We start from the raw sequence: 84,825 nt of genomic DNA on the forward strand, positions 1-84,825 counted from the left end.
ATCGGGGCAGCGTGCCGCGCCTGCCGGCGCAACAGCAGAGCGCCCAAGATGAAACCGAGAATGATTTCGGGGAGGACGAGTTTCCATGCATCGCCATGCGCGGCCCCGCTCAAGCCCAGGACTAAAAAACCGAAGGCACCGGCATTGAGCGCGGCCAGAATGAAATCGAAACGGTATTTGCCACGCGGTGTGGCCGGCAGTATGCGGATGCCTAGCACGAAGGCGAAAATGCCCAGGGGAACATTGATGGCGAACAGCAGCGGCCAAGTGCCAACGGACAAAATTAGCGAGGCGGCCGTGGGGCCAACGGCGAAAGAGGTGGCGACGACCAGCACGTTCGTGCCCATGCCGCGGCCCAATTCGCTCCTTGGATAGATGAAGCGGATGAGGGCGGAATTGACGCTCATCATGGCGCTGCCGCCGAGCCCCTGGAACACACGAGCAATGGTCAGGGTGGCGAGGGAGTCGGAAGAGGCGCAGGCCAGCGAGGCTGCGGTAAACACAATCAGGCCACAGAGGAAGACGCGCTTGTGGCCGACGATATCGCCGAGGGTCGCGAGGGGAAGCGCGGTGGCGATGAGGGCCAACTGGTAGGCGTTGATGATCCAGATCGAGGCTTCGGGGTTGGTATGGAGGTTCGCGGCGATGGTGGGCAAAGCGGTGTTGGCGATGGCGAGGTCCAAAGTGGACATGGCCACGCCGAGCAGCTGGGCCGTGGCGGCCCAGCCGCGGCGCCCGGGGGGCAGGCCATCGAGGGGGATTAGGCTAGGCATTTATGGGCTCCCAGGCTGTGCGGGCTGAAATAACGGAGTGCCAAGAGGAATATCGTGGCGAGGGAAGGGGGCAGAACAGGGGGGTGCCGCGCCATCGGCGGCGATTGATACTTGCATGACATAGCCGCCTTTGGATGCGCTGGGAGGCACGCTATCCCATTGAAATTGGGACCATGCTGCTACTTTGACTCCCTCCAGGCAAGTTTGCCTGCCGCAGACCAGTCCAGCTTTTCACCACTCTTGACGATCGCGTGAGGATGCGGCCGCATAGCAAGGCTGGTGGTGGGCAAGGAGATCCTGCCCCGCGGGTCGCCGTCCTATGAAGATGGCACCCGACAACACCGAGACGCAATGATCGCGCTTTATTGACCGCGCCCCTCGGCGTGATTTCATTGACGCCCGATCTTCATCGATGTTTGAGGGCAAAAAATAATCATCGGATAAACCTGTCGCGCGGCCGCTCAAAACTTTGCGTCAATCGAGGTATATCAATGCATAGAAGAATACGCGCGCGCGGCCCGATCGTATCGGGGGCCGGTCGAGCCGGAGCAAAAATCATAGGTTCGCGCGCATACGAGCGGGGAATTCATTGGATGAAGCGTTGCGCCGTCGCCGCTCTCTTGGTGGTTGGCGTTGCGTTGTCTCAGCCCGCCCTCGCGGCGCCGGTTTTGTACGTCTATGGCCCCGGTGGTCCGCTCCCGGCCATGAAGGAGGCGGCGTCAGTATTCGGAAAGCAGCACGGCGTGGACGTGATCGTGACCGGCGGCCCAACGCCGCAATGGATCAATCACGCGAAAGCCAACGCCGATCTGATCTTCAGCGGTTCGGAAACGATGATGTCCGATTTCATTGCCGCCATGCCGCAGATCGATCCGGCGACCGTCCAGCCTTTATACCTGCGGGCGGCCGCGATCCTTGTGCGCCCGGGCAATCCGGAACACATCACGGGCTTTGCGGATCTGCTCAAGCCGGGGCACCGGATTCTCGTGGTCAACGGCGCGGGTCAACAGGGGTTATGGGAAGACGTCGCGGGCCGGCAGGGCAACATCGCCGATGTGCGTGCCTTCCGTTCCAATATTGCTGTTGTCGTGACGAACAGTGCGCAAGCGCGTACAGCCTGGATAAAGAACAAATCGCTCGATGCGTGGCTGATCTGGACCATCTGGCAGAAGGCGAACCCCACGCTCGCGGATCTGGTGCCGATCGATCCCGATCATGCGATATTCCGTGATACCGGCATCGCTTTGACCCGCATCGGCGAGAAAAATCCGCAGGCGACGTCATTCGTCGCCTTCCTGAACTCCCCGCAAGGTGCTGCCATCTTCGCCAAATGGGGATGGATCGTACCACCCCACGCCTAAGCCTGACCTCATAAGGAAGGCCGGCCAGGACGGCCGGCCTTCCGCCCGGAGCGTTGATCCGGGTCATAGGCATTCCTTGTCGTCCCTCCTGTCATGCTGACTCTCAAACGATCGTTTGTTGAGCTTCCCCGGAAAAGGCCGTTTCCCATGGTGTGAGAGTCTCGGCAGCTGAACGTTTTATGTCACTTGATCGGTGCAAAATTCTTGGATTGTGCAGCACACAGCGTCGCCAAGCCGGCGCAAGAAGCATCCGTACCTTATGTTACGCTCATCTGTAAAAGGTGAGATGGCGAACGCTTGCAAGTTCGCCTGCTTCCAGTTGCCAGATTCATCTGGTTTGCCGGGCGAAGGATCAGCACTAGAGTAGCTTTGCAAATAGACATGGTCAGTTGATCCAACCATGATGCCCGCAAAGTTGTCAGCTGCACTCGCTGCAACGACAACGCTATTTAAGTTTCCTTCGATCGTAGCAGGTGCGGACGTTTTTACGCTGGCGACGACCTTGTTTTCAAAAGCAGCGCGAAACGCCGCCCGGCTGGAATATAGACAGCTTTTCCGGTCGATCTGTCGGTAATCCCCGGCTGCCGCTCGATGCGAATCTTGCCCTTCATTTGTGCCTCCAATGCTCCCAACAGTAAACTATTTCATTATAGCATTGCTAATGCCTTGCCTAGAAGGTCGTTTAGAACAGGAAAATGACAATCATGTTGTTATGAAAGTATTAATTTTTTTCACATAACGCTGCGTATGATTTTTCTAAGCTAGACCGATTACCAAATCCGTGAAGCCGTGTCCTGCCGAATCCGTTTGACTCGATCTAGACCGATCGGTATAGATAAAACCATTAGGTACAAATTAGGGGACGCTTTCATGGCTGCGCTCATTCCGCCCTTCACCCGCGAAATCGCGACCACGAAAGTCCGCCTGGCGGAGGATGGCTGGAACAGCCGCAATCCGGAAAAAGTGTCTCTGGCTTACACGCTGGATAGCGCCTGGCGGAACCGCGCAGAATTTGTGAACGGTCGGCCGGAAATCGTCGCCTTCCTCACCCGCAAATGGGCCAAGGAACTGGACTACAGGCTGATCAAAGAACTTTGGGCATTCGGGGAGAACCGCATCGCCGTGCGCTACGCCTATGAATGGCATGATGATAGTGGCAACTGGTTCCGCTCCTATGGCAATGAAAACTGGGAGTTCAACGCGGAGGGGCTGATGCAGCGCCGCTTCGCCTGCATCAACGACCTGCCAATCAAGGAGAGCGAGCGCAAGTTCCTCTGGCCGCTCGGCCGTCGTCCGGACGACCATCCGGGTCTCTCGGAACTCGGCCTCTGAGTCACAGCCCCCGCCAGGCCGCGCTGTGACAAGGACGATTTTTGAAAAAGCCGATGTGATTCCCCTGCTGGCCGAAGTGTTTCGGGAACTCGGCTATGAGGGGGCGACGCTGAGTCGCATCACCGAACGCACCGGCCTGAGCAAAGGCAGCCTGTATCACTTTTTCCCTGGTGGGAAGGAGGAGATGGCGGCCGTTGTGCTCGACCATGTCCACGGTTGGTTCATCGAACATATTTTCAAGCCGCTGGAAGAAGATGAGCCAATCGCGGCCATCGTCGGCATGTGGCAGGCGGTAGATGTGTATTTTTGCTCAGGCCAGCGTATCTGCCTGGTCGGCGTTTTCGCTCTCGACGAGACAAGGGACCGCTTTCCACAAGCCATCAACCGCTACTTTATCCGCTGGATCGACGCCTTGGCCCGCGCGCTCGTGCGCATCGGCAAAGACAAGAAAACCGCCGCACTTCTGGCGGAAAACGCGGTGCTCAGCATCCAGGGCGCGCTGGTGCTGATGCGCGCTACTGCAGATGCCGGGTTGTTCAAACGGGCTTTGTCTCGCCTGGCTGAGGACCTGCAGCTGCAATGCGAGACCACACAATCCGTTAGGAAGCCGGTCAAGACAACAACGAAAAGAAAGCTTTCGTGAGATAGGACAACAGGCTGAAGCCACAAGCCGTCCATCGTGGCCAATCGAGACCATTGCATAAGTTTTTGAATTTTGCAACGCTTGGTCTGCTCTGCGCCCGTGTTGCCCGTTCAGTCGAGCCGGCCGGCGGCTAATTTCGGCCGCCGTTCGCTTTGATGACCTGCCCATTGATCCAACCGCTCTCGGCGTTTGCCAGAAAGGACACGACACAAGCAATGTCGTCCGGCTTGCCGAGACGGCCGAGGGGAATGTCATTTGTCAGGCGCTGAATGAGTTCCTCGGATCTGCCGGCGCGTCGGAGACCTCCGCCAATGGCGAGACCCTGTGGCTCCTGGCAATTGAAATGGGTCGATTCCGGTTGGTGTAAAATTCTTAATTTTTGCAAAAATGGGTGTCGGGGAATTCTGGAATAGAGGGTCACGGTTCCCTCACGAGTAAACCGTGACCCTGACAAGCGTTAGAAGATATCCGGGATTCGGAACAGCTCGACGACGAGATAGGGCTGCAAATGCTCGATTGTGTTCCGGCCCTCGGGCTGGGCCTCAATCCACGCCAGCGTATCGTCAATGAGCCGATGATAGACCTCACGAGGTAGCCGCCAGAACTCGGCGAACAAACCGTCTTGGATGCGGCTGATCGCCTCCCCGTAGCTGATGCTTATGGGCCATCGAAGGTCGGACATATCGACTTGCATCGGCTGACACCTTGAGACCTCATGAATGCTGCCAATTCCTCGCCAGAGTGCGGGTTCAGACCGGCATATCGACCCCTGAAGCCAAGCTCATCCGCCTTTCGGGAGAAATAGCGACGGACAGAGTTGCCAAACGCGCCCCGTTCGTTGATCTGGACGATGTAGCATCCGGGTCGCACCACACGGATAAGCTCGCGGCAGGCTTCCCGCCAATCCTCAACATGTTGGAAAAGTTTAGACACGACGACAGCGTCGAAGCTGCTGTCATCCGCGGCAAGGCTGCGAACGTCGCCCACGCTATAGCCTGCCCGCCATGTGGGAAGCACCTTGGACTGAGCCCGCGCCGTTATGTCTTGAGAGATGTCGATGCCGTGAATATCATACCCTCTTGCAGCGAGCGGCAACGACGCTTGTCCGGTTCCGCAACCTGCATCCAAAATCTTCCCACTCTTCGGGAAGAGGCTTTGCTCGATCAACCGATCATAGCACGCCATCAGCTTTTCCTCGGGGAGGTCTCGCGTGGCATCGTATTGAGAGGCGATTTTTGAGTAATCCCACGTCAAACCATGAACGGTCTTTGGGGCTGTTTGACGTCCTGAAGCGGGGCCACAAGAGAGATCGTTGTCGTCAACCATAAAAGGCTCCTTTTAGAGGAGCCGCAACACCAGGGCGGAAGCCAATTCGAAAGGTCTGGTCAGAAAACAAGAGCCGCCTCTGGCAGGCGGCTCGGGTTCAGTGTCGTGTCGCGTAGATCGATCCCTATGCCGCTGATATGCTCAGGCGGTAGGGAAATCGAGAGCTGATCTTGCGCGGTTCTCTAACCATAGAGAAAATCTTCTACACAAACGGGATTATGGCAACCCAGTCTCGACCGAAATCAATTGATCGGCATTCCCACTTCGACGATTTCGGGTATGACAGATTAAATAGTCATCCATGTAAACCTCGTCATGCTCGCTCGAGCGTGTCTTGGATTTTGCGCCGCCTCGTCGCATGAGGGCGCCATGAGAGCTGGTCCATCTGCGCAGACGACACGCCGCTTGTTTACCCGCCGCGCCTTGCTGTTCGGCGGCGTGCAGACGCTGGTATTCGGCGGCATCGCGGCGCGGCTTTATCATCTGCAAGTGACCGAGCACGCACGCTACAGCATCATAGCGCGCGACAATGCCATCGCTCAGCGCCTGATGGCCCCGGAACGCGGCTTGATCACCGACCGCACCGGTGCGTTGCTGGCGAACAACCAGCAGCGCTGGCGCGCCTTGTTCCTGATGGAAGGCAAAGCTGACCCGCGGGCGATCATCGCGCGCTTCGACCATCTGGTCGGGCTGTCGGACGCGGATCGCGCGCGGATCGCTTCAATCCTCGCCGGGCCACCTGATTATGAACCGATCGTGCTCAAACACGACCTGGACTGGCCGGCGATGGCCCGGCTGGAGGTTCACGCCATCGACCTGCCCGGCGTGGTCATCGAACGCGGCTTTGACCGGGTCTATCCGCTCGGCGCGGATGCCGCGCATACCGTCGGCTATGTGGTGCGCCCCGATGAAATGCAGGTCGCACGCAGCCCGGTACTCGCTTTGCCCGGCGCGCGGGTCGGCGGCTCGGGCATCGAACAGGCCTATAATCATGCGCTGCTCGGCGAACCTGGTCTGATCGAAACAGAGGTCAATGCCAAAGGCTCGGTCGTCCGGGTGCTCGACCGCGATGCCGGGCGGCAGGGCAGGACCGTCGCGCTGACTATCGATATCAATCTGCAACGCGCCGCTGTCGCCGCGCTGAATGGGCAGCCCGGATCGGCGGTGCTGCTCGACAGCACCACCGGCGACGTGCTGGCGATGGCCAGCGCCCCCTCGTTCGACCCGGTCTGGTTCGACAATGGCGTGCCCCATGACGTGTGGCAAAGCTGGATGAGCAACCAGGCGCACCCGCTCATCAACCGCTCAACCCAGGGCCTTTATGCGCCCGGCTCCGCCTTCAAACCAACGGTCGCGCTGGCAGCGCTGCGTTGTGGCGCCATCACGGCGCAGACGCGTTTTTTCTGCCCCGGCCATCTGAAAATCGGCAATCGCATATTCTATTGCTGGCTGCGCTCCGGCCACGGCTCGATGGACGCCGCCTCGGCGCTGCAGCAAAGTTGCGATGTGTTCTACTATCAGGTCGCGATGCAGACCGGCATCGACCGAATGGCGGCGATGGGCGGGGAGCTAGGGTTGACCGGCAGCCCAAATCTGGATTTCCCGGACCTCGCCTCCGGGTTCCTGCCAACCCTCGACTGGGCGCGCCAGAACAACATCGCCTGGACCCGGGGCGACAGCGCTTTGCAGGGCATTGGCCAAGGCTATACGCTGCTCACCCCGCTGAACCTCGCGACAATGATCGCCCGCATGGGCAGCGGACGGGCCATCACGCCGCATCTGCTGCGCGCCATCGGCAACGCCCCGGTCAGCCGTCCGGCACCGGCTTCATTGGGCCTGCCCGCCTCCCATCTCGCCACCATACGGCAAGGATTGGATGAGGTGGTCAATACACCGCTGGGCACCTCATGGGGCGCTCGGCTCGACCTGCCGGGCGGCATCCGCATGGCCGGCAAGACCGGCACGGCGCAGGTGATCAACGAAGACGCCGCGATGGAAGCGGCAAATTATGACGACGCCCGGCTGCCATGGAAATACCGGCCCAACGCGCTGTTCGTCGGCTACGCTCCCGTTGAGGCGCCAAGGTTTGCGGCGGCAGTGGTCATCGAGCATGGGACGCTCCTGGGGCCGGTGAAGGTGGCGCGGGACCTTTTTAGCGCGGCGTTTGGAACGGAGCTGACAAGTAGCACTGCGTAAAGCGTCGAGGCCGATCCTGGAAGCGGACATCCGGCGGCGCTAAGGTGCTCCCATGACGCAGTTTATCGGTCTCCATGACTTCGTCGATCGGCATCGACGTCTCTTCGTCCTGACCGGCGCCGGCTGCAGCACGAATTCGGGCATTCCCGATTATCGTGATGCCGACGGCAACTGGAAGCGTGCGCAGCCGATGACCTATCAGGCCTTCATGAACAGTCACGCAGCCCGCCAACGTTATTGGGCACGCAGCATGGTCGGGTGGCAGCGCTTTGGTCATGCGCGACCGAACGGCGCCCATCGCGCGCTGGCCTGTCTGGAGGGGATGGACAGGAGCGAGCTGCTGCTGACTCAGAATGTTGACCGGCTTCATCAGGCGGCAGGCAGCACCCGGGTGATCGATTTGCACGGCCGGCTTGATCAGGTCCGCTGCATGGGGTGCGAGCGGCGCATGCCACGTGGCGCGTTTCAGGGCGAACTCGAGCGGCTCAACCCGGCATGGGCCGATCTGGAGGCGGCTGACGCGCCGGACGGCGATGCCGATCTCGAAAGTCCCGCGTTCGCGTCCTTCTTCATCCCGCCCTGTCGGCACTGCGGCGGACTGCTCAAGCCGGACGTCGTTTTCTTCGGCGAGAACGTGCAGCGGGAACGGGTTGACGCTGCGACGCGGCATCTCGCGCAAGCCGACGCCATGTTGATCGTGGGGTCTTCCCTGATGGTGTATTCCGGCTTCCGCTTCGTCCAAGCCGCCGCGCGCGCCGGCAAGTCCATTGCCGCCGTCAATCTCGGCCGGACCCGTGCCGACGCGTTGCTCTCGTTTAAGGCGGAACAGTCCTGCGAAGCGGCTTTGGCATTCTTAATAAGAAAGTAGCCGCTTTTTAAAAAAAGCGGCGCAAAAACTTTTGTTGTGCTGGGCCATAGGCGTTGGCGCCGACGAAGCCCATGGCACGAATTAATAAAGTTTTTTTGCTTCTTTTTGTTCACAAAAAGAAGCCTTCCCTTGCTTACTCCGGAGCAACGAACGAAGCCTGAATACCCGAGCAAGAGCCGGAGTGCGGCGGACCTCCGGAAACATCATTGTGGCGCATCAGCTTGCGAGGAGGTTCTCATGCCTGTTGTCGACGAACTCCAAACCACGGAGCGTGTGTCCTACGGAAACGACGAGGCGCGGCTCCAGGCCGTCCGGCGCCGCGATCCCGCGGCGGATGGGCAGTTCTATTATTCGGTCTCCACGACCGGGGTCTATTGCAATCCGTCTTGTGCGGCGCGCCCCGCGCTCCGGCAGAATATCAGCTTTTACGAGACAAGGTCTGATGCGGAGCGGGCCGGCTATCGCCCCTGCAAGCGCTGTCGTCCCGAGTTGCCGCCCCGTGCCCAGCGAGAGGCTGATATCGCCGCCGCGGCGTGCCGGCTCATCGAGCAGGCGGAGGAGGAGTCCTCGCTCGGCGGGCTGGCGGCCCAGGTTGGGCTGAGCCCGCATCACTTTCATCGCCTCTTCAAACGGATCACGGGCGTGACCCCAAAAGCCTATGCCGGGGCACACCGCCAGTCCCGCGTGCAGACCCGGCTTGTCGCCGGAGCGCCGGTCACGCAGGCGATCTATGAAGCCGGCTTCAATTCGTCCGGTCGCTTCTATGAAGCGAGTGATGACATGCTCGGCATGGTGCCTTCGCGGTACCGTGCGGGCGGGAAAGGAGAGGCGATCCGGTTCGCGTTCGGCCGATCCAGCCTTGGGGTCGTCCTGGTCGCCGCGACTGAGCGGGGCGTTTGCGCCATCCTGCTGGGCAGCGACGAGGACGGGTTGTCGCGCGACCTGGCGGCGCGCTTTGCGAATGCGGCCCTGAGCCGTGCAGAGCAGGGATTTTCTGAGTGGGTCGCCCGCGTGGTCGCGATGGTCGATCATCCGGAACAGAATCAGGCGCTCGGTTTGCCGCTCGACATTCGCGGCACGGCTTTCCAGCGCCGGGTTTGGGAGGTTCTGCGCAGCATACCGCCCGGTGAAACACGCTCGTATCGCGACGTGGCAACCCAGATCGGCAACCCTGCGGCGGTGCGTGCGGTCGCGGGCGCCTGCGGGGCAAATGCCCTGGCCGTTGCCGTTCCTTGCCATCGCGTTGTTGCCGCCAACGGCGAGCTGGCCGGTTATCGCTGGGGCGTCGAGCGCAAGCGCGAACTCCTCAAACGGGAGCAGGCATGATGCTGGCCCGTCCAGAAGCACCTCAAGATGACTTGGCGGCTGCGGTCGCCGGCCTGGACTGGACCCGCATCGGCGCGGATCTCGATGCGACCGGATATGCGACGACGGGATCTCTGCTCTCGCCCGATCTCTGTGCCGAACTCTCCGCTCAGTACGACCGGGAAGGGGCGTTTCGGAGCCGGGTCGTCATGGCCCGGCACGGGTTCGGACGCGGGGAATATCAGTATTATGCTTATCCCTTGCCCGGGCCGATCCAGACGCTTCGCTCGTCGCTCTACCCTCAGCTGGCATTGGTTGCGAACCGTTGGTCGGAGGCATGCGGGCTGCAAACGGCCTACCCTGCGACCCACGGCGCGTTTCTCGACCAATGCCACGCTGAAGGGCAGAGCCGCCCGACGCCCCTCCTGCTGAGATATGGGCCAGGCGATTATAACTGCTTGCACCAGGACCTTTATGGTGACCTGTATTTCCCGCTCCAGGTCGCGTTCCTGCTCGACCGCCCGGGCGAGGACTTCACGGGCGGCGAGTTCGTGCTGACCGAGCAACGGCCGCGTATGCAGTCGCGCGTCGAGGTGGTGCCGCTACGCCAAGGCGAAGGGGTGATCTTCGCGGTGAACCAGCGCCCCGTTCAGGGTGGGCGGGGCACGTATCGCGTCGCCATGCGTCATGGCGTCAGCAGGTTGCGCTCCGGCCGGCGTCACACAATGGGCATCATCTTTCACGACGCGCGCTGATCGAGCGAAACAAAGTGAAAGGCTACTTTTTGTGAACAAAAAGTAGCAAAAAAACTTTGCTAATCTGGGCCATAGGCGTTGGGGCCGACAACGCCCATAGCCCAGCGTACCAAAAGTTTTTGCGCCGCTTTTTTCTTCATCCCCGGTGGCGCAGCGCCTCCACCAGCAGCGCGAAGGCGGGCGTAGGCTGGCGGCGGCTAGGGTAATAGAGGTGGAAGCCCGGAAAAAGCGGGCACCAATCGGCCAGCAGGCGCATGAGGCGTCCGGCCGCCATGGCCTGCTGCACATGGTCCTCGGGCAGAAAGCCGATGCCGAATCCTGCCTCGGCGGCCTGCAAAATGAGCCGCGCGTTGTTAAAGGCCAGCCGCCCATCGACGCGGACATTCAACGCCCGGCCGTCTTTCTCGAACTCCCAGGGGTAGAACCCGCCGAGCGTGGGCAGGCGCAGATTGATACATTCGTGCCGGGCGAGATCATGCGGCGTTTGGGGCGCCGGATGGCCTGCCAGATAGGCGGGTGAGGCCACGGCGGCCATGCGCAGGTCCGGCCCGATGCGCACTGCCACCATGTCCTTCTCCACCTGCTCGCCCAGGCGCACCCCGGCGTCGAACCGCTCGGCGACGATGTCGGTCAGGCCGGACTCGATGTTCAGCTCCACCTTGATATCGGGGTGTTGAGGCAGGAAGCGCTCCAGCACCGGCCATAGCCGGGTTGCGGCGGCGTGCTCCGACGTGGTGACGCGGACGGTTCCCGCCGGCTTGTCCCGCAGCTCGCCAAGGGCGGCCAGTTCGGCGCTGATCCCGTCAAAATGCGGGCCAAGCCGCGCCAGCAGGCGTTCGCCGGCCGCGGTGGGGGCCACGCTGCGCGTGGTGCGCGTGAGCAGCCGCACGCCGAGGCGCTCCTCGAGCACCGCGATGGTCTGGCTGAGCGCCGATTGCGACACGCCAAGCCCGGCCGCGGCGCGGGTGAAGCTGCGGGCGCGGGCAACTTCCAGGAAGGCGGTAAGGTCCGAAAGCGTATCACGAGGCATTAAGAAGCTCTGCTTATAAAGTTATGCGGATTATCCCGTCTAATCGTCCGGCCGGTGCTGGTCTAGATAGAGCTTCCGCAAAGGAGGTTTTCCATGGAGATCAAACGCGCCGGCTCGCAAGTGTCCGGCAAAGGCCCGGCTGAGTATTTCACCGGCATGGTGCGGGTGGACCCGCTGCATACCGCGCCTGACCCTGCCCGCATCGCGATGGCTCTGGTCACCTTCGAACCCAGGGCGCGTACCGCCTGGCACACGCATCCGCTGGGGCAGACGCTGGTCGTCACCGCGGGCTGCGGGCGCGTGCAGCTGGAAGGCGGCGCGGTGCAGGACATCCGGCCAGGCGACGTGGTGTGGATCGCGCCGGGCGAGCGCCATTGGCACGGGGCCGGGCCGCAGACGGCTATGAGCCATATCGCCATTCAGGAGCGGCTGGAGGGTTCCGCCGTGACCTGGGCCGAACATGTGACTGACGAAGAGTACGGGAGTTAAGACATGCACAAGCGTCAATTAGGCAAAAGCGGCCTGACGGTTTCGGCCCTGGGTCTGGGCTGCATGGGGCTGAGCTTTGGCTACGGCCCGGCCACCGAGCACAAAGCGGCCGTCGCGCTGATCCGCGCCGCCCGTGAGCGGGGCGTCACATTCTTCGACACGGCCGAAGCCTACGGCCCGGGCGCCAACGAGGAGCTCCTGGGCGAGGCGCTGGCGCCGTTCCGTGACGAGGTGGTGGTCGCCAGCAAATTCGGTTTTCGCGCCGGCGTGGTGGCGCAGGGGCTGGACAGCCGCCCCGAAAACATCCGCGCCGTGGTGGAGGCGTCGCTGAAGCGCCTGCGCACTGACCGCATCGACCTGCTCTACCAGCACCGCGTCGACCCCGCGGTGCCCATGGAGGACGTGGCCGGAACGGTGAAGGCGCTGATCGCCGAGGGCAAGGTGAAGCATTTCGGACTGTCCGAGGCCGGGCCGGAGAGCATCCGCCGCGCCCATGTGGTGCAGCCCGTGGCGGCGTTGCAGAGCGAGTACTCGCTATGGTGGCGCGAGCCCGAGGCGGAGATTTTGCCTTTGGTCGAGGAGCTGGGGATCGGCTTCGTGCCCTATAGCCCGCTGGGCAAGGGCTTCCTGACCGGTGCCATCACGGCGCAAACGAGCTTTGGTGACAACGACTTCCGCAGCATCGTGCCGCGCTTCATGTCCGAGGCCCGCGCGGCCAACCAGGCGCTGGTTGACCGGCTGACCGAGATCGCCGCCGCCAAGGGCGCTTTGCCGGCGCAGATCGCGCTAGCCTGGCTGCTGGCGCAAAAGCCGTGGATCGTGCCCATTCCCGGCACGACCAAGCTGCATCGGCTGCAGGAGAACCTTGCCGCTTCTGACCTCACGCTGACGGAAGATGATCTTGCCACGATCAAGGCCGCGCTGGCGGCGATCGCCATTACCGGCGACCGCTACCCCGCTTCCCTCGCGGCATTGGTCAGGCGCTGAACGGAGACAGGATCGGCCCTCCTGGAATTCAGCCGCGCTCGCTGTCCAGGCTGGCCATTTGCGCCGGGGCGTAGCGCGCACCGCGCGCCGCGTTCTTCGGCACGGCCTGCTCAATGGCCACGAAGTCCTGGGGGCTCAGGGTGACGCTCGTCGCCCCCAGGGCTTCCTCCAGCCGGTCGAGGCGGCGTGCCCCGATGAGCGGAATGATGTCCGCGCCTTGGGCCGCCACCCAGGCAATGGCGATTTGCGCCACGGTGGCGCCACGCGCCGCCGCGACACCACGCAGGGCCTCGACCAAAGCCAGATTATGGTCCGCATTCTCGCCCTGGAAGCGCGGGCTGTGGACGCGCCAGTCGCCGGCGCCGGCGCTGTCCTTTTGCCAATGGCCGCCGATGAGCCCGCGCAAGAGCACGCCATAGGCGGTGACGCCGATGCCCAGCTCACGCAAGGTCGGCAGAATGGTGTCCTCAATGCCGCGCGAGATCAGCGAATATTCGATCTGCAGATCGACGATCGGATGCACGGCGGCCGCCCTGCGGATGGTCTCGGTGCCAACCTCCGACAGGCCGATATGCCGCACATAGCCGGCCTTCACGAGGTCGGAGATCGCCCCGATCGTGTCCTCGATGGGCACTTGGCTGTCGAGCCGCGCGGGGCGGTAGATGTCGACATGGTCCAGGCCGAGGCGTTGCAGTGAGTAGGCCAAAGCGGTCTTGACCGCCGCCGGTCGGCCATCGAAGCCGATCCAGCCGCCCGCCGGGTCCCGCTGGGCCCCGAATTTCACGCTGACCTGGAATTTGTCGCGCGGCGCGTTTTTGAGCGCCTCGCCGATCAGCATCTCATTATGGCCCATGCCGTAGAAATCGCCCGTGTCGAGCAGGGTGATCCCGGCCTCAAGCGCCTGATGGATGGTGGCGATGCTCTCCGCCCGGTCGCTCAGCCCATACATGCCGGACATGCCCATGCAGCCCAGGCCGAAAGCGGAAACGCGCGGTCCGGCCGCGCCGAGAAGACGGTTTTCCATGTCTGATCCTCCATTCACATTGTGACGTGCGGGCTTTATGGCGCGGTTTAGACTGTATGATAATTCTGTTTATTCTAAACAGGCTGTGCGAAAATCCGGACAATGACCCAACCGGACCTTGCCGATCTCGACGCCTTCACCGCCGTGGCGCTGACACGCAATTTTCGTCACGCCGCCAGGTTGCGCAACGTTTCCGCCTCCTCTCTCAGCGAGGCGGTGCGACGCCTGGAAGCCAGGCTCGGCGTACGTCTGCTCAACCGCACCACCCGCAGCGTGACACCGACCGAGGCGGGCCAGACCTTGTTGGCGCGCTTGACCCCCGCCTTTGCCGAAGTCGCCGCCGCCCTGGACGCGGTGAACAGCTTCCGTGACTCGCCACGCGGCACATTGCGGCTTGATGTGGCGACGATCGTCGCCAGGGAAATCCTGCCGCCGATCGTCACACGTTTTCTCACAGCACACCCCGGCATCGTGCTGGAGGTGACCGCGAATGACAGCTTTGTCGACGTCCTTGCCGCCGGGTACGATGCCGGAATCCGCTACGAGGAACGGCTGGAGCGGGACATGATCGCGATCCCGATCGGGCCGCGCAGGCAACGCTACGTAGCGGCCGCATCGCCCGCCTATCTGACCCGGAACGGCACGCCGCAACATCCACGCGACCTGCTTCACCATGCCTGCATCCGGCATCGTTTTGCGAGCGGAGTCATCGCTGCCCCCTGGGAGTTCGAACGCGATGGCGAGGTGGTCCATATCGTGCCGGACGGCCCCCTGATTGGCTCGGTCATCGAATTGGAGGTGGCCGCCGCTTTGGCGGACCTTGGCGTCATCACAACGTTCGAGGAATTCCTGAAACCCCATCTTGCCAGCGGTGCCCTGGTGCCGGTGCTCAGCGCGTGGTGCCCGGAGTTCTCGGGGCCGTATCTCTACTATCCGAGCCGGCGCCACATGCCGACACCGTTACGGGCGTTCGTGGATTTCCTGAAAGCCGGTTGACGGAACGATCACGACGGCAACTTTGACATCATCCTGTTCCAGGCAGACATACTACTGACCAAACGGCAATTATGATTTACAATCCGGGGCTCGGTGTGTCACACTAATGACCGAGTGGTCATCACTTAAACTTGAACGGGAATTTATCATGAGTTCTGCGCCGGCATCCGCCGACGTTCGCGGACGGCGCCTAATCGGTCTGGCGCGGATCCCGATACCGATTTTCGGCATCGTGATGGGCGTGCTCGGTTTGGGCCTTTGCTGGCGCTATAGCGGTGCGTTGTTTCACCTCTCGCAGCTCATCGGCAACGTCATCCTCTTCGCCGGCGCTGTTTTGTGGGCATGCGCGACGGCCGTGCAACTGGTTCGGCTGGCGGTGGCGCCGTCAGTGGTATGCGAAGAACTGGCGCACGGGATCAGAGGCCCGCTGGTGGCGCAGAAAATTATTGTTCTCCTCCTCATTACCGAGGCGGCCGGCCCGACCTTCCCGAAGCTGGCTTTTGCTCTGCTGGTGGCGAGCACGGTACTTGCCGTCTTGGCGACGCTTTGGGTGCTGATGCGCTTCCAGGCCGCGCAACATGACCGGGTTTTGGCGCCGAGCTGGCTCGTTGCGCCGATCGCCTTGCCGTTCACGTCGATCCTTTACGGCGCAGACGGCGACCGGGCCGCCGCTTCCATGAGCCTTGGCGCGGGAGCGCTGGTGATTGCGACATTGCTGCCCAGAGTCCTGGCTGGCATCTCAACCGTAACAGCGGCACCGGCACCGATACGGCCCCTTGTTGTAATTTCCGTGGCGCCGCTGGCGTTGATCTTCATTGCCTATGTGCAACTCGCCGGCATCGATGGGGTCGCCTATGGGCTGCTCGGTGCCACCATGTTTGTGGTCTGCCTTGTCCTCACCACCTTGCCGCACTGGTGGCGCGCACCTTTTGGGTTGCCTTTCTGGGCCTGCGGGATGCCGCCTGCCGCCGTGGTCCTCGCTGTCATAGAGCTTGCCGAAAAACTGCGTACCACCGCCACCCTTACGGCCGCCGCGATTTCCCTCGGCATCATCACCGTTATTATGACGATGCTCTTGATCCGCACGGCCACGGCCCTGATCAACGGAAGGCTATTTCCACCGGCGTAGGCAAGCGGGCAGGAAGGCTACTTTTTGTGAACAAAAAGTAGCAAAAAAACTTTGTTATGCTGGGCCTGGGGCGTTGTCGCGGACAACGCCCCAGGCCCAGCATAACAAAAGTTTTTGCGCCGCTTTTTTTAAAAAGCGGCTGCTCTACTGCATCGTGGTACTATGGAGCCTTTGAGGAAAGACTGCTAATTCCTCCTCCATTTTCCTGCTGGGATGGACATGGGCACGCTACCCGCCTTCGGACTGCTGGTTTTAGCCGCCTGCCTTGAGGCGGGTGGCGATGCATTGGTCAGACTAGGACTGCATAACCATCATGGGAGTGGCCGTCTGGCGTTGTTTATCGCCGGAGCCATTGTGCTGTTTATCTACGGCCTTTCCGTTAACGCACCGCCCTGGGATTTCGGACGACTATTGGGGGTCTATGTAACTCTCTTTTTTGTTGTGGCTCAGATTATCAACCTGGTGGTGTTTGGCACAAAACCAGGTCTACCCATTTTTGTCGGCGGTAGTTTTATCTTAGCCGGTGGCCTGGTGATGACATTCTGGCGGACGTAGCGGACAGGTAGCGGAGGGGTGCTCCGCTACCCAATCCATTAAACCGTGGCTTCGTTAGCCGCCGCGAAAGCGTCCATGGTGCGCGTCGAATAAACCAGCGCCGCCCCTGCATTGATGCTGATGGCAACGCCGAGTGCTTCGGCGATCTCTTCCTGCGTCACGCCGAGTTTCCGGGCTGCTTCCGCATGCACGGCAATGCACCCGTCACAGCGCAAACTTACGGCGACGGCCAGAGCGATCAACTCCCGCGTCTTCGCGTCAAGATGCCCGGTCTTCTGACCCGCGGCGCCCAGAGCCGCGTACCCCTTAACCGTGTCTGGGCTAAGCTTTCCAACCTGCCCGACCCCAGCGATAACTTGCTGCCGATAAGTGTTCCAATCTTTCATGTGCATCGCAAACTCCATTTGTATAAATGAGAAAGATTTGTTTGTCTGCTGGAGACCTAATACGATGGAGACCCGTCGTTGATGGCCGGGCAGCGCAATGTTTTGCCCGTGAGGATCAGAGAGGGAAGAATTTTATGTCCACGGAAGAGGATGCATTGAGCGCGTTGGCGCCTCTGCTCCGGGTCAAGCCAGAGATCGAGTCGATTTGCCGTTTTGGGGGAGAATGGTCCTCTGCGCATGGAACGGAACCGCGCTCGTATGCCCATTTTCACATCGTCATGAAGGGAGAGATTGCCCTTGAGCGCTCCGGCAGACCCCAGCTTGAACTTAAAACGGGTGACGTTCTGCTGCTGCCTCATGGTGAGACGCATGTCGTGCAAAGCCGGGGAGGTGGGGGCAGGGTCAACCAGAAATCCGTCAGAACGCGCCGCGATGGCATTCGTGTCCAAGAGACCAGCGGTGTAGAGCCGACGGTAGAATTGATATGCGGCCGCTTACATTTCACGGAGGCGCCGCAGAATCTTATGATTGCATCGCTTCCCGATGAAATCATGCTACGCCCGGAAAACGCGGAAACCGCAGCCAGATTCCGTTCGATCATCGAGCTGATCAAAGCCGAGTTGGCGCAACCCAGACTCGGGGCGCTCGCGATTGCGGAAGACATCGCCAGCGCTTTGTTTGTGATGATGTTGCGAACCCACCTGGAATCACCTGAAGAACCTGAGTCCGCCAAGGTGCTGCGTCTCCTGAGCGATAGAGTGACGGTCAAAGCCATGCTCGCCTTGATCCGAGCCCCTTCTCATCCTTGGAGCCTCGATCTCCTGTCCCGGCAGGTCGCGGTTTCACGCGCCAGTCTCGTCCGTGCGTTCCGAGAGGTTGCCGGCGTTGGGCCAATGGCATTTTTGTCGGACTTCCGTCTTGGTCTGGCGCGGCGGGAATTGCGCCGAGGTCTTCGCACGCTTGACGATGTTGCCGAGGAGGCCGGGTATCAATCGCAGGCCGCTTTCAGCCGCGCCTTTCTGCGCCGCTACGGCATTCGACCGGGTGCCTTCCGGAGTTCCAGGTAGAGGAAAGCAGCCGCTTTTTAAAAAAAGCGGCGCAAAAATTTTGCGATGCTGGGTCATGGGCGTTGTCAGCGACACAGCCCATGACCCAGAATTAGCAAAGTTTTTTTGCTACTTTTTGTTCACAAAAAGTAGTCTTCCCTGCACTTCCTTCAGTCGACGGCAACGCCTTGATATCGGACTTCCGTCATCATGCCGCTCATCATGTGATAGAGATTATGGCAGTGAAACGCCCATCGGCCTGGATTGTTCGCATCGAAGGCGATGCGGACGCTGCCCATGGAGGGGACCAGGACCGTATCTCGCACCGCCCCGTTGATCGGCCGGCCATTGATCGCAAGCACCTGGAAAGCATGACCGTGCAAATGCATGGGGTGGGCCATCATCGTGTGATTGACCATCTCGATCTCAACGCGCTGCCCCTCGGTCAGCATGAGCGGGGTGATTTTGGGCCAGTACTCTCCATTGAGAGCCCAGGCATACGGCGTCATGTTACCGGAAAGCACAATCTTGTGACTCAGATCCGGCAGGCGTGGCGCGAGAGGGTCGCGTGCGGTCAGCTTCATTTCGAGATTGTTATCAACGGGGCTTGCGATTGTCTCTGACACTGGCGCGATGCGCGCGATGGGCGCCCCGTTTGTGGCCAAAACGATGCCCGTACGGTTCCGGGTTCCCTCAAGCTCAGCGAGGATCGGAAATGCCCCGCCTTCGGCCGGCACGTCGATCAGAATGTCAAGGCGCTGGGCCATCGATATCGGAAACCGGCTGCCGCGTACCGGCATCACGCCGTGGCCATCGACGGCCACAGCGCGGCCTTCGAGAGCGCCGAGATTGATCCAGAACTGGCTGGATGATGCCCCGTTGATGATGCGCAGGCGGAGCCGACCGGACCGTGCCACACGGACAATTTCAGGGTCGTCGAGCGTCCGGTCGTTGGCCAGAAACGCGTCGTAATCGATGTCGTTGAGATCCATCGTCGTGCCGGAACCCATGTTCATGCCCGGCATCGCCGCCGACATCATACCCATGGACCCCATTGGCATTTGTGACATTGCCTGGTCGTCACTCACCGGTTCTGCCATGGTCATCGCCGGGGCAGGAACGTTCTCGGTCTGGTGCGCCATACGGCCAACCTCCGCCACGCTCTTTCCGGTTAAGCCTGCCAGCAACTCGTCACCAGACCGAAAGCTGAAATCGTGCAGCATCAGGACGATTTCCTGCCGATCTTCCGCAAGCTCCGCTGCGTCATGAACGATCAGCGGGGCCGTCATCAGGCCTTGTTCCTGAAACCCCTCATGCGAGTGCATCCAGTAGGTGCCTGGGATCGGCTGGTAGTCGTAGGCGCCGGTCCCGCCCGATGCGATTGCGGGAGACTGGGTCCAAGGAAATCCATCCTGCGTCCAAGGCGGCAACTGGCCATGCCAATGGATGATCGTGCGCGTATTGAGCCGGTTGACGAGCTCCACCTGGAACCGCTCGTTTGGCGCGAGGGAAAGGCCCGGCTTTCCGTCCGGGCCGGACAGCCGGAACACTTTGGCGGGCCGGCCGTTAACGTCGAGAATGCGTGTATCAGCCACGAGACGCTTGGATGGTACGGCAGCCGATGCGGCGTGCGAAAAAGCAGGCAACGTTCCGGCTGCAACGGCAGTCCCCATGAATCGACGTCGGGACAGATTGTTCATGAACTCATATTCCTTCGGTGGTGCCCCATTGCCGGGTCTGCGGGCCAGTCCGCCAAATCAGGTGTGACGGCTCGGGCCGTTACTGGACCTTGTAGCCTTCGTCCTCGATCGCCTTGATCAAGGCTTCGGCCGGGATTGCCGCGTTTTTGGCGTCGATTTTGACCGAACCTTGTGTCAGATCGACCGCAACATCCGCCTGCGGGGCGATCGCATGAACCGCCTCGGTCACGGCCTTGACGCAGTGCCCGCAGGTCAAACCTTCAACTTTTAGCTCCAACATACCCATCTCCATCGAATGATCCCGGAGGGAGGCCGTCTCCATCCGCGTGAACTCCGGCGTCAGCGGCTTGGCTGTTCCGGAACTCACGGGGTGTGCGGATAGAGGTTTCCATGATGGGAAGGTCAAGAAGCCCCGCCGGTGGGGCGGGCGCGTGTCAGGTCACCAGCGCATGCATAGCGGCACAGTGTGCGACAAGGTTGGGTCGCGTGCGCAGATACGCTTTCAGCGGGGTGTCGATGTCAAAATGGTAGATGTTGGCGATGAACCCATAAATTGCGGCGTCGACGCTGCCCGGCGCGGCGCCGAACAGGTAGCTTCTATCGCCGAGCAGATTGCCTAACGCGCTGAGATCGGCGATGCCCCGCGCATAGGCAGCCTCGGCGTCGTATCGACCGATGCCCTGGTAGTGGTAGCGCTTGAAGTTGTAGTCCCGCGCGGAGTCCAGCGCGCCGGCCGTGAGTTCGGGGTGCTGCTGCAGCATGGCGTCACGAAATTGCGGCCAGAATTGCTGATCTTTCCAACGCGAATAGGACATGACCCAGTAGAGATCATCCAGCATTCGGCCGATGAGATGACCCATGTCGCGTTGTGGCGGTGATAAGGCGCCGTCCAGCGGAACGTCATATCGCTTGGTCACATAAGCGACGATCGCGTCGCTATCGCCGATGGTCTGGTCGTTATCGGTGAGATAGGGAAGTTGCGCGCGAGGGGCGCTGCTGGCATCGAGTATATGACGATGTTCGAAGGGCAGGCCGCAGAGTTTAAGAAAGGCAAAGATTTTCAAGCCGTAGGGATTGTTGTCTGCGAGGCCGAACAGGGTTGGATAGGAGAATAAGATCATCAGGCGACTCCTTGCGATATAAGGGCGAGATATCGGGTCATCGTTCGGTGAGCGGGGGAGGCACCTTGAGACCGTCGTGAAGCCGGGTTCGCAAGTCGCGCAGTTCGCGGCGCAGCGTTTCCATCTCGGCGCGGTCGTATCCACGGCCCGCATGCACCGCAAGTGCCTGCAACATCTCATATTCATCGTGCGTGATGTCGCTGCCGGACACGTGTGGACCAAACAGCGCGATGGCCGTGGCCTGTCCTGCCCAGCCAAAGATAGGCACGGCAAGGCATGGCGCCTGGTCCTCGTCGGGCAAGAAATCGCCCCGCCATTGCTGGGGAAGCAACCGCACCGGCTTGCGGCGGGTGAGGCATTCCATCACGGGGCCATCAAGGTCCGGACGCAACTGCTGCAAGGTGGCGTGGGCCCAGCCGATCGTCGGTTCGGTCCGGTGCAGCGCGCCGTCGACATAACGAAATACGGCCGCCGAAGTGAGCTGCAGCCAGTGCACCGGTTCCTCGGCCAAGCTTCGATCTATGGCGGTTGTGCCCTCGGTCTCAAGGACCGTCCGCCCCGCTCGCTCAAGCCCGTGACGAGAACGATGATAGGCACGGTTGAATGCATGATCGACCAGTTCCACGGCGGCCTCATGCACGCGCTGCAACGCGAGCAGTGTAACGGGAGCCAACACCAGTGGCCAGAGCCAATGAGGCAGATGCAGTGTTGGGTGCATCGCCGCCGCGATGCGCTCGTGCAGGAACATCACGGGCACCGCGAGGGCAAGCGCCAACGCGGCTGTGACTGTGCCATGCCGGAGCGGAATGGCCACACTGATCACCCGCTGCCGGCGCACGGCCATCCACACGAAATAGGCCAGCACGCCCTGAATGAGATATAGTAGCCCAAGCACCGTCTGCGAGGGCGCGAGACCCCAGGCATTCTCCAACAATCCGGTCTCCTCCCAGATCTCGGCGAAAATGTAGCTGGGCAGGCCGATGGCGCAGCCGGCGATGACCCAGCGCATGCGTTGTTCGTTGCGTGGGTGCAGCGTGCGCCGGCGGATCAGCAGCACAGCCAGGACGGCAGCGTCGATCACAAAACCGCAGACGTAAGCGGCGGTCGCGATCCGCTCGGTCGGGACGCCAAACAGGTTTGCGCTGGCGAGCAGCGTCAGCGCGCCGATGAAGGCGCCGACCCAGGGCGTCACCCGCTCCCATCGATACCAGCTTGGATCAGGCTTGGAGTCCGGAAATCGCATGGCGAAGATCAGCAAGCCCGCGAAGGCGGCACCGGTGGCCAGTGCGACCAGGCATTGGTTGACCAATAGAAGGAGCGGCAAGGATTGGAGAATGGCGTAATAGGTGTAGGTCTGTCCTGGATTGAACCAGGAGAAATAGAAAAAGAAACCCCAGGTCATCCATCCGGGCTGAACCCAAACCAGCCAGGCCGCCGCAAGCACCGTGAGGATTCCGACGACGGTATCGGCGAGCAGGACCAGCCGCCCGGGCAGGTCAAGCGGCGCCGGCTTCGCGCGCAAATGCACGATTCTGCCCGGTTTGCCTGCCGTCGGGCGTAGAACGAGATCAACCTCTCGCCCTACGAATGTGTCCTGCAGGCCTCCCGATCCACCGAGTATGGTGATCACCGCCGCGCAGGCAGGGCTTCGCGGTTTCCGGCAGGTCATCTGGCGCAGATCGAGCCTGTCCCCGATAGCAAGCCCCATGGTGGCAGCTGGCGAGCGACCCAGGCCATTTTCGAATGGGCCGGCGGTGTCGACGACAACGCCGTTATTGTCCACGGCAAGTCCCAACGATCCAAGCGGCCAGATGAGCCGATAAAACGAGGGCACAACCATTGTCAGCCCCCATGCCGTTACCAAGATCACGGCAAACCGCGACAAAGCGGAATGTGACATGGACGAGAATCCCCTAGGGGGCTGTGGATGCTGCCGCGCGTCTCAGAGGCGTGAAGCCAAAGCGCCTCATACTGGCTCAGATTCGCTGCGATGGCGATATTTTTTGTCGAAACGCCGGTGGGAAAGCGCGGGTTACTCGTTCTACTGCATAAAATCTGACGTTTCAGGTGGTCTTCTTGAATTTTGAGGCTTCTTCTGAGCCGCCTGTGACGTTTCCGGCGCTGTAGGAATGCGCGCCGGCTCCCGCAAGCCTGCCTTTATCCACGATCAGGTACTCATCTCGGATCGGCCGGCCCTCGAACCAACATTCGAGGATTTCCCGCGTTCCGGCGGCGTAGCGCGCCTGGGCCGAGAGCGACGTTCCCGATATGTGAGGCGTCATGCCGTGATGGGGCATGGTGCGCCATGGGTGATCATTGGGAGGCGGTTGAGGAAACCAGACATCGCCCGCGTAGCCCGCGAGTTGGCCACTTTCCAGAGCCTGCACGATCGCGTCGCGGTTACATATCTTCGCGCGCGCCGTATTCACGATATAGGCGCCGCGCTTCATCTTTGCGATCAAGGCCTGGTTAAACAGGTTTTCGGTCTGCGGATGCAGTGGCGCATTGATCGTTACCACGTCACAGACCTTGACCATGTCCTCAAGGGTGGGATGCCAAACAACGTTGAGCTCCTTCTCAAGCGCCTCGGGGAGGCGCTGGCGGTCGAAATAATGAAGATGCACGTCGAACGGTTTTAGCCGGCGCAGGATGGCAAGCCCGATCCGGCCTGCCGCCACGGTTCCGACATGCATCCCCTCCACATCGTAGGAACGAGCCACGCAATCGGCGATGTTCCAGCCGCCTTTCACGATCCATTGGTAAGACGGGATGTAGTTGCGGACGAGTGCCAGGATCATCATCACGGCATGTTCAGAGACGCTGATCGAATTTGAATAGGTCACTTCCGCAACCGTGATACCGCGATCGCTTGCCGCCTGGAGGTCGACATGGTCGGATCCGATACCGGCCGTGATGGCAAGTTTCAGCTTCGGCGCTTTGGCGATGCGCTCGGCCGTGAGATAGGCGGGCCAGAAAGGCTGGGAGATGACGATGTCGGCATCCGTCAGTTCACGCTCGAACACGGAGTGGGGCCCGTCTTTGTCTGACGTCACCACCAGTCTGTGGTCATGCGTCTCGAGGAATTTACGTAGACCGAGCTCGCCGGAAATGCTGCCCAGCAGCACGCCGGGCTGGAAGTCCAGTTCCTGTGGCGTCGGAACGGTTTGGCCGCCGGGATAGCGGTCAATCTTCGGCAAGCCATCGCGAGCATAGGTTGCAGGATATCCGGAAATCGGATCGTCGTAGAGGACGCACACAACTTTTGCCATGTTGGTCACTCCTTTATGGAATAAAAAGGAGGCGGCGCCGGGCACTCTCGCCGTTCATAAAATTGGCATGGACAATTTATCGGTCGGGTCCATTTTCTGCCGGATGCGCGTTCATGTCGCGGCGCGGCCTCATCCAGTGCGGCGTTTTGTCTTCATTCACGCCATCTTGAACGCAGGCATTTTAGTTGCAGAGCCGGCTTCATCAAGTGAAATTCCGTAAGGGATTGTCTTTTCGGCGCAGATACGTAACGTTATAACAATTCGCGGGCGTTCAAGGCGATAAGGCGATGGAAACGTTAAGAAAGCAGGGCTCGCTCATGAAGCTACGCCGTTATTTCTGCGTCGCCAGCGCGGTGTGCGCCTGCTTTGGCGCCTCCCTACCGCCGGCCCGCGCCGCTTGCCCGTCAAGCGGGATTTATATGCCGGCCGAGGCCAACGCGGGCCAAGCGGATTTCGACGCCCATTGCGCCTCTTGTCATAATGCCGACTTGTCGGGAAATGCCGGCCCGGCACTCACGGGCCCGAAATTCGCGTCCTACCTGAACTTCACCAAAATCACGCCGCCACAGCTGCAGGCGTTCATTACCTCGCAGATGCCGGCCGACGCGCCGGGCAGCCTGACCGCGCCGCAGTATAACGACATTTTTGCCTATATACTGTCCTTCAATCACTACCCGGCGGGCCAAGACCCGATCAGCCCTGCGGGGCTGAACTGTTTGAGCCTGCTTCCCTATCCTGGACCAAAATAGCCGCACCAAGAAGATCTCACGCCTTGTTCCAACAGAATAAAAATAATCGAGGAAACAATGCAAAAATCAAAACCGAAGACGATATCCGCCCGCACGTTGACATTTCTGTCCGGTACCGCGCTGGCGTTGAGCCTGGGCGTGGCGCAGGCGGCGGATCCGCCGGAAAATCCCGGTGTCGAAACCGGCGGCGCCCTGGCCCGCCATGCCGCCCCGGCGGTTGCGGGGACGATCGACGTCACCGACGCGATGACTGCGGACAGCGCGAAGACCGGCACCAACTGGCTGGCGACCGGCCAGGGCTATTCCAACCAGCGCTTTTCGCCGCTGACCGGCATCAACGCGGGGAATGTCGGCCGGCTGGCAGCGGTTGCGATCGCGCAGACCGGGTATACCGCGAGCTTCGAGACCACACCGATCGTGGTGAACGGCACGATGTTCATCACCACGCCGATGGTCAACAGCAAGCAGGCGGTTATCGCAATGGACGCTGCGACCGGCACGACGATTTGGACCTACACCTATTCGGACGGGCTGACGCAGATCTGCTGCGGTCCGGTGAATCGCGGTGTCACGGTCTCGGGTGGCCAGGTATATTTTCTGTCGCTCGACAACAACCTGATCGACCTTGATGCCCAGACTGGCCAGATGGTCTGGAAGACGAATGTCGCGGATGCGCAGGCCGGTTATTCGGAGACGATGGTGCCCCAGGTTTATGGTGGCCAGGTGATCATCGGTAGCGCCGGCGGCGAGTGGCCGTTGCGTGGCTTCATCGCCTCTTACGACGCGAAGAGCGGCACGCAGACCTGGCGCTGGAACACCACCGACAGCGAGAAGAGCTGGCAGGGTGACTCCTGGAAGACAGGCGGCGGCACGGTCTGGACGACCCCGACGATCGACCCCAAGCTTGGCCTGGTGATTTTCTCGACCGGCAACCCAAATCCCGATCTCGACGGTTCCAAGCGCGCCGGGGATAATCTCTATACGGATTCGATTGTCGCGCTGCATCTCAAGGACGGCTCGCTCGCCTGGTACTACCAGGAGGTGAAGCACGATGTCTGGGATTATGACGCGGTCAGTAACGTCGTTCTGTTCAACGCGATGGAGAACGGCAAGATGGTGCCGGCCGCAGGTGAGGCGGGCAAGACCGCGTTTTTCTATATCGTCAACCGCGCGACAGGGAAATTGATCCGCCGGTCCGAGCCCTTCGACATGCAGCGGAACATGTTTGCGCAGCCGACCAAGGAAGGCGTGCAGAGCCTGCCCGGTGCCAATGGCGGCTCGGAATGGGCGCCGCCGGCCTACTCGCCGCTCACCCGTGATGTGTACGTGCTTGGCATGAACCAGTTGATGACCTTCACGACCGAGAACGCCGCCGGCAATATTCCGGGCCAGATCCGGCTCGGCAGTACCTTCAAGAATGTCGAGCACGGCATTCAGAACGGCACGTTCACGGCGATCGACGTCAATACCGGCAAGATCGCGTGGAATCAGACGGTGCCGCAGCCGGCCATGGGCGGCGCGCTGGTGACCGCGGGCAACCTTGCCTTTATGGGCGAAGGCGATGGCTGGTTCGACGCGTTCAACGCCAAGACCGGCCAAAAACTCTGGCATTTTTTCCTCGGTGCCGGGGTGAACGCGCCGCCGGTGGCGTACCAGGTCAATGGACGGGAATATATTGCCGTGGCGGCAGGCGGAAATTTCCAAATGACCTACCCGCTGGGTGATGTCCTCGCCATTTTCGCGCTACCGCAGATGACGCACTGAGTAAGGTAAGGCTACTTTTTGTGAACAAAAAGTAGCAAAAAAACTTTATTAATTTGGGCCATGGGCTTTGTCGCTGACACAGCCCATGGTCCAGCATAACAAAAGTTTTTGCGCCGCTTTTTTCAAAAAGCGGCTGCTTTACTAAGCGGCGCCGTTGAACCGGACAACGAGCGCCGTGACGTCGTCGGATGCCGGGAGGCGGTGGCAGAATACGTCGAGCTCGCTGACCAGCACGTCCAGCAAGGGCTGGGGGGCGAGCGGGCCGGCGGCCTGCAGCAGGGCGACAAGCCGCGCCTCACCGAACGCTTCGTCGGCCGGGTTGAAGCACTCGGTGACGCCGTCGCTGATCAGCAGCACCGAATCGCCTGGGGTGAGGGCGATGGTGACATCGAGGTATTGTGCTTCGGGGAGCAATCCGATCAGGGGAGAGGGGCGGCCCTTGACGAGCTCGACGGCGCCGGTGCCACGCAGGATGGCCGGCATGATGTGGCCGCCGCTGCAAAAGGTGAACTGTCCCGTGCGGGCGTCGAGGATGCCATAGATGATGGTGACGAAGAGCGAGAGCGGGTTGCGCGTCAGGAGTTGGCGGTTCGCCTCGGCCAGGCAGGCGCCCGGGTCGCGGTCGTGGAGTGCCAGGTCCTGCAGGATCGTGCGCGCCAGCACCATGAACAAGGCGGCGGGAACGCCTTTGCCGCTGACATCGGCGACGACGACACCGAGCCGGTGCTCATCGATGGGGAAGACATCATAGAAATCGCCGCCGATCATGCGCGCGGCGCGCATGAAGGCGGCGCCTTCGTAGGCGTGGTGCGTTGGGAAGGCGGTCGGCAGGATTGATTGCTGGAGGGTGCGGGCGACGCGCAGTTCCTCATCGATCTGGCTTTTCTGGCGCAGCAGATCGGCGTTGGTTTCGGCCAATTCGCGGGTGCGGGCGGCGACCTCTGATTCCAGTTGGGCCTGATGACGCAACAGGCGGGCGTGCAAGTGAAAGTTGTCGAGGCCAGCACCGACCAGCGCGCAATGGATGTCGACGAGACTGAGCTGGTCGGTGTCGAAGCGCTCTGCGGCACGGAAATAAACCACGGCCACGCGATTGTCCGGGGTGCGGACGGCACGCACCAGTTCGTGGCCGAGGGGTTCGCAGGCCGACGGGAGGGCGCCGTCGGAGGTGCTGCGATCAAGGGCGGCGGCGATCCGGGCGGTGACCAAGGCGGGCAGCGTCTCGTGGTACGGCAGGCCTTGGGCGCCCGCGAAACTGCCGCTGGCGGCGACGACGAGCAAAGGCGGGTCAGCGTCATCTTGGGTGTCGGCGGCGATGACGACGACGCCTTCGCCGGGCTGGCCGCCTACGTCCTGCACCTGGCGCAACAAGGCGTCAGCGAAGCTGGTCAGGGTGTGGCGGCGGAACAGGTCGGGGGTGCCCTGAATGATGCGTTCCAGCCCGCGGCGGCTGCGTTCGAGGGCGACGATATCAGCGTAGGAGCGCAGGGCCGCGATGGTGGCTGTAAACAGTTTCTGCGCGGTGAGCTCGGTCTTGGATTTGTAGTCGTTGATGTCGTAATTGACGATGACCTCCCGCTCGGGCGCCTGGCCAGGCTGGCCGGTGCGCAGGATGATGCGTAGCCGGTTGTTGCGCATGTCATCGCGGATGACACGCACGAGACGGAGCCCGGCGGCGTCGTCCTCCATCACGACGTCGAGCAGAACGACGGCGACGTCGGGTGTTTGGCGCAGGACGGTGGCGGCCTGCCGAGCGGAATACGCGCTGAGCAGCTGAACGCCGCGCCCCTGGAAGCGGATGTCGGCGAGCACGACGCGGCTGATCGAGTGCACGCTTTCATCGTCATCGACGATCAAGACGCGCCAGGGCTCTGCATTGTTGTCGAGCGGTTCGGCTTCGGTTGGGGAGTCACCGATCAGAAAGTCGAGCTCGGGCGGGGCAGGGGCGCTCATTGCGGCAGTTGCAGCGGCATGGTGAGCGTGAAGACCGTGCCGGTGCCGAGTTCGGACTGACAGTCGATGCGGCCTTTGAGGGTGTCGGTCACGATGTTGAAGACGATGTTCAGGCCGAGGCCGGTACCGCCGGCGCCGCGGCGGGTCGTAAAGAACGGGTCGTAGATGCGGCCCAGATTCTCTGGGAAGATGCCGCGGCCGTTATCGATGACACTCAGCACGAGGTCGCTGCCGTTCGCAGCACAGCTCACGGTGATGGTCCCGGCAGCCCCCTGCTCATAGGCGTGAACCATGGCGTTGGACACCAGGTTGGAGAGCACCTGGGCGAGCGGGCCGGGATAGCTCAAGACATGGATATCCGGCTCGCAACTGATCACGAGGGCATGCCCGGCCTTGCGCACCTCTGGGGCGAGGCTGGCGGCGAGCTGCTCGAGATAGGCCTTCAGTTCGAAGCGCCTGTGCTGCTCACTGGTCTGGTCGACCGCAACCTGCTTGAAGCTTTGGATCAGCTGGCTGGCACGCTGGATGTTGTAGCGCAGCAGTTCGCTGCTCTCCGTGGCGAGATCGATATAGGCCTGCAGATCGGAGCGCTTCATTCTGTTTTCGAGAAAGCTTTGCCGGAATTCGCCGGTGCGTTCGTTGAGGTGGGTGGTGGCGGTGAGGGCGACGCCGATCGGGGTGTTGATTTCGTGCGCGACGCCCGCGACGAGCTGGCCGAGGGCGGCCATTTTCTCGGACTGGACGAGCCGGTCGCGGGCTTGCCCGAGTTTCTCGAGGGCGGCGCGCAGGTCGTCGGCTGCGCGCTGGACTTCGTCGAGTAATTCGTCTTTGGCGATCAGGGCGTGTTCCAGCTGGCTGGACTGCACGCGCATCAAGACATCCATCGCCAGAATGCCGGCGGTGTCGCCGGCGTCGATGATGACGGGTTCGAAGCTGCGGTCGTCTGGGCGGGACAAGGCGGCTTCCATGGCGGCGGCGACGGTGGTGGTGGCGGGCAGGACGAGCGGATTGGTATCGATGGCGGCCGTCATGATCTCAACCGGGCGCTTGATGAAGACCTCGCGGCCCATTGGCTTGCTGAGCTCGGCCATCAGATGCCGGCGCGACAGCACCCCCAGCAACTGCCCATCGGCGCGAATGATGCAGGCGGGCAGGTCGCGGTCGGCGATGAAGCGCTGTTCGATCTCGCCGGTGCAGGTGTGGCGGTCGAAGGTTATATGCCATAACGGCAACTCGCCGACGGTGAGGGGCGCCTGTTGGCCCGTGGCAGCCTCGGTGGTGACGTCCATCTGCACCTCCTTAACCCAGCATATCAAGGCCGATGCTGGCGTTGCCGCAGAACAACTGGATGAGCTTGTGGTCCACCTGCTCCAGCTGGCGCATCGTTTCGATGTAGAGGACGGTCGTGCGGTTCATTCTGGAGTGGAAATAGACCACGCTATGCTTGGTCTCGAACATGCTTTGCTGGGATTTGATGACGTCAAGGATGGCCTGCAGGACCGATGATTCGGCCATGCTGACGGGGCGGTTGACAATGGCGCTGAACCGGCCGGACGCGGCCACGACATTGAGCAGCTCGGGGTCAGGCGCCGTGGCGGCGGCGTCATCGAGCCGCGCGCTGACCATGACGGCGTTGATGCCGACCTCCAGCAACGAGCCGAGTTGCAGGAGGACACCGGAGAGGAAGAGTTCCATCGAGCGGATCTGGAACAAGGAGGCGGAGGCGTTGATGATCTTCTCCAGACCGCGGCGGCTGGTCTCGATGGTCATGATATCCTTGTAGGAGCGCAACGCGGTGATCATGGCGCTGAACAGTTTCTGCGAGGTCAGTTCGGATTTTTCCTTGTAGTCATTGATGTCGTAATCGACGATCACCTTGCGCTCAGGCGCCTGGCCGGGCTGACCGGTGCGCAGGATGATGCGCACGTAGTCGTTGCCGAGGCCGCCTCGGATGTCGCGGGCGAGGTCGAGGCCGGCGGTTTCCGTCTCCATGACGACATCGAGAAAGACCACGGCGATGTCGGGGTTTTCACCGAGCGCCTGATAGCCTTCGCGGCCGGAAAAGGCAGAGATGAAGTGCAGGCGGCGGTCGCGGAAGCGAAAATCCGACAGCACCATCTTGGTTACGGCGTGGATCTGCTCGTCGTCATCGACGATCAGAACCTTCCAGACACGGTCACCATGATCGTCGTCGTGCTCGATGTCGTTGTCTGCGAACATCAGTTCGTCATTGTCAGTCATCGGTCGAGTCCATCCTTGTCGTGTCGCGCGGCGTATCGATGGGGAAGCGGACGATAAAAGCGGTGCCCTGGCCCGGTTCGCTGCGCACGCTGATCTGTCCACGCAACGTGGTTGTCACGAGGTTGTACACGATGTGCAGGCCGAGGCCGCTGCCGCCGCTGCCGCGCCTTGTGGTGAAGAAGGGGTCGTAGATGCGCGGCAGCAGGGAAGGCGGTATGCCCTTGCCATCGTCGGCGTAGACCAGCTCGATCATCCTGGCCTCGGTGCGCTGGACGTCGATGGTGATGTGGCCGGCGTTGCCCTCGGAATAGGCGTGCAGGACCGAGTTCAGAAGGAAGTTGGTGAGCAACTGGGACAGGGCGCCGGGATAGCCGTCGATTTCCAGGTTTTCAGGGCAGGAGACGGTGATTCGGTGGGCGGTCTTGCGCAGGCGCGGCCGCAGGCTCAGCAAAATTTCATCGATATAGTGTTTCAGGTCGAACTGCCTGCGTTCGCCGCTGGTCTGGTCGACGGCAACCTGCTTGAAGCTTTGGACGAGCTCGGCGGCGCGTTCGCAGTTGGCCACCATGAGACGGGTGGTTTCGGTGAGGAGTGCTACGAAACCGACCAGGTCGCTACGCCGGAGATTGTTCTGTTCGAGCCGTTCGGCAAACTCGGCGACCTTGTCGGCGAGGTGGGACGAGGCGGTGAGGGTGTTGCCCAGGGGCGTGTTGATCTCATGCGCGACGCCGGCGACCAGGGAGCCGAGGGCGGCCATCTTCTCCGCCTGAATGAGATCTTGCTGGGCCTGTCGCAAGGCCTGTTCGGCGCGTTTTTGCGCGGTGACATCGAACAGGATGCCGTTGAAGCGGCCGCGTCGGCCGGGGACATCGGTGCTGCGCCGGCCTTTGGCGACGACCCAGATGACACTGCCGTCCAGGCGGCACAGCCGGTAGGTGGCTTCGTAGACGTTGTCGGAAGCGGCGTCAGGGGCAGGAGACTCGGCGCGATGGGTGCGGCGCAGCTGCAAATACTGGCGTATGCCGCGCATGACGCGGGCCGCGTCCTCGGGATGCATGTGGCGTTCCCAGACATTGTCATCGGGCGCGGGGGGCTGGTCGTCGGGGTAGCCCAGCATGCGAAAGAATTCCTGCGACCACCAGGTGGTGCCGCGGCTGAAATCGACTTCCCAGATCGCGGACCGCGTGCCGGCGACGGCGAGTTCGAGACGTTCCTCGCTGGCGCGGAGGGCTTCGCTGGCCTGCCGGCGGGCGGTGATGTCGTCGAGCCAAACCAGCGTGGCGGGGGCGCCGGCGAGCTGAATGGGCTCCGTGCTCATGAGCACCCAGGCGAGGTGGCCGTCCTGGGCGGTGAGGCTGGTTTCGTGGGCAGCGATACGCCGGCTGGTCGCCAAAGCCTCATGGACGTGGCGGCGTTCGGCGGGGGCGGTGAGGAAGCTGTCGAAGGAGGGCCATGCGGCGGTCATGGCGGTCATGGCGGCGAAGGGGCGATTGCCATAAATGATCGCAAGGCTGTCATTGACAATCACGGCGCCGAGCGGCGCACGGTCGAGGATGGCGAAGATCGCGGCCGGACCCTCACCGTCGGGCATGCGGCCGATATGGGATGAGGCCGCCAGGGACTGGCTCATGTCGTGCGACTAGCTCTCAATGCCCCTCACGCGTGCAACGGGCCGAGGGCTGTTTTTACGGATGTTTCGAAAATACAACAGGTTAGTACCGATCATCCCTATTTTCCACCAAAAGTTCATGAGACTGTCGCACAGTCTGGTGGATTTTTATGAAAAATATTTGTTTCGTTATCTTGGTGCGTTTTACATCTGGAATCAAGCAATGGAAATGGCGGTCGAAACGTTCGAGGGTGGCGTCGCTGTGGTCAGGTTGACCGGGCGCCTGGACATTGCGGGGGCGGAAAAGATCGATTTGCATTTCTCCGTTATCTCGGGCGCACACCGCAAGGTGATTGTGGATTTGGAGAAGGTGACATTCCTTGCCTCCATGGGGGTTCGCACGTTGATCGTGGGCGCGCGAAGCATCCGTTCAAAGGGCGGAAAGGCGGCGTTGCTCAATCCAAATACCGACGTCGAAAAAGTGCTGACGGATACCGGGACGGATACGTTGATGCCGATCGTGCACGATTTCGCCGCGGCGCTTCACGCCGTGCAGGGCTGACGCGGGGCGGTGTTGGCGACTCCCGACCAGGCAAGCGGCGCTGAGGAGATGCTCATCCAGGCCGAACTTGGGGAGTTGGTGCGCGTCGGGAACTGGATCGAAGCCCTCGCAGGCCGCCTGTCGCTGCCGCCAGCGACGGTGTTTGCCATGCAGCTGTGTTTCGAGGAAGCGGTATCGAACATTGTGCGGCATGGCCAGATCGCGCCGGCCGGCGGCAATGTGCAAGTGCGGCTTGGGGTGGAGCGCCGGAGCGGCACGGTGATCGTGACGATCGAAGATCATGGTATTCCTTTCGATCCGCGAATGGAAGCCGCACCGGCGAAACCGTCGCGCCTGGAGGAAGTGGCGATCGGCGGGCAAGGTATTCATCTGATGCGGAAGTTTGCGCAGCACATGGATTATGAGCGTGGGGCCGATGTGAACCGCCTGACCTTGCGCTTCGACGTGCCGAGGGGTGCGGGCTAGCGGTCCGGCGCGGTCTCTGTGGTCCCGCTCAATTATTCTGGGACCGTTTTTTCTAGACAGCAAACGAGGGCTTGGTTAGCCTCCTGGCGTATCGGGGAGGCTTCAATGATCAGAGCGGTCATGTTGTCCGCCATTACGGCTATTGGGCGTCTTCGGCCGCTCAGGTCAGGATTGGTGCCGACAGAAATCAGGCGCGCCATCCTGATACCCATGGTAACTGTGGCCTGCGCAGGCTGTGCAAACCCGCGAGCGACGAAGCCCCCTCTCATGAGCGATGTCTCTTGCGTCAGGTCCGTCGAAGCCTCCGGCGGGGGCTTCCTTCAGGCAGTCTCTCATTGCCAGCAGAACCCATTCAATACGCTCTACCCGACCATGCTGGATCTTACGGGAGCGTCGGATCTGCAAAGCCAGGCTTTTGAAAGCGGGTACTATAACCGAGACTTGCCGGGCTCCAATGAAGCTGAAATTGCCCGGTTGCAAAGTCTGCATTCCGGTTTAACTGCCGCGGTGGTGGTTCGGCAGAAACAACAAGGCAAAGTGGTCAGGCGCCTTTCGAGTGAAGGATGCGGCGAATATCTGCTGGGGGCACCGAGGGAAGCGTTCGCCCAGGGGCCAAGCTGGGCCGTTGGCGGCCCGAGTCCGACGAACCCTTATTTGACGTCCCAAGAAAATTACTGCGTGGCCCTGCAGAGAGCCGCGATTTCGCCCGCGAACAACCAATCCCCAGGCCTTCCGCCCAACGGAGCGGCGGCGACTGAGTCTGCCACAATTCAGGAACACGGGCTGCCGCCGCCACCTCCCTCTGCTGCCCCGTCAGCTAAAGGTAGCATTCAGTCCGCACACAAGTTGAGCGGGCTCATACTGTGAGCGCCCTTGGCGGCTCCGGCCCTATGGTTTGCGAAGCAAAGGCGGATCGGTTGAGAGGATGCGTGGCGTTCATGGCCGAGAATGGCGGGGTGAGGCTATGAAAAGATCAAAAATGACGACCGTTCCGGCCTGGAACATTGAAGGTTGATATTTTCAACACTAAGTTGCCCGAGGTTACAATTTGGGATGGACACAACATGCTGAAGAGAGTGAGTCTATTGTCGGCGGTAGCGCTGGCTGGCTTTTTGTACGTTTCCGGGGCGCAAGGCGCTTTTGCTGGCCCAGTGGTCGTACCTCCGGCGCAGGCGCTGGTATCGTCGCCACACGGTTCAGGCGTGGATGCATATTATAACTACCATGGTCACCACTATTCTCATCACGACCATGGCAGGTATTATAACCACCGCTCCTATCACAATGGTCATTGGCGGTATTACTGATCGGCATCAGTAAAACGCCGATATTTCCTCCCGACGCAGCCATCTGCGTCGGGTCGTTCCTTCAAGGGCGGCGCTACGGTGCGGCCTGAGTTCAGCCCGGCAGCCTTGACCCATCGGCTGTCTTTGGGTGGCCGGCAGGCGCTCATCTCCGTAACAGTGGCCTTTGCCGCCTATCTCCCGACCCATCTGATCGGACTTCATCAGGGCTTCTGGAGCGCCATAACCGCGATCGCCGTAGCCCAGGCGCGGTTCCGCGATACGGCGAGCACGGCACGCAAGCAGTTCGTCGGCGCTGCCATCGGTGGCGTGACCGGCCTCGTCCTGCTCCTGGGGCTTGGCGACCATCTCCTCGTCTACGCCGCCGCGGTCATGGTCTCCGTCGTTCTCTGCTGGATCCTCAACATCGCAGATTGCAGCCAGCTCGCCGCCAGCACGACCACGATCATTCTCCTGGTGCCATGGAGTGGATCGCCCGAGCTGGCATTCCTCTCACGCGTCTCCGAGGTCGGGTGGGGCGTCTGCGTTGGGGTGTCGATCGTCTGGCTGGAAGGACGTATATTCCCGATCAAGACATAGATGATCGGCAAGGGCCGGTATGAAATGACGGCTGCCCTCGCCCGGAACATTGAAGGTTGACACCATCAGCACCAGATTTCGTCGGACAGGGAGGATGACCATGAAAACGCTGACGCGGGTTAGCCTATTTTCGTCGATTGCGCTCGCTGGATTTTTGTATATTTCCGGGATTCAGGGGGCCGCTGCGGCTCCGGCGTTCGCGCCCGTTGCTCAGGCACTGATCTCGTCGCCGCACAGTTCAAGCGTGCATGCTTACTATAATTACCATGGCAGACGCTACGCTTACCGTTATCGTGGCGGGTATTATAACCACCGGGCCTATAGGAATGGTCGTTGGCGGTATTACTGATCGGAATCAGTCCGCGCTCGCGCCAACCGTTTTGTAGAGCTCGGCGAAATGACTGACAGATGGTGGCGCGGCTGGCTTGACGGCTCGAAGATGAAACTGATTACCGCCGGCGCGCTTCGCGGTGTACATCGCCTCGTCAGCGTTCTGGAGCAAAATCTCCGGCCCAGCCAAATCCAGCGGGTAGATGGTGGCGCCCAGGCTTGCCGTGACCGCCCTTCCATAGACGCTTTTTCGGCCTTGTTCGGCGACAGACTCCACGACACGCTTAAGGATGCCGGAAAGTTCAGGGACGGACAGAAAATCCTCAAGAATGATAACGAACTCATCGCCCCCCAAGCGGGTTTTCGTGCCTTGCTCGGCGGTGTAGCGGAAGAGGCGCAGCCTAAGCGCCCAGAGAAGAAAGCGGCCGCTTTTTAAAAAAAGCGGCGCAAAAATTTTTGTTGTGCTGGGCCTGGGGCGTTGTTGCTGACAAAGCCCAGGCCCAGCATAACAAAGTTTTTTTGCTGCTTTTTGTTCACAAAAAGTAGGCCTTCCCTTCGCTTGCCTTAAATGTCCCGCGGCAGCCCGTGTCAAACACGGTGGCGTGACCATATGGGGCAAGGAAAGGATCCAGTCATATGACAAATACGAATAAGCCCGTTTGGTTTATCACGGGATGCTCGACCGGTTTCGGGTATGAGCTGGCGCGGCTGCTGCTGGACCATGGGTATCGGGTGGTGGCGACGGCGCGCGATGCGAGCAAGCTCGCCGGGCTGGTGGCCGGGGCGGGGAGGGACCAGGCGCTGGCCTTGGCGCTCGATGTCACGAAGGAAGAGACCATAGCGGCGGCGGTGCAGGCGGCGCAGGCCCGGTTCGGGCAGATCGACGTGCTGGTGAACAATGCCGGTTACGGTTATCTCGCGGCGATCGAGGAAGGCGAGGATGCGCCGGTGCGCGCGATGTTCGACACCAATGTGTTCGGATTGGTCGCGATGACGAAGGCGGTGTTGCCGGGCATGCGGGCGCGCAAGCAGGGCGCGATCGTGAATTTGTCTTCGATCGGCGGCTTGGTGAGCTTTGCCGCCACGGGCTATTACCATGCGACGAAATTCGCGGTGGAGGGGCTTTCCGGTTCGTTGGCGGTGGAGCTGGCGCCGCTTGGCATCAAAGTGCTGCTGGTGGAGCCGGGGCCGTTCCGGACCGATTTCGCGGGACGCTCGATCGGCCAGTCGAAGACCGAGATCGAGGATTACGCGCCGACGGCGGGGGTTCGCCGCCAGCAGACTTTTGCGCGGGATGGCAAGCAGCAGGGCGACCCGGTGCGTGCGGCGCAGGCGATCATCGATGCGGTGAATGCGCCGAACACGCCCCGGCATCTGCTGCTGGGCGCGCCGGCTTTGACCTTGGCGCGCGAAGACCTTGAGCGCAAGGCGAAGGAGTTTTCCGAATGGGAGGCCACGACGCTGGGCGCGGATTATCCGGACGCGGCTTCCAATTTCTAAGTCAAGCGCAAGCCGGCGATAAACCCGCCGGCTTGCGTGCGTTGCCCAAGTTCTAAAAAGACGACGATTTTTCAGGAGTTTCGGCATGTCGCATGAAATGCAATTTTATATTAATGGCGAATGGGTCGATCCGGTGGTGCCGCACCCGTTTGACGTGATCGATCCTTCGACGGAAGAAGCCTATGCGAAGATTTCGCTCGGCACGGCCACGGACGTGGATAAAGCGGCGGCCGCGGCGCGCCAGGCGTTCGAGACGTTCAGCCAGACCAGCAAGCAGGAGCGGATTGACCTGCTGAAGCGGATTCTCGTGGCGTATAAGGCGCGGTACAACGATGTTGCCGCCGCGATTACGCGGGAGATGGGCGCGCCGACCGCGCTGGCGCAACAGGCGCAGGCGGCGATTGGCGTTGGCCATATCACCCAGATGATCACCGTGCTGGAAAAATTCGACTTTGAATTTATGCAAGGCACCACCTTGATCGCCAAGGAGCCGATTGGCGTGGTGGGGATGATCACGCCATGGAACTGGCCGATCAACCAGATCACCTGCAAGGTGTGCCCGGCGATTGCGGCGGGGTGCACCATGGTGCTGAAGCCGTCTGAAATCGCGCCGATGGATGCGATCATTTTTGCCGAGGTGATGCATGAGGCGGGCGTGCCGCCGGGTGTGTTCAACCTGGTGAACGGCGATGGCCCAGGTGTTGGCACGGCGCTCTCCAACCATCCTGGAATCGATATGATCTCGTTTACCGGTTCGGCCCGCGCCGGTGTGCTGATCGCCAAGGCGGCGGCGGATACGATCAAGCGCGTGCATCAGGAACTGGGCGGCAAGTCGGCCAATATCCTGCTCGATGATGTCGATTTCGATCAGGCGGTGGCGAAAGGCGTGACGGATTGCTTCCGCAATAGCGGACAGTCCTGCAACGCGCCGACGCGCATGTTCGTGCCGGAATCCGCGAATGAAAAGGCGATTGCGATTGCCAAAAGGGCCGCGGAATCCATCAAGGTCGGCGCACCGACGGCTGAGGGCGTGGAGATGGGGCCGGTTGTGTCCGAGGTGCAGTACAACAAGATCCAGGGCCTGATTCAGGCCGGGATCGACGAAGGTGCGACGCTGGTGACCGGGGGAACCGGACGGCCGGAAGGGTTGAATCGCGGGTATTATGTGCGGCCGACGGTGTTTGCGAATGTGACGCCGGGCATGCGCATCGCCCGGGAAGAAATCTTTGGGCCGGTGATTGCGATCCTGACGTATAAATCCGAAGCCGAGGTGGTCGCGGAAGCCAATAACACCGTATATGGCCTGGCCTCCTATGTGCAGTCCGCCGATCGTAAGCGGGCGCAGAATATTGCCCGGAAAATGCGGTCCGGCAATGTGTATATCAACTATCCGGGCGGCGATATGAACGCGCCGTTCGGCGGATACAAGCAATCGGGCAATGGCCGCGAATGGGGGCAGTGGGGATTGGAGGAGTTTTTGGAGATCAAGGGCGTCGTGGGTTACGAAGCCGCCTGACATGAAGCGGGTGCCCGCTCGTGCGGGCACCCTTTTTGTGCGCGGCGCAATTGCGCCGGCGCGCCGATGCTGGTATGCGCGCGCACGCTTTGCGGGCGTAGCTCAGGGGTAGAGCACAACCTTGCCAAGGTTGGGGTCGAGGGTTCGAATCCCTTCGCCCGCTCCAGCGAAAAGCTGTTCGCCCTCTGAGCGAGTCAGATCGGCCCAGGTTCCTCGGGCGCTCCCTGGCGCACCAACTCCACGGCCAACGACCCAGCCGGGAGCGGCCGGAGCAGTTCTTCCTCGGGCGCCGAGAGCTCAAGCCAAGCGCGCCAGTCGTCCGGCCGGAGGACCACGACCTGCCGGTTATGGATCGGCGCGACGTCCAGGCCCGGTGCGATCGTCAGCATTGCGAAGGCCGCTGATTCGTTGCCCTGGCCCTCCCGCCAGATGCCGGCGATCGCCATGACCGAGGACGTGCTGAGGCTGAACCGGTGCCTGGTCTTCGGATAGCGGTTGCCCGAGAACTCGAAGAACGCGGAGGCCGGGATCAAACAACGCCTGCTGTTGGTAAAGTGCCGTCCCTCGGAGCGGAAATTGAAAATCGCGCTGCGGCGCAAGTTGCTCGAGCGCATCCCGAACTGCATCGGTTGCAACTCTACAAGGTCATCGGCTTGGCGCGCGACCGGTGCGATATCGCCGATCCGGACGTCAGCGGCCCGCGGCAGATCCCTCTCGCTCTGCCGGTCTGAGATGGCGAGATCCGCGGCCTTCATCGCGGCGCGGTAAGCCGCCCAGGCGACGTTTTGTTCGTAGTCGTTGCACATGCGCCAGAGATGGGGCGCATTAAAAAACAAAAAAGCCCGGGAACGGCTGTGCTGTATCAGCACCGGCAGCCGGATCTTCAAAAGGGATTTCCCCGGCTTGGCGACTCGTCAGACCCGCGCTCAGGGCAGGGCTGGTTTTTGGCGCAAAACCGCGCTAACGAAGCAGAACAAATAAAAACTGCGGGACGAAATGACCATTCATCAAACCATTATTATCGTAGGCTTGAACGCCATCCCGATGATCGGAATCGCCTGGATGGGTATTGAATACTGGCGCCATAGGAGTTTGACCTCTCGAGGTCGCTAGAGCGCGGACGAAGAAGCGAGACATCTTGCCGCCGTGTCGACCGCCTCCTGATCAGAGCACGCGGACACGCCTGGCGATGACCCGACGCACCGCACCGACAATTCTCTTCCGCGTTCTGTCCCGAATTTGTGCGTGCGCAAACGCCTCCGGATTGAACACGGTCCAATAGCGTTTCCGCAGAGCGCGGATGTCAGTACGCACGTCAGACGGTACGTCGAGGGGTGCTACGAATGGGATATTGAAGTCTTTTCGCATTGCCACAAGGATTGCTCCGTCAGGAGCTTGATAACTGGCGCTACGCTCGATGATATCGGGATGATATCGCGCGATCTCATTAACCAAATCCGGTGACACTGGGGATGGGATGGGATCGGGGCGAAAATCCATGTCGAGCCATCCGTATCCGTTGCTTCTGGCAAGCATCCAGAAGAACTTCAGATTGTAGTTTATCAACCCATGATTGAACATGCCTTGCGCAGGAACGACGTGAATCATGATGCCGCCGGGGGCGGTGAGATCATGGATTACCCGAAAGGCGTTTAGCTGGTTGGCTATATGTTCTGTCGTGCCGTAATTCGTGACGATTGAATATTTTCCCACATGACGGCGCGGCACGCGGTCGTAATTGAGATCCAGGGGAATGCTGGCCGGGCTGCTATCGATGTCGATTGATGCATATCGATAGCCGAGCCAGTGCCAAAACTCAGCTGCGCGAGGCGCATCTGCGCGTAGGGGAACGAGGCGGCCGGACGGCATTTGTGAGGCAGGTGTCGCGGCGATCTGAAACGGTCGATCCAGGCGGAAGGATGTTCTAATCTTTTCAAGATCTTCCGCGTCGGCCAGGAAGCTGTCCGCCAATTGCTGCGCGCCGATTTCGATGATTGAGCCGTGCTCAGGCAGCGCCCCGATGTCGCGCAGATGCATGAGATTCCGTAGGTCACTTGCACCGATTCCCATTTTGTTCTCCTGCTTTTGTGACGCCGCACTTAATCGTTGCAAAGTCAAAAATAATTTTGTTTTTATTCAGATTCGATCGTTCGGCCGGCGAACGCCCGATATGGCTGCTGTTGCCGCCTGCAGCGCACCGCGGCGACAGGTCTCAATATATGGCGCTCATATCGACAGTCAAATTGCGATATGCCGGGAGATCACTGGCGCCGCGGCTGCGATCAAGGACAATCGCCAGCGCGTCTCCGAGGGAAGCGCAGGGTAAGGCTACTTTTTGTGAACAAAAAGTAGCAAAAAAACTTTGTTAATTTGGGCCATGGGCGCTGTCGCTGACACAGCCCATGGCCCAGCATAACAAAAATTTTTGCGCCGCTTTTTTTAAAAAGCGGCTTCTTTCCTACATCCAAGACGCGTCGTTATTGTGCATGTTCCTGTTGCAGCATCACCGCCATGGTGGGGGGCGTGAGGTTCAACAGCAGGCCGGCGGCCAGCAGAACCGCCATGCCGAGCGCGATTTCCGCACCGATGCTACGCCTGATCGCCGCCCGCGCGGTCGGTTGCACGAAGAGCGCCGGCGCCAGCCGGTAGCGGTTCGCCGCTGCCAGCCCGAGGAGCAGAAGGAACAGAGAAATTTTCGCCAGCACGACGGCGCCGTAACGGGTGGTGACCAACGCCGCGGGCGTGCCGATCAGCACAATGAACTGCACCACGGCACTGCCGATCAGGCCCAGCACACAGAAGACGCCATATGGCGAAAATCGCCACGCGATCCGCGCCGCCAGATCGAGCGGCAGGCGATCGATCGCGAGCCACAATGCCGGCAACGAACCGAGCCAGGCGGCAGCGCTCAGCAGATGGACAATATCCGAGACCAGCAAAACCGAGCCGACCGTCCCGGTCATGGCCCCGCCGTGATCGAGCCATGCTTCAGCGGCCACCGCGAGTGCGGCGAGGGCGGTTCCCACCCAGGCCCCCAAGCCGCGCGCCCCGGCGAACTGGAAGCACAATGCTGCCGTCAGCAAGACAGCGGCGCGCCCGATCAGCAGATTTCCGAATCGTGTCGACTCTGCGACCACCGGCAAGGCTTGCCACAGATCCGCGAGGTTCGTCGCCCCGGCCATGTCGGCGCTTTGCAGCAGGAACCATGCGAGGCCGGCGGCCAGCGCGACGCCCAGGCTGCCCAAGGCGAAGCGTCGCAGCGCTGGGCGCAACAGCGGCGCCTCCGGCGGCACGAAGAGGACCGTCAGCAGCATCGTGCCGAACAGGCCGAACGATCCCGCCAGATGCAGCCCGCGCGCAAGCGCGCGCAGCAGCATCCAGTCGAGGTCCGCCGCCGGCATCGCTTATTGCGCCACGGTGAAGGAGAAGCTGCCCTGGGTCCGGTGGGTGTCCACCGACAGCGCATGCCAGGTTACGGTGAACCTGCCGGGCATCGGCACCGTGAGTGGTACGCGCATCTCATTGGTGTGCCCCGGGACCGCCTGCGGCTTGCCGCTCTCGGCATGCATGCCCATGCCGTCGACCACCGTGACCGAGCAGAACGGCACTTCCAGCCCCTCGGTGAAGGTGAGGAGCAGGGAGTGCGGCGCGGTCTTCACCGTGCTGCCGACCGGCGGATCGGATTTCACCAGGAACGCATGGGCGAAGGCTGGAGAGGCCATCAGCATGGCCGCGAGAACTGCGTAAATCGTGGATTTCATGAGGATCTCCTTTGGTCAGATGGACCGTCGACGCACCAACCGATGCGCATAACATCACGTCGCGATATCATTCGGGACTCCGGTGCGCATGAGCAGCCGGAAAACAAAACGGCAGCTGCCCGGCGGATGCGTTTCACTTTGCCCCCCAATCGGCAAGATTTAAGCGGACGTTAAGACAATCATATGAAGGCCTCAACGCACCGTCAGAAGGCGCGACTTGTGGCGTGACGCGATGTTTTAAATGGTAACACTTGCACAAAACCTTCCCATATGGGAAGGTTTTGTGCAAGCATCTAAAAAAAAGTCTGGGAGCATTAAACGGTGGACGCGTTATCTAAAGGATGCATCATTGCTAGTGCATTGATTTTTCCTGTTTTAATGATTTCCCAAGCCGATGCCCACGCGGTGTGCGGTGATCGTATCTTTCCCGCGACGCTCGGCATCAACGATCCCGGCGTCGGCGATGAGTTGTCGGTTCCGACCCTCACCTACCTGCCATCGAGCGCCAACGATCAGCAGGAGTTCGATGTGGGCGCGTTCAGCTGGTCCAAGACCCTTTTTTCTCCGACCGTCGGGACCGTCGGCATAACGTTTTCAGACGGAGAGACTTGGCTGCATCCCGGCGGATCCGGATGGGACCCCTTGAGCACTGAGGTGCAATGGGGAAATTTTTGCGCGCCCGAATACGAGTTCATGGCCACGTTCGGCTTCAACGTGAACTGGGCTAACACCGGAACAGGCAGCCAGACCCAGCCATTCAACACGTACGAACCCGTGATCGATATCGGCAAGGGCTTCGGAGATCTGCCGGACAGCCTCGGAAAGCTGCGGCCCTTGGCCATGACGTTCGAGCTGAGCGAGACCTTTCCGGGCGAATCGGTAACGCAAGGAATTCAGAACTCCACCGATTTGAATGGCGGCTTCACGATCCAATACAGCCTCCCCTATCTTAATTCGCAGGTGACCGCGATCGGCAATGGCTTCCTCAGACATCTGATTCCGATCACCGAGTTCACGTTCAGCAAGCCGATTGCGAATTTCGCGCCTGGAACCAACCCGACGACCGGAACGATCCAGCCGGGCGTTATCTATCTGGGCGCTACGTATCAGGTTGGTGTGGAGGCGATTGTCCCGCTCAACGGAGCCAGCGGCCGCGGCGTCGGGGTGATCGCCTCGCTCGATCTATACCTCGACGACCTCCTCCCCGATTCCCTTGGTAAACCTCTGCTTGGATCATAGTTAGGAAAGCAGCCGTTTTTTGAAAAAAGCGGTGTAAAAACTTTTTTTGTGCTGGGCCATGGGCATTGTCGCCGGCAACGCCCATGGCCCAAATTAACAAAGTTTTTTTGCTTTTTTTTTGTTCACAAAAAGAAGTCTTCTTCCATTACTTGATCAATCGAAACGATCAGGCGCTAATTGATTTTGTGAAGCGTGTCGGAATCGACATGGGAAAACGGCTTGCCGTACACAAACAGATCGGTCTTCTCCGTGAAATGGAGAATGTTGGGAGACAAATCGTAGGTGATCGAAAACCCGAGGGTCTTGTCGTGTGCCAGCATGAACGGAGCTTGAGCGATCCCCGCCGCCGTCGCCGTCAGGGTCATCTTATTCTTCCCGGCCTTGCCTTCCGCCACAACGCAAACTGTCCTCGGCAGGCAGAACGCGTTGTCCACCGTATTGGTCTGCTTGTTGTAAATCAAATAGCCGATCTGGTCATGAAATTGGTGATGGTTCGTCCGTCTGTACACGGCCTCGTCGTAAGAAAGCGCAACCACATTCTCCACACTGTCGTTCGTGATGGGGATGGATGGCTTGAAGGTGATGATTTCATAGAAAGGCGACACGGCTTTGCCGCCCGCGCCCACGCTTGTGCCCGCCTGCCCCGGCGCCAAGTCAAGGCCATTCGGGTCAACGGTCTCCCAGGTGCCGATGAGTTGGGCCAACGGACCATAATCCTGTACCTGCCCGTTGATGATGACCGGTTTCGTGGCGGGGGTGGTGGTTCCCTGCGCGTGCGCGCTCGCCGGCGCAACCAGCGCCACGGCAGCGCCGAAAAGGGCGACGCCGGCCACGGCCGCGCTCCGCGTGGTGAAGCGTGCGGCATTGTCTCGTGTACTGATAGGCATTTAGTCTCTCTGCAACTGATAAGTGTCCCGGTGAGATAGACCGGATCGGTTTGATGGCAAGCCCGCAAACGGTATGACAAATAGGATAATTAGCCGTCCGGACTTTCATCGCGTGCACGATGTCAACTCTTGAATGACGCTTGCTCTGCCGGAGCGGAATTCCGTGGCTCAGGCAGGCCAAGAGGAAGGTTTCTTTCTGTGACAAAAAGAAGTTTTCTGCACCGATGGGCCCGTGCTGTTTCAGCGCCACAGGCCCAGCTTCGACAAAAGTTTTTGCGCCGCTTTTTTTTAAAAAGCGGCCGCTTTCTTCTCGTCGGGAAATCGGCTCGCCGTCGCGGGGTTTCAGATTTTTAGGCGAACGCCAACGAACACGCCGATCGGCGCCGCGATACTGTAACTGCGGGGATTATCGTAGTTCGGATCTTGAGCGACAAATACAGCACCGGGCGTACCGGGCCCCCCCGTCGGGGAAAACGTCCCATACTCATAATACCGCTCATTGGTCACGTTATCGATTTCGCCGAAGAACTCGAGCTTCGGCGTGATCTGGTATTTGGTCGTCAAATTCACGACAAAATAGCCGGGAAGTTGGGGCGTGAGGTTCGCCTCGTCACCGAAAAGAAAACTCGATGTCTCAGCGAGCGCCGTAACTCCGACCGTCCAGCGCGGCGTGATTTTATAATTCCCACCGAATTTAATCAGATGTTCGGGGATTCCGGGCAGTCTGTCCCCCGGCATGATTGTGATGTTGCCATTGGCATCAGCCGCGGGGCTATTCGTTTGCGCTATAAATGAGCTTTGATAGGTCGCGTCCGTCAGAGAGTAGTTCAGATAGACTTGCCATCTCGTTGCATCGAGACGCATGCCAAGGTCCATGCCTTGCCGCAATACATTGCCAATATTGCTGAAAAAGCCGCTGCCGATCGGGTTGAATGGCGATTGGAGAAACTCGATATCGTCGTTCGTAACCGAATGGTAGTAGTCAGCGTTGTAGCTAAAAATGGAACTTGCCGGCCCCGGCATTGCGCCGCGAAACCCGGCTTCGAAGGTCCGGACGACAATCTGCTTTAGATCAGGATCACCCGACAAGAAGTTGGCAAGGCTGCATGAATCTTCCGGGCTTGCGCAAGAAAGCTCTGCCGGCGTTGGTGTCGCATTTTCCTCTGAGTAACTTCCGAACAGGGTTAGCGCCGGCCGTAGATTATATGTGGCCCCGATCGTCGGGTTAACATGCATATAATAATGGCCGCCGTTGAGCCCAGCCCCAGGTGCATTGGGATCGGGAGGGTTCTGGTCGTGGAGCGTCGTGTTGGCGATATTAAAACGGCCGCCGAAAGTCAAAGCCAGTTTTTTCGTCAGATCGAGCGTGTCGGAGAGATAGGCCCCATAATAGGCGTTACGGATCACCACATCGACCGGGACCGACCCCGGTTCGTCAACAATAAAGCCGGGGTTCGGAATTCCCGGCGGCGTGAAGAACACCCGGGTAAAATCGGTGATTCCGCCGTCATACGCAGCAGCACCATATTTGGTGAATCCGCCGTCGTAGCTCAGACCACCGACGAGATGATTGCTCAAGCCGAATACCGGCATAGTGTTGGTCAGCTGAACCGATCCGCCATAGCCGTTCGTATTGGTCGTGTTCACATCCAGCTGGCTATACGGGGAAAAGCCAGATGCGTTTGCCGTCGGCAGAAAATTCGGGATTGGCGCCCCTCCGAGTGTCGTGCTCACCGGGTTTCCGGGCCCACCTTGGCAGAGATAGGCTTCGTCAGGTCCCGGCCCGCAGGGCAAGTCGTTTGGCCCGTTCCCATTCGTCAGGCGTTCGAGCAGATAGTCATAATAGCCGACCAGCTGCAGGGATGTGTCTTTGGTCAGCTGATCATTGTAGGTTGTCTCGACTTTTAGATACCTGTCCGCGATCGCGTTCGGGCCGGTAAATTGCGCCGAAGGGTCGGCATCCAGGATCTGTACGGGAACGGTCCCAGGGCCAGCCAGGACCGAGTTAGCCAGAGTGAGGTTGATATGGAACTCGGAATCGCTCCCACGCCAGCCGAAATCCCCGTAAAAATTCTGGATGTCCGAGGATTGCAGATCGCGCCAGCCACCCTCGTGCGTCTCGCCGACGTCGATATAGGTGGCGATATTGCCCACTTGCTTGCCGTATTGGAGATTGCCGCCAATGGTGTCGAATGAGCCGCCGGACACCTCCACTTCGCCGCCGTGATAATTAAATCCGTTCTTCATCTGCACGTTAATGGCGCCGCCGAGGGCGTTCAAACCGAAGGCGGGATTTCCATCCTCCAGAGTCAAAGATGAAATGGCGTCATTGGGAATGAGGCTCCATATCGCGATATCGCCAAAGGGCTGATTGAAGCGGGCGCCGTCCACATAGACGCTGAGGCCGGCTGGGGTGCCCTGGATCGGCGAGATCTCGAAACCATGATAAAGGATCGTTGGTTGATAAGGGTTCGCCTGGCTGTTGACGAGGTTTACGCCGGTCGCCTGTTCATTCAGCGTTTTTGTCAGACTGGCGGGATAAGTTGCATTCAGATCCGGGGTGCTGAACTGCTGAACGGGGTGGGGCCATTTTGCGATGTTGATCCCAGAGCTGGTCACCGGGGATGTCGAAATCGTGACTTGCGGGACAGTATAGGCAACGGGGGGTTGCGCCACCATTGTGGCTTCAGGAGTGGGGCTCACGGTTTCTGGCGACGGGGTTTGGCTTGTGCTCGCGCTTTGCCCGTGGGCGGATGCCAGCGTGATCATGCTTGACGTAGCGGTCAGGGCTAAAACCAAAAATCCGCGCCGGCGACACGCATTATGTACCCTCAACATCTCTTATCCCTCTGCGCCCGATTTTTGCTTTTAAGTTTTGCTTTTAAGGTCACAGGCTAAGATACCAGATTGGCGCGAATGCACATCGGGATGTTTTCCCGATTTTCCCGGGAGAATTTCCCATATGTCAGATGGCGGATATCTATGATAAGACGACCATCAAGCAATAAACAGGACCTGGAGCGAGTCCTTGCCCTGGCGACGGGCTCTTGGAGGTGTTGGGGATGTCACTTCGTGCACGGTTGATATTGTCAATCATGGCGGTCATGGGCGCTGCCGTCATTCTCAGCGCCGGGTCGGTGATTTTGAACGGGCGCCGGCAAGTGCATACTGAGCTGAGCACCGCCCTTATTGTGGCCAGAGCCTCAGTCGCGAGCAGTTTGACCCTGATTGAGGAGGGCCATGACCAGTTCGACGCGGTGCAACGCTTGATCCGTACGTTCGATGGATCGCGTAATATCGAGGCAACGCTGAGCCGGCCAGATAACCATATCCTCCTGGCTTCAGAGCCGTCATCCGCAAAGGCTCCGGCCCCTGCATGGCTGGTCAACCTCCTCAAACCATCCTTTCCGCTGGAGACTTTTGCGCCATCCGCCCCCCAACTGGCTGGCGATACGATTACCCTGCGGCCTATTCCCATCAATGAGTCATCCGAGGTTTGGGCCGACATTACGAACGATGCCCTGTTTGTTCTGGTCTTCCTGGTGCCAGCGATCGCGTTAATCTGGTGGACCACGCAGTGGGTACTCTCGCCTTTATCCCAATTGGTGGATGGGATGTCCGGGCTCCGACATGGCCATGCCGGTCGGCTGAGTGAGACCCAGGGGCCAAAAGAACTTCGTGCCCTAACCGAAGAATTCAATCGCCTGGTTCGAGAGCTCGCGGCTCGCGAGGGGCAAGCGGTTCTCCTCGAAGCTCAATTGGCCAGAATACAAGCCGAAGAGCGCGCCGATATCGCGAGAGACCTGCACGATGATATCGGCCCACTTCTGTTCCTCGCGAAGATCGACCTTGCCTCACTGAAGCGCCATCCCGTCGTCCGGATCAACGAGGCAATCGGCGATACGATTTCCGGCGTCGTTAGACACCTAGGTCAGATTCAGACGAGCCTGCGCGATATCGTGACGCGGCTTCAATCGCATCACGATACCACCCTGTCGATTGAGGAAATTTTGGATAACGCGTTGAAGGATTGGCGTGAGCGATTTCCGTCCGTTATTTTTGACGTCGATGCTGGCGATATGCTGGCCTCTCCACCAGAGAGCGTTCGCGATACGATATCACGCGTCATAACCGAGGCTGTAAGCAACGCATTCCAACATGCGAAGCCGACGATATTTCGGATAGGAATTTTGGAAACCGAGAATAGCTGGCTCGACATCACCATTCAGAATGACGGTGTTATCGCGCGCCCGCCTGGACAGCGAGGATTTGGAATACAAAACATGCGCGAGCGTGTGGTGGCTTGCGGTGGTCAGTTTAAAGCTTTTGAAGACAGCCATACATGTTCGTGGCTTATCCAAGCCTCCATGCCGTTGTTTTCGCTGTCTGACATGAGATCGGAGGCTGCGGAATGAAGGTGCTGGTCGTTGATGATCACGCCGTCGTTCGCGCAGGCTTCGCGAAGCTGTTCGCAGAGCGCCCGGATACAGTCGTACGCTACGCCACGACCGGACGAGAAGCACTCGATGTCCTCAGAGACATGCTTCCCGACGTCATCATTCTTGATCTCGATCTGCCGGATGTAAGCGGGTTCGCCTTGCTGAAGAGATTGCTGCGACAAGCAAATGACGCCCGTGTTCTGATTGTGACGATGTACTCCGATATTGGATATGTCGACCGCGCGATCGAGATGGGCGCGACCGGCTATGTCACCAAGAACGCCGGCCCAGAGGAGTTACTGACCGCTGTTGAGGAGGTTTTTCATAGGAGACGATACATTGAGGCGTCGATTTGCCAACATATGGTTCACCGGTCGCTTGAGCGTCAAGGGCATGGTCAGGATTTATCGTCGCGCGACATTGACGTTATCCGCCTGCTTGCCGATGGCAAGAGTGTTGGGCAGATCGCAGATATAATCGGTGTCAGCTATAAAACGGTCGCCAACAACTGCTCGATGCTCAAAGCGAAATTGGGCCTATACGACATCAAGGATCTAATTCGCTACGCTGTGACATGGAAGCTGAGAGAAAAAAACAGGAATTTTACGGAGTAATGGACTCATAAATGAACGAAGGTGAGAAAAAGCTGGTTCTGATACGAGGGAGCGGTGATGTCGGCTCGGCGGTTGCCGTTGTGCTGCATCGCGCCGGTTACATCGTCGCTCTGCACGACGATCCCGCCCCGACCGCACCGCGGCGTGGAATGGCTTTTACCGATGCCGTATTTGACGGGTCAGCGAGTCTCGAAGGTCTCACCGCTCAGCTTGTGGAAACGGCCAGCGAGTTGCGCCACGCCATGGCCGCGCACGGAACGTTGCCGGTCACTGTCTGGTCCTTTTCTGACATGCTGAGCATCGCGGACTGGTCGGTGATCATCGATGCACGTATGCGCAAACGGGCGGTGCCGGAGACCTTGGCAGCTATTCGGGCAGAACAACGCCCGGCCTCTACTGCCGCCCGCACAGCGAAGAGTTAGAAAGGCTACTTTTTGTGAACAAAAAGTAGCAAAAAAACTTTATTATGCTGGGCCATGGGCGCTGTGACCGACACCGCCCATGGCCCAGCATAAAAGAAGTTTTTGCGCCGCTTTTTTCAAAAAGCGGCTGCTTTCCTATTTTACTGTGACGCGGCCTCGCGGGCTATTCGCTCGGCGAGCTGGGAGGCAGCTTCGGTTAGATGCTCGAAGTGGTGAGTGAACGTGCCTAGTCCGGCGGTTTGAGAGCGCAGGTCCAGGATCAACCTGTGCATTTCGGTTTCGGGGAGCAGCGCCTCGGTATCGTCCCAGCCGGCCCAGCCGGGCTTTTCTCCATAGCCGAGAATTTGCCCGCGCCGGGTCGTGAGGAGGCGTTGGACGTTGGCGGTGAACATATTGGGAGCGCTGACCTTGACGCGGTGGATCGGCTCGAGCAGCACAGGCCCCGCTTTGGCCAGGGCTTCAGCAATGCCGGCGCGGGTGGCTGAGCGGAACGCCATGTCAGAGCTATCCACGGCATGAAAGCTGCCTTCGGTCAGGGTGACGCCGACATCGACGACAGGATAGCCGAATGGGCCTTTGTGCATGGCCTCCTCGGCGGCGGCGGCAACGGCAGGGATGTACTGGCGCGGCACGGAGCCGCCGACGATTTGGTCGGTGAAGTGGAACCCCTGGCCGCGCGTACGGGGTTCAAGATAGAGCTTGACGTCGGCAAACTGGCCGTGCCCCCCGGTTTGGCGTTTGAGCCGCGCGTGTTCATGCACGGCTTTGCTGATCGTCTCCTTGAACCGGACGCGTGGCCGCGCGGTGGTCAGGGTGAGGCCCCAGGCCTTGGCCAGCCGCTCGATCGCCCGGTGGAGATGGATCTCGCCCTGCCCGGCGAGGAGCGTGTCGCCGGTTTCGGCGTCACGGTTCATGCTGAGGGAGGGGTCTTCTTCGAAGAGTTTTTGCAGCGCTGTCGAAAGTTTGACGTCGTCCTTGCGGTCCGGCGTGGCGATGGCGAGGGCATAGACAGGCGCTGGTGGCGCGGGGAAGGGCAGAGTTTCCCCGTCGCCAAGGACCGTACCTGTGGCCATGGAGTCCAGCCGGCCGAGCGCCACCAGATCGCCTGCTACCGCCTCGGGTATTTTCTGTATGTCCTGGCCGGGAAAACGAACGATGCCGCCGATCCGCTGGTTATTGACGCCGGCCCCATCGCGCAGCGTGCCGCGCCAGATCCGTGCATAGGAGAGCTTACCCGCCTGGCCGGCGTAGCTGGTCTTGAAAATCTGGGCGAGTGGCGGGCCGTCCGGTTCGATGCCGTGCCGTGCCGCGGTGACGGCGTGGGCGGGTGTGTCGTGGCGCAGCGCCTTCCAGAGCCGCAGCACGCCGTTGGCCCGTTCCGCCGCGCCGAACATGACCTCCGCCAGATGCCGCGCCGCTAAATCTTTGTGCAGCTGTTCGTAGAGTTCGTTGGGGGTCGGGATGACGCCATCGATCACTTTTTCCAGCAGGGCGTCATCATGATCCGCGAGCGTGTCGACCAGCGCCTCGTGCGCCGAGGCTTCGGCTGCCGCGATCATTGCCGGCATGCGAATCAACTCCGATCGCATATGAGGCCGGTAGCGATAGGCACGCTCGGAGACCAGATCGACATAACCGGCGATCACCTCCCCCTCGCGGATGGGGACCTGGCGCAGCACCAGAGGCAGGTCTGCCTCGGCTTGCAGGGCCGCAACCAGATCCCTAGGCGCGGCCTTCAGCGTATCGGTTTTGTTGATAAACACGATGAACGGCAGCTTGGCTTGCTCCAACAAATGGAAAATTGGGCGCAGCGCGATGACGCGCGCCGGGTCCGGTTCGACAACCACGACGGCAAGATCAACCACGGCCAGCGCGGATGCCGTTTCGTGGAGAAACTCAATCGAGCCGGCACAGTCCAGCAAGGCCCACGCATCCCCCAGGAAGGTGCAGTGGCCAAGTCTTGTCTCTGTGCTGGGCTCCGGCGGTTTTGTGTCGCCGTTGTGCCGCAGCCGCGTCCCGGCGGCTGCCAGCAACGCTTCGAACAGGGTGGTTTTGCCGCTGCCATAGGCACCGACCAGGGCAATGGCGCGGGGCGCATGCAACCGAGTGTGGGCTTCGGCGTTGGGCATTTCTCATCCTCCCTTATTGAGCCGGGATCATTGAATGTTGCGGGCAGCGTACGTCCAGCCCGGAGCGCTGTGCAAATAAAACCCGCGCTGCAGCGCGCAACAGGAAGGAAGAGAATTTTCAAGCGCTCGTGCAGCGTAGGAGCAAAAAACTTCTTTTTGTGAACAAAAAGAAGCAAAAAAACTTTATTTATGCTGGGCCATGGGCGTTGTCGGCGACACAGCCTCAGGCTCAGCGGAGCAAAAATTTTTGCGCCGCTTTTTTTAAAAAGCGGCTGCTTTCTTCTATCGGATAGGCGTGGTCACCCCCCCTGGCGCCATGTCGCCCGAGAACGCCCCCAAAACGGCACCAGCACTGTCAGAGCCAGAACATATAAAAACACGCCAACGTACATTACGGCAAAAACCCATATCGGCAGGGGCCAATAGATCAGCCGGTCAACCCAGTGCATGATCAGCGGCTGCGTTGGCGGTCCACCTCCCGCCAGATCGGTTTGCCAAATCGTCAGGAAGCAAGCCCGGCCGGCAAGCGCCTGTCCCGTCACGATCGCCAGCATGGCCAAGTGTAACAGGCGCAGCCAGGCAATACGGACGACCCGCCAGCCACGCCAGGCGCCAAGAGGGATGACAATGAGCCCGGCGACATTGAAGGCGATGACAACAACGTGAATGGCGAGGATAGCCCCGGCGATTTGGTTGTCCGGCATGGTTTTTCCCATACACCAAAAGGCAGTCTGATATGACCGCTGCGTGGCTATGTTTTTCAGCGGCCGGTCGCCAATAATGTTGCCTCGGCTGCACTCGCCTATAGGAAGGCCAGAGGGCTAGGGCGTGCCCGCAGAGAGCGCAAAGCGAATTCGCGAACGATTCTCACAATCTGAGGTCGCATATCGTGCAAAGCAGCGACGGCATGCCGGAAAATAACAGCATGCGAGCCGATGAGTTTCATCCGCTACGTTTTGGGTCGCGAAAAACATAATGACGTCGAAGAAGCCTTGAATTCAGGCGGCTGATTTTTGGTATGGTTTGAAAAAACATACATCGTCTAGTGAAATAATCACGACTCCATCTCAATTATAAATATAAGTTGTGGTTAATATTGCTATACATGCACGCGGCTTGCTTGGTGAGTCATTAAGGGTTCCGAGTGTGATTTTGAAAATCAATGGCTTACATGGATTTTTTAAATCCAGACGCAAGGCCGATGCGTGTCGCTCACTGCCGATACTCGTTTCAACACCCCAGGAGTCCATCATGACCTTTATTCAATCCCCGACGAAGATGACACGCAACGCCATGCCTTTCACGCGAACCAAGACCGGCGCTGAGGGACTTGCCTCTTCGATTGCGCCTGGTTTGGCTCTCGTCGATCCTAATCTGGGACAGGCCGGCAGCCTGTCAGCGCAGGCTGTGTTGGCGGGACAGACCTATAGTGATCTTGAGGTCTCCATCACCGAGGAAGATCGCGCCTTATGGTGCTTCATGAAGCCGCAGGCGCGCCCGAGCTTCACACCCCAACTGCTGATCGACCTGACCAACGTGCAGCGGACGATTAAAAATCTGTTAGTTACCGGGCCGGCGCCGTTCGACTACGTCGTCCTCGGCTCGCGCTCACAGGGCGTGTTCAACCTCGGCGGCGATCTCACGCTGTTCGCCGAGAAGATCCGCCAGCGCGATCGCGATGGGTTGCAAAAGTATGCCCGGGCTTGTGTCGCCGTGGGGTATGCCAACCACACCGGGTACGATAACGGGGCGATGACAATCGCGCTCATCCAGGGGGATGCGCTCGGCGGTGGGTTCGAATCCGCCCTGAGCTGCGATACGCTCATCGCCGAGCGACACGCGAAGTTTGGGCTGCCGGAAATACTGTTCAACCTTTACCCGGGGATGGGCGCCTACAGTTTCCTCTCTCGCCGCGTCGGCATGCTCAAGGCCGAGGAGATTATCCTTGGGGGCCGCACCTATACGGCCGAGGAAATGCTCGCGATCGGCGCTATCGACATGGTGGTGGAGCAGGGTGAGGGCGAGCAGGCGGTGCGCGCGTATATCGCCCGCAATCGCTCGCGCCAGCTCGCGCTTTCAGCGGTCCACAAGGTGCGCCGGCGGGTGAATCCGGTTTCGTTGGAGGAACTGAACGACATCACCGACCTGTGGGTCGACACAGCCTTGCGCCTCTCGGAGCAGGATCTGCGCCGGATGTGCCGCATCGCCACCGCGCAGGATCGTTTCCGCTCCCGCAGGTTGGTCGATCGCGTGCCATCGGTGGACGGTGATAAAGCGGCCGCTTTTTGAAAAAAGCGGCGCAAAAACTTTTGCTATGCTGGGCCTGAGGCATTGTCACCGACAACGCCCATGGCCCAGCATAAAAAAGTTTTTTTGCTACTTTTTGTTCACAAAAAGTAGTCTTCCCTTCGCTCTAGTGCCGGGAGTTTACGGGTTCGTCCGAAAAATATTTGGTGAGCGCCACTTCAACGCGGTTCAGTTCCGTATCGATCTGTTCCAGCCATGCCGGCGAACGCTGCCGCAGTTCGGTGCCCGAGGCGGTCTGAAACGGCAGGCAGATTTCGGAGAGTTGCCGGGCGCCGACATTCGCGGCAACGCTGCGCAAGGCATGGGCCTGCGTGCGAAATTCCGTGACGTTTCCTTGGGCGGCGGCGGTGTAAAGTCCCCGTAGCTTGGTGCGCGCCTCGCTGCGAAAGAGGTTAATGACGTCGATCATGAATTCTTCTCCCCCCAAAACGCGCAAACTTTCCACCACCTCGGCTTCCACCGCGGGTGATAATTTGCTGCGCAAGGGGGCCGATGCCGCATGGGGATGGACCAGCGCAGCAGGCGGTGCCTGTGAGCTGCGCACCTTGCCGATCGCCTCGTCGAGCATGGCGAGCAGCCGCGTCGGCTCCACCGGTTTGACGGCGCAGGCCATCATACCCGCTTCGAGGCAACGGTCATGTGTCTCTGACGTCGCGTCGGCAGTTAGCGCAATGAGGGGGACGGTGGGCGCGCCGAGGGCGGTCATCCGGTAGATTTTGGCCGCCTCGATGCCGTCCATGACGGGCATGTTGACGTCAAGAAGTGCTGCGTCGAACACGTATTCGGCGAGCGCGTCCAGGGCCTCTTCACCATTGCCGACAAGGGTCACCGTGTGGCCGGCTGAGCGGAGGATCATCTCCATGACGGAGCGGTTTGTGGCAATGTCGTCGGCGACGAGCAGGTTGAAGCTTTCCCGCGGGGCAGGCCGTTGTGCCTTTACTGCCGGCCTGTTCTCGTGATCCATCACGGCAGAGAGGAAATGCAGCGTCCCCGTTAGCTCCGCATCCGTCGCTGACAGATGCAGGAGGCTCGTGAAGCGTTGCTGCGCTGCTGCGTCTGGCAAGTCGCCAGCCTCCCACTCGCCGACATCGACGAATGAGAGCGCATTCGCACCGCTCGCGGCTTTGAACGGGCGCTGCAGCGCGTCCGGCGTGACCCTTTCGAAGGCGAGTATACAAGCCGATGACAGAGCCGGGGCTGGCCAATCCGGCAAGGCAGCCTCGACGCGCGCGACGTGGACGCCAAGATCTGTCAGCCGGCCGAGCAATGGCGCAACCACATCCGGGCGTCTGGCAAGGACCAGGGCACGCAGGTGCGTGAAAGGCTTTGCCGCCTCGGCCATGCCCGGTTGACGCTGCATCGGAAGCTCGAACCAGAAGGTGCTGCCCGCGCCGGGCGCGCTCTTCACGCCGATCTCGCCGCCCAGAAACTGCACCGACTTGCGCACCAGGGCGAGCCCGAGCCCGGTGCCGCCGAAGCGGTTCACGATCGTCCCGTCAGCCTGGCTAAAGACGTCGAAGATCCGCTCATGTGCCTCCGCCGCGATCCCGATCCCCGTATCCGTTACCTCGCAGCGCAGCCGTACCCGTTCGTCTTCCTGGACCACTATGTCCACGCCCACCGTAATATGGCCGGATTCGGTGAATTTCATGGCGTTGCCGACGAGGTTAAGGAGTATTTCGTGCAGCTTGCGGGCGTCGCCGTGCAGCAGAAATATTGTCCGCCTGGTGGCGTGCAGGGTGACTTCCACGCCCTTGAGGCGTCCCTGGGCGAGGAAGATAATCTTGATGTCGTTGAGCAATTGCGCCAGATCGAAGTCGCTGCGCGCGATCGACATCCGTCCGGCCTCGGCCTGCGACAGGTCCAGGATGCCGTCGATCAACGACAGGAGGCTGCGTGCCGCCGTCATGATGGTCTGGCTCATCTGCATCTGGTCGCGGTCGAGAGTGGTGCTTTCTAACAGCGCGCCCATGCCGATGACCGCGTTCAGGGGCGTGCGCAGTTCGTGGCTGACGCTGGCGAGGAACAGGGATTTTGCCCGGCTCGCCTCCTCGGCTTGTTGCCTTGCGCGAGACAATCGGTTGATCAGAGCGAGCGCGTAGAGCGGCACGACCGTCAGGCTGACGATCCCCCCGAACATCTGGGCTGGTTGGCTGCTCCAGTATGGCGTGACTGCCGCCATCGCGCAGAACCCGGCGGTGGCAAGCACCATGGCGTAGACCTGGAAACGCGACCCGAAGCGAAAACCGTTGCCGAAAATGATCCATAGATAGCCGGCAAACAGCCAGACAGTGGCAGCACCGCCGATATGCAGCTCGTAGGACGCGCAGACGATATCAAGGGTCAGCGCGGCCACGCGGCGGACAAAGGAGGGCGTCGGCCGCGCCAGCAGATGCAACGCACTCAAGAAGCCCAGCAGGATATACAGGCTGGGGGCGAGCAGCGGCAGCCCGGACATCAAGCCTCGGGGCTTGGCCCAGAGATTGAACAGCAGTGCAAAAACGCCGACGAGCAAGCGGTTTACCACCATCTGCTGTTCGCCATCGGCGGCGATACTGCGCCACCTCTGCAGCATGGAACGGAGGCCTGTCATGGCTAACGGCATGAGTTTTCGTCGTCCTCAGCGTCATGCCGAACGAGGCCGTCGAGCTTGAAAATGTCGCTGAGGTCGCAACGCCCCAGGTGGCGTTCCAGTTGTCCGGCGTCCATCGGGTGACCGGTGAAATAGCCCTGCACCAGGTCGCAGCCGGCTTCCCTGACTTGGGCGAGCTGATAGGCGGTTTCCACCCCTTCCGCGAGGACTTCGGCATTGAGGGCCCGGCCGAGGCTGGTCACGGCCCGCACGATCGCCATGTTATTGGGTTTGTCGAGGTGGCTCACAAACGAGCGGTCGATCTTGAGGGTATCGATGTGCAGGCTCGACAGGCGTGCCAGCGATGAATAGCCGGTGCCGAAATCGTCGATCGACAGGCGGACGCCATGCTTGTGCAGCGCGACGACCTCGCGGCTGGTTGTCTGGTCCTGGTCCAGCAATACACCCTCGGTCAATTCGAGGTCGAGCAGCGCGGGCGGCAGGCCCACGTCGCGCAGCACATCCATCACCCACGCGCCCAGATTGGGGTCGCGAAAGGTCGGTGCGGAGAGATTTACGGCCACCCGGATCGGTTGCGCCAGGGTGCCAAGCCAATGCTTCGCCTGCATGCAGGCCTCGCGCAGCACCCATTCATCGATCGGGCGCATGAGGTTGCTGTCTTCCGCGATCGCCAGGAACTTGGCCGGTTCGACCAAGCCGCCGTCCTGTGACCAGCGAATTAACGCTTCGGCGCCGACCACGCTGCCGGTCTTGAGGTCGATTTGCGGCTGGTAATGCAGCACGAACTCGTGGCGCGCCAGGGCGCCTTGCAGCAGGCTGCGTATCCGCACCGCCTCGCGTGCCTGGAACCGGATGTCTTCGCTGAAAACTTCCGTGCCGTTGCGGCCTCTTGCCTTCACCCGGTACATCGCCAGATCGGCATTTTGCAGCAGCTCTTGAGCGCTTTTTCCGTCGCAGGGGTAAAGGGTCACACCGATGCTGGCGCTGGTGGTGACCTCTCGGCCTTCGATGGTGAAGGGGGCAAGCAGCAGGTGATTGATCCGCTCGGCAAACGGGATGGCATCGGCAAGATTGCCGACGTCCCTCTGCAGAAGAGCAAACTCATCGCCGCCGAGACGGGAGACGATATCGCCGTTGCGCACGGCGTCTCTCAGGCGCAGGCTGACGGCCTGCAGCAAAAGATCGCCGAAATGATGGCCAAACCCATCGTTAACGAATTTAAAACGGTCGAGGTCAATATAGTACAGCGCGAACCGGCACTCGCGGTCCCCATTCGTGTCGATTTCACGCGCCAGCCAGCGATTCAGATAATAGCGGTTTGGCAATGAGGTGAGATAGTCGTGTTCCGCCTGGAACAGGAGCTGCCCCTCGGCGCGTTTGCGGTCGGTAATGTCCAGCGACGTGGTCAGAACGCCGGTGGTCGTGCCGTCCGCTGACCGTAAGGGGGTCTTGGTGGACAGGAAGGTCCGGGACTCCCCGCTCTGGTCGCGGATCTCCTCCTCGAAACTGGGCACAGGCTGGTCGGTGGCGAGGACGAGATGATCGCGCTCGTCGGTCGGCCTGGACCGGCTTTGGCCAAGCAGCGACGCCTGGTAGGCGTTGACGAAGATGCTCCGCCCCTGCGGGTCGATCGCACTGACCATGGCGGGCACGGTGTCGATCACCTGGGCTAACTGATCGTGACTGTCGCGCAGGATTTGGTCGCGCAACAGTTCGCTTTGCTGCAGATCCCGTTCCAATATTTTCGCGCGCTTGTGGATCAGTCGCTGATGATTGCTCAGCCTGAGCAAATTTCGCACCCGCGGTTGGAATTCCGCATAGTCGATCGGACTCAGCAGGAAGTCAGTTGCCCCCGCCTCGAGTGCCTCGATCCGGAAGTCACGATCAGTATAGGCGGTCACGATAACCACCGGTACTTCGGCGCAGCTTGATAATCCCCGGATTTGTCGTGTGAACTCTGCGCCGGTCATGCCCGGCATTTTATAGTCCGTGATCACCAAATCAGGATCGTTGCTCTTCAGCCATTGGATGGCTTGTTCCGGGTTGTGGAAACCCTTGACATAGACATCGGGGTCTATGGTTTCGGAAAGCTTCGTATAAATTCTAAGATTGGCCGCCGAATCGTCGACGATGACAATGATCTTCATGGCACGGACATTGATCGCAGGCTGGGGCAGGGGAGGTGATTGGATCGTGATTTAAGTTGGTCATGGCCTGCGTAGAACATGAGCCTTGCTCCGGTAAGTTTTCGGTCGGGTCGATTGCCCAGCAGCGCCGAACGCCAGAGTCCGGTTGACGAGGATATTCTGCCGTTGCCAGGCTTCACAGAAATGTTTGGTGCGGAGCGTGTTCGGCGTCCCCGTGCCTTAAGCGTGCAGAGCTCCTGATTTCACCAAGCCAAAAATTTCGAAAGTGCGTATGCCGCGTTCGACATGAATTTGCCCTTAAAACGTTTCGTTAGAGCAAATTCTGCCTCGTTTTAACCGGAATGTCTAGTATAGGTTGTAAAGGTCCGATGTTTGATCGAGCCGGACCGCGGGGCCTCGTTAGCCGTGCCGGTTTCAGCGCCGCCGGCGCCATCGGTGCAGAAGTTTTTGCGCCGCTTTTGATCGAAAAAGCGGCCGCTTCCCTGTCCAGGTCCTGACCGGGTGAGGTTGGCGCCCGTGCGTCAACCTCACCCTATGGCGTTCTAGGCCGCGCAGAGCCTGGTGAGTTCGCGAATATCGGCGAGCGCCTCAAGGTGGCGCACCGCCTCCACGATGGCCTTGGCCTTCGCCTCGGGCCAGCGCGCCGCCTCGGTGCAGCCGTAGAACTTCTCGGCCACCTCTTCGTAGCTCATCGGGTTGGCCGGGCTGCCCTTGCCGAAATCGGCGCGGCCGGACACCGTGCGGCCATCCTTCAGATGGATGTCGATGATCGTTGTCATCTTGTCGTAGCCGGCGGCCTCGGCCTCCGGGTGGACGTGGAAGTTCACGCGCTCGATCATCGCCTTCACGTCGGCGCGGTGCACCGTTTCGTCGGTGAATTGCGGCAGGCCCGCTTTGCCTTCCAGCAGCAGGATGGCCATGCAGAATTCCATGCTGAACTTCGCTTGCAGCTCGTCCTGCGGACGGTGATGGATCAGCGCGTTCGGCATGTTGTGGTTGGTGCCGACATCGATGCGGTCGACCATATCCGCGGTGAGGCCATGCTTGCGGATGAGATCGAGCATCTCGGTCATGCCCGGATGGGTGAGCGAGCCCGAGGGATGCGGTTTGATGGACACGCCGGGGAAGGCGAAGGTCCAGGGCGCGCCGAGATGGTCCTGGATCGCGGCGGCGTCGAAACCGCCGCCGGCGGCGCGCAGGAAGCCGCGCGGCGCCTCCAGGATCTTGTCCGTCGCGGTCCAGCCGAGAGCCGCGAAATCGGCGGCGACCACGCCGTTTTCCGAGGCGCGGCCGGCATGGAAGGGCTTCGTCATGGTGCCGAAATTCTCGCGCAACCCGGCCGACTGGCTGCCTGCGATGGAGAGCGCGCGGAGCGTCCGGTCGAGATCGAAGCCGCGCAGCTTGGCCGCCGCCGTGGCGGCCGCGAAGGTCCCGCAGGTGCCGGTGGTGTGGAAGCCTTCCTGGTAGTGCCGCGGCGCGATGGCCTCGGCGATCTTGCACTCCACCTCCACGCCGAGATGGTAGGCGAGCATCATCTCCGCACCGGAGCGGCCTTTGGCCTCGGCGGTCGCGAGGGCGGCGGGCAAAGCGGGGGCGGTCGGGTGTGTGAGCAGGCCATAGACGCGGTCCTTGGCGACCGCGAGCTGGGTGTCGTCATAGTCGTCGGCATGGATGCCCACGCCATTGGCGAAGGCGGCGAAACGCACGGGGGCGCGCAAGCCGGTGCCGATCACCGTCGCCGGCCCATCGGCGGCAAGGCCGAGCGACTGCAGATGCGCCCGGACGAGTTCGCCGCTCTTGGCGATCGAGCCCGCGAGCGCGAGGCCGATGCCGTCCAGGATCGACTTCTTGCCGGCCGCGACAACGTCGGCCGGCAGGTCGGTGATTTTGGTGCGGAGAATGAATTCCGCCACGTCGCGGGTGAGGCCCTTGACCTCCGGAAACGTCGATTTTGACTGGTCGTTCATGATGTTCTCCCTAAAGTGACGCTGGTGGATCCGGTCATCCAAGCCCTAGACCGGGGTTGAAAGTCCGGAGATCTGGTCCGCCGCGGCGCAATCGGCTACCATTTTGTTCCTCCGGGACTTTATTGTTTTTGGCGTGCGTTGGCGCCAAAATTGTCGACAGTTATGGGGTGGTCTCGGCGGCCTGCTCCTAATCCAGGCTGCGCAAAAATCGTCCTTTACCGGCAAGGATGTGGCGCTCGGCAAGGCGGCCGGCCAGCGCGTCGTCGCCGGCCCGCAATGCCTCCCACAGCGCCTGGTGCTCCTCGTTCGAGGTTTCCATTGAGCCGCCCTGCACCAGGCCGCGCCTGCGAAACAGATGCAGCTCGGCCTCCAGCAAGGGCCAAAGCTGTGCCAGCTTATAGTTGTCGGCGGCCTCGATGAGGCTCTGGTGGAACGCCACGTTCAAGGGATAATAGGTGGCAAGGTCGTGTGCTGCGATCGCCTGCGCCATGGCCTCGACCTGCGCCGCGAGCGCGCTGAGCTGGCGGGCGTCGATGACGCGCGCGGCCAGTTTTCCCGCCATGCCGAACAGCGAGGCGCGCAGATCATAGATATCGAGGGCCTGCTTGGTGTTCACCTCATGGACGAAGAAGCCGCGATTGAGCTCGGCCTGCAGCAGGCCGGTATTGGCGAGCTCGCGGCACGCTTCGCGGATCGGGCCGCGGCTGATGCCGAGGCGCAGCGCCAAGGCGCTCTCGTTGATGCGCGCCCCTCCGACCAGTTCGCCGCAGCCGATCAGGCGTTCGATCTCGTAGCGCACCAGCGGGACGATGGAGGCGGTGCGGGGCACGCGGTCGGTTTGCCTGGGGGCCATGACGCCCTGGATGCGACGGGTCGATGTAACTGTCAACACTTTTTTGGCGGCGCCGCCGCAAGGCAGTGTTGCGTGCAAAAAAGCTGGAGGTTTCGCGGTGTTTTGCTAACGATATGCGTATGAAACATCATAGCATTGCAGTCATTGCCGGAGACGGCATCGGTAAGGAAGTCGTCCCGGCGGCGATAAATGTTCTCGACCGGGTCGCTTCCCTGTTCGGTTTTACCCTCGCTTACCAGCATTTCGACTGGTCCTGCGAAACCTATAAGCAGACCGGACGGATGATGCCCGAAGACGGCATCGCGCGCCTTGCGGATCACGACGCCATCCTGCTCGGCGCCGTGGGCTATCCGGGGGTGCCGGATCACGTCTCGCTCTGGGGTCTGCTGATTCCGATCCGCCGTGAGTTCGATCAGTATGTCAGTCTGCGTCCGGTGCGCCTGCTGCCGGGCGTACCGTGCCCGCTCGCCGGCAAGAAGCCCGGCGATATCGACTTCTGGGTCGTGCGGGAGAACACCGAAGGCGAATATTCCCAGCTCGGCGGCCGTGCTTTCGCCGGCACCGAGCGGGAGATGGTGCAACAGGTCGCGCTGTTCACCCGCTATGGGACCGACCGCATCCTCCGCTACGCCTTCGACCTGGCCCGCACGCTGGGCCGCCAGCACGTGACCTCGGCGACCAAGTCCAACGGCATCTTCCATTCGATGCCGTTCTGGGACGAACGTTTTGCCGCCATCGGCGCCGAATATCCCGAAATCAGGACTGACCAGTATCATATCGATATCCTGGCGGCGCGCTTCGTGATGTCGCCGGAGCGGTTCGACGTGGTCGTCGGCTCCAATCTGTTCGGTGACATCCTCTCCGATCTGGGGCCTGGCGTGACCGGCACGATCGCGGTGGCGCCCTCGGCCAATCTCAACCCGGAGCGGAAATTCCCCTCGATGTTCGAACCCGTCCACGGGTCCGCGCCGGACATCGCGGGACAAGGCATCGCCAATCCGATCGGCACGATCTGGGCGGCTTCGATGATGCTGGATCACCTCGGTGAAGCCGAAGCGGCCGCTGCGATCATGCGCGCGATCGAGACGGTGCTGGCGCGGCCGGACGCCCCGCGCACGCCGGATCTTGGCGGGACAGCCCGGACCAACGATCTCGCGAACGCGATCGCGCAGGCGCTGGGTTAAGGGAAGGAAGGACTACTTTTTGTGAACAAAAAGTAGCAAAAAAACTTTATTAATGCTGGGCCTGGGGCGTTGTCGCTGACGCAGCCTCCGGCCCAGCATAGCAAAAGTTTTTGCGCCGCTTTTTTTAAAAAGCGGCTACTTTCTTTGATCCGAGATAGATGGCAGCGTTTCTTATGGAATTCTCCGAGACCGCTTCGCTAACGAACGAGCCGGCGACAGGGCGCCATAAATTCGTCATGGGGATCATCGCGGTGGCGGTGAGTCTGGCCGCCGCCGCTTCGTGGTATTTTGGCGGCCTGCGCTTGCGGCCGGTGGCCGCGTTTCTGCCGGCCTGCGGCACCGCGGTGTTTCTGACAGAGCTGATGACGGCGCTGTTGTTGTTCTCGCAACTGCGTCTCACGCGGGTGCTCGCGGAAGCTTTCCTGGCCAGCGCCTATCTGTTCGCCGGCCTCATCGTCATTGTGCAGCTTCTGATGTTTCCCGGCCTGTACGCGCCGCCGAGCGCGGTCTGGCTCTGGTTTTTCTGGCATGGTGGCTTCCCCGCCTTCGTCATCGCCTATGCGCTGGCGCGGCTCGCCTGCGGCCATGCCCGGTCCGGGCGCATGGTGGCGAACATGCTCGCCGTGACATTCGCGCTGGGCACGGTCGGTCTCGTCATCGCCTTGAGCTATCTGGTGACCGTCGCGCCGGCCTGGCTGCTGCCTTTGAGCGCCCAGCAGCTCAGCCTGTCCGCCTGGGGATTGGGCGTGCAGGGCCTGAACCTGGCGGCACTGCTGCTGGTCATCGCCGTGACGCGCTGCCGTACGGTGCGCGATCTCGGCCTGGTCATCGCGATGCTGGCCTCCCTGCTTGACGTGGTGCTGACTTTGCACACCGGCGGCCGCTTCACGCTCGCCTGGTATGTCGCGCGCGGCATCGGCGTGCTGTCGGCGGGTTCCGTGCTGGCGGTGCTCCTCGCGCAGGTGGGCTGGCTCCACGCCCAGCTGGTCCAGCTGAATGCGCGGCTCGACACTGTGGCGTGCCGCGATGGGTTGACCGGCCTTGCCAATCGCGGCTGGTTCGATGAGCAGCTCGCGGTGGCCTGGCGTTATGCGGCGCGGCAGCGGGCGCCGCTGGCCCTGCTGCTGATCGACATCGATTTTTTCAAGCATTTCAATGAGCTTTACGGGCATATGGCGGGCGAGGACTGCCTGCGCCAAGTCGCGTTTGCGATCAAAAATGAGGTGCACCGGCCGATCGATCTCGCCGCGCGCTATGGGGGCGCGGCATTCGCGCTGATCCTGCCGGAAACCGATATTGACGGGGCCTTCCATATCGCTAGCCGAGTGCGCGACGCGGTGCGCGATCTCGCCATTGCGCATGAGGAGAGCAAGCTGTCGGCGGTCGTCACGGTCAGCCTGGGCCTCGCCGCCCTGGTCCCGCCGCCCAGCGACGTGCCGTCAGGCTCGGGCGGCGCCGCCATGACCCGCGCCGCCGCCGCCGCACTCGAAGCCGCGAAAAAACAGGGGCACGACCGTATCGCGGCGGCCCCGGTTCAGGTCGAGGCGTTGGGCTAGGCTGCGGGGCAGTAAGCAAGGCTACTTTTTGTGAACAAAAAGTAGCAAAAAAACTTTATGACTCTGGGCCATGGGCGTTGTCCGCGACAATGCCCATGGCCCAGCGGCGCAAAAATTTTTGCGCCGCTTTTTTTAAAAGCGGCCACTTCCTTTTATCACTCTTTCCGGAGCTCGAACTCGAAGCCGATCTCGTTGCCGGAGGCCCAGCGTTTTTTCATCGGGCCGATGATGTCATCCTGGATTTGCAGAAACGCGATCTCGGGGGCGTCGATCAGCACGGCGGTTTCGATGCGCACGCCGGTTTCTGAAAGATCACGGATCAGGCAGTCGATTGCGGTTTTTTGAAAACCGCCGAAAAACAGTTTTCCGCTCCTGAGCGTCCGGGCACGCGCCTCACGGCGGCGATTGTCAGGCGGCACGTCGTTAGATGAGCTAAAGGAATTCATGCCTTGGTCTAAATGATGTGGCGCGAGCTTAGCCAAAATCCGCTAACGGAGTAAGGGGGGGCGCCAGCTCCGCCCCGATCATAGTCCTCGTCTTTGCCGCGCCAATTGGCACGGCAGAGCGTGAAACCGCGGCTGCCTCAGCAGCTGGTCTGGCGGGGTAGCCGCTCCACTGCCAGGCCGAACAGGGGGCGCAGCCGGGTCCCGACGACGTTGCCGGCGAAGGCCATGACGATCCATACCCAACCATGGAGACTGCCCGAGGCGATGCCGGAGAAATAGGACCCAATGTTGCAGCCATAGGCCAGCCGGGCGCCGTAGCCGAGCATCACGCCGCCCGCGATCGCGGCAAGGGCAGACCGCAATGGGATCCGAGCGGCCGGCGCAAAGCGGCCGGCCAATGCTGCCGCCAACAAGGCGCCAACCATGATGCCAAAATCCATCACCGAGGTGACGTCCTTCAGAACGCTGCCATGGAGTGCTGCCTGTGCCGCCGGCGCAGACCAATAATGCCAGCCCGTCACGTTGACGCCGAGCTGCTGCGCCACCTGGGAGCCCCAGAGGGCGAAGGCCGCGGTGATGCCCCAAGGCCTGCCCGAAAGGACCAACGTGGCGAAATTCAGCACCGCAAGAGCCACCGCGCCGCCGAGGATGGGCCAGGGGCCGCGGAAGAGGCGTGCTGCGCCGGCATGCGGCGAGGGTGCCTGAACCAGCCGGCCGTGGCGTCGGCGCTCCAGCACCACCGTGGCCGCAGCGATCACGGCGAAGGCCAGGAGATTGGCCAATAGCGCCGGCACGAGCCCCCAATCCTTCACCAGCGAGATCGGCTGCAGGTGCGGCAAGGCCGCCCACCAGGGGAGATCAGCAGCACCCAGGGCCGAACCGACAATGAAGGCCGCCAGTGTCAGCAGCATGCGCACGGAGCCGCCGCCGGCCGTGTAGAGCGTGCCGGAGGCGCAACCACCACCGAGCTGCATGCCGACCCCGAAGATGAAGGAGCCGAAGAGCAGAGAGACGCCGATCGGAAACACGTAGCCCTGCACCGGCTGGCCGAAAACCGAGCCGGCCGAGAGAGCAGGGAAGAACAGCAACACCGCGACCGCCAGCATGAGCATTTGCGCCCGTAGTCCTTCGCCGCGCCGGTCGGCGATGAAAACACGAAACGCCGACGTAAAGCCGAAGGCGGCATGGTACAGCACCAGGCCCAGCACGGCGCCCAGCAAATAGAGCGCCGACTGGCGGAGGTCGACCACCTGATCGATCAAACCAAAGCCGATCACCAGCAGGCCGCAGGCGGTAAGGGCGGTGCGGCGGTTTATGCCAAGCGGGCCTGAGGCTGTTGGGGCAATGGCGTGGGTCGAAGCGGACATGTCTGAAAATCTCCCGAACGCAAAAAAATAGCGCCAACGGCACTGGGAACCTGCGAAGGGGGCGTAACTAGCGGAGTAGAGAAAAAAATCAACTAAAACGGAGGCGCAAAATGCGGTTTTGGATAAAAATTTTTTGCGGGGCTCGTATTCGCGTCACTGAGGGATGGCGGCGCTACAGCTCAGGGAAGCGAAGGGGAAGGCTTCTTTTTGTGAACAAAAAGAAGCAAAAAAACTTTACTATGCTGGGCCTGAGGCATTGTCGGGGACACCGCCCCAGGCCCAGCGGAGAAAAAAATTTTTGCGCCGCTTTTTTTAAAAAGCGGCCGCTTTCTTACTGCCCGGAATCCTTGGCAGCCAGATGGCCGATCGCCGACCAGTCCAGGTTTTCCCCGCCATTGGCCATCAGCGTCAGGAAGCGGTCGCGCAACAGGCTGGCGAGCGGCATCGGCACGCGCAGGTCTTCCGCGGCGGCCAGCGCCAGGCGGATATCCTTTTGCCCCAGCGGGGCGGCAAAGCCAGCCGGCGAGAATTTCTGGTCCGCGATCAGCCCGCCATAGGTCTTGTACACCGGGGCGGAAAACAGCGTGGAGGTCAGCAGGTCCAGATAGGCGTGCAACTCGACGCCGCCTTTGCCCACCAGCGCCATCGCCTCACCGAGCGACTCAATCACCGAGGCGATCAGGAAATTGCCGCTGAGCTTCACCAGATTGGCGGCTGAGGGCTTGTCGCTGAGCACGAAGGCGCGCTGGCCGATCACGTCGAACAGCGGCGCCACGTCCTTCAGCGCCTGTGCCTCGCCGGCGGCGGCGATGAACAGCTTGCCGGCCGCGGCGGCATCGGGGCGGCCGAAGACCGGGGCGGCAACATAACGCTGCCCGGCCTTGGCGTGCGCCTCGGTCAGTTTTTCGGAAAGCTTCACGCTGATCGTGCTGCAGGAGACGTGGATCGCGCCCTTCTTCAGCGCGCCGAGAATGCCGTTCTCGCCGAACACCGCGGCCTCGGCGGCGGCGTCGTCCGCCAGCATGGTGAACACCACATCGCCCTGGCAGGCTTCAGCCGGGGTCTTCGCCAGGGTCGCGCCCTGGGCGACCAGCGCCTCGGTCTTGCTGGTCGAACGATTGTAAACGCTGAGCTCGTGCCCGGCCTTCAGCAGGTTGGCGGCGATCCCGCTGCCCATCTGGCCGAGGCCCAAAAATCCGATTTTCATGGTGACTCCGAAGTTAAGACCCGCTGCAGATGGGGTGAAAACGTCGGATTGAAAGGATTATCAAATAATACTACCGGCACGCCATGAGTCGCGCCGGTAAGGAAAGTGGTCGCTTTTTGAAAAAAGCGACGCAAAAACTTTTGCTTGCTGGGCCATGGGCATCGTGACCGACAACGCCCATGGCCCAGCATTAACAAAGTTTTTTTGCTACTTTTTGTTCACAAAAAGTAGTCTTCCTTAGCTTCTTCGCTTCTAGCCTTGGGCGTTCTTCTTCAGCCCGATACCGACGAACAGCGCCTCACCCTGGCGGATGATGCGCAGGGCGACGGCCGGTGCCCCCGACTTGCGCGCCGCGTCGATCGCCGTCACCGCGTCGTCCGGTGAGGTCACGTTCGTCGAGCCGACACCCACGAGCAGATCGCCCGGCTGCAGCCCGGCCTGGTCGGCGAGAGAGTTCGGGGTCACGTTGGCGATCACCGCGCCATTGGCGCTGCTCGGCAGGTTGAGCTGGCTGCGGCTATCGGGCGTCAGCGGCGCCAGGGTCAGACCCAAAGCCGCGTGGCTCGTCGCTGTGGCCGGGCCGCTGCCACCCTTCTGGAAATCGGCGTTCGGATCAGCCGGCATGGTCGTCACCGCCAACGACATATCGTGCGACTTGCCGTCCCGCAGATATGTGATGCTGGTGTCGTGGCCGGGATCGATATCGGCGATATCGGCGGCGAGATCGCTGGGATCCGTGACCTTCGTGCCATTGACGGCGGTGATCACATCGCCCGGCTTCAGCCCGGCGCGGGCGGCGGGGCTGTCGCCGGACACCGCGGCGATCAGCGCCCCGTCAGTGGTCGGGTCGGTGGTCGGCAGGCCCATCGCCTGCGCCATCTGCGGCGAGATCTGCTGTGCTGCCACGCCGAGATAGCCGCGCGTCACCTTGCCGCTGTCGATCAGCTGCGTGACGACGCGTTTGACCATGTCGGAGGGGATGGCGAAGCCGATGCCGACCGAGCCGCCGGAGGGCGTGAGGATCGCGGTATTGATGCCGATCACCTGGCCGTGCTGGTCGAACAGCGGGCCGCCGGAATTGCCCTCGTTGATCGGCGCGTCGATCTGGATGAAGCGGTCATACGGTCCGTCGCCAATGTTGCGGCCCAGCGCCGAGACGATGCCCGCGGTCACGGTGCCGCCCAGGCCGAACGGATTGCCCATCGCCACCACCCATTCGCCGGGTTCGACATCCTTGGAGGAGCCAAGCTCGACATAGGGGAGGGGGTGACCGACATTGATTTTCAGCACGGCAAGATCAGTCTTCGGATCGGTGCCGATGATTTTCGCCGGATAGCTCGTGCCGTCGGACAGAATGACGCTGACGGTCTTTGCGTCCTTCACCACATGGTTGTTGGTGACGACGATGCCGCTGGAATTGATGATGAAGCCGGAGCCCTTGGCCTCGACCGCCTGCGGTTGCGCGGGGGCGCCGCCGAAGGGGAAGCCGGGCGGAAAACCGGGCAATTGCGGGAAGCCCGGCGGCGCGCCGTTGCCGGAATCGCCGTTGTCGTCGCTGGCATCCGCGGCCTGATCGAGCTTCAGATGCACGTCGATCGAGACCACGGCTGGCGTCACCCGCTTGACCAGGTTGGTGAAATCGCCAACCGGCGTGAAGCTGCCCTGCACGGCGGCCGTCTCGTTCAGCGCCGGAGTGTCGGCGGCAAAAGCAGTGCCGGCCGTCGCGCTGCAAAGCGCGGTCGCACCGAGCAACGCCAGGGTGATCGCCGTGCTACGGTTTATTTTCTTGCGCATGTAAACACTTTCTCCAGCTCGCATGATGGTAACAAAATCGGCCCGCTGCTTAAGACACGTTTTCGAGGCTAGTTCTATACGATGTTCGTGTGACAGCTTGAAACAATAGTTACCGAAATACCACAGGCAACGAAATTATACAGGATCCACAATATTTTGGTCAAATTGCATATGAGGACTGCGTCAGCCTATGGCGCGTCCCGCACGTCCACCAGCAGGATTTCCGCGGCGTGCAGTGCCTCGATCTCGATATGCGGCTCATCGTGCAACGCCACGCCATCCCGCGCGGCGGCCACCTGGCCGTTGACCTTTATTTCGCCGCTGGCCGCCACCAGATAGGCGGCCCGGCCGGTCAGCAGGGCGTAGCTGGCGCGTTCACCGGTGGCGAGTTTGGCCGCCACCAGCGCGGCATCGGCATAAAGCGGCAGGGCGTCGGTGGCGCGGTCCGCCGGCCGGCCGCTTGCCAGCACTTGCAGCCCTTCGCCGCTGGCGCGCGGAAATTCCCGCGCCTCCCAACCCGGCGTCACACCGTGCTGGTCGGGCTCGATCCAGATCTGAAAGATCCGGGTCGCCTCGGTCTCCTCGTTCAGCTCGGAATGGGTGATGCCGGTGCCGGCGTGCATCACCTGCACGTCGCCGGCCCGGGTCCGGCCCTCATTGCCGAGGCTGTCCTGGTGGGTGATGGCGCCCTGGCGAACGAAGGTGATGATTTCCATATCCCGGTGCGGATGCGCGCCGAAGCCGGTGCCGGCCGCGATCTCGTCATCGTTCCAGACGCGTAACCGGCCCACACCCATGCGGTCGGGGTCGTGGTAGGAACTGAAGCTGAAATGATGCTTGGCGTTCAGCCAGCTGTTGCGGAAGGCGCCGAGCGAAGCGAAGGGACGGATTTCGATCATGGCGTGATCCTTTGCGATCTGGGCCGGGCTCTCGGATAAAGAAAGCGGCCGCTTTTTCGATCAAAAGCGGCGCAAAAACTTTTGTTCCGCTGGGCTTGGGGCGTTGTCTGCGACAATGCCCCAAGCCCAGCATTATAGAAGTTTTTTTGCTACTTTTTGTTCACAAAAAGTAGCCTTCCACTTCGCTTCCTAGCGGTTCATCAGCACCGGCAGGGTGGCGTGTTCCAGCACATGGCGCGTGGTGCCGCCCAGGATCAGCTGACGCAGGCGCGAGGACGAGCAATAGGCCCCCATCGACATCAGGTCCGCGCCCCAATCCATCGCCGCCGCCAGCATGCCGGCGCCGACGACACGGTCGATCGGCCGGAACTCCCCCACCTCCGCGGCCACGCCGTGATGCGAGATATACTCCACCACTTCGGCAGCACTCGGTCCGCGCCGGAAATAATCTTCCGAGGTCAGGACCCGCACCGCCTCGGCCTGGCGGACGAAAGGCATTACCGAGGCCAGGGCCGAAGCGGCATAGGCGGTGCCGTTCCAGGCGATGGCGATGCGCTTGCCGATGCTTTGCGGCGGTTTCACCGGCGCCAGCAGCACCGGGCGGCCGGAATCGAACAGCACGGCGTGCAGCGCGTCCGCCGCGGCCACGTCCTCCCCGGCCAGCGGGTGCGGCACGATGGTCAGATCCGCGAGCCGCGCCTGATGCGCGATGATCTCCTCTTCGCGGCCGGTCATGGTGGTGAAGCTGGCGCTGGGCTCGTTGCGGCCGCGCTGGGCATCGCCCACTGGCACGGCCGCCGCCTCGGTGGCCAGGCCGAACATCTCCCGCAGGTCGAAGGCGCGCGCGCCGCTCTCCTTCTCGGTGGCGCTGATCATCTCCTCGATCATCGCCCCGGACAGGCCTTCCCCCGCCAGCGGCGCGAGGTCGCGGGCATCGACGCGGATATGCAGCACCTGCAGATGCGCACTCCACATTTTCGTCAGCATCAGCGCCGCGCAGAGGGCGGCTTCAGCCGAGGCGGAAGTGGTAACCGGGAGCAGGAATTTTCGGACCGACATCAACGCCTCCAGAACGACCTCTATTTCATTATATTAGGTCATTCGGAAGATAAAAATGCAATGTCCCTGCCGCGATGCAGCAGATGCTCGCCGCTATCGACGGTGATGGTGGTGCCGGTGAGCGAGGGCGTCTGCACGATGAACAACGCCGCGGCGGCGATGTCCTCGGGTGCCGCGCCCCGGCCGAGCGGGTTGGCCGCCCAGGCGCGCGCGAAGCGTTCCGGCGACTGCTTGGCGCCGGGCAAGGTCAGGCCGGGGGCGATGCCGCAGACGCGGATCGCCGGGGCGAAAGCCTGCGCCATCATTTCCGTCGCCGCCGCCAGGGCCGCCTTGCTCAGCGTATAAGCGAAAAAATCCGGGTTCAGATTGCTCAATTTCTGGTCGAGCATGTTGATGATCATTCCCTGCGCCGGCGCCTGTGCGGCGAAAGCCTGGGCCAGGAGCACCGGCGCCACCAGGTTCGGGCCCAGATGCGCGTTCAGCGATCCCGCGTTCACCGAGCCCGGCGCGTCGAACACGAAATGCGAGGCGTTGTTGATCAGCCCGCTCAGCTTGCCACTTTCCTCGATCAGCCGTGCCGGCACGGCTGGATCGGCGAGGTCGCCCAGCACGATTCGGGCGCCGAGCTCGTCGGCCAAAGCCTGCGCCTCCGCCGCCGAGTGGTTGGCATGAATGATGACGGGATAGCCGGCCGCCACGAGCTTGCGGGCCATGGCGGCGCCGAGGCGCCTGGCGCCGCCGGTGATCAGGATCGGATTCATGGCCCCGATAATTGAGCGATGGAACCAGGAAGGGCAAGCGAAGGGGAAGACTACTTTTTGTGAACCGCCCATGGCCCAGCATAAAAAAATTTTTGCGCCGCTTTTTTTAAAAAGCGGCCGCTTTCTTCTAAAGTAAGTCCCGCAGCCGGTAATAGGCTGTGGCGAGCAGCAGCGCCGGCACGCGGAAGGCTCGGCCGCCGGGGAAGCGCCCATGGGGGATGCGGGCGAATGCGTCGAACCGTTCGGCCTGGCCGGCGATCGCCTCGGCCGCCAGTTTGCCCGCCAGCCCGGTCAACGCCACGCCGTGGCCGGAAAATCCGTGGCAGAACAGGATGTTGTCGGTGAGGCGGCCGAAATGCGGCGCGCGGTTCCGGGTGATGTCCACGTTTCCGCCCCACACATAGTCGACCCGCGCATCGCGCAGTTGCGGGAAGACGCGGATGGCCCGAGCCAGCATGGAGGCTTTCAGCGAGGGCGGGGGCAGGGTGGAGTAGGACACCCGGCCGCCGAACAGCAGCCGGTCATCGGGCGCGCGGCGGAAATAGTCGAGCACGAAATTCAGGTCGCTCACCGCCTCGTTGCCGGGGATCAGCTGGCGCATATCGGCGCGGGGCTCGGTGGCAATGATATAGGTGCCGACCGGCATGATGTAGCCGGTGAGCGGCCGCATCAGATCGCCCAGATAGGCGCCGCCCGCCGTCAGCAGGAAGGAGGCCCGCACCTCATGCCCGCCCGCCTGGATTTTGAGGCGCCGTCCCGGTGTGACTTCGGTCACTTTGGTGTGAGCAAACAGTTTGGCGCCGGCGCGCTGCGCCGCGGCGGCGAGGCCGAGCGTGTAGTTGAGCGGATGGATATGCCCGGCGAGCGCGTCCTCGAACGCGGCCAGATAGCGCGGGCTGGCCAGCCGCGCCCGCAATTCGTCGCCGCGCAAGATCCGCCCCACCGGGGCGCCGAGTTGCGCGTATTCCTCCTGAGTCTCTTCCAGGTCGCGCACCTGGCGCGGCTTGATCGCCGCGTGCAGATAGCCCCGCACCGGGTCGCAGGGGATGTCGAAGCGCCGGATCTGGTCGTGCAGCAGGTTCACGGCCTCGATCGACATGTCCCAGAGCCGCTGGGCCGGTTCGGCGCCGAGCAGGGCTTTCATTTTCACCTGACTGGCGCCGAAGCCCGCCAGAACCTGGCCGCCATTGCGCCCCGAAGCTCCCCAGCCGATGTCCTGCGCCTCCAGCAGCGCCACGTCATAGCCGCGCTCGGCCAAATGCAAGGCGGCGGACACGCCGGTCATGCCGCCGCCGATAATGGCGACGTCAACGGTCAGATCCTGCGCCAGCGGCGGCGCGGAGAGCTCAACCCGCCTTGTTGTCTGATAATAATTGTTGGTGGCCATTAGAGCATGATGACTTAGGTTAATCAGGGAAGTGAAAAGGAAGGCTACTTTTTGTGAACAAAAAGTAGCAAAAAAACTTTATTAATGCTGGGCCTTGGGCGTTGTCGCCGACACAGTCTCAGGCCCAGCGGGCCAAAAGTTTTTGCGCCGCTTTTTTTAAAAAGCGGCCGCTTTCCTCTACACATTCAACAACAAATGCTCCCGCTCCCAGGAACTGATGACGCGCAGATAGGTTTCGTATTCCAGCCGCTTCACCGCCACCAGCACGTCGACGAGTTTCTCGCCCAGAACCTCGCGCATGGCTGTGGAGCTGTCCATCACGTCCAGCGCCTGGGAGAGCTCCCGCGGCAGGGTGTAGTCGCCGGAATAGGCCGAACCGACCTGTTCGGGCGTCGCCTCCAGCCTTTCCACCATCCCGAGATAGCCACAGGCGAGCGTCGCGGCGAACGCCAGATAGGGGTTGGCGTCGGCCCCCGGCACGCGGTTTTCCACGCGCATCGAAGCGGCTTCGCCGAACGGCACGCGCAGCCCGCAGGTGCGGTTGTCGTAGCCCCATTGCAGGTTGATCGGCGCGTTGGAGAAGCGCGTAAGCCGGCGGTAGGAATTCACGTTGGGTGCGAAAATCGGCATGACCGCCGGGATGTATTTCTGCAATCCGCCGATATACGCACGGAACAGTGGGCTGGCTTTGCCGTCTGCGCCAGCGAACAGGTTCGCGCCGGTCGCCGGGTCAACGATGCTCTGATGCACATGCATGGCGCTGCCCGGCTCGTTGCCCATCGGCTTGGACATGAAGGTGGCGTAGATATTGTGCCGCAGCGCCACCTCGCGCACCGTGCGCTTGAACAAAAACACCTGGTCGGCGAGATCGAGCGGATCGCCGTGCAGGAAATTGATCTCCACCTGCGCCGCACCCTCCTCATGGATGAGGGTGTCGAGATCGAGGTTCTGCATGTCGCAGAAATCGTACATTTCCTCGAAGAGCGGGTCGAATTCGTTGACCGCGTCGATCGAATAGGCCTGCCGCCCGGTCTCCTGCCGTCCGGAGCGTCCTACCGGGGGGGCCAGCGGATAGTCCGGGTCGGTGTTACGGCCGACCAGATAGAATTCCAGTTCCGGCGCCAGCACCGGCTTCCAGCCTTTCGCCTCGTAGAGTTTCAGCACGTGCTGCAGCACCTGGCGTGGCGCCATCGGCACCGGCGTGCCGTCCGCATATTGGCAGTCATGGATGATCTGCGCGGTCGGCTCATGGGCCCAGGGCACCAGCCGCACCGTCTTGGCGTCCGGGATAAGGCGAATGTCGATGATCGCCGGGTCGGTCAGTGTGTCTTGCGGGTCTTCCGGATATTCGCCGGTCACGGACTGGATGAAGATCGCCTCGGGCAGACGCGGCGCACTGCCTTGGAGGAATTTCTGCGCCGGCATGATCTTGCCGCGCGGAATGCCGGTGATGTCGGGCACCAGGCATTCGACTTCCGTGATCCGATGCTCCTCGAACCAGTCGACCAAACTCATCTGCGTCATGTGACCCTCAAGACATTTGGCGCGGCGTCGCGCCGCGCCACGTTCGGCTTATTGGGGGAGGCTTGTCCAGATGCGGCAGTGCAGATGAAGGAAGCGGCCGCTTTTTGAAAAAAGCGGCGCAAAAACTTTTATGACTCTGGGCCATGGGCGTTGTCACCGACAACGCCCATGGCCCAGAGTCATAAAGTTTTTTTGCTACTTTTTGTTCACAAAAAGTAGCCTTTCTCTTTGCTTCTCAGAAGTTGTCCTTAGCGGTGCGCAGCTTGCGGAAGGTTTCGGCATCCGGCGCGCGCAGGAACGGGTTGGTCGCGCGTTCCTGTCCGAGCGTCACCGGCAGGGTCGGCTTGCCGGCGGAGCGCAGGGCTGTCACCGCGGCCGCGCGCTCCTGAAGCGCCTCGTTGTCCGGGTCCACCGTCAGCGCGAATTTGGCGTTCGAGCTGGTATATTCGTGCCCGGCGCAGACCAAGGTGCTGTCCGGCAGATCCTCGTATTTGGCCATGGAGCGGAACATGTCCTCGGCCGTGCCTTCGAACAGCCGGCCGCAGCCCATGCTGAACATGGTGTCGCCCGGCAGCAGAATTTCGCCATCGGCGATGAAGTACGAGATGTGCCCGAGCGTGTGGCCCGGGGTGTCGATCACCCGCGCCTTGGCGGCGCCGAAATCGACCGAATCACCCTCATGCACGGCGACGTCGAGTTTCGGCAGGCGGTGTGCGTCGGCGGCGTTGCCGACCACCTGCGGGTGGTACTTGGCGACCAGCGCCGGCACGCCGTCGACATGGTCGGCATGGTGATGGGTCAGCAGGATCATGTCGAGCTTGCCGCCGGCCGCCTCGATCGCCGCGATCGCGGGCTCGGACTCGGCGGGATCGACGATCGCCACCTTGCCGGAGACCGATTCCTTCAACAGCCAGGAATAGTTGTCGCTGAGCATGGGGATGGGGGTGGCGGTTACGGTCACGTCTGTCGCTCCTTGGTGTGCAGCCGTGTATATAAGGCTGATGGCGATTGATGCACGAGATGCGGCGGAATTTTATGCCACTGGGCTGGGCCGCCTGACTGCCACCCTGCTGCGCCAGAAGCTGCGTGAGATCTGGCCGAACTGCGCCGGCCAGGCAGTGCTGGGCCTGGGCTATGCCGGCCCTTATCTGCAACTTTGGCGCGAACAGGCGGCGCGCTGCATTGCCGTCTCGCCGCAGCAGATGGGCCTTGCCCCTTGGCCGCTCGGCCGCGCCAGCCTCGCCTGCTTGTCGGAGGAAGAGGCGCTGCCTTTCCCCGATCTGCTGTTCGACCGTATCCTCCTGGTGCACGGCTTCGAGCAGGCCGACAATGCCAGGCGCTTGCTGCGGGAGGTCTGGCGGTTGTTGAAGGATGACGGGCGGCTGATCATTGTCGTGCCGAACCGAAGGGGCCTCTGGGCCTATGCCGAGAGCACGCCGTTCGGCCACGGCCAGCCTTATTCCGAGCGGCAGCTGGCGCGGGTGCTGGGCGGGCTGTTTTTCAAGGTCGAGCACCGGACCCCGGCGCTATTCGCCCCACCGCTGCCCTGGCCCCGCCGAGCCTTCGAACTGTGGGAACGGGCCGGCGGCGCGATCGCCCCGCAATTCTCCGGTGTCACCATCGCCGAGGCCAGCAAGGACATGCATGGCGTGGTCCCGCTGCGCCGCAGCACCTCGGGCCGGCGCGTGCTCGCGGACATTACTGGCTTTTAAGGAAGCGGCCGCTTTTTGAAAAAAGCGGCGCAAAAACTTTTGTTATGCTGGGCCATGGGCGTTGTCGGAGATAGCGCCCATGGCCCAGCGGAGCAGAAAACTACTTTTTGTTCACAAAAAGTAGCCTTTCCTTCGGTTCCTGGGGGCTAGGCCTCCGCATGCTTCTCCGTGGCCGGCGCGGGCGCGGGCGCGAGATAGAGATAAGGCATCTCGATCCCCTCGGCCTCGAAACGCTGCTTGACCCGGGCATAGAATTCGCGCCGCACCGCCCAGTGCTGGCCCGGCCCGGTGCGGATCTGCCCGGTGATGACGAGGTTCGAGGCGGCGAACTGGTCCAGGCCGAAAATCTGCAGGTCGTCGCGAATCATCGCCGCCCAGGTCGGTTCCGCGCGCATGGTGTGGGCGATATCGGCCAGCACGGCATAGACACGCGGCAGGTCCTCCTCATAGCTGACCGCGATGGAAATCTGCGCGTTGCTGAAATCGCGCGTCATGTTGGTGACCGTGGTCACCGCGGAGAAGGGGATGATGTTGACCGAGCCGTCGCCGCCGCGCAGGCGGATGGTGCGGATCGAGAGCCGCTCCACCGTGCCGCTCATGCCCGCGAGGGAGATGTAGTCGCCCACCTGCATCGCATCCTCGAGCAGCAGGAACAGGCCGGTGATGACGTCCTGCACCAGCTTCTGGCTGCCGAAGCCGATGGCGATGCCGAGCACGCCGGCGCCGGCCAGCAGCGGTGCGGCGTTGACGCCGATTTTCGACAGGCAGATCAGCCCCGCGACCAGGCCGATGGCGACGCCGATCGTGGCACGCAGCATCGGCAGCAGCGTGCGCAGCCGCGCCGCCTGGCGCGTGCGGCCGGTGTCGGCCAGCCGGTCGATCCGGCCGTTCAGGAAGGTGTTGGCGCATTCCCATAAGGCCAGCGCCACGACGACGGTGATGATGATGGAGATGAAGGCGCCGATCAGCGCGCGGCTGATCGGGTCGATCAACAGCCAGGCGAAGGCGTTCACCCCCCAGCCTTGCAGGATCAGCAGGAAGACCAGAATGCCGATGAAGGTGCGCACCAGCCCCCGCACCAGCGGATTATAGGCATGGGCGCGGACATAGAGGGGGTGCAGCGCCTCGGTGGTGTTGGGGTCGGGGAAGATGCGCTCCAGCACGTGGGAGCTGGCTTGCCAGGCCAGCCGCCCGACGATCAGTGCGCCGATGACCACGAGCACGAGCCGCAGGAGCACGCCGACCGCGTTGTGCACGCCGGCGGCCCAGGCGATCCACAGCGCCAGCACATAGAACAGCGCGGGATAATGCCAGATCCGCCCGAGCCGCTGCCGGGTTCTGGCGGACAGGCTGGAGGCGTGCGGCGTGCCGGCGATCCAGCTGCCGACGATGCGTCGGCTCTTCCAGATCCCCAGGGCGACTTCCACATGCACCGCGAGGGTGATCAGCCGGATCAGCACGTTGGCGCCGGTGTGGTCGAGGTCGAGCAATTCGCCGACCGAGACCAGCGCATAGCCGGTGAAGCCGGTCGCCAGCGGCAGCCGGGCCCAGCGCATCACCGCATTGGCATGGGCTGAGCTGAGCCGCACCAGCCGCAGGCCGGGCGTCTCCGGTGCCAGGAAGAAACGCACGAATTCCAGCGCCAGCCGGCACAGCAGATAGGCGTTGGCGATGCCGATGACCGCGAACTCCGCCGGCCGCGTGGTGATCAGCGAGGTCGAGATCAGCACCTGGACGATGAGGACGAAGGCGAGCAACGGCACCAGCCGCAGGCCCAGATGCAGCAGGCCGAGCAGGAAGCGCCATCCCCAGGTCAGGAACGAGAGCCTTAGTCCCGGACGCTTTTCCGTCTCGCCGGCTTCGGCATCGGCCAGCCCGTGTTCGTCGTCTTCGCCGTCTTCCGCCGGTTTCGTGGCCGTATCAGAGGGCGGGATCCGCGTCGCGGCACGGTTCGCCAGCCCGGCGCGGGGGCGTGCCAGCGCGAAATACAGCAGCCGCTCAAGCACCAGGCCTGGCAGAATGGTGAGAGCCAAGGCCTGGAAAATGTCGAGGAGATGCGCGCGGCGGACGGCGAGGCGGCCAAAGCTGCGGGCCCAGTCCAGCAACGGGGTAAGCCGGAGGGATTGATGCACGGCGGTGTCCAAATCGCCGAACACGTGGGCCGTCTGCTTGTCGATCGCCGTGGAGACCGAGAGGCCGAACGGCGCCGGCGTGTTGGCGTCGTTCGTCGCGGGCGCCGTCGCGGCGCCGGTCAGAGCCGCGAGGGGCGAACCCGGAATGATGGTGCTGGTCGTGGTATGGGCCGGCGTGGCGCTGCTGTGGGCCAGATGCGCGAGGGGCGTCTGCGCCGCGGCGCTGCCGCAACCGAGGGCAAGGGCGAAAAGGCAGGCGAAAAGGGCAAAACGCATGGCCCATGCACAAAGGATGTTGCCCCGTAAGTCAACCCGCACGGCAATAGGCAAACCAGGCAGCGCCTGCTTATATGACCGGTATGAGAACGATCCTTTTCATCCTGCTGGCGCTCGATATGATCGCGGTGGTCGTGGTGATGCTGGTAGGCGCCCTCGGCATGGCCAATCGCAACCGCAGCCCGCGCACTTCCAACCGGCTGATGCGCTGGCGCGTGATCCTGCAGGGCATCGCGATCGCCCTGGCGGTGATCCTGATGACCACCGGCCGCCCCGGATAGAAGAAAGCGGCCGCTTTTTAAAAAAAGCGGCGCAAAAACTTTTGTTATGCTGGGCCATGGGCGTTGTCGGAGATAGCGCCGATGGCCCAGCGGAGCAGAAAACTACTTTTTGTTCACAAAAAGTAGCCTTGTCTTTCTATCTCGCGAAATTCACGACCGCCGCGAAGCCGGTCTCGGTGCCGATGGCCAGGCGCGCGCCTGAAGGGTCCCAGTCCAGGGCAGTGACGGCGCCGCGGCCCGGCCCGCAGACCGCCAGAATGTGCTCCTTCTGCACGTCGGCGATGATCACCAGCCCGGTATCGAACCCCGCGGCCACCGCCTCGTGTTCCGGATGCGGCGCGACGCGCTTGACGATGCCGTCCCCGGCGCCGAGCTCCATCGGCGCCTTGCCCATCGGCCCGCCCCCGAAAAACGGCCAGAGCACGATCGATTCCGCGCCCGCTGTGGCCAGCCAGCGGCCCGAGCGGGTGAAGCCGAGCGATTCCGTTTTTGCCGGATAGCCCGCCATGCGCATGTGCTTGCCGTCGGGCAGCGTCCAGCCATGCAGCGAATTCTCCTGCATCGAGGTCACCAGCGCCTCGCCGGCCGGGTGCAGCGCGACGCCAATGTGGCTGCCCTTCCATTCCAGCTTGCGCGGATCGGAGGAGGACGAGGTGAACCACAGCGAGGCGCCGTTGTAATGCGAAGCGGCGACCCGCTTGCCTTTGGTGTCGAAGGCGATGCCGGTGACCGTGGAGGGATGCGCCAGCGTCTTCAGAACCTCGCCGCTCCCGCTCAGCAAATGCAGGTTTTTCCCCGCCGCGGCGGCCAGGAGCGGCGTTTTGCCGGCGAAGGTGGCGATATGCTCGACCCATTTCGACCCGAATTTCGCGATCTCGGTCACCTGGCCCTCCGGGCTGACCGCCATCAGCCGCCCGTCGTCACCGCCGGAGCAGAAGCCCGTGGTGACCGGATGCGCGGCCAGGCTCAGCACGGCGCCGTCATGGACCGCCACCTTGTCCCATTTCTGGGTGTCGAACAGGTGCAGGCTGCCATCGCCGAGCGCGAAGGCGGCATGCGAGCCGGCACGGTTGAAGCGGGCGGCGACAACATGGGCGCCAAGCTCCGTCATGGTGCCGCGGGAATTCAGAAGTTCATCGAGATCGGCCATGCAGGCTGTGTGCCGAACTCCGCCGGTAAGGGCAAGTAAGGAAGGGAAGGCTACTTTTTGTGAACAAAAAGTAGCAAAAAAACTTTGCTATGCTGGGTCATGGGCTGTGTCGGCGACAACGCCCATGGCCCAGCATCGCAGAAGTTTTTGCGCCGCTTTTTTCAAAAAGCGGCCACTTCCTTTTATCCAAACAGCCGGCCTAAAGTGCTGACATGAGACACGTCACCGTAGCCGCCACGCAGATGGCATGTGGCACCGACAAGACCGCCAACATCGCCACCGCCGAGCGGCTGATCCGCCTTGCGGCGGGGCAGGGCGCGAACATCGTTCTGATCCAGGAACTGTTCGAGACGCCGTATTTCTGCCAGGATCAGATCCACGCGCATTTTCAGCTGGCGGTGCCGCTGGAACAGAACGCGGCGGTCGCGCGTTTCGCGGAGCTGGCGCGGGAGCTTGGGGTGGTGCTGCCGGTCTCGGTGTTCGAACGCGCCGGGCAGAGCTTTTTCAACACCGTGGTGATCATCGACGCCGACGGCAAAAACCTCGGCTTCTACCGCAAATCGCATATCCCCGACGGACCGGGCTATACGGAAAAATTCTATTTTTCTCCGGGCGATACCGGTTTTCGGGTGTGGGACACGGCGTTCGGCCGCATTGGCGTGGGCATCTGCTGGGACCAGTGGTTTCCGGAATCCGCGCGCGCCATGGCGCTGATGGGGGCGGAACTGCTGTTCTACCCCACCGCCATCGGCTCCGAGCCGCAGGACCCCGCGCTCGATTCCCGCGACCATTGGCAGCGGGCGATGCAGGGCCATGCGGCCTGCAATGTCATGCCGCTGATCGCCTCCAACCGCATCGGCACCGAGCCGGGGGCGCACGGCACCGCGCTCACCTTCTATGGCTCCGCCTTCATAGCCGATGCGACCGGTGCGAAAATCGCCGAAGCCGGGCGCACCGAGGAGGCAGTGCTGACCGCAAGCTTCGACCTCGACGCGATCGCGCAGATGCGCGCCTCCTGGGGCGTGTTCCGCGACCGTCGCCCGGAACTCTACGCGCCGCTGATCACGCTCGATGGCCGGCACGGCCGGACGAGCTAAGCTGATGTCTGATAATCTGACGCCGCGGGCGCTGAATTACGCCATGCCGGCGGAATGGGCGCCGCATGACGGGTGCTGGATGATCTGGCCGGAACGCCCGGACAATTGGCGGCTCGGCGCCAAACCGGCGCAGGCCGCCTTCGCCGCGGTCGCCGCCGCCATTGCCCGGTTCGAGCCGGTCACCATGCTGGTCAGCGCCCGCCAGTTCGCCAATGCCCGCGCCATGCTCCCCGACACCGTGCGCGTGGTGGAGGCCAGCAGCAACGACGCCTGGGCGCGCGATACCGGCGCCACCTTCCTGCTCAATCCGGAGGGCGACCTCGCCGGCGTGGACTGGGTTTTCAACGCCTGGGGCGGGCTCGGCGGCGGGCTGTACTTCCCCTGGGACCTGGACGACCAGATCGCCGCGAAAATGCTGGAAATCGAAAAGGCCAAACGCTTCCGCGCCCCGGCAGTGCTCGAAGGCGGGGCCATCCATGTCGACGGCGAAGGCACCGTGCTGGTCACGGAATCCTGCCTGCTCGACCAGAACCGGAATTCTGCTCCCACGCGCGAGGGCATGGAAAAGCTGCTGCATGACTATCTCGGGGCGCGCAAAACCATCTGGCTAGGTGCCGGCGTGCCGCATGACGAAACCGGCGGCCACGTCGACAACCTCGCCTGCTTCATACGCCCCGGCACCGTGCTGCTCAGCTGGTGTGACGATCCGGCCGAGCCGCACACCCAAGTCTCGCACGACGCCGAAGCGCGCCTCCTGGCCGCCGAGGACGCGCAAGGCCGCCGCCTCACGGTCGAGCGCATCCCCATGCCCACGCCAATGCACCTCACCGCGGCCGAAGCCGCCGGCATCGACCACAGCCCCACAGGCATGAACCGGGCCGCAGGCGAACGCCTCGCCGCCTCCTACGTGAATTTCTACGCCGCCAACGGCGCCATCATCGCACCAAGCTTCGACGTGCCCACCGATGCGCCAGCGCAGGCAGTGCTGCAAAGCCTCTTCCCCGACCGCCAAGTGGTCATGGTCCCAGCCCGCGAAATCCTGCTCGGCGGGGGGAATATACATTGTATCACGCAGCAGCAGCCTAAGCGCAAAGGTTGAAAGGCCAGGGCTCTGCCCTGGACCCGCTGGGGCCGAAAGGCCCCAGACCCCGGAAATTTGGGTGTTGGTTAGTTTGGGTTTCCGCAACGGGTACAAACAGCAGTTCCGCGGCTGCGCCTCGAATGGGCGCTTTCTGGCCAACGCCGGTCATAGCTCGCGTGCCAGCGGTGCATCCCAAAGCGGGCAGGACGGGCGAATAGCTGCCTTTCGTCTATGGAGTGGCTAGGGCCGAGAGCGGACCGGCCGCTTTGGAGTGAATTACGCAGACCAGAGCCTTCGTCCCGGCGCGATGGGGCCGCGACAAAAAGCCAACGCGCCTCCCCCCAGGTCTGAACACGACGAAAACCAAGAGTTCGTTGACAATTTAGAAGGTTTCTGCGCGAGCTTTAATGGCAATCGACTTATGCCAATGTAAGGAGTGACGTCGCATAATGGCTATCGGCACGGTTAAGTGGTTTAATACCACCAAAGGTTTTGGCTTTATTGTTCCCCAGGATGGCGGCAAGGACGTGTTCGTGCACATCACAGCCGTGCAATCGGCGGGTTTGCGCGGTCTGGACGAGGGCCAGAAGGTCACGTTCGACATCGAGATGGAGCGTGGCAAGGCTGCCGCAATCAATCTCAAAGCTGTCTGAGCAATTCGCCGGCTTTCAGGACTAGTATGGCATAGTCGCCTCGCGACCTCAGGTCGCGGCATAAGAAGTCGTTTGGAGACGCCGCATCTTTGCAAAATCTCGTGTGTCTGTCATGAGAAGACGGCGGCCTAGACCTTATGCCGCGTGACTGTCAGGTCGTCCAACAGCCATTTCCCGTTCTGCAGCGCGACCACGCCATTGAGGTCCGCGTGTAGCGCAACGTGCTTGTCCTGGTCATCCACATAGAGGCACTCAAAGTGCAGATGTCCCGTGTTGCCGTTTAATGTGTAGGCAATACGAAAGGCGGGCGTGTAGCCCACCCATCGATGGGTAAAAGGACCGGAAGACTGCCAAAACCGGCGGATTTGATCGGTTCCGGTATAAGTCTTGCCAAATGCGATGACGCGCGCGTGGTCGGTAAACAAGGACATCATCTGGTCGATGTTGTGGTCGGTAGCCGCTTGGTGAAAGTTGGATTCAATCTGGTGCATCTGCATGTAGTCTTCCGCCGAATTGGCGGCTGTGTTGGTCGCGTTACTAGAATTCTGCACCACGGGTTGCGAGAGAGCCGGTCCGGCGAGCGACGTAGCGAACAGCAATCCGCAAGTCAAAATTGAGAATCTCATTGATCACCTTCGTTTTGCGATCGTACTAAATGATATACAACGGCATGTGGCAAGCCACCGATGAGTTGTCCAAATCATATGTAGCTAATCCGCTGATTTTGTATTGGCTTTAGGGGCTTCGGTAGCAGGCGAAACCGAAAGTGCATTTCAACAGATTCCTTGAATTTCGGAACCTGGAATGTCCGGTCCTGGGAACCACAAAAACGCCGCCTCATGACCGGGTTGGGCGCGAAGCCGCCGCGCCGATCGTTGAAGTTCGAAGGGCCTCTTTCCCTAGCACTACAGTTGCAGTTTTTTAAGGTGGGCGTGTCTTGCTGCGGCCTGATGAGCCCGTCTGAATGTTGACCATTTAAGGATACGCGCGACGGGCAGTTGGCGCTGCGCGAGCTTCAGGGCGAGCCGCCGGATTTCC

General features: G+C 61.5%; 77 protein-coding genes and 1 tRNA gene. 35 read left to right on the forward strand and 43 right to left on the reverse strand.

The window, feature by feature from the left end; all coding sequences use genetic code 11:
- Nucleotides 1-773 (reverse strand): MFS transporter (locus tag VGG47_RS14870; RefSeq protein WP_331539949.1); only part of this gene is annotated, 773 nt, incomplete at its 3' end.
- A gap of 593 nt (nucleotides 774-1,366) precedes the next feature.
- On the opposite strand from VGG47_RS14870, the gene VGG47_RS14875 reads away from it, so the two are divergent.
- Nucleotides 1,367-2,134, forward strand: a complete 768-nt coding sequence (locus VGG47_RS14875) for a substrate-binding domain-containing protein (RefSeq protein ID WP_331539951.1) — start codon at nucleotides 1,367-1,369, stop codon at nucleotides 2,132-2,134.
- A 485-nt stretch (nucleotides 2,135-2,619) separates the two neighbouring features.
- Here VGG47_RS14875 and VGG47_RS14880 read toward each other — a convergent pair whose 3' ends face one another.
- On the reverse strand, nucleotides 2,620-2,745 hold the full coding sequence (locus VGG47_RS14880) for a hypothetical protein (protein WP_331539953.1): 126 nt from the start codon (nucleotides 2,743-2,745) through the stop codon (nucleotides 2,620-2,622).
- 259 nt (nucleotides 2,746-3,004) lie between these two features.
- Here VGG47_RS14880 and VGG47_RS14885 point away from each other — a divergent pair, with 259 nt between their 5' ends.
- Nucleotides 3,005-3,466: a nuclear transport factor 2 family protein gene (locus tag VGG47_RS14885; protein WP_331539955.1), complete on the forward strand. Its 462-nt coding sequence runs from the start codon at nucleotides 3,005-3,007 to the stop codon at nucleotides 3,464-3,466.
- Nucleotides 3,467-3,491: 25 nt separating this feature from the next.
- Entirely contained in the window at nucleotides 3,492-4,109 is a 618-nt protein-coding gene (locus VGG47_RS14890; protein WP_331539957.1) for a TetR/AcrR family transcriptional regulator, read from the forward strand.
- 130 nt (nucleotides 4,110-4,239) lie between these two features.
- Here the strand turns inward: VGG47_RS14890 and VGG47_RS14895 are convergent, their stop codons facing one another.
- The 3 genes from VGG47_RS14895 to VGG47_RS14905 are packed head-to-tail and all read right to left on the reverse strand — an operon-like array spanning nucleotide 4,240 to nucleotide 5,435.
- Entirely contained in the window at nucleotides 4,240-4,530 is a 291-nt protein-coding gene (locus VGG47_RS14895; RefSeq protein ID WP_331539959.1) for an SDR family oxidoreductase, read from the reverse strand.
- A gap of 36 nt (nucleotides 4,531-4,566) precedes the next feature.
- Nucleotides 4,567-4,791: a hypothetical protein gene (locus VGG47_RS14900; protein WP_331539961.1), complete on the reverse strand. Its 225-nt coding sequence runs from the start codon at nucleotides 4,789-4,791 to the stop codon at nucleotides 4,567-4,569.
- Entirely contained in the window at nucleotides 4,767-5,435 is a 669-nt protein-coding gene (locus tag VGG47_RS14905; RefSeq protein WP_331539963.1) for a class I SAM-dependent methyltransferase, read from the reverse strand. Before VGG47_RS14905 ends, VGG47_RS14900 begins: the two co-directional genes overlap by 25 nt.
- Nucleotides 5,436-5,804: 369 nt before the next feature.
- On the opposite strand from VGG47_RS14905, the gene mrdA reads away from it, so the two are divergent.
- The 4 genes from mrdA to VGG47_RS14925 all read left to right on the forward strand — a co-directional run bounded on the left by mrdA (nucleotide 5,805) and on the right by VGG47_RS14925 (nucleotide 10,559).
- Nucleotides 5,805-7,631: a penicillin-binding protein 2 gene (gene mrdA / locus VGG47_RS14910; protein ID WP_331539965.1), complete on the forward strand. Its 1,827-nt coding sequence runs from the start codon at nucleotides 5,805-5,807 to the stop codon at nucleotides 7,629-7,631.
- Between the two features lie 52 nt (nucleotides 7,632-7,683).
- Nucleotides 7,684-8,499, forward strand: coding sequence for an NAD-dependent protein deacetylase (locus VGG47_RS14915; protein WP_331539967.1), 816 nt, complete (start codon nucleotides 7,684-7,686; stop codon nucleotides 8,497-8,499).
- A 237-nt stretch (nucleotides 8,500-8,736) separates the two neighbouring features.
- Nucleotides 8,737-9,825: a bifunctional DNA-binding transcriptional regulator/O6-methylguanine-DNA methyltransferase Ada gene (ada, locus tag VGG47_RS14920; RefSeq protein ID WP_331539969.1), complete on the forward strand. Its 1,089-nt coding sequence runs from the start codon at nucleotides 8,737-8,739 to the stop codon at nucleotides 9,823-9,825.
- Nucleotides 9,822-10,559 (forward strand): 2OG-Fe(II) oxygenase, encoded by a 738-nt coding sequence (locus tag VGG47_RS14925; RefSeq protein ID WP_331539971.1) that lies wholly within the window; start codon nucleotides 9,822-9,824, stop codon nucleotides 10,557-10,559. The genes ada and VGG47_RS14925 overlap by 4 nt, the downstream gene beginning before the upstream one ends.
- A gap of 136 nt (nucleotides 10,560-10,695) precedes the next feature.
- Here the strand turns inward: VGG47_RS14925 and VGG47_RS14930 are convergent, their stop codons facing one another.
- Nucleotides 10,696-11,589: a LysR family transcriptional regulator gene (locus VGG47_RS14930; RefSeq protein ID WP_331539973.1), complete on the reverse strand. Its 894-nt coding sequence runs from the start codon at nucleotides 11,587-11,589 to the stop codon at nucleotides 10,696-10,698.
- 93 nt (nucleotides 11,590-11,682) lie between these two features.
- Between VGG47_RS14930 and VGG47_RS14935 the strand changes: the two genes are divergently transcribed.
- Complete coding sequence (locus VGG47_RS14935) at nucleotides 11,683-12,078, forward strand: (R)-mandelonitrile lyase (protein WP_331539975.1); 396 nt, start codon at nucleotides 11,683-11,685, stop codon at nucleotides 12,076-12,078.
- 3 nt (nucleotides 12,079-12,081) lie between these two features.
- Nucleotides 12,082-13,065, forward strand: a complete 984-nt coding sequence (locus VGG47_RS14940; RefSeq protein WP_331539977.1) for an aldo/keto reductase — start codon at nucleotides 12,082-12,084, stop codon at nucleotides 13,063-13,065.
- A gap of 28 nt (nucleotides 13,066-13,093) precedes the next feature.
- Here VGG47_RS14940 and VGG47_RS14945 read toward each other — a convergent pair whose 3' ends face one another.
- Complete coding sequence (locus VGG47_RS14945; RefSeq protein ID WP_331539979.1) at nucleotides 13,094-14,089, reverse strand: aldo/keto reductase; 996 nt, start codon at nucleotides 14,087-14,089, stop codon at nucleotides 13,094-13,096.
- 102 nt (nucleotides 14,090-14,191) lie between these two features.
- On the opposite strand from VGG47_RS14945, the gene VGG47_RS14950 reads away from it, so the two are divergent.
- From VGG47_RS14950 to VGG47_RS14960, 3 genes are all read left to right on the forward strand, one after another.
- Nucleotides 14,192-15,085 (forward strand): LysR family transcriptional regulator, encoded by an 894-nt coding sequence (locus VGG47_RS14950; RefSeq protein ID WP_331539981.1) that lies wholly within the window; start codon nucleotides 14,192-14,194, stop codon nucleotides 15,083-15,085.
- A gap of 148 nt (nucleotides 15,086-15,233) precedes the next feature.
- Complete coding sequence (locus tag VGG47_RS14955) at nucleotides 15,234-16,214, forward strand: hypothetical protein (protein WP_331539983.1); 981 nt, start codon at nucleotides 15,234-15,236, stop codon at nucleotides 16,212-16,214.
- A 219-nt stretch (nucleotides 16,215-16,433) separates the two neighbouring features.
- Nucleotides 16,434-16,769, forward strand: a complete 336-nt coding sequence (locus VGG47_RS14960) for a hypothetical protein (protein WP_331539985.1) — start codon at nucleotides 16,434-16,436, stop codon at nucleotides 16,767-16,769.
- Between the two features lie 38 nt (nucleotides 16,770-16,807).
- Here VGG47_RS14960 and VGG47_RS14965 read toward each other — a convergent pair whose 3' ends face one another.
- Nucleotides 16,808-17,155 (reverse strand): carboxymuconolactone decarboxylase family protein, encoded by a 348-nt coding sequence (locus VGG47_RS14965; protein WP_331540096.1) that lies wholly within the window; start codon nucleotides 17,153-17,155, stop codon nucleotides 16,808-16,810.
- A 134-nt stretch (nucleotides 17,156-17,289) separates the two neighbouring features.
- Here VGG47_RS14965 and VGG47_RS14970 point away from each other — a divergent pair, with 134 nt between their 5' ends.
- A complete protein-coding gene (locus tag VGG47_RS14970) occupies nucleotides 17,290-18,222 on the forward strand; it encodes an AraC family transcriptional regulator (protein WP_331539987.1) in 933 nt (310 codons plus the stop codon).
- Between the two features lie 149 nt (nucleotides 18,223-18,371).
- Here the strand turns inward: VGG47_RS14970 and VGG47_RS14975 are convergent, their stop codons facing one another.
- The 5 genes from VGG47_RS14975 to VGG47_RS14995 all read right to left on the reverse strand — a co-directional run bounded on the left by VGG47_RS14975 (nucleotide 18,372) and on the right by VGG47_RS14995 (nucleotide 24,291).
- Nucleotides 18,372-19,901, reverse strand: a complete 1,530-nt coding sequence (locus VGG47_RS14975) for a multicopper oxidase family protein (protein WP_331539989.1) — start codon at nucleotides 19,899-19,901, stop codon at nucleotides 18,372-18,374.
- A gap of 79 nt (nucleotides 19,902-19,980) precedes the next feature.
- A complete protein-coding gene (locus VGG47_RS14980; RefSeq protein ID WP_331539991.1) occupies nucleotides 19,981-20,268 on the reverse strand; it encodes a heavy-metal-associated domain-containing protein in 288 nt (95 codons plus the stop codon).
- Between the two features lie 67 nt (nucleotides 20,269-20,335).
- Nucleotides 20,336-21,022, reverse strand: a complete 687-nt coding sequence (locus VGG47_RS14985) for a glutathione S-transferase C-terminal domain-containing protein (protein WP_331539993.1) — start codon at nucleotides 21,020-21,022, stop codon at nucleotides 20,336-20,338.
- A 37-nt stretch (nucleotides 21,023-21,059) separates the two neighbouring features.
- Nucleotides 21,060-22,730, reverse strand: coding sequence for a hypothetical protein (locus VGG47_RS14990; protein WP_331539995.1), 1,671 nt, complete (start codon nucleotides 22,728-22,730; stop codon nucleotides 21,060-21,062).
- Between the two features lie 355 nt (nucleotides 22,731-23,085).
- Nucleotides 23,086-24,291, reverse strand: coding sequence for an NAD-dependent formate dehydrogenase (locus VGG47_RS14995; protein WP_331539997.1), 1,206 nt, complete (start codon nucleotides 24,289-24,291; stop codon nucleotides 23,086-23,088).
- Nucleotides 24,292-24,578: 287 nt separating this feature from the next.
- Here VGG47_RS14995 and VGG47_RS15000 point away from each other — a divergent pair, with 287 nt between their 5' ends.
- Both VGG47_RS15000 and VGG47_RS15005 read left to right on the forward strand, forming a co-directional pair.
- A complete protein-coding gene (locus tag VGG47_RS15000; RefSeq protein WP_331539999.1) occupies nucleotides 24,579-25,040 on the forward strand; it encodes a cytochrome c in 462 nt (153 codons plus the stop codon).
- Between the two features lie 57 nt (nucleotides 25,041-25,097).
- Nucleotides 25,098-26,804: a pyrroloquinoline quinone-dependent dehydrogenase gene (locus VGG47_RS15005; protein ID WP_331540001.1), complete on the forward strand. Its 1,707-nt coding sequence runs from the start codon at nucleotides 25,098-25,100 to the stop codon at nucleotides 26,802-26,804.
- A gap of 141 nt (nucleotides 26,805-26,945) precedes the next feature.
- On the opposite strand, the gene VGG47_RS15010 is transcribed toward VGG47_RS15005, so the two are convergent.
- Genes VGG47_RS15010 through VGG47_RS15025 form a run of 4 tightly spaced genes read right to left on the reverse strand, consistent with a single transcriptional unit; the run spans nucleotide 26,946 to nucleotide 32,628 of the window.
- Nucleotides 26,946-28,757, reverse strand: coding sequence for a SpoIIE family protein phosphatase (locus VGG47_RS15010; RefSeq protein ID WP_408842214.1), 1,812 nt, complete (start codon nucleotides 28,755-28,757; stop codon nucleotides 26,946-26,948).
- The gene (locus VGG47_RS15015; protein ID WP_331540003.1) at nucleotides 28,754-30,073 is read right to left on the reverse strand and encodes a sensor histidine kinase; all 1,320 of its coding nucleotides are present in this window, start codon (nucleotides 30,071-30,073) and stop codon (nucleotides 28,754-28,756) included. Before VGG47_RS15015 ends, VGG47_RS15010 begins: the two co-directional genes overlap by 4 nt.
- Entirely contained in the window at nucleotides 30,057-30,998 is a 942-nt protein-coding gene (locus VGG47_RS15020; RefSeq protein WP_331540005.1) for a DUF3369 domain-containing protein, read from the reverse strand. Before VGG47_RS15020 ends, VGG47_RS15015 begins: the two co-directional genes overlap by 17 nt.
- Entirely contained in the window at nucleotides 30,991-32,628 is a 1,638-nt protein-coding gene (locus VGG47_RS15025) for a PAS domain-containing sensor histidine kinase (RefSeq protein ID WP_331540007.1), read from the reverse strand. The genes VGG47_RS15020 and VGG47_RS15025 overlap by 8 nt, the downstream gene beginning before the upstream one ends.
- A gap of 118 nt (nucleotides 32,629-32,746) precedes the next feature.
- Here VGG47_RS15025 and VGG47_RS15030 point away from each other — a divergent pair, with 118 nt between their 5' ends.
- The 4 genes from VGG47_RS15030 (at nucleotide 32,747) to VGG47_RS15045 (ending at nucleotide 35,517) form a co-directional block, all read left to right on the forward strand.
- Nucleotides 32,747-33,169: an STAS domain-containing protein gene (locus VGG47_RS15030; protein ID WP_331540009.1), complete on the forward strand. Its 423-nt coding sequence runs from the start codon at nucleotides 32,747-32,749 to the stop codon at nucleotides 33,167-33,169.
- Between the two features lie 12 nt (nucleotides 33,170-33,181).
- The gene (locus VGG47_RS15035; protein ID WP_331540011.1) at nucleotides 33,182-33,634 is read left to right on the forward strand and encodes an ATP-binding protein; all 453 of its coding nucleotides are present in this window, start codon (nucleotides 33,182-33,184) and stop codon (nucleotides 33,632-33,634) included.
- Nucleotides 33,635-33,901: 267 nt separating this feature from the next.
- Nucleotides 33,902-34,501, forward strand: a complete 600-nt coding sequence (locus tag VGG47_RS15040; RefSeq protein WP_331540013.1) for a hypothetical protein — start codon at nucleotides 33,902-33,904, stop codon at nucleotides 34,499-34,501.
- 518 nt (nucleotides 34,502-35,019) lie between these two features.
- The gene (locus tag VGG47_RS15045; RefSeq protein ID WP_331540015.1) at nucleotides 35,020-35,517 is read left to right on the forward strand and encodes an FUSC family protein; all 498 of its coding nucleotides are present in this window, start codon (nucleotides 35,020-35,022) and stop codon (nucleotides 35,515-35,517) included.
- Nucleotides 35,518-35,872: 355 nt separating this feature from the next.
- Here VGG47_RS15045 and VGG47_RS15050 read toward each other — a convergent pair whose 3' ends face one another.
- Entirely contained in the window at nucleotides 35,873-36,457 is a 585-nt protein-coding gene (locus tag VGG47_RS15050; RefSeq protein ID WP_331540100.1) for a GGDEF domain-containing protein, read from the reverse strand.
- 26 nt (nucleotides 36,458-36,483) lie between these two features.
- On the opposite strand from VGG47_RS15050, the gene VGG47_RS15055 reads away from it, so the two are divergent.
- From VGG47_RS15055 to VGG47_RS15065, 3 genes are all read left to right on the forward strand, one after another.
- Nucleotides 36,484-37,347 carry an oxidoreductase gene (locus VGG47_RS15055; protein WP_331540017.1) on the forward strand — a complete coding sequence of 288 codons (864 nt, stop codon included), beginning with the start codon at nucleotides 36,484-36,486 and terminating at the stop codon, nucleotides 37,345-37,347.
- 85 nt (nucleotides 37,348-37,432) lie between these two features.
- Nucleotides 37,433-38,863 carry an aldehyde dehydrogenase family protein gene (locus tag VGG47_RS15060; protein ID WP_331540019.1) on the forward strand — a complete coding sequence of 477 codons (1,431 nt, stop codon included), beginning with the start codon at nucleotides 37,433-37,435 and terminating at the stop codon, nucleotides 38,861-38,863.
- Between the two features lie 91 nt (nucleotides 38,864-38,954).
- Nucleotides 38,955-39,029 (forward strand) — tRNA-Gly (locus VGG47_RS15065).
- A gap of 28 nt (nucleotides 39,030-39,057) precedes the next feature.
- Here VGG47_RS15065 and VGG47_RS15070 read toward each other — a convergent pair.
- Complete coding sequence (locus tag VGG47_RS15070) at nucleotides 39,058-39,669, reverse strand: SOS response-associated peptidase family protein (protein WP_331540020.1); 612 nt, start codon at nucleotides 39,667-39,669, stop codon at nucleotides 39,058-39,060.
- Between VGG47_RS15070 and VGG47_RS15075 the strand changes: the two genes are divergently transcribed.
- Nucleotides 39,649-39,936: a hypothetical protein gene (locus VGG47_RS15075; RefSeq protein WP_331540022.1), complete on the forward strand. Its 288-nt coding sequence runs from the start codon at nucleotides 39,649-39,651 to the stop codon at nucleotides 39,934-39,936. The two genes, VGG47_RS15070 and VGG47_RS15075, sit on opposite strands and share 21 nt — an antisense overlap.
- A 91-nt stretch (nucleotides 39,937-40,027) precedes the next feature.
- Here the strand turns inward: VGG47_RS15075 and VGG47_RS15080 are convergent, their stop codons facing one another.
- The 3 genes from VGG47_RS15080 to VGG47_RS15090 all read right to left on the reverse strand — a co-directional run bounded on the left by VGG47_RS15080 (nucleotide 40,028) and on the right by VGG47_RS15090 (nucleotide 42,624).
- Entirely contained in the window at nucleotides 40,028-40,900 is an 873-nt protein-coding gene (locus VGG47_RS15080) for a hypothetical protein (protein WP_331540024.1), read from the reverse strand.
- 440 nt (nucleotides 40,901-41,340) lie between these two features.
- A complete protein-coding gene (locus tag VGG47_RS15085; protein WP_331540026.1) occupies nucleotides 41,341-42,264 on the reverse strand; it encodes a CopD family protein in 924 nt (307 codons plus the stop codon).
- A gap of 3 nt (nucleotides 42,265-42,267) precedes the next feature.
- Nucleotides 42,268-42,624, reverse strand: a complete 357-nt coding sequence (locus tag VGG47_RS15090) for a copper resistance CopC family protein (RefSeq protein WP_331540028.1) — start codon at nucleotides 42,622-42,624, stop codon at nucleotides 42,268-42,270.
- A gap of 321 nt (nucleotides 42,625-42,945) precedes the next feature.
- Here VGG47_RS15090 and VGG47_RS15095 point away from each other — a divergent pair, with 321 nt between their 5' ends.
- Nucleotides 42,946-43,863 (forward strand): hypothetical protein, encoded by a 918-nt coding sequence (locus VGG47_RS15095; protein WP_331540030.1) that lies wholly within the window; start codon nucleotides 42,946-42,948, stop codon nucleotides 43,861-43,863.
- Between the two features lie 173 nt (nucleotides 43,864-44,036).
- Here the strand turns inward: VGG47_RS15095 and VGG47_RS15100 are convergent, their stop codons facing one another.
- The gene (locus VGG47_RS15100; protein WP_331540032.1) at nucleotides 44,037-44,750 is read right to left on the reverse strand and encodes a heme-binding beta-barrel domain-containing protein; all 714 of its coding nucleotides are present in this window, start codon (nucleotides 44,748-44,750) and stop codon (nucleotides 44,037-44,039) included.
- 342 nt (nucleotides 44,751-45,092) lie between these two features.
- On the reverse strand, nucleotides 45,093-47,519 hold the full coding sequence (locus VGG47_RS15105; RefSeq protein WP_331540034.1) for a TonB-dependent receptor: 2,427 nt from the start codon (nucleotides 47,517-47,519) through the stop codon (nucleotides 45,093-45,095).
- Nucleotides 47,520-47,812: 293 nt separating this feature from the next.
- Here VGG47_RS15105 and VGG47_RS15110 point away from each other — a divergent pair, with 293 nt between their 5' ends.
- Genes VGG47_RS15110 through VGG47_RS15120 form a run of 3 tightly spaced genes read left to right on the forward strand, consistent with a single transcriptional unit; the run spans nucleotide 47,813 to nucleotide 50,225 of the window.
- The gene (locus tag VGG47_RS15110) at nucleotides 47,813-49,165 is read left to right on the forward strand and encodes a sensor histidine kinase (protein ID WP_331540036.1); all 1,353 of its coding nucleotides are present in this window, start codon (nucleotides 47,813-47,815) and stop codon (nucleotides 49,163-49,165) included.
- Nucleotides 49,162-49,803: a response regulator transcription factor gene (locus tag VGG47_RS15115; protein WP_331540038.1), complete on the forward strand. Its 642-nt coding sequence runs from the start codon at nucleotides 49,162-49,164 to the stop codon at nucleotides 49,801-49,803. Before VGG47_RS15110 ends, VGG47_RS15115 begins: the two co-directional genes overlap by 4 nt.
- An 11-nt stretch (nucleotides 49,804-49,814) precedes the next feature.
- Complete coding sequence (locus VGG47_RS15120; protein WP_331540040.1) at nucleotides 49,815-50,225, forward strand: hypothetical protein; 411 nt, start codon at nucleotides 49,815-49,817, stop codon at nucleotides 50,223-50,225.
- Nucleotides 50,226-50,365: 140 nt separating this feature from the next.
- Here the strand turns inward: VGG47_RS15120 and VGG47_RS15125 are convergent, their stop codons facing one another.
- The gene (locus VGG47_RS15125) at nucleotides 50,366-52,354 is read right to left on the reverse strand and encodes an elongation factor G (protein ID WP_331540042.1); all 1,989 of its coding nucleotides are present in this window, start codon (nucleotides 52,352-52,354) and stop codon (nucleotides 50,366-50,368) included.
- Between the two features lie 299 nt (nucleotides 52,355-52,653).
- Nucleotides 52,654-53,070, reverse strand: coding sequence for a DUF2784 domain-containing protein (locus VGG47_RS15130; protein ID WP_331540044.1), 417 nt, complete (start codon nucleotides 53,068-53,070; stop codon nucleotides 52,654-52,656).
- Between the two features lie 535 nt (nucleotides 53,071-53,605).
- Here VGG47_RS15130 and VGG47_RS15135 point away from each other — a divergent pair.
- Nucleotides 53,606-54,643, forward strand: a complete 1,038-nt coding sequence (locus tag VGG47_RS15135; RefSeq protein ID WP_331540046.1) for a crotonase/enoyl-CoA hydratase family protein — start codon at nucleotides 53,606-53,608, stop codon at nucleotides 54,641-54,643.
- A gap of 124 nt (nucleotides 54,644-54,767) precedes the next feature.
- Here VGG47_RS15135 and VGG47_RS15140 read toward each other — a convergent pair whose 3' ends face one another.
- The 4 genes from VGG47_RS15140 to VGG47_RS15155 all read right to left on the reverse strand — a co-directional run bounded on the left by VGG47_RS15140 (nucleotide 54,768) and on the right by VGG47_RS15155 (nucleotide 62,221).
- A complete protein-coding gene (locus VGG47_RS15140) occupies nucleotides 54,768-57,254 on the reverse strand; it encodes an ATP-binding protein (protein ID WP_331540048.1) in 2,487 nt (828 codons plus the stop codon).
- Between the two features lie 2 nt (nucleotides 57,255-57,256).
- On the reverse strand, nucleotides 57,257-59,401 hold the full coding sequence (locus VGG47_RS15145; RefSeq protein ID WP_331540050.1) for a GGDEF/EAL domain-containing response regulator: 2,145 nt from the start codon (nucleotides 59,399-59,401) through the stop codon (nucleotides 57,257-57,259).
- A gap of 542 nt (nucleotides 59,402-59,943) precedes the next feature.
- Nucleotides 59,944-61,368: an MmgE/PrpD family protein gene (locus tag VGG47_RS15150; RefSeq protein ID WP_331540052.1), complete on the reverse strand. Its 1,425-nt coding sequence runs from the start codon at nucleotides 61,366-61,368 to the stop codon at nucleotides 59,944-59,946.
- 187 nt (nucleotides 61,369-61,555) lie between these two features.
- The gene (locus VGG47_RS15155; RefSeq protein WP_331540054.1) at nucleotides 61,556-62,221 is read right to left on the reverse strand and encodes an FCD domain-containing protein; all 666 of its coding nucleotides are present in this window, start codon (nucleotides 62,219-62,221) and stop codon (nucleotides 61,556-61,558) included.
- Nucleotides 62,222-62,340: 119 nt separating this feature from the next.
- Here VGG47_RS15155 and VGG47_RS15160 point away from each other — a divergent pair, with 119 nt between their 5' ends.
- Nucleotides 62,341-63,405 carry a tartrate dehydrogenase gene (locus VGG47_RS15160; protein WP_331540056.1) on the forward strand — a complete coding sequence of 355 codons (1,065 nt, stop codon included), beginning with the start codon at nucleotides 62,341-62,343 and terminating at the stop codon, nucleotides 63,403-63,405.
- 158 nt (nucleotides 63,406-63,563) lie between these two features.
- A complete protein-coding gene (locus tag VGG47_RS15165) occupies nucleotides 63,564-64,961 on the forward strand; it encodes a sensor domain-containing diguanylate cyclase (RefSeq protein ID WP_331540058.1) in 1,398 nt (465 codons plus the stop codon).
- Between the two features lie 155 nt (nucleotides 64,962-65,116).
- On the opposite strand, the gene VGG47_RS15170 is transcribed toward VGG47_RS15165, so the two are convergent.
- From VGG47_RS15170 to gloB, 10 genes are all read right to left on the reverse strand, one after another.
- Nucleotides 65,117-65,443, reverse strand: coding sequence for a PilZ domain-containing protein (locus tag VGG47_RS15170; RefSeq protein WP_331540060.1), 327 nt, complete (start codon nucleotides 65,441-65,443; stop codon nucleotides 65,117-65,119).
- A 101-nt stretch (nucleotides 65,444-65,544) separates the two neighbouring features.
- Nucleotides 65,545-66,774 (reverse strand): YeeE/YedE family protein, encoded by a 1,230-nt coding sequence (locus VGG47_RS15175; RefSeq protein WP_331540062.1) that lies wholly within the window; start codon nucleotides 66,772-66,774, stop codon nucleotides 65,545-65,547.
- Nucleotides 66,775-67,105: 331 nt separating this feature from the next.
- Complete coding sequence (locus VGG47_RS15180; RefSeq protein ID WP_331540064.1) at nucleotides 67,106-67,981, reverse strand: NAD(P)-dependent oxidoreductase; 876 nt, start codon at nucleotides 67,979-67,981, stop codon at nucleotides 67,106-67,108.
- 252 nt (nucleotides 67,982-68,233) lie between these two features.
- On the reverse strand, nucleotides 68,234-69,775 hold the full coding sequence (locus tag VGG47_RS15185; RefSeq protein ID WP_331540066.1) for a Do family serine endopeptidase: 1,542 nt from the start codon (nucleotides 69,773-69,775) through the stop codon (nucleotides 68,234-68,236).
- A gap of 188 nt (nucleotides 69,776-69,963) precedes the next feature.
- Entirely contained in the window at nucleotides 69,964-70,674 is a 711-nt protein-coding gene (locus tag VGG47_RS15190; protein ID WP_331540068.1) for a pirin family protein, read from the reverse strand.
- A gap of 189 nt (nucleotides 70,675-70,863) precedes the next feature.
- On the reverse strand, nucleotides 70,864-71,733 hold the full coding sequence (locus VGG47_RS15195) for a universal stress protein (RefSeq protein ID WP_331540070.1): 870 nt from the start codon (nucleotides 71,731-71,733) through the stop codon (nucleotides 70,864-70,866).
- Between the two features lie 38 nt (nucleotides 71,734-71,771).
- Nucleotides 71,772-72,494, reverse strand: a complete 723-nt coding sequence (locus VGG47_RS15200) for an SDR family oxidoreductase (protein WP_331540072.1) — start codon at nucleotides 72,492-72,494, stop codon at nucleotides 71,772-71,774.
- A 127-nt stretch (nucleotides 72,495-72,621) separates the two neighbouring features.
- Nucleotides 72,622-73,881: an NAD(P)/FAD-dependent oxidoreductase gene (locus tag VGG47_RS15205; protein WP_331540074.1), complete on the reverse strand. Its 1,260-nt coding sequence runs from the start codon at nucleotides 73,879-73,881 to the stop codon at nucleotides 72,622-72,624.
- Nucleotides 73,882-74,058: 177 nt separating this feature from the next.
- The gene (locus VGG47_RS15210; protein WP_331540076.1) at nucleotides 74,059-75,405 is read right to left on the reverse strand and encodes a glutamine synthetase family protein; all 1,347 of its coding nucleotides are present in this window, start codon (nucleotides 75,403-75,405) and stop codon (nucleotides 74,059-74,061) included.
- A 235-nt stretch (nucleotides 75,406-75,640) separates the two neighbouring features.
- On the reverse strand, nucleotides 75,641-76,366 hold the full coding sequence (gene gloB, locus VGG47_RS15215) for a hydroxyacylglutathione hydrolase (RefSeq protein ID WP_331540078.1): 726 nt from the start codon (nucleotides 76,364-76,366) through the stop codon (nucleotides 75,641-75,643).
- Between the two features lie 40 nt (nucleotides 76,367-76,406).
- Here gloB and VGG47_RS15220 point away from each other — a divergent pair, with 40 nt between their 5' ends.
- The gene (locus VGG47_RS15220; RefSeq protein ID WP_331540080.1) at nucleotides 76,407-77,117 is read left to right on the forward strand and encodes a class I SAM-dependent methyltransferase; all 711 of its coding nucleotides are present in this window, start codon (nucleotides 76,407-76,409) and stop codon (nucleotides 77,115-77,117) included.
- Nucleotides 77,118-77,263: 146 nt separating this feature from the next.
- On the opposite strand, the gene VGG47_RS15225 is transcribed toward VGG47_RS15220, so the two are convergent.
- Complete coding sequence (locus VGG47_RS15225) at nucleotides 77,264-79,525, reverse strand: mechanosensitive ion channel domain-containing protein (RefSeq protein ID WP_331540082.1); 2,262 nt, start codon at nucleotides 79,523-79,525, stop codon at nucleotides 77,264-77,266.
- Nucleotides 79,526-79,608: 83 nt separating this feature from the next.
- On the opposite strand from VGG47_RS15225, the gene VGG47_RS15230 reads away from it, so the two are divergent.
- Nucleotides 79,609-79,806, forward strand: a complete 198-nt coding sequence (locus VGG47_RS15230) for an HIG1 domain-containing protein (RefSeq protein ID WP_331540084.1) — start codon at nucleotides 79,609-79,611, stop codon at nucleotides 79,804-79,806.
- A 136-nt stretch (nucleotides 79,807-79,942) separates the two neighbouring features.
- On the opposite strand, the gene VGG47_RS15235 is transcribed toward VGG47_RS15230, so the two are convergent.
- On the reverse strand, nucleotides 79,943-80,956 hold the full coding sequence (locus VGG47_RS15235; RefSeq protein ID WP_331540086.1) for a WD40 repeat domain-containing protein: 1,014 nt from the start codon (nucleotides 80,954-80,956) through the stop codon (nucleotides 79,943-79,945).
- A 212-nt stretch (nucleotides 80,957-81,168) separates the two neighbouring features.
- On the opposite strand from VGG47_RS15235, the gene aguB reads away from it, so the two are divergent.
- The 3 genes from aguB to VGG47_RS15250 all read left to right on the forward strand — a co-directional run bounded on the left by aguB (nucleotide 81,169) and on the right by VGG47_RS15250 (nucleotide 83,787).
- A complete protein-coding gene (gene aguB / locus VGG47_RS15240) occupies nucleotides 81,169-82,053 on the forward strand; it encodes an N-carbamoylputrescine amidase (RefSeq protein WP_331540088.1) in 885 nt (294 codons plus the stop codon).
- Between the two features lie 4 nt (nucleotides 82,054-82,057).
- Nucleotides 82,058-83,152, forward strand: a complete 1,095-nt coding sequence (gene aguA, locus VGG47_RS15245) for an agmatine deiminase (protein ID WP_331540090.1) — start codon at nucleotides 82,058-82,060, stop codon at nucleotides 83,150-83,152.
- 431 nt (nucleotides 83,153-83,583) lie between these two features.
- Nucleotides 83,584-83,787, forward strand: a complete 204-nt coding sequence (locus tag VGG47_RS15250; protein WP_331540092.1) for a cold-shock protein — start codon at nucleotides 83,584-83,586, stop codon at nucleotides 83,785-83,787.
- Nucleotides 83,788-83,915: 128 nt separating this feature from the next.
- Here the strand turns inward: VGG47_RS15250 and VGG47_RS15255 are convergent, their stop codons facing one another.
- Nucleotides 83,916-84,413: a nuclear transport factor 2 family protein gene (locus VGG47_RS15255; RefSeq protein ID WP_331540094.1), complete on the reverse strand. Its 498-nt coding sequence runs from the start codon at nucleotides 84,411-84,413 to the stop codon at nucleotides 83,916-83,918.
- Nucleotides 84,414-84,825 lie beyond the last annotated feature (412 nt).

The organism is Acidocella sp. (assembly GCF_036489515.1).
In the GTDB taxonomy this organism is placed as follows: Bacteria; Pseudomonadota; Alphaproteobacteria; order Acetobacterales; family Acetobacteraceae; genus Acidocella.

Coding starts and splice junctions, on each gene's coding strand:
- VGG47_RS15155 (WP_331540054.1), bottom strand. CDS start 62,221: ATGGCCCCCAGGCAAACCGACCGCGTGCCCCGCACCGCCTCCATCGTC.
- VGG47_RS14900 (WP_331539961.1), bottom strand. CDS start 4,791: ATGTCCGACCTTCGATGGCCCATAAGCATCAGCTACGGGGAGGCGATC.
- VGG47_RS15175 (WP_331540062.1), bottom strand. CDS start 66,774: ATGTCCGCTTCGACCCACGCCATTGCCCCAACAGCCTCAGGCCCGCTT.
- VGG47_RS15025 (WP_331540007.1), bottom strand. CDS start 32,628: ATGAGCCAGTCCCTGGCGGCCTCATCCCATATCGGCCGCATGCCCGAC.
- aguA (WP_331540090.1), top strand. CDS start 82,058: ATGTCTGATAATCTGACGCCGCGGGCGCTGAATTACGCCATGCCGGCG.
- VGG47_RS15120 (WP_331540040.1), top strand. CDS start 49,815: ATGAACGAAGGTGAGAAAAAGCTGGTTCTGATACGAGGGAGCGGTGAT.
- VGG47_RS15080 (WP_331540024.1), bottom strand. CDS start 40,900: ATGCATCTGCGCGACATCGGGGCGCTGCCTGAGCACGGCTCAATCATC.
- VGG47_RS14975 (WP_331539989.1), bottom strand. CDS start 19,901: ATGAACAATCTGTCCCGACGTCGATTCATGGGGACTGCCGTTGCAGCC.
- VGG47_RS15195 (WP_331540070.1), bottom strand. CDS start 71,733: ATGTCGGTCCGAAAATTCCTGCTCCCGGTTACCACTTCCGCCTCGGCT.
- VGG47_RS15255 (WP_331540094.1), bottom strand. CDS start 84,413: ATGAGATTCTCAATTTTGACTTGCGGATTGCTGTTCGCTACGTCGCTC.
- VGG47_RS15125 (WP_331540042.1), bottom strand. CDS start 52,354: ATGCCCAACGCCGAAGCCCACACTCGGTTGCATGCGCCCCGCGCCATT.
- VGG47_RS15250 (WP_331540092.1), top strand. CDS start 83,584: ATGGCTATCGGCACGGTTAAGTGGTTTAATACCACCAAAGGTTTTGGC.
- VGG47_RS15135 (WP_331540046.1), top strand. CDS start 53,606: ATGACCTTTATTCAATCCCCGACGAAGATGACACGCAACGCCATGCCT.
- VGG47_RS15100 (WP_331540032.1), bottom strand. CDS start 44,750: ATGCCTATCAGTACACGAGACAATGCCGCACGCTTCACCACGCGGAGC.
- VGG47_RS15140 (WP_331540048.1), bottom strand. CDS start 57,254: ATGACAGGCCTCCGTTCCATGCTGCAGAGGTGGCGCAGTATCGCCGCC.
- VGG47_RS14960 (WP_331539985.1), top strand. CDS start 16,434: ATGGGCACGCTACCCGCCTTCGGACTGCTGGTTTTAGCCGCCTGCCTT.
- VGG47_RS15165 (WP_331540058.1), top strand. CDS start 63,564: ATGGCAGCGTTTCTTATGGAATTCTCCGAGACCGCTTCGCTAACGAAC.
- VGG47_RS15070 (WP_331540020.1), bottom strand. CDS start 39,669: ATGTGCAACGACTACGAACAAAACGTCGCCTGGGCGGCTTACCGCGCC.
- VGG47_RS14925 (WP_331539971.1), top strand. CDS start 9,822: ATGATGCTGGCCCGTCCAGAAGCACCTCAAGATGACTTGGCGGCTGCG.
- VGG47_RS14945 (WP_331539979.1), bottom strand. CDS start 14,089: ATGGAAAACCGTCTTCTCGGCGCGGCCGGACCGCGCGTTTCCGCTTTC.
- VGG47_RS15090 (WP_331540028.1), bottom strand. CDS start 42,624: ATGAAATCCACGATTTACGCAGTTCTCGCGGCCATGCTGATGGCCTCT.
- VGG47_RS14935 (WP_331539975.1), top strand. CDS start 11,683: ATGGAGATCAAACGCGCCGGCTCGCAAGTGTCCGGCAAAGGCCCGGCT.
- VGG47_RS15230 (WP_331540084.1), top strand. CDS start 79,609: ATGAGAACGATCCTTTTCATCCTGCTGGCGCTCGATATGATCGCGGTG.
- VGG47_RS15220 (WP_331540080.1), top strand. CDS start 76,407: ATGGCGATTGATGCACGAGATGCGGCGGAATTTTATGCCACTGGGCTG.
- ada (WP_331539969.1), top strand. CDS start 8,737: ATGCCTGTTGTCGACGAACTCCAAACCACGGAGCGTGTGTCCTACGGA.
- VGG47_RS14915 (WP_331539967.1), top strand. CDS start 7,684: ATGACGCAGTTTATCGGTCTCCATGACTTCGTCGATCGGCATCGACGT.
- VGG47_RS15180 (WP_331540064.1), bottom strand. CDS start 67,981: ATGAAAATCGGATTTTTGGGCCTCGGCCAGATGGGCAGCGGGATCGCC.
- mrdA (WP_331539965.1), top strand. CDS start 5,805: ATGAGAGCTGGTCCATCTGCGCAGACGACACGCCGCTTGTTTACCCGC.
- VGG47_RS15040 (WP_331540013.1), top strand. CDS start 33,902: ATGAGCGATGTCTCTTGCGTCAGGTCCGTCGAAGCCTCCGGCGGGGGC.
- VGG47_RS14880 (WP_331539953.1), bottom strand. CDS start 2,745: ATGAAGGGCAAGATTCGCATCGAGCGGCAGCCGGGGATTACCGACAGA.
- VGG47_RS15105 (WP_331540034.1), bottom strand. CDS start 47,519: ATGATCACGCTGGCATCCGCCCACGGGCAAAGCGCGAGCACAAGCCAA.
- VGG47_RS14985 (WP_331539993.1), bottom strand. CDS start 21,022: ATGATCTTATTCTCCTATCCAACCCTGTTCGGCCTCGCAGACAACAAT.
- VGG47_RS15085 (WP_331540026.1), bottom strand. CDS start 42,264: ATGCCGGCGGCGGACCTCGACTGGATGCTGCTGCGCGCGCTTGCGCGC.
- VGG47_RS15235 (WP_331540086.1), bottom strand. CDS start 80,956: ATGGCCGATCTCGATGAACTTCTGAATTCCCGCGGCACCATGACGGAG.
- VGG47_RS14875 (WP_331539951.1), top strand. CDS start 1,367: ATGAAGCGTTGCGCCGTCGCCGCTCTCTTGGTGGTTGGCGTTGCGTTG.
- VGG47_RS15050 (WP_331540100.1), bottom strand. CDS start 36,457: ATGGTCACGCCACCGTGTTTGACACGGGCTGCCGCGGGACATTTAAGG.
- VGG47_RS15205 (WP_331540074.1), bottom strand. CDS start 73,881: ATGGCCACCAACAATTATTATCAGACAACAAGGCGGGTTGAGCTCTCC.
- VGG47_RS15055 (WP_331540017.1), top strand. CDS start 36,484: ATGACAAATACGAATAAGCCCGTTTGGTTTATCACGGGATGCTCGACC.
- VGG47_RS14965 (WP_331540096.1), bottom strand. CDS start 17,155: ATGAAAGATTGGAACACTTATCGGCAGCAAGTTATCGCTGGGGTCGGG.
- VGG47_RS15210 (WP_331540076.1), bottom strand. CDS start 75,405: ATGACGCAGATGAGTTTGGTCGACTGGTTCGAGGAGCATCGGATCACG.
- VGG47_RS15110 (WP_331540036.1), top strand. CDS start 47,813: ATGTCACTTCGTGCACGGTTGATATTGTCAATCATGGCGGTCATGGGC.
- VGG47_RS15000 (WP_331539999.1), top strand. CDS start 24,579: ATGGAAACGTTAAGAAAGCAGGGCTCGCTCATGAAGCTACGCCGTTAT.
- VGG47_RS15185 (WP_331540066.1), bottom strand. CDS start 69,775: ATGCGCAAGAAAATAAACCGTAGCACGGCGATCACCCTGGCGTTGCTC.
- VGG47_RS14885 (WP_331539955.1), top strand. CDS start 3,005: ATGGCTGCGCTCATTCCGCCCTTCACCCGCGAAATCGCGACCACGAAA.
- VGG47_RS15130 (WP_331540044.1), bottom strand. CDS start 53,070: ATGGGAAAAACCATGCCGGACAACCAAATCGCCGGGGCTATCCTCGCC.
- VGG47_RS15010 (WP_408842214.1), bottom strand. CDS start 28,757: ATGAGCGCCCCTGCCCCGCCCGAGCTCGACTTTCTGATCGGTGACTCC.
- VGG47_RS15115 (WP_331540038.1), top strand. CDS start 49,162: ATGAAGGTGCTGGTCGTTGATGATCACGCCGTCGTTCGCGCAGGCTTC.
- VGG47_RS15225 (WP_331540082.1), bottom strand. CDS start 79,525: ATGCGTTTTGCCCTTTTCGCCTGCCTTTTCGCCCTTGCCCTCGGTTGC.
- VGG47_RS14970 (WP_331539987.1), top strand. CDS start 17,290: ATGTCCACGGAAGAGGATGCATTGAGCGCGTTGGCGCCTCTGCTCCGG.
- VGG47_RS15160 (WP_331540056.1), top strand. CDS start 62,341: ATGAAACATCATAGCATTGCAGTCATTGCCGGAGACGGCATCGGTAAG.
- VGG47_RS15200 (WP_331540072.1), bottom strand. CDS start 72,494: ATGAATCCGATCCTGATCACCGGCGGCGCCAGGCGCCTCGGCGCCGCC.
- VGG47_RS14940 (WP_331539977.1), top strand. CDS start 12,082: ATGCACAAGCGTCAATTAGGCAAAAGCGGCCTGACGGTTTCGGCCCTG.
- VGG47_RS15190 (WP_331540068.1), bottom strand. CDS start 70,674: ATGATCGAAATCCGTCCCTTCGCTTCGCTCGGCGCCTTCCGCAACAGC.
- VGG47_RS14905 (WP_331539963.1), bottom strand. CDS start 5,435: ATGGTTGACGACAACGATCTCTCTTGTGGCCCCGCTTCAGGACGTCAA.
- VGG47_RS15145 (WP_331540050.1), bottom strand. CDS start 59,401: ATGAAGATCATTGTCATCGTCGACGATTCGGCGGCCAATCTTAGAATT.
- VGG47_RS14955 (WP_331539983.1), top strand. CDS start 15,234: ATGAGTTCTGCGCCGGCATCCGCCGACGTTCGCGGACGGCGCCTAATC.
- VGG47_RS15020 (WP_331540005.1), bottom strand. CDS start 30,998: ATGACTGACAATGACGAACTGATGTTCGCAGACAACGACATCGAGCAC.
- VGG47_RS15005 (WP_331540001.1), top strand. CDS start 25,098: ATGCAAAAATCAAAACCGAAGACGATATCCGCCCGCACGTTGACATTT.
- VGG47_RS15060 (WP_331540019.1), top strand. CDS start 37,433: ATGTCGCATGAAATGCAATTTTATATTAATGGCGAATGGGTCGATCCG.
- VGG47_RS15150 (WP_331540052.1), bottom strand. CDS start 61,368: ATGAACGACCAGTCAAAATCGACGTTTCCGGAGGTCAAGGGCCTCACC.
- VGG47_RS15030 (WP_331540009.1), top strand. CDS start 32,747: ATGAGACTGTCGCACAGTCTGGTGGATTTTTATGAAAAATATTTGTTT.
- VGG47_RS14930 (WP_331539973.1), bottom strand. CDS start 11,589: ATGCCTCGTGATACGCTTTCGGACCTTACCGCCTTCCTGGAAGTTGCC.
- VGG47_RS14990 (WP_331539995.1), bottom strand. CDS start 22,730: ATGGGGCTTGCTATCGGGGACAGGCTCGATCTGCGCCAGATGACCTGC.
- VGG47_RS14950 (WP_331539981.1), top strand. CDS start 14,192: ATGACCCAACCGGACCTTGCCGATCTCGACGCCTTCACCGCCGTGGCG.
- VGG47_RS14995 (WP_331539997.1), bottom strand. CDS start 24,291: ATGGCAAAAGTTGTGTGCGTCCTCTACGACGATCCGATTTCCGGATAT.
- aguB (WP_331540088.1), top strand. CDS start 81,169: ATGAGACACGTCACCGTAGCCGCCACGCAGATGGCATGTGGCACCGAC.